Genomic DNA, 114,174 nt, shown 5'->3' with positions numbered 1-114,174 from the left:
CCGGTGCGCTGCGGGGGGCCGTCGGGCGAGCGGGCCAGGAAGACGGCGGGAACGGCGATCGTGAGGTACGGGGTGCCGTTCTTGACCACCCGCTGGAAACTGCCGTGCGGGACGGCCTCGTCGTCGGCGGCGCGGGCCCTCAGCTCCGGGGTGATGACGGAGGAGGTGGGCCGGTCGGTGGAGGAGAGGCGGAGGGTGCCGTACTCGGCGTACACGCGCCAGGCGCGGGGCTTGCCCTGGCGGGCGACGAGCATGAGCGAGTCCCGCAGGCTCTCCGCGTTGACGGGCAGTTCGGTGCCGAGGGCGTCGATCTGCTCGCGGAAGGCGGAGACGGCGGTGTCCTGGGTCTGCTCCAGGATGGCGTTGCGGGCGGCCCGGTAGGTGAGCGCGGCGGTGGTGCCGCAGCCGACGGCGGCGACGAGCAGGAAGGCGAGGACGAGCCGGGTGCGGAGCCCGAAGGGGTGCGGCCGCAGCCGCGGGCTCCGGCCCCCGCGCCGGGACGCGCGCCCGCGCCCCGTCGTTCCGTGACCGTCATGACCGGCGTGGCCGCCGGGCCCCTCGTCCCCGGTGTCCTCGTCCGGGGTGACGCAGGCCTTCACTGCGGTCCCAGCGGACCGAAGCGGTAGCCGAAGCCGCGCAGGGTCTGGATGTAGCGGGGGTCGCCCGGGGTGTCCTCGATCTTGTTCCGCAGCCGGCGGACGCAGGCGTCGACCAGCCGGGCGTCCCCGTGGTAGCTGTGCTCCCAGACGTGTTCGAGGAGCTGCTGCCGGCTGAAGACCTGCTCGGGCGCGGCCGTGAGATGGAGCAGCAGCTTCAGCTCGGAGGGGGCGAGGGCGATCCGCTCGCCCGCCTTGGCGACGGTGAGACCGGCCCGGTCGATGGCCAGCTCCCCGTGGAACTCGACGGCGGCCCGGCCGCCGGCCGGCTCCTCGATGCGGCGCAGCACGGCCCGTATCCGCGCCTCGATGACCTCGGTACGGGCGGGCTTGACGATGTAGTCGTCGGCGCCGGCCTCCAGACCGATGACGACGTCGAAGTCGTCGCCGCGGGCGGTCAGCATGATGATCGGCAGCTGGCTGCTCTCGCGGACCCGGCGGCAGACCTGCACGCCGTTGATGCCGGGCAGCATGAGGTCGAGCAGCAGCAGATCCGGCCGGAACTCCACGAGCGCGTCGAGCCCGGCCTCCCCGGTGGCGGCGGTGCGCACCTCGTGCCCGCGGCGCCGGAGCCCGAGCTCGACGCCTTCGCGGACGGAGGGGTCGTCTTCTATCAGGAGCACGCGGGGCATCTGTGAAGTATCCAAGGTCGAAGGGACCCTCCTGCCGGAGGGGTGGCTCAGGTGCGGTGGGCGAGGCCGCGCAGTCGGCCGGTCCCGGCACCGATGAGGGCCTGGACCTCGGTCAGCCGGAGGGGCTTGGCGAGGACGGCGAAGACGGTGAGGACGGTCAGCGCGCCGGCGGTCCCGGAGGGTAGGGCCCCGGCGGGACCGGTGAGGTCGGTGATGAGGAGCCCGTAACCGGCGGCGGGTACGGCGGCGGACAGCAGCCGCGCGAGCGCGGAGACCGAGCCGCCGGAGGCCGGACCGCCCGCGGAGGCCGGACCGCCCGTGCCCACGGAGGCCGGACCGCCCGCGCCTCCGGACGCCGGGCCGCTCCGCTTGAGCCGCCTCCTCAGTACGTACGCCGTGAGGCCCCAGCCCGCCCAGAGCGCGAGCGTGTACCCGGCGGCCATGCCGGCGACGGCCCACCGGGTGGGCAGGTAGTGGTAGGCGGCGAACGACAGCGCCGCGTTGAGCCCGGCGATCACCAGGTTGAGCAGGAACGGGGTACGGGTGTCCCGCAGCGCGTAGAAGGCGCGGTTGCACACGTACTGCCCGGAGAGGGCGACGAGTCCGGGCGCGAAGGCCATCAGGATCCAGGACATCGCGCGGATGTCGTCGCCGGTGGTCGCCCCGTACCGGAAGACGACCGTCATCAGCGGGACGGCGAGCGCGAGGAGCGCGCAGGCCGCCGGGACGACGGCTGCCTGGCTGGTCCGCAGGGCGTACGAGACGTCCCGGCGGACCCCCGCGAGGTCGCCGTCGGCGGCGGCGGCACTCATCCGGGGCAGCAGCGCGGTGACGAGGGAGACCGTGATGATGCCGTGCGGGACGGACCACAGCAGATAGGCGTTGTTGTACGCGGCGAGGCCGCCGCCGCTGACGGTGCCGCCCGCCGAGGTGGCGAGCAGGGTGGTCACCCAGTACGCGCCCTGGTTGGTGAGGACGAGCAGGACCAGCCAGCCGGCCGAGCGCAGCGGTGTGGCGAGCCCGCTGCCGCGCCAGTCGAAGCGGGGCCGCCAGCGGAAGCGGGCGGCGCGCAGCGAGGGCACGAGGGCGAGCGCCTGGAGCACGATGCCGGCGGTGGTGCCCCAGCCGAGCAGGGCCGTCTCCCCGGGGGTGAGGGCGCCGCCGTCGCTGACCACGAGGAACAGGGCGAAGACGGAGACGACGACCACGTTGTTGAGGACGGGGGTCCACATCATGGCGCCGAAGCGGCCCCGCGCGTTGAGGACCTGGCCGAGCAGGGTGAACAGGCCGAGGAAGAAGATCTGCGGCAGGCACGCGCGCGCGAAGGCGAGGGTCATCTCCCGCTGCTCGCCTACGTAGTCGGTGTACGTGTCGACGATCAGGGGCGCGGCGAAGACCGCGCCGGCCGTGAGGGCGACGAGGGCGAGCACGCAGAGGGTGAGCAGCCGGTCGGTGTAGGCGGCTCCGCCGTCCTCGTGCTCCTTGGCGGCCTTGACCAGCTCGGGGACGAAGACGGCGTTGAGGGCGCCGCCGAGGAGGAGCGTGTAGATGATGGTGGGGACGGTGTTGCCGACCGCGTAGCCGTCGGCGACGGCGGCCGCGCCGAGCGCCGCGGCGACGACGGAGGCGCGGACGAAGCCGGTGGCACGGGAGACGAGCGAGCCGGCGGCCATGAGCGCGCCGCTGCGCAGCGCGGACGGCTTGGCCTTCGCCCGGCCCCTGCCGGGCCTTTCGGCGGTGAGCGTGGCCGTCATCGGCGGGCCAGATACGCCTGGAAGGCGCGGAACAGCGCGTGGTTGGTCGTGCCCTGCATCGGTGTCTCCCACTCCCCCAGCGTCTCGACGACCTGTCCGCCCGTACCGAGCTTCCAGCGGAGCAGCCCGTGGGACCGGTCGCCCGGGTCGAGGGTGGAGGGTACCCCGCGCAGGTCGTAGACGGCGGCGCCGAGGGCGTGGGCGTCGAGCATCATGCGCCACTGGAGGGCGTTGGAGGGCCGGACCTCGCGGCGGTGGTCGGCGGAGGCGCCGGTCTGGTACCAGACGCGTCCGCCGACGGTGACCATGGTGTGGGCGGCCAGGATCTCGCCCTCGTGGCGGGCGAGGTAGAGCTTCATCCGGCCGGGGTGTTCGGCGTTGAGGACGGCGTACTGGCGCTCGTAGTAGGCGAGGGCGCGGCCGAGCCGGAAGCCGTCGCGCTCCTCGGTGATGCGGAGCAGCCGGTAGAACTCGGGGAGGTCGGCGGCGGATCCGACGGTGATCTCGACTCCGGACTTGCGGGCCTTGCGGACGTTGCGCCGCCATTCCTGGTTGAGGCCGGTCCACAGGTCGTCGGGGGTGCGCCCGGTGAGCGGCACCTGGAAGACGTGCCGGGGCTGGGCGTCGGCGCCGTCCTCCGACTCCCCGCCGCAGCGGCGCCAGCCGCGGGCGCGGAGCCGTTCGGCGACGGCGGTCCCCAGTGGGTCGACCTCGTCGGCGAGGACGTCGGAGAGCCGGCGGCCGGGCCCGGTGGCGGCCTTGACGGTGGCGGCGTTCCACCGCCGGTAGGCGGGCCCGGGGCCTATGCGTACGGCGAAGGCGCCGCAGGAGCGGAGATGACCGAGGAGCGGGGCGAGCCAGCCGTCGATGTCGGCGTCGGCCCAGTCGGCGACGGGGCCTTCGGGGAGGTAGGCGAAGTACTTGCGGGTGCCGGGGAAGGGCCGCAGGAGGACGAGGGCGACGCCGGTCAGTCCGCCGGACTCCGGGCCCCAGCCGATCAGTTGGTGCTGCCAGCCGTCCTTCACCTGGGCCCAGGCCGGGACCTGGAGGAAGCTGGGCCCGTCCGCACCGGAGCGGGACGCGAGGAAGGCGCGGTAGACCTCGGGGGTCACGGGGCCGAGCCGCAGGGCGCTGCGCTCGGTGGGTGCGGCCGTCACGAGCAGGGCTGACACAACGGGAGCCTCCTTGTTCCGCCCCTCGGTGGTGGGGCGCACAGCAGGCTCACAGCCGAATTCGACGGAGTCGCGCGTCGTATGTGACCGGACGATGACCGTTTTGCCGCAGCCCTTGTCATACGGGCGCCGGGCCCCCGTGCGGCGCGGGGAGCGACCTACAGTCCGAAACATCCCACTCACTCCTCATCACTGCGGAGGTCTCCCGTGCTGCGAATACGCACACCCCGTCCCGTTCTCGCGGCAGTCGCGCTGACCGTCTCCCTGACGGCCTGTACGGCTCAGGCGGCGAGCGGTCCCGGGGGGACCGGGACCCCCGCGGCGGACGCGTCGAAGGCCCCGCCCGCGAAGGTGACGGTCGTGGACCCGGCGGCCGGCGTCCCGGTGACGGTGACCGCGACGGGCGGCACGATCTCCGAGGTGAAGGTCGTGGACGCGGACGGCGGTTCGCTCGCGGGGCGCGCGGCCGCGGGCGGCACCCGCTGGGTCTCGGACCGCAAGGCGGCGCCGGGCACCACGTACACGGTGGAGGTCACCTCGCGCACGGCCGACGGCAAGGAGTCGACCACCCGGTCCTCCTTCGAGACGGCCGAGGCGGACAAGGTCAACAAGCTGACCCTCGCCCCCGGCAAGAACACCACCGTCGGCATCGGCCACCCCGTCTCGATCGTCTTCGACCTGCCGGTGACGAAGAAGGCGGACGTGGAGAAGCAGTTGAAGGTGACCACCTCGAACGCGACCGAGGGTTCCTGGGGCTGGGTCAAGGACTACTCGGGCCGGGACAGGGCGGACTGGCGCCCCCGTACGTACTGGAAGCCCGGTACGAAGGTCACCCTGGAAGCGAATCTGAACGGCACGGACTCGGGCGGCGGTTGGTTCGTACGGGACTACCGCACCGGCTTCACGATCGGGGCGGCGCAGATCGTGAAGGTCGACCTGGACCGCCACAAGCTGACCCTGAGCAAGGAGGGGCGCACGGTCCGGACGATCCCGGTCTCCGGCGGCACCCCGGGCGGCGACAAGCGGTCCTGGCGGGGCACGGCCGTGCTGATGGCGAAGGAGGGCACCATCAACATGAACTCGGAGACGGTCGGCCTCGGGGACGCGTACGACAAGGACGTGGACTACTCGATGCGCCTGACCTGGTCGGGCATGTACGCGCACGCGGCCCCGTGGAACGCGGCGTACTTCGGCAACGCCAACAAGAGCTCGGGCTGCATCGGCATGAGCGACGCGAACGCCGCGTCCTTCTACGGCGCGGTGAACGTCGGCGACCCCTTCGAGATCACCGGCAAGGACACCAAGGGCACGGTCGCCGAGGGCAACGGCTACGGCGCGTGGAACCTGAGCTGGGAGCAGTGGAAGAAGAAGAGCGCCCTGGCCTGAAGGAGCGGCCCCCGGTGGTTCAGCCGAGGGCCTTGCGCCAGTCCCGCATCTCCCAGATCAGGACCTCCGCATCGGTCGTGGCGACGAGAGTGTGTCCCCGGGCGTCGGTGATGCGGGCGGCGTCGCCGGGCGACAGCGGCTCGCCGCCGGGCTTCTCGCCGGACTCCCCGCCGGGCTTCTCCCCGTCGAGCCCGACCGTGCCCCGTACGACATGGACGTACACGAAGTCGGCGGCCGGTACGGCGACCCGCTCGCCCGCCGCGGGGCGGCGGACGTGCAGCCGCGCGTCCGCCTCCGGGAGGTCGTACGGCTCCCCGAGCCCGCGCATCACCTCGTACGCGGGCTCCCCGCCCGGCGACAGCGGTGCGAGCCACATCTGCACGAAGACGAGCGGCACGTCGGCGTCGTTCCGTTCGACGTGCCGGACTCCCCCGGCGGAGCTCAGCCGCTGGAGGTCGCCGGGGCGGACGACGGTGGTGTGGCCGGCCGTGTCGTGGTGGGTGAGCTCCCCCTCGACGACCCAGGTGACGATCTCGGTGTGGCTGTGCGGATGCTCGTCGAAGCCGGCGCCGGGTGCCAGCCGCTCCTCGTTGCAGGCGAGCAGGGCGCCGAAGCGGAGGTTGTCGGGGTCGTAGTGCGGCCCGAAGGACAGGGCGTGCCGGGTCTCGATCCCGGCGGCCGGGTCGCCGCCGGGGTACCGCTGCCCCGCGCGCTGGATGCGTATCACGGGTCCTACGGTAGTGCGGCCGCCCGGGGCCGTACCCGGGTCGCGTCGCGAGGCGCTCCCGGGGGTTCCGGCGGGGCCTGGCCGCCGACGCCGCCGGAGACGAACCCGCCCCGACCCCGCACACTGCCGTCCCGATAAGGCAGTCTTGTCCCCGTGCCAGAACCCACGAACGCCCCTCACCCGCACGCCGCGACCCTGAAGCGCCTCGAACAGTCCTCCGGGCGGCTCGCCGCCAACGCCATTGCCCGCATGGACGAGACGCTGCCGTGGTACCGGGCGATGCCGCCCGAGAACCGGTCGTGGATCGGTCTGGTCGCCCAGGCCGGTATCGCCGCGTTCACCGAGTGGTTCCGGCACCCGGAGACCCCGCAGGCCATCTCGACGGACGTCTTCGGCACCGCGCCCCGCGAGCTGACCCGCGCGATCACCCTGCGCCAGACCGTCGAGATGGTGCGGACCACCATCGAGGTCATGGAGACGGCGATCGAGGAGGTCGCCGCCCCCGGCGACGAGTCCATCCTCCGCGAGGCGCTCCTCGTCTACGCCCGGGAGATCGCCTTCGCGACCGCCCAGGTGTACGCGCAGGCCGCCGAGGCCCGGGGCGCCTGGGACGCGCGTCTGGAATCGCTCGTGGTGAACGCGGTCCTCTCCGGCGAGGCCGACGAGGGCGCGGTCTCGCGTGCCGCGGCGCTCGGCTGGAACTCCCCGGACCATGTGTGCGTGATCCTCGGCACGGCCCCCGACGGCGACAGCGAGCTGACCGTGGAGGCGATCCGCCGCGCGGCCCGGCACGCCAAGCTCCAGGTCCTCACCGGCGTCCTCGGCAACCGTCTGGTCGTCATCGCCGGCGGCAACGACAATCCGCTGGCCGTGGCGAAGGCCCTGATCGGTCCGTACGCGGCGGGCCCGGTCGTCGCGGGCCCCGTCGTCCCCGACCTGCTGGCCGCCACGCGCTCCGCGCAGGCCGCCGCGGCGGGCCTGAAAGCCTGCTCGGCCTGGCAGGACGCTCCCCGCCCGGTCCTCGCGGACGATCTCCTGCCGGAGCGCGCCATCGCCTCCGACCCTTCGGCGCGCGAGCAGCTGGTGGAGGAGATCTACAGACCGCTGGAAGAAGCGGGATCGGCGCTGCTTGAAACTCTCAGTGTCTATCTGGAGCAGGCCAGCAGCCTGGAGGGCGCGGCCCGCATGCTGTTCGTGCACCCCAACACCGTGCGCTACCGGCTTCGACGTGTGACCGACGTCACCGGCTGGTCACCCTCTGATGTCCGTTCCGCGTTCACTCTGCGGATCGCGCTCATTCTCGGACGCTTGGCCGACGGAGATCCGCAGTCCTAGACTTTTGTCGAACACCAACAATTCCCCCGACGGTTCTTCGTCCCTGTCCCCACGGGCGCTCGGAGCCGTCCGCAAGAGAGAGTGTGAGGGTGCTCGTACTCGTCGCTCCCGGCCAAGGCGCCCAGACGCCCGGCTTCCTGACCCCCTGGCTCGAACTCCCCGGCGCCGCCGACCGCATCGCGGCCTGGTCGGACGCCATCGGGCTCGACCTCGCCCACTACGGCACGAAGGCGGACGCGGACGAGATCCGTGACACCGCCGTGGCCCAGCCGCTCCTCGTCGCCGCCGGCCTGCTGTCCGCCGCCGCCCTCGGTGACGTGCCCCCCGGTGTCGTCGCCGGTCACAGCGTCGGCGAGTTCACCGCCGCCGCGTTCGCGGGCGTCCTCGACGACACCGCCGCGCTGCGTCTCGTACGGACCCGTGGGCTCGCGATGGCCGAGGCCGCCGCGATCACCGAGACCGGCATGTCCGCGCTGCTCGGCGGCGACCCCGACGTGACCGTCCCGCACCTGGAGAAGCTCGGCCTGACCGCGGCCAACGTGAACGGCGCGGGCCAGATCGTGGCCGCCGGCACCATGGAGCAGCTGGCCGCCCTGGAGGCGGACAAGCCCGAGGGTGTCCGCCGGGTCGTCGCGCTCAAGGTCGCCGGTGCCTTCCACACGCACCACATGGCCCCGGCCGTGGCGAAGCTGGAGGCGGCGGCGAAGGAGCTGTCCCCGGCCGCCCCGACCACCCGCTACGTCTCGAACAAGGACGGGCAGGTCGTCACCGACGGCGCCGAGGTGGTGGCCCGCCTGGTCGGCCAGGTCGCGAACCCGGTCCGCTGGGACCTGTGCATGGAGACCTTCCAGGCGCTCGGCGCGACCGCGCTGATCGAGGTGTGCCCCGGCGGCACCCTGACCGGCATCGCCAAGCGCGCCCTGCCGGGCGTGTCCACGGTCGCCCTCAAGACTCCCGACGACCTCGACGCGGCCCGTACGCTCATCGCTGAGCACGCGGCCGTCTGACAAGGAGTGTCGAGAAGCATGTCGAAGATCAAGCCCAGCAAGGGCGCCCCGTACGCACGGATCCTCGGTGTCGGCGGCTACCGCCCCACCCGGGTCGTGCCGAACGAGGTGATCCTCGAGACGATCGACTCGTCCGACGAGTGGATCCGCTCGCGCTCCGGGATCGCCACCCGCCACTGGGCCTCTCCCGAGGAGACCGTCGCCGCCATGTCGGTGGAGGCCTCGGGCAAGGCCATCGCCGACGCCGGGATCAACCCCGAGCAGATCGGCGCCGTGGTCGTCTCCACGGTCTCGCACTTCAAGCAGACCCCGGCCGTCGCCACCGAGATCGCCGACAAGATCGGCGCCGGCAAGCCGGCCGCGTTCGACATCTCCGCAGGCTGCGCGGGCTTCGGCTACGGCCTGACGCTCGCCAAGGGCATGATCGTCGAGGGTTCCGCGGAGTACGTGCTCGTCATCGGTGTCGAGCGGCTCAGCGACCTGACGGATCTGGAGGACCGCGCGACGGCCTTCCTGTTCGGCGACGGCGCCGGCGCCGTGGTCGTCGGTCCCTCGGACGAGCCGCACATCGGCCCCACCGTCTGGGGTTCCGAGGGCGACAAGTCCGAGACGATCAAGCAGACCGTGCCGTGGAACGAGTTCCACGTCGGCGACGTCTCGAAGCTGCCGCTCAACGAGCAGGGCGAGATCAAGTTCCCCGCCATCACGCAGGAGGGTCAGGCGGTCTTCCGCTGGGCCGTCTTCGAGATGGCGAAGGTCGCCCAGCAGGCCCTGGACGCCGCCGGCATCTCGGCGGACGATCTGGACGTCTTCATCCCGCACCAGGCGAACATGCGGATCATCGACTCGATGGTGAAGACGCTGAAGCTGCCTGAGCACGTCACGGTCGCCCGTGACGTCGAGACCACCGGCAACACGTCCGCGGCCTCGATTCCGCTCGCCATGGAACGACTCCTGGCGACCGGCAAGGCGAAGAGCGGCGACACGGCGCTCATCATCGGCTTCGGGGCGGGTCTCGTCTTCGCCGCGTCGGTCGTTACCCTCCCCTAGGCACTCCGGTTCTTCCGGAAGCCTTTTCACAAGTAATCACAAGAAGGAGCGCCACCATGGCCGCCACCCAGGACCAGATCGTCGAAGGCCTCGCCGAGATCGTCAACGAGATCGCCGGCATCCCGGTCGAGGACGTCCAGCTGGACAAGTCCTTCACCGACGACCTGGACGTCGACTCGCTCTCCATGGTCGAGGTCGTCGTCGCCGCCGAAGAGCGCTTCGACGTCAAGATCCCGGACGAGGACGTCAAGAACCTCAAGACGGTTGGCGACGCTGCCGACTACATCCTGAAGAACCAGGCCTGATTCGGCCCTCGCTGACTCGGTCCGCCACCCGGCGGTGGCGCCGTATTCCGACCATCACACACATGGAGAACGAATTCCTGTGAGCTCGACCAATCGCACCGTGGTCGTCACCGGTATCGGCGCAACCACACCGCTGGGTGGCGACTCCGCGTCGACCTGGGAAGGTCTTCTCGCGGGGCGCTCCGGCGTCAGGCCCCTGGAGGGCGAGCGCTTCGCCGAACTGCCCGTGCAGATCGCCGCGACCGCCGCCGTCGACCCCGGTGACGTCCTGCCCCGCCCGCTCGCCCGCAAGCTGGACCGCTCGGCGCAGTTCGCGCTGATCGCGGCCCGTGAGGCCTGGGCCGACGCGGGCTACACCGCCCCCGCCGGCGAGGACGCGTCCATCGCGCCCGAGCGGCTCGGGTCGGTCATCGCCTCCGGCATCGGCGGCGTAACGACTCTGCTCGACCAGTACGACGTGCTGAAGGAGAAGGGCGTTCGCCGCGTCTCCCCGCACACCGTGCCCATGCTCATGCCGAACAGCCCCTCCGCGAACGTGGGCCTGGAGGTGAACGCCCGGGCCGGCGTCCACACCCCGGTCTCCGCGTGTGCGTCGGGTGCCGAGGCGATCGGCTACGCCGTCGAGATGATCCGTACCGGCCGTGCCGACGTGGTCGTCGCCGGCGGTACCGAGGCCGCGATCCACCCGCTGCCGATCGCCGCCTTCGCCAACATGATGGCGATGTCCAAGAACAACGACGAGCCGACGAAGGCCTCGCGTCCCTACGACACCGGCCGTGACGGCTTCGTGCTCGGCGAGGGCGCGGGCGTCGTGATCCTGGAGTCCGAGGAGCACGCGAAGGCCCGTGGCGCCCGCGTCTACTGCGAGGTCCTCGGCCAGGGCCTGTCGGCCGACAGCCACCACATCGCGCAGCCCGAGCCGACCGGCCGGGGCATCGCCGCCGCGATGCAGAACCTGCTCGACGCGACGGACCTCAAGCCGTCCGAGGTCGTCCACCTCAACGCGCACGCCACGTCGACGCCGCAGGGTGACGTCGCCGAGATCAAGGCGCTGCGGAAGGTCCTGGGCGACGACCTGGACCACGTCGCGATCTCCGCGACGAAGTCGATGACCGGCCACCTCCTCGGCGGCGCCGGCGGCATCGAGACCGTCGCGACGGTCCTGGCCCTCCACCACCGCCTGGCCCCGCCGACGATCAACATCGACGAGCTGGACCCGGCGGTCGACGCGGACATCGTCCGCGACGAGCCCCGCGAACTCCCGCAGGGCACGATCGCCGCGATCAACAACTCGTTCGGCTTCGGCGGCCACAACGTGGTCCTGGCGTTCCGCACGGTCTGACCTCGCGTCCGACGCACGAAGGAGGCCCACCCCCTGACCCGGGGGTGGGCCTCCTTCGTGTGCCGCGGCCTCAGCGCAGGGCGAAGGCCGACGGTTCCGCCTCCATCAGGAGGTGGTTGACGACGATGTGCCGGCCGTCGGGGGCGACGATGAGTTCCGGTTCGATGGAGAGTCGCGCCTCGCGGTCCTCCGGGGCGATCACCGTGCCCGCCTTGCCCGTGGCGGGGTCGAGGAGCACGATCCTCGCTCCGACGTACTCCTCCAGGACCGCGACCCGGCCGTCCCGCTCGGTCGCCACCGCCTCGGCCTGGTGCTGGGAGGCGTACTCCCAGACCTTCCGGCCGTCCGTGAGGGAGAACGCGACGACCCGGTCGGGCACGATGCTGTCCCGCTCGGCCGTGGTGATCAGGCGGCCGTCGCGGACGACGATCCGGGCGGTGCGCCCGTCGCCCACCTCCCCGGGGGCGGCCAGCAGTCCTTCGGGGCCGGAGAGCGGGATCGACACCGTCGGCGCGCCCTTGTCGTCGAAGCCCAGGAAGGCACGGGTGCCGCGCTTGTCATCCTCGTGGACGGCCAGGACGACCGGGGAGACGGAGACCACCGCCGCCACGGCACGGGACTCCACGGGGAGCTCCCTCAGCCACTGCCGTGCGCCGGTACGGGTGTCCAGGGCGACGAGCCGTGCCCCCTTGCCGCACTGTTCGACGACGAGGGTCCGGCCGGCGTCCGCGTCCACCGCGAGCACCCCGCACCCCTTCCCGAGCGGCCGCTGCCAGCGCTGTTCGCCGGTCTCGGAGGACCGGCCCCGTACGGCGCCGTCCTCGGCGGTCACGGCGGTGCCGCCGCCGACGGCGGCGCCCCTGGGGAGGAGGCCCTCGCCGGTGAGGGTCCTGCGCCACATGACCTTGCCGTCGGAGACGCGGACGGCGAGGAGTTCGGCGCAGGCCTTCTCGTGCCGGCCGTGGGCGATCAGGCCGATGCCCTGTTCTGCGTCGGAGGACATTCCGCAGAGGGCCTCCCGGGTCGGCGCGGAAACGTTCCAGCGGACCGCTCCGGTCGCGGAGTCGTACGCGAAGAGCCCGTCGAGCCGTCCCTGCGCGACGGCGTCGCCGAGGGCCCAGGCACCGACCCCCTCGTCGTACTTCGCGCCGACGGGCGGGACGGACCACGCGATCCCCGCCTTCCGCGGGGCCGCCGACGCGGAGGCGGTCGCGGCGGGTTTCCCGGAGGCCCGGCCCTCCTCGTCGTCATCGTCGTCGTCGCCCGCCACCACCAGACCCCAGGTCCCGGCCGCCGCGAGCGCCAGCAGCCAGACGACTCCGGCCACCAGCGCCGGGGACCGGCCGGACGCCGTACCCCCGTCGGCCTTGGCGAGGTTCGGACCCGGCACCCCGTCCTGCGGTTCCGCGGCCGTACGGCTCCGCCGGCTCGCCACCAGCCCCGTCACCCCCGCCGCCACCAGGGCCAGCGCGCACCCCAGCGCCGTCCAGCCCCTCGGCCAGGTACCGGCGACGACCCCGGCCCCCAGAAACGCCGCGGCGGCGCCGAACGCGGCGCCCGACAGCAGAACGGCGGCCGTGGCCGGCGCCGTACCTTCTCGCGTCACTTCTCTCCCACCCGGCGCGCCCCCTGCGCACCCGGGCGGGAATCTACCGCTCGCCGGTGACGGTCGGTCAGACGACCTGGTGCAGCCAGCGGACGGGGGCTCCCTCGCCCGCGTACCGGAAGGGCTCCAGTTCGTCGTCCCAGGGCTTGCCGAGGAGCCGGGCGATCTCGGCCTCCAGCTGGGTCTCGCCCTGCGCGGAGCGCGCGAGCGCCGCCCGCAGCCGGTCCTCGGGGATCAGGATGTCCCCGTGCATGCCGGTGACGGCGTGGAAGATGCCCAGGTCGGGGGTGGCGCTGTAGCGCTCGCCCTCGGCGGTGGGACAGGGCTCCGCGGTGACCTCGAAGCGGAGCATCTGCCAGCCGCGCAGCGCGGAGGCGAGTTCGGAGGCGGTGCCGGTACGGCCCTGCCAGGAGAACTCGGCTCTCCAGGTGCCGGGGGAAGCCGGCTGACGGATCCAGTCGAGCTGGACCCTCGCACCGAGGACACCCGCGACCGCCCATTCGACGTGCGGGCACAGCGCGCGCGGTGCGGAGTGAACGTACAGGACTCCACGTGTCGTCACCGGGACCTCCAGTGTGGGACGAGGTTCGCCTTTCCCAGCGGCCTCAGTAAACAGCATCAGGAGCAAAACGTCACAAACCCTCAAAAAGGGGACAGTATGTGACGTGATGTAATTTACCGGAGCCGGTCGGCAAAGGTGCCTCTGGTTCGACGGGGGAAAAGCTACCGTGCCGCACCGTCATCGGTGTGACGTACGGTCGGTCCGGGGGCGGGTGAACACGAAGCTTTCACCCGCCAGGACGCCGAAGGAGGGGCCGGGGATGCGCGGCCGACGCAGAATTCGTACCGCTGTCGCCACCGCGACGGCGGCGCTGCTGTGCGCGGGAGCGCTGTCCGGCTGCACCGCCGGGGAGCCCGCGGCGAAGCCCCCGGAGGCGAGAGCCACACCGAAGGCGGCACCGAAGGCGGCACCGAGACCCACCCCGAAGCCGACCTCGCTGTGGAACGCCTCCCCCGCCTCCGTCGCCGCCGTCGGCGACTCCGTCACCCGCGCCTTCGACGCCTGCGCGGTCCTCGCGGACTGCCCCGAGTCGTCCTGGGCGACGGGCACGGACACCGCCGTGAACAGCCTCGCGCTGCGCCTGCTCGGCCCGGAGAAGGCCGCCACCCGCAGCTGGAACCTGGCGCGGACCGGGGCGCGGATGGCGGAGCTTCCGGAGCAGATGGCCGTGGCCGCCGCCGAACGGCCCGAGCTGGTCACGGTGATGATGGGCGCGAACGACGCCTGCCGGGCCACCCCGGACCTGATGACCCCGGTCGCCGACTTCCGGACGCACTTCGAGACGGCGCTCGCCCGGCTGCGGAAGGACGCGCCGAAGGCGCAGGTGTACGTGGCGAGCGTGCCGTCCCTGATGCATCTGTGGTCCACGGGGCGGGTCAGCCCGATGGGTCTTGAGGTGTGGAAGCTGGGGATCTGCGGCGCGATGCTGGCGGACGCGGAGGACCTGAGCGCCGCGGCGGAGCGGCGGCGCGCCGAGGTGCAGGACCGGGTGGTGGCGTACAACCGGGTGCTCTCGGAGGTGTGCGCGAAGGACGAGCGCTGCCGGTACGACGGCGGGGCGGTCTTCGGGTTCCGCTTCGACAGCGGGCAGTTGAGCCCCTGGGACTTCTTCCATCCGAGCCGGGACGGGCAGGCGCGGCTCGCGGAGCTCGCGTACCGGCGGATCACGAAGGAGTGAGGACCCCGGGGCGGTTGTCAGGTGCCGCCCCGGGGCCGGTCGTGAGGACCCCCGCCGTCAGATCTCGACCGTGGTGGTCAGGCGGGCGTCCGTGAGGGAGTGCGCCGCCAGGACCTCGTAGGTTCCGGCGACGAGGGTCCAGTCGTTCTTCTCCTCGTCCCAGATCTCGAAGGCGCGGCGGGGCAGCTCGATCGCGGTCTCGACGGTCTCGCCGGGGCCCGCCTCGACGTTCGCGAAGCCGGCCAGCCAGCGGGCGGGGCGCTCCACGGAGTCGTCCACGGGTGCCAGGTAGACCTGGACGACCTCGCGGCCGGCGCGGTCGCCGGTGTTGGTGAGCCGGACGGTCACGGTGTCGGGGCCGGCCGTCAGGGAGTCGTACGACCAGGTCGTGTAGCCGAGGCCGTGACCGAAGGCGTACGCGGGCACGGCGCCGGCCTTGTCCCAGGCGCGGTAGCCGATGAACACGCCCTCGGCGTAGTCGAGTTCACCCTCGGTGGGGGTGGTCTCGGTGACGGGGACGCCGGCGAGGGCGACGGGCCAGGTGGTGGGGAGGCGGCCGCCGGGCTCCTCGGCGCCGGTGAGGACGTCGGCGAGGGCGGCGCCGCCCTCCTGGCCGGGGAACCAGCTGAGCAGGACCGCGGCCACCTCCTCGCGCCAGGGCAGTTCGACCGGGGAGCCGGCGTTGACCACGACGACGGTGTTCGGGTTGACGGCGGCGACGGCCCGTACGAGGTCGTCCTGGCGGCCGGGGAGGGCGAGGTCCTTGCGGTCGAAGCCCTCGGACTCGACGCGCTCGGTGGTGGCGACGACCACGACGGCGGTGTCGGCGGCGCGGGCCGCCTCGACGGCCTCGGCGATCAGTTCGTCGGGGTCACGACGCGGACCGAGGTGGACGAAGGAGAACATGACGGCCGGCAGCGGGGCCGCGAACTCCTTGTCGAGGGTGTGGAGCAAGGACACCTCGACGGTCTCGCCCGCGGTGAGCGCGACCTTGGCGCGCTCGACCGGGGAGCCGAAGAAGGCCTCGAAGGGGTCGGTCTCGGGGCCCATGACCTGCACGCCCTCGTAGACGGTCTCGCCGCCGACGGTGAGGGTGTAGGCGCCGAGGCCGCGGGTGCCGAAGGAGTGCTCGCCGGACTCGCGCGGGGTGAAGGTGCCGACGACCTCGATGGAGGCGAGGGCCTCGTGGGTGACGCCGGCCGGGAGGTCGTCGCCGATCCACTGGACCTGGCCGTTGGGCAGGGAGCCCTCGCCGAGCACGGCGCCGGAGGCGTCGCGGCAGCGGGCGCGGAGGGTGAACCCCTGATCGGCGGGGGTGAGTTCGTCGCTGGGGTCGGCGCCGACGGTGAAGGTGAGCGCGCCCCCTTCGGGACCGGCCGCGAGGGCGGCCGTGAGGCCGGCCAGCGGGGAGACGACGTGCTCGGGGAAGACCTGGGCGGAGCCGCCGCCGAGGACGCGGGCGTCGCGGGCGGCGGCGCCGGAGAGGGCGACGGTCGTCCCGGCCGCGAGGGGCAGCGCGCCGCTCTCGTTGCGGACGAGGACGAAGCCGCGGCGGGCGATCTCGCGGGCGAGCGCGTCGCCGTCGAGGGCGGCCGGAGGTTCGGTGACGACCGGCGGGGCGCCTTCGAGGGCGCCGACCCGGGCGGCGAGCCGCAGGACGTTGCGTACGGCCGCGTCGACCGTGGGCTCCTCGACCTCGCCGGCGCGGACGGCGGCGGCGAGCGCCTCGCCGTAGACGGTCTGCGGGCCGGGCATGGCGACGTCGAGGCCGCCCTCGATGTCGCCGGTGGTGGAACGGGCGGCCATCCAGTCGGAGACGTTGTAGCCGTCGAAGCCCCACTCGCCGCGCAGGACCTCGTTCACGAGGTGGCGGTGCTCGGTCATGGTCACGCCGTTGACCCGGTTGTAGGCGGTCATGATGCCCCAGGGGTGGGCGTTCCTGACGATGGCCTCGAAGGGGGCGAGGTAGAGCTCGCGGAGGGGGCGCGGGGCGATCCGGTTGTCGACGGTGAAGCGGTCGGTCTCGGCGTCGTTGGCGACGAAGTGCTTGACGGTGGTGCCGACACCGCCGTCCTGGACGCCCTGGACGTAGCCGGTGCCGACGGCGCCGGTGAGGAAGGGGTCCTCGCTGTAGGCCTCGAAGTGGCGGCCGCCGAGCGGGGTGCGGTGCAGGTTCACCGTGGGCGCGAGCAGGACGTGGACGCCCTTGCGGCGGGCCTCCTGGGCGAGGAGGCGGCCGGCGCGGCGGGCGAGGGCGGGGTCCCAGGCGGCGGCGAGCGCGGTCGGGGACGGCAGGGCGACGGACGGGTCGTCGGCGGTCCAGCGGACGCCGCGGACACCGATGGGGCCGTCGGACATGACCAGGGACTTCAGTCCGATCTCCGGCAGGGCGGGCAGCGACCACATGTCCTGGCCGCCGAGCAGCCGGGTCTTGGTGTCCAGGTCGAGCGTGGCGAGCGCCGCCTCGACGGCCTCTTCCCGTGCGGCGTTCGCCGCCGCCCGTGCCGTGTCCGCGCTGGTCTCCGTCATGGCCGTACCTCCTCATTGACGTACCGATGACCCCGATGGCGCCATCGTGCACCCACTTACCTGTAGATCGGTAGGTGATGTTACCTCTTCGTTATTCTATGGACGAGGTACCGTCCTGTCGGAACGACGAGCTGAGAGGGGCCACGGCGATGGTGCGGGCCAGGAGCGAGGAGCGGCGGGCGGACATCCTGCGCGCGGCCCTCGAAGTGATCGCCGAGCGCGGCTACCGGGGCGCCACCCTCGGCTCCGTCGCCGAGCGCGTCGGGCTCACCCAGCAGGGGCTCCTGCACTACTTCCCGACGAAGGAGGCGCTGCTCGTCGCCGTCCTGGAGGAGCGCGACCGCTGGGACACCAGCGGCGGCCGGGACCGTGAGGGCTGGCGGCTCGACCTGCTCGAATCGCTCGTCGAGTACAACGCGATGCGGCCCGGCATCGTGCAGACCTTCTCCGCGCTGCTCGGCGAGAGCGTGACGGACGAGCACCCGGCGCGGCAGTTCTTCACCGAGCGGTACGCACTGGTGCGGGCGAACATGGCGCAGGTGCTGCGCCTGGAGTTCGGCGACCGGCTGCCGAGCGGGCTGAGCCCGGAGCGCGCGGCGCCGCTCCTGACGGCGGTGATGGACGGACTCCAGTACCAGTGGCTCCTGGACCCGACGGCGGTGGACATGCCCGCCGCCTTCCGCGACTTCCTGCACCTTCTCCACGGCGGCGAGGCCCGGCCGTAGCCACGCACCGCCGGCCCTGCACGGACGAGTTCGGGTGCGGGGCCGACGGGATTCGAACCCGCGGGGTCCGGCCGCCAGGTCCGGCGACCGGCCGCTCGCCCCGGGCGTCGGGGACCTCCGCCGCCCGGCTTCGCAATCGGCCGTGCTCTGCCACGGCCCCACACCCTGCGGCGCCGCGCGCGGCACCGCTGTGCCGGAGTCTAGGCCGTGTCCGCCGGGACACCCCCTAGCGGATGACGGCCGACAGGTCCTCGCCGAGCAGGGCCGGGTCCCCCGTGAGGGCGGTGTGGACGGCCTGCAGGATGGGGAGTTCCGTCACCGCGGTCGCCAGGGCGACGTCCTTGGCGGCGAGGGCGACCGGGAAGTGCGAGCCGGTGGCGGTGGCGCGGGCCACGGCACCGGAGAGGGGTCCCTGGGCGAGAGTCCGCAGGGCGAGTTCGCGGGGCAGGCCGAGCGCTCCGGCGAGCGCGAGAACCTCGGCGATCAGCGCGACACCGCCGATGGCGGCGTCGATGAGGACGAGTTTGAGGGCGGCCCCGTCGCCTGATCCCCCGCACGGCGTGACCGTGCCCAGACGGTCGAGGACGGCGGCGACCGGAGTGCTGTCGCCTCCCGCGAGGATCAGCAGCTCGCCCGCGGCGGCCCGGTCCACGCTGCCCATGACGGGCGCGTCGATCAGGGTGACCCCGTCGGGGAGCCGGGCGGCCAGGACGCGGACGGCGTCGGGGCCGATGGTCGAGGTGTCGATCCAGTGCGTGCCGGGGCGCAGCGCCGGAACGATGGCGTCGGCGACGGCGAGGGCGGCGACCGGGTCCGCCAGCATGGTGATGACGACGTCGGCCTCGCGGACGGCCTCGGCGGCGCTCGCGGCGCGCACGGCGCCGTCCGCGACCAGCGCGTCGGCCTTGGCGGCCGTGCGGTTCCAGACGGTCAACGGGTGCCCTGCGTCGAGGAGTCGGCGGGCCATCGGGAGGCCCATGGAACCGAGACCGATGAAGGCGATCTTCTGTCGCGTGCTGTCCGTGGCGTCCGTGCCGTCCGTGGAGTTCATGCTGTCCGTGGAGTTCATGAGGACGACGCTAGGCATGGCCCTCCCATGCGACAAGCGAATGTCTAGCATGGCAGCCATGCCGAATGGTCATGTCCTGTACGAGGTCTTCCTCGCCGTCGCCCGCGAGGGGTCCTTCACCGCCGCCGCCCGCGCCCTCGGATACACCCAGTCCGCCGTCTCGCGCCAGGTCCAGGCCCTGGAGGACGAGACGGGCTCGGTGCTGTTCGAGCGGCTGCCGCGCGGGGTGCGCCCGACCGAGGCGGGCCGGGTGCTGCTGCCGCACGCCGAGGCCGTACGGGACCGGCTGCTCGCGGCCCGGGCCGATCTCGAGGCGCTGCGCACCCTGGAGGGCGGGCTGCTCCGGCTCGGTTCGTTCTCCAGCGCCAACGCGGCGCTCGTCCCCCGTACGCAAGCCGTGTTCCGCACCCGGCATTCGGGGGTGGCGGTCACCCGCACCGAAGGCCCGTCCGTGAAGCATCTGGGGCAGCTCGCCGCCGGGGAGCAGGACCTCGCGGTGGTCGCCCCGGCCCTGGCCACTCCCCCGCCGGAGGGTGTGACGTTCCACCACCTCCTGGACGAGCCGATGCTGGTGGCCCTGGAGCGGGGCCATCCGCACGCGGGCCGACGGGCGGTGCGACTGGCCGAGCTGGCCGACGAGGAGTGGATCGTCGGCGCCGAGCGATGGGAGGACACCCTCTTCCGCCCGGCCGTCGCCGCCGGGTTCCGGCCGCGTACCGGACTCCTCGCACACGACTGGATCGCCAAGCTCGGCGCGGTCGCCGCCGGTCTCGGCACCACTCTCGTCCCGGCGCTCGCGGCGGCCTCCGTCCCCCGGGAGGTCGCGCTCGTCACGATCCACCCGGACGACGTCCCGTACCGCCGGGTCTGTGCGGCGACCCCGCCGATGCCGACCGCCGCGGCGACCGCCTTCCTGGGGCTGCTGCGGGAGACGGCGGAGGCGATGCGCCGGTCCAGGGGGTTCCCGGACGGCGGGCGGGCGGGATGATGGGGGCATGATCGTCGCAGCCACCCAGTTCGCCCCGGTCGCCGGGGACATCGCCGCCAATGTGCGGACCGTCGCCGACATGGTCCGCGCCGCCGGGGCCGAGGGCGCCCGTGTGGTCGTCTTCGCCGAGCTCTGCCTCAGCGGGTACGAGCCGACCCTGATCCGGGACACCCCCGACCTGGTCCTCACCGAGGACGACCCCCGTCTGGAACCCGTACGGGAGGCCTGCCGCGCGGTGTCGGCGGCGGCCGTCGTCAACGGGCCCGTGCGCACGGCGGATGGCCGGACCGCGGTCACGACGCTGGTCATCGGCCCGGAGGGCGGGCTCCTCGCCCGGTACGACAAGCAGCACCTGTACGGGATCGAGCAGGAGGTCTTCGCGCCGGGCACGACCGACGGGCGGTTCGCGCTCGACGGGGTCCGGTTCGCGACGGCCACCTGCTACGACAACCGCTTCCCCGAGCTGGCCGAGCGCGCCGCCGCCGACAGGTGCGCGGTGTATCTGGCGAGTTCGGTGCTCTCCGCGGACAACGACTCGTTCGAGACGGTGTATCCGGTACGGGCCCGGGACTTCGGCCTGTACGTGGTGCTGGGCAATGTCATCGGGGCCAACGAGGACGGCGTGGGCGGCGGCGCGGCCGGGGCCTGGGGCCCGGACGGCGAGCGGATCGCCGACGCGGGCCCGGAGAAGCCGGGGTTCGTGCTCGCCGAGGTCGGCTGAGGGAACGGCGGCGCCGTCACGGAACCCCCGGTCCGTGACGGCGCCGCCTCCCCGCCCCGTGACGGGGCGCTCGTGGCCCGGTCGCTACGGGGCGCTCAGGCCCAGCGTGTACGCGCCGGAGCCGCTGTACGCGTGGACGATGTAGCGGTAGTAGCCCGCGGTGCCGTAGTAGCTGGTGTCCTCGTCGGCCGTCGCGGTGCCGCCGACGGCGACGTCCACCCAGCCCCCGCCGTTCCACTTCTGCAGGTAGAGGTCGTAGTCCTTGCCGGCCGGGCCGCGCAGGCAGCCCACGTGGGTGCCGGAGGTCGCCGAGTAGTAGTACGAGCCGTCGGGCTGGACCGCGGTCTGGCCGGAGGTCAGGCTGCCCTGGTAGCTGTACTCGGAGTCGGCGCAGCCGGTGGGCGGGGTCGTGGTGCCGACCGACAGCTGGTAGGTGACGGTGTGGGTGGCGGAGCCCGTACCGGTGACGGTGATCGGGTAGGTGCCGTTGGCCGTGCCCGCCGCGACCTGGACGGTCATCGTCGACGAGTTGCCCGAGGTCACCGACGCCGGGCTGAAGGAGACCGTGACACCGCTCGGGGCGCCGCTCGCGGAGAGCTGGACGGTCTGCGCGCTGCCGCCGGTGGTGCTGGTGTTCACCGTGGAGGTGACGGAGGCACCGGCCTGGACCGAGCCCGAGGACGGGTTCAGGGCGAGCGAGAAGTCCGGGGTGGTGGTGCCGCCGCAGTCGGTCTCACCGGACTGGGCGGGGACGCCGATCGCGTTCCAGGCCGCCTTCACCGCGTTGCACTCGACGCTGCCGTAGGTGTTCTTGGCGCTGGTCAGGGTCGCCTTGCGGGCGGCGAGGTGGTTCCAGGAGGAGGTCTTCATGAGCAGGGCGCCCATGAAGACCTTGCCGGCCTTCTGGATGCCGATGCCGGTCACGGAGGACGGACCGCCGGAACATATGGGGCTGTTGGGCTTGCCGCCGCCCGGGTTGGAGCCCTCGGCGAGCAGGTAGAACCAGTGGTTCTGCGGTCCGGCCGCCGCGTGCACCTCGGTGCCCGAGTTCAACTGGGGGTAGCAGTTGGGGTCGTTGCCGACGAGCGAGGGGTTGTACATGTTCCGGATCGGCTTGCCGTCGCCGAAGAAGTTGACCTTCTCGCCGACCGTGTAGTCCGGGGTGTCGTTGGGGTTGTTGGCGTAGTGCTCGGTGAGCGCGCCGAAGATGTCGCCGGTGGACTCGTTGAGCCCGCCGTTCTCGTTGGAGGAGCCGGCGCTGCCCGGGGTCCGGTCGAAGATCTCGTGGCCGTACTCGTGCGCCACGACGTCGATGCCGGTGAGCTGGTTGGAGCCGGTCTGGGCCCGCCCGTAGGTCGTCTTCGTGCCGTCGTAGTACGCGTTGACCTCGGAGAGTCCGGCGCGGGCCGGGACCATGCCGCCCTGGCCGTTCTGGCCGTTGTAGCCGAACCACTCCTTGAGCATGGAGTGTTCCTTCTGCGCCGCGTACATGATGTCGACGCAGGCGGTCACCAGGTCGTTGGCGCCGTTGTTGCCCCAGGGCGAGGAGCCCGTGTACGCGCTGCCGTTCTGCCCGCCGCACTTGAAGCCGCCGCGGCTGGTGTCGGTCATGGAGCTCGCGGCGGTGTCGATGGTGACGTTGCCGTTGTGGTAGCCGCGGCCGTCGGCGTGCAGGATCTTGTCGGTGGCCCGGGCGACGGATCCGGTACGGGCGTCGACGTAGGTGTCGAGGGAGCTGGGGGCGTCCTGCGCGGTCCGGCCGATGACCAGGGTGTGCCAGGTCAGCACGGCCTTGCCGCCCTTGAGGAGCACGGTCAGCTCGGGGGCGCTCGCGCTCTCCACCGAGGCCAGCTGCCTGCGGGCGGTGGCGAGGGCCGCGCCGGCGGTCACCTTCGCCTTGGTGGAGACCTTGATGGCGGGCGCCGGGGCGCCGGTGACCTCGCGGACCTTGCCGGAGCTGTCGGAGACGACGACCGCGTCGCCGCCGACGACCGGGAGGCCGCGGTAGGTGCGCTCGTACGAGGCGTAGTACAGGCCGTTCGTCCAGGGGGTGACGGACGTCCGGACGAGGTCCTCCTCGGCGCCGTGCCGGAGTTCGTCGAGGCCGCTGGCCGCGGCGCCGTCGGCGGCGGCGAGCGCGAGGGACTTGCCGTGGCCCGGGGGTACGGGCTGCGCCTGCGGGGCCGCGGTGGCGGTGCCGGCGAGGGCGGTCGCGAGGCTCGCCGAGAGCGCCAGGGCGGCCACGGCCGCCGTGATTCTGCTGGGGTGCAACGTCTGCTCCGATCGGGGTGGGATCGTGGTGGGGGAGACGGATCGTCGCGCCGAGTATGGGCGTGGACATGACTGGTTCGGGACATCTCATCCGGCATAAGACGCGGGTTATGGTGCGGCCGCGCGGCGCTGCGTACGCTGCTGAAATGCAGCTGGAGTTGAGACATCTGGAGGCCGTCTGCCGGATAGCGGAAGCGGGCAGTCTGGGACGCGCGGCCGGGCGGCTCGGGGTCTCCCAGCCGGCGCTCTCCGCGCAGCTCAGGCGCATCGAGCGGGTCGCGGGCGGGGAGCTCTTCCTGCGCGGCCGGAACGGCGTGGAGCCCACCCCGCTGGGCGAGTTCGTCCTCTCCAAGGCGCGGCTCGTGCTCGGCGAGATGGACGCGCTCGCCGCCGGGGCGCGGGCCGTCGCCCCCGGCACCCCGCTGCGGCTCGGCTGCATCCTGCTCGTCCTGGTCGACGGGCTGCTCGGGCAACTGGAGCGGGTGATGGCCGGTCAGGACATCTCGGTGACCGTGGAGCACTCGGCGACCACCCTGACCCGGCAGCTCGGCGCGGGACGGTACGACGCCGTGCTGTACGGGGAGGTCAACGAGCACGAGGTCGCCCTGCCCGAGGGCACCACGGCCAGGACCCTGGTCCCCAAGGAACCCTTCTGCGTGCGCCTCTCGGCCGCGCACCCGCTGGCCGGGAAGAAGCGGATCGCGCTGGCCGAGCTGGCCGGCGAGTCCTGGATGACGCTGGTGGAGGACGACGACGGCGGGCCGGAGGCGCTGGTCGCCGCCTGTGCGAAGGCCGGGTTCACGCCCTCGCTGCGGCACCGGGTCGCCGACCGGAAGATGCACTACGACCTGATCGCCTCGGGCCGGGCGATCTCCATGAGCCAGCCGACGGCCCCGTACGCGGAGGGCACGGTCCTGCGCCCCCTGGAGGGCGACCCGGTCCTGGGCCGGATCCGGCTGGCCTGGAACAGGGCGGCGGTCCCCGCCCGGCAGGCGGAGCTGCTGTACCGGGCGGCGGTCCACGCCTATCTGGCGAACGTCGGCAACAACGCCTTCTACCGGGAGTGGTGGGACGCCCGGCCGGAACTGCACCCGGTCCTCGACGTCTGAGACGACGCCGGGGACCGGGTGCGTACGCCTAGTCGTACGAGAGGTCGCCGGCGGAGTAGCGGCACGTGGTGCCGTCCGGGCCGGTGCCGATCTCCTTGGGCTCCTTGCCGGTGTTGTTGCCGGTGAAGCGGGTGCACGGCTTGATCTTCTTCTTGGTGTCGCCGTGGATCCGGACGTTCCGCAGGGACGCGGTGTCGCCGTAGTTGGCGTTGACCCCGACGATCGACTTGCCGGGCGTGGTGATGTCGACGTCGTTGACCAGGATCGTCCGCTTGTACTGCTTCTTGCAGTTGCCGCAGGACCGGACGAGCTTGCCGAAGTCGGAGACCTGGAACCTGGTCACGACCAGCTTGCCCGCGCCGTTGAACTGGAAGACCTTGTCGGACGCGCTCTTCGCGCCGCCGCCGTACACCGTGTACACCGAGGACGCCGAGGTGCCCTTGAAGGTGGCGGCGTCCTCGCCGACGTTCTCCCACCAGACGTTCTGCAGGGTGCAGCTGCCGAGGCAGTGGACCCCGTCGGCGGCCGGGGAGCCGATGACCACGTTCTTGAGGACCGCGCCGTCCTCGAGGACGAAGAGCGGCTGCTGGCTCTCGTCCTGGCCGTCCGAGCCGAGCTCACCGGTGCCGTGGAAGCGCTGGAGCCCGCCGTCGTAGGTGCCGGAGACCTCGATGGACGCGGGGACCGGCTTGCCGCCCTTGGCCTGCGGCCAGGCGGGCAGGGCGCTCGCGGCGCCCGCCGGGGCGAGCAGGGTCGTGGTGACGATCGCCGCCCCGGTGACTCCGAGGGCGCTCAGGCCGCCGATGATCGCCCGCCGCCGGCCTGTCTTCCGCTTGTGTGACGCTGACGTCATGATGCTTCTTCCTTCAGTGGGGGAGGTGGTGCACCCCCTGGTCGCCGCCGGAGGAAGGAAGGTTGCCGCCCGGGTGGTCGTCTTCCCGGGAGATCTCGTCCCGGTCGTCGCCACCGGTCTCGCCGCCCAGCTCGCGGGCCATCAGGGTGGCCCCGGCGACCGCTCCCGGCATCAGGAAGACGGCGACGAAGGGCACGAGGAAGGCGAGGGTCAGCGGAACGCCGAAGCCGAGGACGGCCATCCGGCGGCCACGAAGCATCCGGAGCCGTTCCTTGAGCTCGACGCCGCGGCGCTGGAACGCGACGGACGTCAGCTCCTCGGCGAGGAAGAAGCCGGAGACGCAGAAGCCGATGACGGGGACGACGGTCTGGCCGATCACCGGGATGAAGCCGCAGGCGAAGAGCAGGACGCCGTAGAACACGACCCGCAGCAGGATCCGCAGGCTGTCACGGGCCGAGATCCACAGCTCGCGCCAGAGCGGAAGCCCGGACTCGGGGACCTCGCCGCCCTCGCTGCGGTCGACCGCCTCGGAGAGCGACTCGTAGAACGGCTGGCCGACGAGCAGGGTCACGGCGGTGAAGGTGATGACCGCGAGGAAGAGGCCGAAGGCGACGACGAGGGCGGTCAGGGTGCCGCGGAATATCCCGAGCCACGGCGAGCTCCAGTCGTCGGCGAAGGGGGTCACCCAGGTGGCCAGGTCGTCGGCGCCGTAGCCGAGACCGACGAGCGCGCCCGCGTAGAGGACGAGGGTCACGAGTCCGGGCAGCAGCCCGAAACCGAACCACCGTCCGTGCCGGCCCACCCACTTCTGGCCCTTTACCAGGTAACCGAAACCCACCCCGAGATCGCGCATGAGGGTCACCTTATCGGTGGGGTACGGGTCAGCCGCCGGGCGCCCGGCCCGACGTACGGAAGGAGTCGAGCGCCGCGGTGAGATGGGCACGGCCCTCCGCGGCGCGGCCGACCGGGGCCGACGCCCATACGTCGTACAGGGTCCCGGCCTGCTCCCAGCAGAGGTCGACGGTGTGCCGGGGCCCCTCGGCGGCGGTGAAGCCGTCCCAGGTGAACTCCCAGCGGGCGGCGGGCAGTCCCTTGTGCCGGGTCTCCCCCACCGCGCCGTCCCGGTACCCGGGGTTGGTGCGCGGGCCGCTCGCGTCGGCGGTACGCATCGCTCCGATGGCCCCGCCGGCGGGGATGGGCCGGATCCTGATCCCGACCCAGACGGCCCCGTCGCCCGTCGTGTAGAACACCCGCTCGCCGTCGGTCGAGCGGGTGGCCCCGGCCGGCACGGCCAGGGTGAAGCCGCGCTCGTCGGCTACGGCCGTGTACCCGGCGGGCAGCGGCCCGAGGGCGGGGGCCACGGAGGTCGGGCCCGGCGTACGGGCCGGCCCCGCGTCCGGTCCGCGGTCGTCGCGGACGGCGAGCAGCACGGCGACCGTCGCGGCGGCGACGCAGGCGGCGACTACGGCCGCCACGAGCGGCAGCGCGAGGGCAACCCGCCGACGCGGGGCCTCGCCGGGGACGCCGGCCCGGTCCCGTAGGGCCGGAGGGTCGAGCGCGGGGGTGTCGAGCGCAGGTGTGTCGAGCGCGGGGGTGTCCAGCGCGGGGGTGTCCAGCGCCGGATGGGCGAGTGCCCGGGAGGCCGACGCGGAGGTGTCCAGTGCCGGGGTGTCCAGCGCAGGGGTGTCCAGCGCAGGGGTGTCGCCGGTCAGGCAGGCCGTGAGCTGTCGGCGGGCCTCCTCGGCGGTCAGACGCCGCTCCGGGTCGCGCTCCAGCAGGCCGTGGACGACCGGCAGGAGGGGGCCGAGGCGCTCGGGTGGCCGGATCTCCCCGTACACGACCGCATGGAGCACGGCCCCGATCGAGTCCCGGCGGAACGGCGACGTGCCCGTCGCCGCCGCGCAGAGCAGCGCGCCGAGCGACCAGAGATCGGCGGCGGGTCCCGCGTCGCCGCCCTGCATGCGCTCCGGCGCGGTGTACTCGGGGGTGCCGACGAAGACTCCGGTGCCGCTGAGCGTGGTGGCGCCGGGGAGGCTCGCGATGCCGAAGTCGGTGAGGACCGCCCGGCCGGTGCCCTTCTCCAGGAGGACGTTGGCGGGCTTCACGTCCCGGTGCAGCACGTCGTGGGCGTGGGCGGCGGACAGGGCGTCGAGCAGGGCGAGACCGAGGCGGGCGGTCTCCCGTACGGTCAGCGCCCCGTCGGGCGCGGCGAGGCGGTCGGCGAGCGAGCCGCCGTCGACCAGCTCCATGACGAGGGCGGGCCGGCCGTCGTGGTCGACGACGTCGTGGACGACGATCACATGGGGGTGGCGGATCCGGGCGACGACACGGGCCTCGCGGAGGGCGCCCGCCGGGTCGGCGCCTGCGTCGAGGGTGAGGGTCTTGACCGCGACCGGGCGTCCGAGGAGCTCGTCGGTGGCCCGCCGGACGACGCCGGTGCCGCCCTGACCGAGCCGCTCGCCCAGGCGGTAGCGCCCGCCGATCAGTCCGTGGTCGGCGCGCTCCGACCCGTCGTACGACGCCATCCGACTCCCCCTGTCCCCCGGACAGGGCCCATGATGCCGCAGCGGCCGGGTACGCAGCGAGGACCGCACCCGATGGCGGTCGGGAGGCGGTCCTCGGACAGCGGTCGACCAGTCGTCGATCAGTCGTCGATCAATGGTCGTCAGTGGTCGATCAGTGGTCGATCGAGTGGTCGGTCAAGTCGTCGACCGGTGGGCTCAGACGGCGAGCTCGACCGTGATGTTGCCGCGGGTCGCCTTGGAGTACGGGCAGACCTGGTGCGCCTTCTCGATCAGGCTCTTCGCCGTCTCGGCGTCCACGTTCGGGATGGCCGCCGAGATCTTGACGATGATGCCGAAGCCGTCGTCGTTCTTGCCGATGCCGACCTCGGCGGTGACCGTCGAGCCGGAGATGTCGGCCTTCTCGTTACGGGCGACGACACCGAGCGCGCCCTGGAAGCAGGCGCTGTAGCCCGCCGCGAAGAGCTGCTCGGGGTTGGTGCCCGCGCCGGAGCCGCCCATCGTCTTGGGCGGGTTCACGACGAAGTCGAGCTTGCCGTCGTCGGTGGCGACACGGCCGTCACGCCCGCCCTCGGCGGTGGCGACGGCGGTGTAGAGGACGTCGGAGTGCTGGATCGGCATGCGAGGTACTTCCTTCATGGGTTCGCCGCGACTCGCGCCCACGATCGCGGCGGCTGAGGGAAGACTAACCGGTCACCGAGACGATCATCTTTCCGGTGTTGTCACCGCGGAGCAGTCCGAGGAAGGCGTCCACGCCGTTCTCGATGCCCTCGACGAAGGTCTCGCGGTGCTTCAGCTCGCCCGCCGCGAGCCAGCCGCCGACCTCCTGGACGAACTGCTGCTGGAGGCCGTAGTGGTCGCCGACGAGGACGCCCTGGAGACGGAGCCGCTTGCCGATGATCATCGCCATGTTGCGCGGTCCGGCGACCGGCTCGGTGTCGTTGTACTGGGCGATCATGCCGCAGATGGTGGCGCGGCCGTGCACGTTGAGCGAGGAGATCGCGGCTTCGAGGTGGTCGCCGCCGACGTTGTCGAAGTAGACGTCGATGCCGTCCGGTGCGGCCTCGCGGAGCTGGTCCTTGACCGGGCCGTTCTTGTAGTTGAACGCGGCGTCGAAGCCGAGCTCCTCGACGAGGAACTTGACCTTCTCGTCGGAGCCGGCCGAGCCGATCACGCGGGAGGCGCCCTTGAGGCGCGCCATCTGGCCGACCTGGCTGCCGACGGCACCGGCGGCGCCGGAGACGAAGACCGCGTCGCCCTCCTTGAAGGAGGCGACGTCGAAGAGGCCGGCGTAGGCGGTGAGGCCGGTCATGCCGAGGACGCCGAGGTAGGCGGAGAGGGGGGCGAGCGCGGGGTCGACCTTGGTGGCGTGCTGGGCCGGGACGTCGGCGTACTCGCGCCAGCCGAGGCCGTGCAGGACGTGGTCGCCGACGGCGAAGCCCTCGGCGTTCGAGGCGATGACCTCGCCGACCGCGCCGCCGTCCATGGGGTGGTCGAGCTTGAACGGCGGGATGTACGACTTCACGTCGTTCATCCGGCCGCGCATGTACGGGTCGACCGAGAAGTGCAGGTTCTTGACCAGGATCCGGCCCTCGGCGGGCTCGGTGACGGGGGTCTCACGGAGCGCGAAGTCCGCGGGGGTCGGCCAGCCGTGCGGACGGGCGACGAGATGCCACTCACGGCTGGACGCGGGAAGAACGGACATGAGCACGGCCTCCAGAGAACGTACGAAAAGCTTCAGATCACAAAAGATTCACTACCTGAAACAACCATGCACCTAGATATTTTATGTTGTCAAGTATCTGGGTAGGATGGAGGGCATGGCCACCCCACGCACGGACCCCGTGACCCTCGAAGTCGTCGAACTGATCGGCACGGTCGTCGCGCGCTACTACGAGGAGTACGAGCAGGCCGCCGCGCAGCACATGCTGACCGGCGCGCAGGCCCGTGTCCTCGGCCTGCTCTCGCTTGATCCGCTGCCGATGCGCCGCATCGCCCAGAAGCTGAAGTGCGAGCCGTCCAACATCACCGGGATCGTGGACCGACTGGAGGCCCGTGGCCTGGTGGAACGCCGGCCCGACCCGGCGGACCGCCGCGTCAAACTGGCCGTCCCCACGGAGGAGGGCCGCGCGACGGCCCACCGGCTGCGCGAGTCCCTGGACTTCGCGCGCGAGCCGCTCGGCGAGCTGACCGAGGCCGAGCGGACCCTGCTGCGGGACCTGCTGAAGCGGATGCTCGGCGTCCAGCCGGACGTCTAGAGCCGCGCGGAAAGCCTCGCGACTGGGGCCTGGCGCGCCCGTGGGCCGGCGCTCGGGCCTCGCCTCTCAGACGGGGACGGACTCCCGGTCGGAGCCGTCGAAGGGCGGATAGTTCTCGGCACCCATGCGCTCGGCCGCGTCGATGTAGCCGGCGAGCGCGTCGCGGGACCGGGCCAGCCGCTCCATCTGGTCGTCGATCCGCCCCATCCGCGACCGCATGGCGGCCACCAGCTCGGGGCAGCCGGCCAGCTCCGGGACCTCGCCGACCGCGCACGGCAGCAGGTACGCGATGTCCTCCGAGGACAGCCCCGCGCCGAGCAGATGCCGGATCTGCCGCACCCGCAGCACGGCGCTCTCGTCGTACTCCCGGTATCCGTTGGAGCCGCGGTCGGCCTCCAGGAGGCCCTGGGCCTCGTAGTAGCGCAACTGATGGGTGTGGACACCCGTCCGACGGCTTAACTCCCCGATCCGCACAGCGACCTCACCCTCGCCCGCTCACGCGCGCGCTTGACCTTCACACCGGTATCAACGTTCACGATGCTGCCATGACCGACAGAACAGCCGCACCTGTGAACGCATCCGCCACCGCCCCCGTGACCGTCATCGGACTCGGCCTGATGGGCCAGGCGCTCGCCGGCGCCTTCCTCGGGGCCGGACACCCCACCACCGTGTGGAACCGTACGAGTTCCAAGGCCGCCGCCCTGGTGGCCGAGGGCGCGCACCTGGCGCCCTCGATCGGCGCCGCGCTCGACGCGAGCCCCCTGACGATCGTCTGCCTCACCGACTACGACGCCGTGCACGAGCTGCTCGACGCGGACGACGTGAAGCTCGACGGCACGACCCTGGTCAACCTGACCTCGGGCGACTCGACGCAGGCCCGCGAAGCCGCCCGCTGGGCCGAACGGCGCGGCGCCCGCTACCTGGACGGCGCCGTCATGGCCGTCCCGCCGGTGATCGGCACCGCCGAGGCGGTCATCCTGCACAGCGGCCCCAAGGCGGACTTCGACGCCCACGGCCCCACCCTCGAAGCGCTCGGCACCGTCACCCATCTCGGCGAGGACCACGGGCTCGCGTCCCTGTACGACGTGGCCGGCCTGGCCATGATGTGGAGCGTCCTGAACGCCTGGCTCCAGGGCACGGCCATGCTGAGGAAGGCGGGCGTCGACGCGGCCACGTACGCGCCGTTCGCCCGGCAGATCGCCGCCGGGGTCGCCGACTGGCTCCCGGGGTACGCCGAGCAGATCGACGCCGGCTCCTTCCCGGCCGAGGTGTCGGCCCTGGAGACCGACGCGCGGGCGATGGAGCACCTGATCGGGGAGAGCGAGGCACTGGGCGTCAACGCCGAACTCCCGAAGCTGTTCAAGGCGATGGCCGACCGCGCGATCGCCGCAGGCCACGGCGGCGAGCAGTACCCGGTCCTGATCGAGGAGTTCGGCAGGCCCGAGGCGGACTGACGCCGGCTCACACCGGCCGACGGGCCTCCGACGGGCAGCCGCGGGTCAGACGCACCACCAGAGGAACGGGGTGCACTCCTCGGTCGGGCTCGGGGTCGGGGTCGGCGTGGGGGTGGGAGTGGCGGTCGTGGCCGTGCTCGACGGGGTCGGACCGGTGGCGGTGGGCGTGCCGGACGGAGGCGTCTGGGGCTTCGTGGCCGACGAGGTCGCGGTGGGGGTCGCGGGCCGGGTCACCGGATCGGTGGGCGTCGACGACTGCTCCGGGGCGCCCCCGTCCCCGCTCCCCGTGCCGGGGCCCGTCCCCGCTCCCGTACCCGAGCCCGAGCCCGTACCCGTACCGGAGCCCGTACCCGATCCTGAACCCGCGCCCGGGCCGGTGCTCGTGTCCGCGCTCACCTGGCGGGGGCGGGTCGGTGCGGACGTGACCGGCGACGGGTTGCCGCCGTCCGGGACGGCGGTGGTCTCGACGGGCTCCGGGGCCAGCGGGGACTCGGTGACGTCGAGTTCCTCCACCGCCGTGGCTGCGCCCGCCCGATCCGGTTCCTCCATGGCGAGCCGGGCCATGCTCAGCGACGCGGCCGCGAGCACCAGGCCGAGGGTTCCCACCAGGACCGTACGGCCCCGGCGGCTCCGCCCGCGGCGGCCGCCCTTGCGCGCGGCGGCGCGGCCCCGGTCGGCGGACCGGCCCCGTGCGGCACCGCGGGCGGCGCGGCGGCCACCGGGGGCCGGGCGGGGCGGTTCGAGGACGTCGAGTTCGTAGACGTGATCGGTCGCCGGCGCGTACGCGTGCCCGGCACCGGTCTCGTGCCCGGGGCCGGTCTCGTGCCCCGCGCCGTACGCGTGCCCGGCGCCGTACTCGGACCCGGCTCCGTACTCGGGCCCGGCCCCGGCGGGCCGCACCGGCTGGGCCGACGGGAACGCCTGGACGGGCTCGGCCGGCCGGCCGGGTATGTGGGGGGTCTCGTACCGCAGTTCCTCGACGGGAGTCCCGCACCCGGCACAGGCGAGGGCCCCGTTGAGATGCCGCCGGCACGCTTGGCAGTAGTCCATGGGGCCCGCAGGCTATGCGGCCGGGTACGGCCACAGGTAGGCGCGGAAGTGAGGATTCTGTGAGGAAACCGCAGGTCGTCGGCGGTGCGTCGTGATTCTCCCGCTTCGGTACGTCCTGCCGGGCCCGCCGGAGCGGGCCCCGGGCGGCTCAGCCCAGCGCGCGCCGCGCCCCGAACGGCCGGACGATTCCAGGAGGAACGCGTAACGCGAACCCACCTCGCCCGTGCCAGCACCGCACTCCGGAGGATCCGCCGTGACCGTCAGCCTTGAGCAGCTGCGTCGTTGCCATGTCGCCGTCGACCTGGGTGCCGCCCGCACCCGGGTCTTCGTCAAGGGCGCCGGACTCGTCGTCGACGAGCCGAGCGTCGCCGCCGTCAACACCCGCACCGGAGCGCTGATCGCCGTCGGCGCGCTGGCCGAGAAGATGACCGGCCGCACCCCCGACTACATCCGGGTCGTCCGCCCCGTCTCGGGCGGCACGGTCGTCGACATCGAGATGGCGCAGCGCATGCTCCGTCACCTCCTCGGCGAGAAGCTGCGCCGTCAGCTCCGCCGCAAGCCCCGGCTGCGCGCCGCCGCCTGCACCCCGCACGACAGCGACCCGCTCGCCCAGCGCGCCGCCGTGGAGACCCTCGTCGGTCTCGGGGCCCGCCGCGTCGAGCTGGTCGACACGCTGATCGCGGCGGCCGTCGGCTGCGGCCTGCCGGTCGAGCAGCCGACCGCCACCATGATCCTGGTGTGCGGGGCGGCGACCACGCAGGTCGCGGTGCTCTCGCTCGGTTCGATCGTCACGGCGGAGCGCATGCCGGTGGGCGGCAACGCCATCGACCACGCCGTCATCCAGCACCTGCGCCACCACCACGAGCTGATGCTGCCGAGCCAGTCGGTCCGCCCGCTGCAACTCGCCCTCAGCGGCAACGGCCTGACGCCCCACGGTCCGGCCTGGACCGAGATCCACGGCCGCGACGTCGCCACGGGCCTGGCCCGCTCGGTGACCGTCGACACCGCCGCCGTGCGGGAGGCCATCCACACCCCGCTGACGGCGGTCCTCGACGGCATCGGAAAGGTGCTGCGGGACTGCCCGCCGGACCTGGTGGCCGACCTCGCGGACCGCGGAATCATGATGGTCGGCGGCAGCGCCCTGCTGCCGGGGCTCGACCAGATGCTGCGCGAGGCGACCGGCATGCCGGTCCACATCGCCGAACGGCCCGACGTCTGCGCGGTCCTGGGACTCGGCGCGATGCTGGAGGGCAAGGTCCAGCCGATGGTCCTCGATCCCCTGTCGGAGCGGAACCCGCTGACCGACGAGGACTGAGTACCGAGAGGGCTGAGCACCGAGAGGCTGAGCACCAAGAGGACTGAGTGCCGATCGGACACATCCCGCGAAACCGAATGATTCGTACGACAATGAGACCATGACGATCATGGACGAGGAGAGGGACGGGGACACGGACGAGGATGCGCCCCGCCTGCCCATGCTGCTCGAAGCCGTCCTCAGTGTCGGCACGGACCTCGAACTCCGCACCACCCTCCAGCACGTCGTGGACTCCGCCGCCGAGCTCACCGGGGCCCGCTACGGCGCGCTCGGGGTCGTCGACCCCGAGCGCCGCCGCGTCACCGAGCTCTTCACCGCCGGCATGACGGACGAGGAGCGGCGGCGCGTCGGGGGCCTCCCCGACGGCCACACCGGGCTGCTCGGTGTCCTGGTCCAGGACCGGCGGCCGCTGCGGATCGACGACCTGACGGCCGATCCGCGCTCCTCCGGCGTACCCGAGGGGCACCCGGAGATGCACTCCTTCCTCGGCGTCCCCATCCGGGTCCACACCGAGGTCTTCGGCAATCTGTACCTCACCGAGAAGCGCGAGGGCGGCTTCACCGAGGAGGACCTCTCCCTGCTCCGGGTCCTCGCCTCGCAGGCCGGCATCGCCATCGGCAACGCCCGGCTGTACGAGACCGCCCGGCAGCGCGAGCGCTGGATCGAGGGCGCGGCGGCGGTGACCACGGCCCTGCTGACCGGCGCGTCCGCCGAGAACGCGCTGACGACCGTCGCCGAGCAGGCCCGTATCCTCGCCGGCGCCTCGGCCGGAGTCGTCCTCCAGCCCACCCCTGAGGGCGGGATGGAGATCGTCGCCGCCTCGACGACGGACGACCCGGGCGATCTGGTGGGGACGGCGATCGCGCCCGGCTCCCCCGTGCTCGTCCAGCTCCTCGGCGGGGAACCCGTGTTCATCGAGGACTCGGCGACGGACCCCCGGATGACCACCCCTGTCCGGTCCCGCTTCGGGCCGTCGATGATGCTGCCGCTGCAGAGCGGCGGGAAGCTCATCGGCACGCTCGCCCTCCCCCGGCGGCGCGGCGACCGGCCGTACACGGCCGTCGACCGGCTCCTCGCCTCGCAGTTCGCCTCGCAGGCGGCGCTCGCGCTGGTCCTCGCCGACGCGCGCCACGACAGGGAGCGGCTCGCGGTGTACGAGGACCGGGACCGGATCGCCCGCGATCTGCACGACCTGGTCGTCCAGCGTCTGTTCGCCACGGAGATGATGCTGGAGTCCACCCGGCGGCGGGCGGTCGACTCCGCCGAGGACAACGCACTGCTCGGGCGGGCGGTGGACGAGCTGGACTCCACGATCCAGGAGGTCCGTACGACCATCTTCGCGCTCCAGCAGCCCCCGGCGGACGCCCCGACGTCCTTCCGCGGGAAGGTGCTGCGGGAGACCGGCGGGGCGGCGGTCCTGCTCGGCTTCCAGCCGTCCGTGCACTTCGCCGGAGCCGTCGACACCCTCATCGACGAGGAGACGGCCGGCAGACTCCTGGCCACCCTGCGCGGGGCGCTCGCGGCGGCGCACCGGCGGTCGGGGATCGGCGCGCTGACCGTGGAGGTGTCGGTCGGGGACGAGGGGGCCGGGCTGCGGGTCACGGACGACGGCACTCCGCCGACGACGGTGACCTGGCCGTAGGTCCCGGTACGGGGATGCCCGTCCAGGGATGCCCGACCGAGGACACCCGTACGGAGACACCCGCATGGAGACACTCGTCCGGAGCAGTCCCGCGCGCCGCCCACCCCGCCCCGATCTTGACTGGAGGCGTGGACACCGAGACCAAGCCCCCGAACGCGGCGGCCTACCGCAACCTGGTGACGGCCACCATCGGCTTCACGCTCACCTTCTGGGCGTGGGACCTGATCGCGCCCCTCGCCAGCTGGTACGGCGACCGGCTCGAACTCAGCTCCTTCGAGCAGTCGCTGCTCGTCGCGGTCCCCGTCCTCGTCGGCTCGCTCGGCCGCATCCCGGCCGGCGCGCTGACCGACCGGTACGGCGCGAAGCTGATGTTCCCCCTGGTCTCGGCGCTGACGATCATCCCCGTCCTGCTGCTCGTCGTGGTCAAGGACAACTACGGCCTGCTGCTGGTCGTCGCCTTCCTCCTCGGCCTCGGCGGCACGACGTTCGCGATCGGCATCCCGCTGGTCAACTCCTGGTTCCCGCCCGAGAAGCGCGGTCTGGCGCTCGGCGTGTTCGGCATGGGCATGGGCGGTGTGGCGCTCTCCGGCTACTTCACCCCGCGCATCGCGAAGCACGGCGAGAACCTGCCGTTCATCGTGGTGGCGATCGCGCTCGCGGCGTACGCGGTGGTCGCGGCGTTCCTCATCACCGACCGGCCCGACCGGCCCGTGCCCACCGCCTCCCTGGCGACCCGGCTCGGCGCGGCGGGGCGGCTGCGGGTGACGTGGGAGCTGTCGGCGCTGTACGCGATCGGCTTCGGCGGCATCGTGGCGTTCGGCGTCTATCTGCCGACGTATCTGAAGACCTGGTACGAGCTCGATCCGACGGACGCGGGTACCAAGGCGGCCGGTTTCGCGCTGGTGACCGTCGTCTTCCGGCCGATCGGCGGCTGGCTCTCGGACCGGATCCATCCGGCGCTCGTCACGGCCGTCGCGCTCGCCGTGGTGGCGCTCCTCGCGATCGTCCAGGCCTTCGACCCGCCGCTGAACCCTGGTGGCACGATCGCCCTGCTGATCATGGCGGCGGGTCTGGGCACGGCGAGCGGTTCGGTGTTCGCGCTGGTCTCGCAGGTGACCCCGCAGGCGAAGGTCGGCAGTGTGACGGGGATCGTCGGTGCGATGGGCGGGTTGGGCGGATTCCTGCCGCCGCTGGTGATGGGCGCGATCTACAGCGCGAAGGGGTCGTACTCGATCGGCTTCATGCTGCTGTCGGATCTGGCGTTGGCGGGGTGCGTGTACGCGTGGGGCCGCATGCGCGGAATCCGCCCGGAGGGCGAGAACCCGACGCCGACCCCGTCCCAGATCCCAGCGACCCACCCCTGAGACCACCTCCGCGCGGGCCCCGCGCGGGCCGAGCCGCCGCCCTCCCCCGCGCGGGCTGCGCCGCCGCGCCCCCTGCCGATGCGGGCCGGGCCGCCGCCCACCCCCGCGTGGGCTGCGCCCGCCACCGCACCCCACCCGCCGTGTGGGCAATCGTCCCGCAGGGCGGCGCCCGCCCGCACGAGCCACGCCTTCGCCACTCACCCCCCCGTGTGGGCAATCGTCCCGCAGGGCGGGACGGGTGGGCACACGGGACGGCGCCCTCCGGCGGCGCCTCCGCCCCTCGTGCCTGGACCCGCACCACCAAGCACGGTGCACAAGGGTGCGGGTCAAGGCGCAGGCAGCCTGGGCCCGGCACGGGGCGCCGTTCCGTTGTGCCCACCCGTTCCGCCCCAGCGGAACAGTTGCCCACAACGGGGGGCGGCGGAGGCGCCGCAGCCCACAGCGCGGGCGGCGGGCGGGGGCGCGCGCCCGGCGGGTGGGCACCGCCCCTGGGGTCCCCCCGGACGGAGTCTGGGGGAGGAACAGATGCCCACAACGTGGGCGGCGGCGGAGGCGCCGCAGGCGGGGCGCGGACCGGAGGCGCCGCGGCGGGGTGGGGGAGGGATTCGGTCTCGTCGGGGTATCGCTCACCGCGGGGGCGGCGCGGCGGCAGAATGCGGGGTGGTAGACCCCCGACCCCGAGGAGTACCACCGGTGCCCGCGCTCTTTCCCGCATTGATCGGTCCGTCCGACCGGCCCGCCCTCCGCTGCGGCCCCCACACCCTCACCTACGAGGACCTGGCGCGGGCCGCCGGTGCCCTGGCGGCCCGGATCGGGGGTGCCGGGCGGGTCGCCGTCTGGGCCACGCCGACCGCGCACACGGCCGTCGCGGTCGTCGGGGCCCTGCTCGCCGGCGTGCCCGCCGTGCCGCTCAATCCGCGGACGGGCGAGCGCGAGCTGGCGCACATCCTCGACGACAGCAAGCCCACGGCCGTGCTCACCGGCGCCGAGGACGTGCTGCCCGCCGGCCTCGCCGGGCTCCCCCGGATCGTCGTGGACCTGACGGCGAGCGGCCCGCCGGTCGCGGAGGCGGCCGACGCCGAGTCCCCCGCCCTGATCGTCTACACCTCGGGCACCACCGGCCCGCCGAAGGGTGTCCTGCTGTCCCGGCGGGCGATCGCCGCCTCGCTCGACGCGCTCGCCGAGGCCTGGTCGTGGACGGCAGACGACGTCCTCGTGCACGCCCTGCCGCTGTTCCATGTGCACGGGCTGATCCTCGGGATCCTGGGGCCGCTGCGCCGGGGCGGCGAGGTCCGGCACCTGGGTGCGTTCTCGGTGGAGGGCGTGACGCGGGAGCTGGGCGGCGCAGGCGGCGGCACGATGCTGTTCGGCGTACCGACCATGTACCACCGGCTCGCGGACGCGCTCGCCGAGGACACCGGGCTGGTCCGGGCGCTGGCCGGGGCGCGGCTCCTCGTCTCCGGGTCCGCGGCGCTCCCGGTCCACGACCACGAGCGGATCGCGGCGGCGACGGGCCGGACGGTCGTGGAGCGGTACGGGATGACGGAGACGCTCATGAACACCGGCGTCCGGCCGGGCAGCGAACCGCGCCCCGGGACCGTCGGCCCCCCGCTCGCGGGCGTGGACCTGCGGCTCGTCGACGAGGACGGCTCCGTACTGAAGGAGCTCGACGGGGAGACGGTCGGCGAGGTGCAGGTGCGCGGCCCGAACCTGTTCTCCGGCTACCTCAACCGGCCCGACGCGACGGCCGCGGCCTTCGACGGCGACTGGTTCCGCACCGGCGACATGGCGGTCCTTGAGGCGGACGGCGCGGTGCGGATCGTCGGCCGCAAGGCGACCGACCTGATCAAGAGCGGCGGCTACAAGATCGGGGCGGGCGAGATCGAGAACGCGCTCCTCGACCACCCCGGGGTGCGCGAGGCGGCCGTCACCGGCGAGCCCGACCCGGACCTGGGCGAGCGGATCGTGGCCTGGGTGGTGCCGGAGGACAAGGAGAAGCCCCCGACGGCGGAGGAGCTGGCCGACCACGTCGCGAGTCTGCTCGCCCCGCACAAGCGGCCCCGGGTGGTGCGCCATCTCGACGCCCTCCCCCGCAACGACATGGGCAAGGTCCTCAAGAAGGCTTTGAAGGCCGGTAGTTGAGCGGACGGAGCCGGGCCCCCTCCCGCAGTGAGCAGGAGGGGGCCCGGACATCCGCGGCTGACAGGTGGCTACGTGGCTACTTCACGCCCACCGCGCGGATCAGTTCCTGCGTGACCGAGCCGCCCCGGTCGTCGCTCGCCCCGGCCCGCAGCGAGACGGAGGCCGCGCCGGACGGGACGCGCAGCTCGCCGTCCCAGGCGGCGCCGTGCCGCGACTTCTTGAGGGCGACCTTCGTCCAGGTCTTGCCCTCGTCGTAGGAGACCTCCAGGGTGCCGCCGGTGATGGTGCCGGTGCCGGCCGCGCCCTCCACGTACTCGGCGAAGATCCCGACGGGAAGCTTGCGTCCGGCGCGGACGTCACCGTTGATGTCGGTGTCCACGTCGAAGCCGAGGTTGAGCATCGGCAGGTACGTGACCTTGTCACCGGGGGTCTCGGCGGAGCGGAAGGTCCACTCGCTGTGGCCCTTGCCGGCGAGCCGCCAGCGCGTCGGGTCGAGCGCGGTGTCGGTGACGACCTTGTAGGTCGACTCCTCCGCCGGCGCGTCCCAGGCGTAGGCGCCGGAGCTCATCTTGCGGTCGACGCGGGTGCCGTTGACGTACACCTCGGTGTATTGGGTCATCGAGTCGTCGTTCCACACGTTGCCGAAGCCGGTGTGGTCGGTGCCGGAGTCGCCCCAGCCGGGGGTGTTGAAGCGCAGGTCGTTGCCGGTGCGCTGCTGGCCCCACCCGAGGCCGGTGCCCAGCCACGGGTGCCAGACGGGGCCGAACCAGTCGAGGTCCACCCGGCTGCCGCCCCGGTAGGACGGCGTGCCGCCGCGCTGTTCGAGGGAGTCGCCGAGGTCGACGGACTCGTGCCAGCGCTGGCCGGTGCCGGTGGAGACGTACTCGGTGCGCTCGGCCGGGAAGGAGATCCACTCCTTGAAGCCGAAGCCGATCGGGAAGGTGTCGGTGATCGAGTAGCGGAACTCGCCGCCCAGTTCCTTGCGCTTGGTGGGCGCGTAGAAGGTGGAGCGGATGGTGGCGAGTTCGTCCTCGTCGGGCCGGAAGACGAGGTCCTTGCCGATGGCACCGGGGTGGCCCTCGGAGAGGTCGTACGTGAAGGGGGTGAAGCGGGTGCCGGTCAGGTCGACGCGCTTGCCGCGGGCCGCGGCGGTGGCGAGCCGCTGGGCGTCGGCGGTGTTGACGGTGGCGACGGCGAGCGGGCGGTCCTCGTAGTCGGCGGTGCCGAAGAACTTCATCAGGCGGCCGGGCTGGTCGTCGGTGACGAACAGGGCCTTGGCGCCCGCGTCCTGGGCGTTCTGGGCGAGCTGCTTCGGGTCGGCGCCCGCGGTCAGCCGGACGAGGACGGCCTTGCCGGTGACGTTCTTGCCGGTGTACTCGGCGGGGGTTCCGGTGCCCGCGTCGACGACGCCGAGACGGTGGCCGCCCTCCAGGAGGGTGCTGCCGCCCTGCGGGGTGGCCTCGGAGAGACGGGTGCCGTCGACGCTCGCCTCCAGCATGGGCTTGCCGAGGCGCCAGACGGTCCGGTACTCGAAGGTGCCGGTGGCGGGCTTGGCGGTGGGCGCCGCGAAGATCGAGTCGTACATCGGCGGGACCTGGACGGCTCCGCCGTAGGAGGCGCCGTTGGCGTCGCGGTCGAACTCCATCAGGAGCTGCCGGGTCTCGGTGCGCTTCTCGACCTCGGCGCGGATCTCGCGGAGCTGCCGCCCGTCGAGGGTGATCTCGCGGTCACGGTCGAGGGTGATCTCCGGCGCGGTGAGGAAGCCGAGGCCGAGGGAGTCCTTGCCGTGGGAGCCGCGGACGTCGAGGAAGGTGTCGACGGTGTACGTGCCGGGCTTGAGGCGCAGTTCGAGGGTGCCGGACTCGCCGACCGTGGCCGGGAAGGGGTCGACGCCCTGGGTGAGCCGCTGCACGCCCAGGTAGGCGGGGGTGGGGGCGCCGTCGCGGTCCTTGACGTGGACGGTGAGGGTGTAGCGCTCCTCCTCCTTCACCAGGCCGAGCGCGGTGTGCGCGACGACGGTGCCGGCGGCGGTGGCGGTGACCCGGCCGGAGGACTGGCCGACGGGGGCCTTGGCACCGTCACCGGTGACGGTGGTGCTCGCGGTCCCGTGGGCGGGGACGGTGAGGGCGGTGTCGGCGAGGGCGGCGACACCGGCCGGCATGCCCTCGACGGCCAGGTTCAGCTCGACCGGGGCGTCGGAGGAGTTGGTGTAGGTGACGGTCTTCGTGACCGGCTTGTTCGACTCGTACGGCCAGGCGACGAAGCCGAGGTCGGCGGAGCCGGTCGCGGTGACGTTCGCGGCGATCGCGGCGGCCACGTCGACCCGGCCGGAGCCGAGTGCGTACGAGGAGGCGTCGAGCGTCTTCGACGAGGACATCAACGCGCTCTTGAGCTGGGCGCCGGTCCAGTCGGGGTGCCGCTCGGCGAGCAGGGCGGCGACACCGGCGACGTGCGGGGTCGCCATCGACGTACCGCTCATGGAGGTGTAGAGGCCGCTGCCGGAGACGAGCTGGGAGCGGGCGGCGAGGATGCCCACGCCGGGCGCCGACAGGTCGGGCTTGAGGGCCTGGTCGCCGTAGCGGGGGCCCTGGCTCGTGAAGTAGGCGGCCTCGTCGGCGGAGTCGACGGCGCCGATGGTGAGGGCGGAGTCGGCGGCGCCGGGCGAGCCGATGGAGCCGGGGGCGCCGGAGTTGCCGGCGGCGATGACAAAAAGGGCGCCGGTCTCGGCGGTGAGGGTGTTGACGGCCTGGGCCATCGGGTCGGTGCCGTCGCTGGCTTCGCGGGAGCCGAGGCTCATCGAGACGATCTTCGCGTCGATGTCCTTGGCGGCCCACTCCATGCCGGCGATGATCTCCGACTCGGAGCCGGAGCCCTCGTCGCTGAGGACCTTGCCGACGGCGAGGGTGGCGCCGGGGGCGACGCCCTTCTCCTTGCCGTCGGAGCCGGCGCCGCTGCCGCCGACGGTGGAGGCGACGTGGGTGCCGTGGCCGTTGCGGTCGGCGACCTCCTGGCCGGCGATGAACGACTTGGACTCGGTGACCCGGCCCGCGAGGTCGGGGTGGGCGAGGTCGGCGCCGGTGTCGAGGACGGCGACCTTCACGCCCTTGCCGGTGAGCCCGGCCTCCCAGGCCTTCGGGGTGCCGATCTGCGCGTTGGACTCGGCCATGGCGGCCTTGACCCGGCCGTCGAGCCAGACCTTGGCGGGGGCGGCGGTCCGCGCGGCCGGGGCGGCGGTGAAGCCCTGCCAGAAGGCGGCGGGGTCGGTGGCGGTGACGGCGGCGCCCCCGATGCTGGGCAGCGGGCGGACGGTCTCGGCACCGCGCGGGGTCGCCGCGGCGGTACGGGCGCCCTTGCCGCCGTAGGTGACGATCAGCGGCAGGTCGCCGGTGATGCCCTGCTCGACGAGGCCGGTGACGTCGAAGAGGCGCGGGTCGAGCGCGCCGGAGGCCAGGTAGGGGCGGGCCTCGTCGGGGACGACGGTGACCCGGCCATTGGCGATCTGGCTGCGTATCGCGCCGGTGGCGCCCTTGGCCCGGTCGACGGTGACGGTCTGCTGCCCGCCGCCGAGGTCGGTGAGGGTGACGCGGTCGCCGGTGACGAGGGTGACGGTGGTGCTCGCCGCCGCGCCCTTGAAGGTGTCCGGTACGGCTGAGGCGGTGGTCCCGGCGGCGGCGGTCTGCCCGGCCGAGAGCATCACGAGGGAGATGCCCGCGGCGATCAGCGCGGCCCTCCCTCTGTCGAAGGGCGTGGTCCTCGACGTCATCGTTCGAACTCCTCGTGGACCCGGGGTAGGGGGTGTTTCCGGGTGCCGCGAGGAGTCTTGGCCAGGTGGACGGGAGTTGACTCCGTTCGGTCCTGGCGGTTATGTGCCGTGGCGGCCAACCGCCAGAACAGGACGTGCCGTTCGGGGAGAATTGCTCACGGAGTCGGGTCGAGCGCGTCGTACCGGCGGAAACCGCGCCCGTACAGGGCGAGGACACCGACCGCGACGACACAGGCGATTCCGCCGCCCGTGACGGCGACCGCGGGCGAGGTCAGATCGGCCACGGAGCCCGCGAGGAAGTCCCCGAGCCGGGGCCCGCCGGCGACCACCACGATGAACACGCCCTGGAGCCGGCCGCGCATCTCGTCCGGCGCCGCGACCTGCATCATCGTGTTGCGGAAGATCATCGAGACGGTGTCGGAGTAGCCGGCGAGGGCGAGCAGGAGCAGCGCCGGCCAGAGGTTCCGGGTGAGCCCGAAGACGGCGATGGCGGTCCCCCAGCAGGCGACGGCGATCAGGATCGCCTGCCCGTGGTGCCGGATGCGTCCCTGCCAGCCGGAGAACACCCCGCCGAGCAGCGCCCCGAACGCGGGCGCGGCGACGAGGAGTCCGGCGGTCTTCGCGTCGCCGCCGAACCAGAGCACGGCGACGGCGGGGAACAGGGCGCGGGGGTGGGCGAGGATCATCGCGCAGAAGTCCGAGAAGAACGTCATACGGAGGTTGGGACGGGTCGCGAGGAACCGCAGCCCGTCGAGTACGGAGGCCCGCTTACCGCCCCCCTTCCGGTCCGGGAGCATCGACGGCAGCCGCCACATCGCGTACAGGCTCGCGGCGAAGGCGACGGCGTCGACGAGGTACGCGGTCTGGTACCCGGCGAACCCGACGATCAGCCCGCCGAGGCTCGGCCCGACGAGCATGCCGAAGGTCGTGACCATCGAGTTCAGCGCGTTGGCGGCGCGCAGCTGCTCGGGCGGCAGGAGCCGGGGGATCATCGAGGAACGGGCGGGCGAGTTGAGCGCGGCACAGACGGCCTGCAGGGCGACGATCCCGTAGAGGAACCAGACCCGGTGGAACCCGGCGAACGCGGCGGTGGCGAGCGCGACCGAGAGCGCGGCGGAACCGCAGGCGCTGTAGAGCCCGAGCTTGCGGCGGTCGACGGTGTCGGCGATGGCGCCGCCGTAGAGCCCGAAGACGACGAGCGGGACGAGCGAGAACAGCCCGACGAGCCCGACGGAGAAGGGCGACCGGGTGATGTCGTACACCTGGAGGGAGACGGCGAGCGATGTCATCCCCTGCCCGACCCAGGAGACGGTGCTGCCGAACCAGAGGCGGCGGTAGTGGACGGAGGTCCGCAGCGGGGTGAGATCGGCGAAGAGCCGACGGCGCTCGGGGGCGGGGGCCTGGGACTCGGAGGACTGGGAGGGCTGGGAGGGCTGGGAGGGCTGGGAGGGCTGGGAATCGGAGGGCTGCGACCGCGGCCGGGTGGCGGTCACGCGATGTCGTAACGGAGCTCGGGACGCTCCCAGTGGACGTGACCGGTGGGCGGGACGGTCCCGGTCCGGACGGCGCCGGTGCGCAGATAGAACTCCTCGGCGGGCGGATGCGCGACGACCCGCACGGACGTGAGCCCGGCGGCCCTGGCCTGCCCGGCCATGTGCTCCATGAGCAGCCGCCCGATGCCGAGCCCCTGCGCGCTGTCGGCGACGAAGGCGAGGTCGAGCTCGGCGTCGTCGACGAGCAGCGCGTAGAACCCGAGCACCCGGTCGCTCGCGTCGACGGCGACGAACACGGGATGGTGCTCGATGTACGCACCCCCGACCTGGTACCCCTCGACCATCGTGGCGTAGTCCCCCCGATAGGCCCGGGAGCTCCTGACCAGCCGGGTGAGCCGCTTGGAATCGTCGGCGACGGCACGCCGGACAGTGAACTCGGACATGGGGCGAGTATAGGGGTGGGAGGGGCAGTTGATCCTTACGTTTTGGTCAAGCGTTCAAGCGTCGGATCCGGGGCCTGCGCGGGCAGCCCCGCCTCCGTCACCGCCTGTTCGTGGGGCAGGGTCGTGCCGTGGGTGAAGGTCCTCGTGTAGGACTGCGGGCCCAGGGTCGCGCGGGCCGTCGTCTCCGTGGCGTCGACGTCCGATCGTTCCGCCGGGGGCAGGGGCGCGCCCGTCGAGGCCCGGAGGGCCGATGCCGTGCCGAGCAGGAGGGCGGCCCCCTTCGCCCGGCCCGCGCCCGCGTGGGCCGAGGCCAGGCCCTCCAGGGCGAGCGCGACCGCGCGCGGGTCACCGGAGGTCAGGGCGGTGCCGTAGCCCTCCTCCTGGAGTCTCAGCGCGCCCGCCGCGTCGCCGCGCGCCAGTGCCGAGAAGCCCAGCTCGGCCAGGATCAGCGCGTTGGCCGAGTCGAGGCCGACCGCCCGGTGCCAGTCGAGGACCTCCCTCATGTGCGCCTCGGCCTCGTCGACCAGGCCCTCGCGTCGGGCACCCAGGCCGAGGCCGAGCACCGCGTTGATCTCGCCCGCCCGGAACCCGACCTCGACCGCCCGCTCCCGCGCCGCCGCGTGGTACGCCCGCGCCTCGGCCAGATCGCCTCTCAGCAGGGCCGTACGCCCGATCCCGGCCAGCAGGTCCGGCACCTCGGTCGTCAGGCCGAGGCCCTCCGCCGCCGCCAGGCCCGCCCGCTTGAGCCGGTCCGCGCGCTCGTACTCCCCGTGGATCTCGGCGACCGTCGCCAGCGGGTACACCGACCACAGCCGGCAGCACGCGTCGCCGACCTCCGCGAACAGCGCGTCCGACCCGGCCGCGTCCTCCTCCGCGCCCGCCACGTCGCCGCCGAGCAGCCGCTGCACCGAGCGATCCGCGAGCGCCGCCGCCTCGACCCAGCGGTCCCCGTGGGCCCGGGCCCCGTCGAGCGCCTCCCCCGTCAGTCGGCCGCCCTCGCTCTGGCTGCCCGTCCCGCAGAGCGCGTGCGCGAGGAACCAGCGCGCCCACGCGTGGTCCGAGGGGCGGAGCGGCTCGGCCTCGTCGTGGGCCGTGAGGGCCTTCGCGATCCGCTGCCGCCGGTCCGTGCCGTCGCCGCCCATGATCGCCAGACCCGTGCGCCAGACCTCCACGCGGGCGCGGAGCGAGGCCTGTTCGGGCCGCGCCGCGCCCTCCTGGTCCGGGAGCACCGCCCGCAGCGCCGCCGTCGCCGAGCGGAGCGCCTCGCCGAGGCGGCCCCGCATGACCCAGTACCAGGCGAGCGCGTCGACGAGCCGGAGCGCCGCCTCGGCGTTCCGCCCGGTGCCGGGCGCGGCGAGCGCCCGGTCCAGGGCGGCCCGCAGGTTCGACGTCTCGGCGTCGAGGTGGGCGAGCCGGCGGCGCTGGCCGGGGCCGCGCAGGGCGGGCTCGGCGTCCTCGGCCAGCAGCAGGTAGTGGGTCAGGTGCCGGTCCCGTACGGCCTCCGTCTCGCCCGCGCCCTCAAGCCGTTCGAGGCAGTACGCGGCGACGGACTCCAGGAGCCGGTAGCGCGGTCCGTCCGGACCGTCGACCGCCACGACGAGCGAGCGGTCGACGAGGCGGGCGAGCAGTCCGAGGACGTCCCCGGCGGACACCTCTTCGGAACCTCCCGATTCCGCACCTCCCGATTCCGTGCCTCCGGATGCCGCGTCTCCCGATTCCGCGCCTCCGGATGCCGCGTCTCCCGATGCCACGTCTCCGGATGCCGCGTCTCCCGACGTCGCCCCGTCCGCGCACACCTCCTCCGCCGCCCCCAGCGTGCAGCCCTCCGCGTGAACGGCCAGGCGCCGCAGCACCGTTCGCTCCTGCTCGCCGAGCAGCTCCCAGCTCCAGTCGATGACCGCCCGCAGGGTCTGCTGCCGGGCCGGCGCGCCGCGCAGCCCCGCGTCGAGGAGGCGGAAGCGGTCGTCGAGCCGCGCCAGGAGCCCGTGCACCCCGAGGGCCCGGACGCGGGTGGCGGCCAGTTCCAGGGCGAGGGGGATGCCGTCGAGGCGACGGCAGATGGCCCGTACCGCCTCCTGGGTGGCGGGGTCGAGGGCCGCGCCGGACCCGAACCCGGGTGCCGAGGCCGCCGCCCGCGCCGTGAACAGTTCCACCGCGCCGTCCCCGTCGAGCGGCTCCACCGCCCACAGCGTCTCGCCCGCGAGGGCGAGCGGCTCCTGGCTGGTCGTCAGGACGACCAGACCGGGCGCGGTGCGCAGCAGCAGCTCGGCGAGCGAGGCCGCCTCGTCGACGACGTGTTCGCAGTTGTCGAGGACGAGCAGCGTGCGCCTGCCGCGCAGGACCTCGGCCAGCCGTTCGGCCGTGGTGAGCGCCCTCTCCCCCTCGGGCCGCAGCCCCCACACCCCGTCGTCGCGGAGTTCGAGCGCGGCGGCGACGACCTCGGCGAGCTCCCCGCGTGCGCCGGCGAACTCGACGAGCCACACCCCGTCCGCGAACTCCTCGCGCGCCCGCCCGGCCGCCTCCACGGCGAGCCGGGTCTTCCCGACCCCGCCGGGCCCGGTGAGCGTGACGAGCCGCCGCTCGGTGAGCAGCTCCCGCACCTCGGCCACGGCCGCGTCGCGTCCGACGATCCCGGTGAGCGGCTTGAACAGATTGCCCCGCACGGGACTCCCGCTCGCGGTCGGCCGTGGCGTCGCACGGACCGCGGCGGACGGCGCGGCCGCCGGCGCCGAGAGCGAGGCGTCCTGTCGCAGCATCGCCGCGTGGAGCGCGGCCAGTTCGGGGCTCGGGTCGAGGCCGAGCTCGTCGGCGAGGAGGGTGCGCAGCTCCTCGTACCCGGCGAGCGCCTCGCTCTGCCGCCCCGCCCGGTAGAGGGCCCGCAGCTGCACCGCCCGTAGCCGCTCGCGCAGCGGATGCAGGGCGAGGAGCTCCGCCAACTCCCCGGCCAGTACGTCCTGTTCGCCGGAGTCCAGGCGCGCCTCTGCCAGTGTCTCTCGGACGACGAGCCGTTCCTCCTCCAGCCGGTCGGCCGCGGCCCGCGCGAACGGCTCCTCCGCGAACTCGGCGAACGCCGGGCCCCGCCACAGGCCGAGCGCCTCGCCGAGCAGCACGGCCCTGTCGCGCGGGTCCGCCGTCTCCCGCGCCCGGGCGGCGAGCCGCGCGAACTCATGGGCGTCCAGGGCTCCTTCGGGTACAGCGAGGAGATAGCCGGGCGCCTGCGTGACGACGAGCTCGCGCCCGCCGGGCTCGGCCTCCTCGAAGGCACGGCGCAGCTGGGAGACCTTGGCCTGGAGGGCCCGCAGCGGGTTGCCGGGCGGCTCGTCGCCCCACAGGTCGTCGACGAGCCGGAACGCGGAGACCGGTCGGCCCGCGTCGACAAGGAGCGCGGCGAGCAGGGCCCGCACCTTGAGCTCGGGGACCCGGACGGGTGTGCCGTCCTCGGTCCGTACGGCCGTCTCCCCCAGCACCGCGAATCGCATACGGCCACCGTAACCCGGCGTCGATCACCCGCCCGAGCCGGTCCGAGCAGGCCCCCGCGGCCCCCCTTCGTCCAGGACGGGCCCGGCCCGAACAGGCCCGCTCCGCACCCGAACCCGGCCCGCTCCCCACCCGAACCCGGCCCGAACAGAACCCGAGCCGTTCCCGAACAGCCGGCCGCCAGAGTCATCCCTGTCAGCAGGAAGCGACACACGGAACACCAAGGAGCAGGACATGAGCAGCAACAAGCCCCTCGCCGGCAAGACCGCCCTCGTCACCGGCGGCAGCCGCGGCATCGGCCGGGCGATCGCCCTCCGCCTCGGCGCGGACGGCGCCCGGGTCGGCGTCCACTACGCCAGCAACGAGACGGCCGCGAAGGAGACGGTCGCCGCGATCGAGGCGGCCGGCGGCTCCGCCTTCGCCGTCCGCACCGAACTGGGCGTCCCCGGCGACGCCGACGCCCTCTGGGCGGCCTTCGACGCGGAGACCGAGGGCGACCACGGTCTCGACATCCTGGTCAACAACGCCGGGATCGCCGGGCCCGGCCTGATCCACGAGGTCGAGGAGGCCGACTACGACCGGGTGTTCGCGGTCAACGCCAAGGCGCCGTTCTTCATCATCCAGAAGGGCCTCGACCGGCTCCGCGACGGCGGCAGGATCATCAACATCTCCTCCGGAGTCACCAAGGTCGCCTTCCCCGGCATGACCTCGTACGCCGCCGCCAAGGGCGCCGTCGAGGTGCTGACCCTGACCCTGGCCCAGACCCTCGGCTCCCGGGACATCACGGTCAACGCGGTCTCGCCGGGCACGATCGAGACCGACATCCACCCGTGGATGGCCGACCCCGCCGCCAAGGCGCACGCCGCCGGGTTCTCGGTCTTCAACCGGGTCGGGCAGCCGGGCGACGTGGCCGATGTCGTCGGCTTCCTCGCCTCCGACGACGCCCGCTGGGTCACCGGCCAGAACATCGACGCGAGCGGCGGCTCCGGCCTCGGCCTCTGACGGCCCCGGTGCCGGCCACCCAAGGGCGGGCCCGCGACCACTCCAGGCCCGCCCCGCCCCCCGAACGCGCCCACGCCCCTCCCCACCCATGTGAAGGAACCCCAGGTCATGGCAGCTCACACGCTCCTCGTCCTCGCCCACCCCCGTACCGACTCGCTCACCGCCCAGGTCGCCGCCAGGCTGCACGCCCGCCTCAAGGACGAGGGCGGCACCGTCGACGTACTCGACCTGTACGCCGAGGGGTTCGACCCGGTGCTCCGCCCGGAGGACGAGCCGGACTGGGAGAACCGCGAGAAGGCCTATTCCCCCGAGGTCCACGCCCACATGGACCGCATCCTGGCCGCCGACGACATCGTGGTCGTCTTCCCGGTCTGGTGGTTCACCCCGCCGGCCATCCTCAAGGGCTGGATCGACCGGGTCTGGAACTACGGCTTCGCGTACGGCCGGAGCCGCCCCCGGCTGGCCGGGAAGAGGCTGCTCTGGCTGGCCCTGATGGGCGGGACGCCCGAGGAGATCGAGCGGCTCGGCATGACCGACGCGCTCGGTCTGATGCTGGTGACCGGCATCTCCGAGTTCTGCGGACTCCCGGACGCCGCCCTCCGGGTCCTGCACGGCACCGAACTCTCGGGGATCCCTGCGGAGTTGCGGGCGGCCCGGGTCACCGAACTGCTGGACGAGGCCGATCGGACCCTGGCGGAGGAACTTCTCGGCGCGACCGCCACCACCGCCGCGACCGCGATCGCGACCGCCACCACCGAGCACACCGCCACCGCCACCGCCACCGAGCACACCGTGAACGAGGAGCCGGCACGATGACCACGACCCTCGCGGAGAACACCGCGACACCGCCCCGGGCCGGAGCCCGCCAGTGGTTCGGCCTCGCCGTCCTCCTCCTCCCCGTCACCCTGATGACCGCCGACCTCGGTGTGCTGTGGCTCGCCACCCCGTACCTCTCGGCCGATCTCCGGCCCAGCGGCGCCCAGTTGCTCTGGATCACCGACATCTACGGCTTCCTCACCGCCGCCACCCTCGTGATCATGGGAACGCTCGGTGACCGGCTCGGCCGCCGCAAGCTCCTGATGGCCGGATCGGCCGGCTTCCTGCTCGCCTCCGTCCTCGCCGCGTACGCCCCGAACGCCGGGACGCTGATCGCGGCCCGCGCCCTCCTCGGCATCGCCGGGGCGGCGGTCCTCCCCTCCACGCTCGCCCTGATCAGCCACATGTTCGCGGACGCCCGGCAGCGGGCCACCGCCATCGCGATGTGGGTGACCGCCCTCTCGGTCGGGCTCGCGATCGGACCGGTGATCGGCGGCGTACTGCTCGACTCCTGGTGGTGGGGCTCGGTCTTCCTGATGGGCCTGCCGGTCATGCTGATCGCGCTGGTCACGGCGCCGCTGCTGCTCCCCGAGTACCGCGACCCGAACCCCGGGCGTCTCGACCCGGCGAGCGTGCTGCTCTTCCTCCTCGCGGTCCTGCCGCTGGTGTACGGCGTCAAGTCCCTCGCCGCGCACGGCCCGACGGCCGAGGCGGGCATCGCCTTCGCCCTGGGACTGACCTTCACGACCCTCTTCGTCCGCCGCCAGCACCGTCTGGAGTCCCCGCTCCTCGACCTGCGGCTGTTCAAGAACCGGGCCTTCACCGGCGCCCTGCTCACGCTGCTCCTGGGCATGACCGCGCTCAACGGCGTCGAGTACCTGGTCCCGCAGTACCTCCAGGCGGTCGCCGGACTGCCGCCGCTCGACGCCGGACTGTGGCTGCTGCCCGGAGCGGCGGGGCTGATCGCCGGCTCGCAGCTGACCCCCTTCGTGGCGCGGAGGATCCGCCCGGCGTACGTCCTCGCCGGCGGGCTCCTGATCTCGCTGGCCGGGTACGCGGTGATCGCCCTGGCCGAAGGGGTGACCGTGGCCGCCCTCGGCCTCGCGGTCATCATGTTCGGCGCGGCCCCGATCAGCGTCCTGGGAACGGCCCTCGCGGTCGGCACCGCCCCGGCCGAGAAGGCGGGCGCGGCGGCCGCGACCGGCCAGACGGCCTACGACCTGGGGCTCGCCCTGGGCATCGCGGTCACCGGCAGTGTGGCGGTCGCCGTCTACCGGGGCGGCATCCCGGCGGACGCGCCCGCCGCGGCCCACGAGAGCGTGGGCGCGGCCCTTGCCCTGCCGGACGAGGGGCTGCGGGAGCAGGCCCGGGAGGCCTTCACGACGGCCCTCCACTCGGCCTCGGCCCTGAGCGCGGTGTTCGCCCTGGTGACGGCGGCCGTGGTCCTGACCCTGCTCCGCAAGGTCCCCCGCTCCTGACCGATCCCCCGGCGCCTGCCACGAGCCGCTCGCCGCGCCTACCGCGCGGCGAGCGGCTCGCGTGGTGCCTCCGACGCCGCCTCGTACCCCTCAAGTGCCGCCAGCCAGGCCCCCGGCAGCCGCTCGGCGCCCGCGAGCGCGGTGTCGGTGAGGAAGGTGACGTGGAGGCGGCGCCGGTGGACGGTCCAGGCGACGAAAAGGGGCTGGCCCGGGACCATGACCGGCAGTGCGTACACCCCGGTGGCGGGGGCGCCGTCGAAGCCCAGGGGGCGCCGTACCCTCAGGTCGGCGACGCTCAGCGGCGTGCTGCGGGCGTCGACGCTCCGCGCGAGCGCCAGCCTTCCGACCCGGTACGGAAGTTTCCGCAGGATCACCCGGTGCGCGTCCGCGAGGCGGCCGAGCCGTGCGGGGTCGAGGGCCCGGCCGATGAGGTCGAGCCGCCGGGCCGGGTCGGGCTCGCCGCAGGGGAGGTCGATCCCGGCGACGGCCACCCTGTTGCCGAGGAGGGGGCGGGGGTCGCCGGGGTCGCGGACGCCGATGCCGAGGTTGGTGCGGAGCCCCCGGCCGTGCCCCGGGCCGCCGGGGTGCCAGTCGTGCGGGTGCCAGGCGCGCAGTGCCTCGGCCGTCAGGGCCAGGCACAACTGCGGGACGGTGGCCCCGACCCGTCGCCCGAGGGCGTGGAGCCTGGCCGTGTCGATGTCGGCGAACCCGGCGGCGTACGCCTGGGAGGGCGGGGTGCCGAGGGCGGACCACCAGGTGTTCCGGCGCGGCGGCCGGAACTCGGGCAGTACGGCCGCCCAGGCCACGGGCCGGGGCGGCCGGAAGGCGAGAGCCCGGGGGCGCGGCAACTCCTCGGGGCCGAGGAGGAGTTCCAGGGTGGCGACGGCGGCGGCCCCGTCCTGGAAGGCGTGATGGGCCCGGTAGCAGAGCCCGTATCCGCCGCCCGCCCGGTGGACGAGCCAGAGCCCCCACAAGGGGCGGTCCCGCGGCAGGGGTTGCCGCAGCAACTCGGCGGCGACCGCCGACAGGTCCGTGGAGCCGGTTAGCTCGTACAGGTGACGGTCGGGTTCGAACCGGTGGTCCGGCTCCCAGCGCGGGCGCCCGGCGCTCCCCGCCAGCCGGTGGCGGAGCTCCGGGAGCCGGTCGAGGCGGCGTCTCAGATGGTCCGACAGACGGGCCCGGGAGGGTGGTTCGCCGTCGAGGACGACCAGGCCGCCGAGGTGCAGCGCGGAGTCCGCCGTGTGCAGCGCCGCCACGTCGAGGGAGAGCCGGTCGAGCACCGAGAGGGGCAGGGAGCCGGAAGATCGAACTGGATCTGAAGATCGCACAGGGCGCTACGATACGTCATCATGCAATCGCAATGCGTGACGGATGGCATGCTCCCCGACTTCCTCGACGACGGCACCGTGACGGCCTGGACCGCCTCCGGAGCCCCGCTGATCGACCTGCTGCGCCGGGCGCACACACCGGGCCGGCTCACCGGCTTCCGCCGGGGCGGCCGCGCGGCGGTCCTCATCACCGAGCCGAGGCATGTGCACCAGGTCCTCGGGGTCGGCGGCGACCGTTTCGTCAAACGCTCGCACCGGGCGAAACCCCTGCTCGGGGACGGGATGCTGTCCGCCACGGGCGAGGCCTGGCGGTCCCAACGGCGGCTGCTCCAGGCGATGTTCACCGGTCGTGGCATCCAGCGCTGGGAGCACCACATCACCGGTGCGACGGCCTCCGTCGTCGACCGCTGGGCCGACCGGGCCCGTCGGGGCGAGCCGACGGACATCGCCGAGGACGTGCAGTTCTTCACCGTCGACACGATCTGGCGCTCGCTGACCGACCATCCCCTCGACCACGAGACGTACGTCGACCTGGCGGCCGTGCAGGACATCGTGGCCGCGCTCCCCGCCGACGTGGGCGGTGCCGCCGCCCTCCCGCCGGAGGTGGGGGCCGCGCTCGCCGCCCTGGACGACCGGGTGCTGCGGGCCCTGGCCGAGGCGCGGACCCGGCACCGCGGGGGCGCCGGAGGACCGAGCGTGCTGCACCGGCTGCTCGACGCCGCCGAGACGGACCCGGCGTACACGGACCGGCTGATCCGGGACGAGCTCGTGACGCTGCTCGTCGCCGGGTACGAGAGCAGCGCGCGCACGCTGACCTGGGCTTTCGTACTGCTCGACCGGCATCCCGCGCTCATGGAGCGGGCGGCGGGCGACGCGGCCGCCGGTGGTTCGGCGGCCGTCGAGGCGGTGCTCTCCGAGACTCTGCGGCTCTACCCGACGGGCTGGCTGCTGCCCCGCCACAGCCCGGCCGACGAGTTCGTCGACGGCTGGCGCATCCCCGCCGGTACGGACCTCCTCGTCTGCCCGTACCTCACCCATCGCGACCCGGACGTCTGGCCGGAGCCCGAGACGTTCGCCCCGGACCGCTTCCCCGCCCGGGCGCCGCTGCCGCCGGGCGCGTACCTCCCGTTCGGCATCGGCCCGCGCGCCTGCCTGGGCACCCGGTTCGCGATGCGGGAGATGGAGTCGCTGCTCGGCGCGCTGCTCGCGCGGTTCACCGTCGAGACGACCGCACCGGCCGGGGAGGCCGTCTTCGGCATCAACCTGCGCCCGGCGGGCCCGCTGCACGCGCGCGTCCGCGAGCGTTCGTGAACGCGCAGCCGTCCGAGCGGGTCGACTACGTCGATCCCGGCGACCGGGTCGTCGCCCAGGGCGGCCGGGCGGAGGGCCAGCCGGCCGGACTCCTCCGCCGGTACGCGGCCACCGTCTGCACCGACCGCGCCGGCCGGGTCCTCCTCTACCGGCGGACCACCACGGCCCCGGCCTACCCGGACCACTACGACGTCCTGGTGGGCGGTGCGGTGCGGACCGGCGAGGAGTACCACGAGGCTGCCCTCCGGGAGCTCCGGGAGGAGCTGGGCTGGTCGACGGTGGCCGGCCTCACCGAGGCGTACCGGATCCGCGTCGACGATCCGCACGGCGACTGCTTCCTCGCCGTCCACCGCTGGGTGGCGGACCGCGCGCCCCGCCCCGATCCCCGGGAGATCGCCTGGTGCGGCTTCGTCGCACCGCTCGCGGTCATGACGGGCGGCTACACCCCGCTGGTCCCGGCGGGCGCGGAGGCCGTACGGCGGCTCTTCCCCCTCTGACCGCGGCCCCCGTCGCGCGCTGCCCCCTCCCACGCCGCCCGGTCCGACCGCCGCCCCGCCCGGAGCCGCCCCGCCCGACGGCCGCCCCTCCCTCTCACCGACACCGACGAAGGACACCCCCACCATGACGTACTGCGCGCCGCCCCTGACCGGTGCCTCGCTCGCCGTCCCGGGCCCCGCGCCCGGCCCCCCGCCGGGCGTTCCGTCCGTGACCGGCCGGCTCGACCGGGCCCGGGCCCGGCTCGCCACCCGCCTGGTGGCGGCCGCCGGGGCGGACGGGCTGCTCCGCGCGCCCTGCGACAGCCGGATCCTGGAGTCCGCCCTCGCGCTGCGGCTGCTCACGGTGACCGGAGTCGATCCGGACGCCCAGGAACGGCTCATGCGGCGGCTGAAGACCGCCGTGGACGAGGGCGCCCCCGACCCCGTGCAGGAGGCCGCGGCCCGCGCGGCGCTCGGCGAGTACGTGGACGGGCCGGCCGCGCTGACCAGGCTGCTCGGCGGCTTCGACCACTTCACCGCAGGGCGCAAGAGACTGATGTTCCAGACGGTGCTCGCGGAGCTCGGCGCCCATCCGTTCCCCGCCCTCCCCTCCCCCGGACGCGTCTTCGAGGCGCGTGGCCAACAGCGCTGGCTGGTCACGGAGATGGCCGCCCTGAAGGTCCTGTACGCCTTCGGCACCGGCGTGCCCCGGCTCGTCACCGAGGACGACTGGCGCGCGCTCGCGCCCTGCTCGCTGCCCGGCCCGCCCCCGTACGGCAACCATCTCGCCCGGATCCTCGCCCTGCTCGCACTCCGGCACCGGCCCCGGTACGCGGCGGCCGTGGGTGCGCGGGCGGCGGAGCTGCGCGGGCTGCTCCGCGAGGACGGCGGGCTGCCGTTCATCACCGGCATGGACGTGTTCGCGACGGCGACCGGCGGCCTCGCCCTGGCCGGGGCGGGGGCCCCCAGGTACACCCTGCGGGCCCTCGCGGCGGCTCTGACGGAACGCCAGAATCCCGACGGTGGCTGGGGTTTCGACCGCGGGGTCGCCCAGAGCGACGTCGACGACACCTCGTACTGCGTGGATTTCCTGCGTGCGACGGCCCCGGAGCGCGGCGACGAGGTGGCGGCCGGCGAGCGGTATCTGCTGGCCCGGCGGGGCGAGGACGACGGTTTCCCGACCTTCGAGTCCGGCACGGCCTCCGAGGTGGCGATAACGGCGGCGGCGGTGAACGCGCTCGCCCCGAATCCGGCCCACCGGCCCGTCGTGGAGGCCGCCGTCCGGTTCATGGCGGCCCGGCAGGAGACCGCGGGGCCCTTCGAGCGCAGCTGGAGTCTCAACGAGAGCAACGCCCTGTTCCGTACGGTCCTCGCGTACGACGCGTTCCACGCCGTGGCTCCCGGCCACCCGGCGGGGACCGAGGTCGCGCGGGCCCGGTCGCGGGCGGTGGCCCGGCTGGTCGACACCCAGAACCAGGACGGCGGCTGGGGTCATGTGCCGTCCGATCCGAGCGATCCGATCAGCACCGCGTACGCGCTGATCGCCGTGGCCCGGACGCCGGCCGTGCCGTCCGCCGTGGGCGCGACGGAGCGCGCGGTGCGCCATCTGCTCGAACGGCAGCGCCCCGACGGGAGCTTCGTCTCCCGTCCGGACCAGGCCGGGCCGAGGCCGCTCGCCTATCACGTACCGCTCCTGACGGACGTGTGCGTACTGCTCGGCCTGAACCACGCGCGCGCGGCCGCCTCGCGCATCCCCCGCCTCGCCCCCACTCCGACCTGCAAGGAAGCCCGATGACCTTCGACGAACTGAAGAACCTGCTGGTCTCGCTGGGTCTCGACCCGGAGGACGTCACTCCGGAGGCGAGCCGCGAGGAGGCCGGTCTCGACTCGCTCCTGCTGACCGAGCTGGCGTTGGTCCTGCGCAAGGAGCGGGGTGTCCCGGTGCCGGAGGAGGAGCTGTACGCGGCGCCCACCGTCGCCGCGATCGAGCGCCTGGTCGCCGTCCACGCGGGGACGGTCTGATGCGCGGCGGCGGACCGGGCCCCGGCCGCGGGGCGGCCGTCACGGGGGTCGGGCTGTTCACGCCGGCGGGCGCGGACCGGGCGACGACCTGGGAGACCGTACGTGTGGGGAAGCCCACCTCCGTACGGGAGGAGCGGGACGGTCTCACCTACCTGGCCTGCCGGGCGCCCGAGCCTCCCGGGGGTCTCGGGCGGGCGGCGGTGGCGCGGCGGCCCGACCGCAGTGCGGCGCTCGCGCTGTGCGCGGCGCGGGAGGCGCTCGCCGACGCCGGTCTCGACCCGGGCGGCTGGGACGGGGCGCGGGTCGGGGTGGTCGCCGGGATCGGGGCCGGCGGGGTCCTCACGTACGAGGCGCAGCGGGAGGCGCTCCGGACGGAGGGTCCCGGGGACATGTCGGCGTTCGCGGTGCCGGGCGCGCTGCCGAACGCGGTGGCGGCTCAGCTGGCGGTGGAGTTCGGCGTCCGGGGCCCGTCGCTGGCGGTGACCACCGCGTGTGCGGCGGGGGCGTCGGCGATCGGTGTGGCGCTCGACCTGCTGGCCCTGGGGCGCTGCGACCTCGTCCTGGTGGGCGGGGCGGAGGCCTCCTTGAGCCCGTTCTACATCGCGGGCTTCGACCGGCTCCGGGCGCTGTCCCGCCGCTTCGACGACCCGGCGGGCGGGCTCCGGCCGTTCGACGTGGACCGGTCGGGCTTCGTGATGGCGGAGGGCGCGGGGTTCCTGGTCCTGGAGCGGCCGGCGGACGCGGCGGCGCGGGGGGCCCGGTCCAGGGCGCTGATCAGCGGTTACGGGGCGACGTCCGACGCGCACCATGTGGTGGCGCCCCGGCCGGACGGTTCGGGTCTGACGGCCGCGGTGCGGGGCGCGCTCGCCGAGGCGGGGGCTTCGCCCGGGGACGTCGACCTGGTCAACGCGCACGGGACGGGGACGCCGCGCGGGGACGCGGTGGAGGCGGCGGTCCTGGCGGAGCTGCTGCCGCACCGGCCGCCGGTGACGTCGACGAAGGGCGTGACCGGGCATCTGCTGGGTGCGGCGGGCGCCGTGGAGGCGGTGCTCACGGTGCTGTCGATCGAGGAGGGCACGGTGCCTCCGACGGCCAATTTCGCGGAGCCGGGCGAGGGCATCGACCTCGACGTCCCGACGACGGCGCGCACGGCCCGGCTGCGGCTCGCCGTGTCCACGTCGGTGGGGTTCGGCGGCCACAACGCGGCGCTTGTGATCACCGCGCCGTGAGAGCCGTCCAGGGCCTGTCCGACCCCGATCCGCCGGACAGGCCCTAGCGGCAGACGTTCAGGTCGTCCGGGTCGACGCTGTCGAGCCGGACGGCCAGGGCATCGAGGCGTTCCCGCAGGTCGCGGATGTCGGCGAGGTCGAGGCCCGTCGCGGTGGCGATCCGGCGCGGCACGTCGCGGGCCTTCTCCTTCAGCGCGGTCCCCTCGGCGGTGGGCCGCACGGTGACGGACCGCTCGTCCTCGGGGCTGCGGCGCCGCTCGACGTATCCGGCCGTCTCCAGGCGCTTGAGCAGCGGGGACAGGGTTCCGGAGTCGAGCCGAAGGCGCTCCCCGATCCCCTTCACGGGCAGCTCGCCGTGCTCCCAGAGCACCAGCATGGCGAGGTACTGGGGGTAGGTGAGCCCCAGCTCCTTGAGCGCCTCGCGGTAGACGCCGTTGAACGCGCGGGTCGCCGCGTGCAGCGAGAAGCAGATCTGGTGGTCGAGCCGGAGGAAGTCCTCGTCCGGGACGGTGTCGAGCGTCTCCATGGCTCCAGGATACGCGAGGACACCTCACACGCGATTGAGTTGTGCACAACTGAATCGTGCGCTATTAATAGAGAGCCACCGCAGCACACCCCGAGGACAGGAACGGACACCATGGACGCGATCTACACCGCTGTCGCCACCGCCAACGGCCGCGAGGGCCGCGCCGTCAGCTCCGACGGCCACATCGACCTTCCCCTCGCCCACCCCCAGGCCCTCGGCGGCAACGGTCAGGGCACCAACCCCGAGCAGCTCTTCGCCGCCGGGTACGCGGCCTGCTTCGCCAGCGCCATGAACCTGGTCGCCCGCCAGGAGAAGATCGACATCTCCGACGCCTCGATCACCGCCGAGGTCTCCATAGGCAAGGACGCCGCGGACGGCGGCTTCGGCCTCGCGGTCGTGATGCGCGCCGAGTTCCCGGACCACCTCCAGGGCGAGGCGGGCAAGTCCCTCCTGGAGAAGACCCACGCGTTCTGCCCGTACTCCAAGGCGACCCGCGGCAACATCAAGGTCGACCTCGTCGTCGAGTAGTTTTCTGTCGGTTCACGTACGCCCCCGTTGGTCATCGACCACCGGGGGCGTTCGCTTGTGAGCTCTTCCGTTCGGGCACGGGGGATTCGTCTGCCGTACGACGGGCAGTCATGGAACGGCCCCCGGCCGGTGGTTCGCGGGCGCTCTCCTTGGGGCGCCCATCGGCCGGTCCACCCGGCCACCGCACGCGCACCCCCACCCGTGCCCGTCTCGACCCGGAGGAGAACTCCCCCATGGCCGACCTCGACCGTCGCCGGTTCCTTCAACTCGCCGGCGGCACCGCCGCGCTGACCATGCTCTCGGAGAGCATCGCGCGCGCCGCCGCCATTCCGGCGCAAGGCTCCACCGGCACGATCCAGGACATCGAGCACATCGTCGTCCTGATGCAGGAGAACCGTTCCTTCGACCACTATTTCGGGTCGATGAAGGGCGTACGCGGCTTCGGCGACCCCCGCCCGGTCACCCTGCCCAGCGGAAAGTCGGTCTGGAACCAGTCGGACGGCAGCAAGGTCACGCTGCCCTTCCGTCCGGAGAGCGCGAAGCTCGGCATGGAGTTCCTCCAGGGCCTCAACCACGACTGGGCGGGCGGCCACAGCGCCTTCAACAAGGGCAAGTACGACAACTGGGTACCGGCCAAGACCAAGGCCACGATGGCGTACCTCACCCGCGAGGACATCCCGTTCCACTACGCGCTCGCCGACGCCTTCACCATCTGCGACGCGTACCACTGTTCGTTCATCGGCTCGACCGACCCGAACCGCTACTACCTGTGGACCGGCCACACCGGCAACGACGGCACCGGCGGCGGCCCGGTCCTCAACAACGCCGAGGCGGGCTACGGCTGGAAGACCTACCCGGAGCGCCTGGAGGCGGCCGGGGTGTCCTGGAAGATCTACCAGGACACCGGCGACGGGCTGAACGCGGCCGGTTCCTGGGGCTGGATCAACGACGCCTACCGCGGCAACTACGGCGACAACTCGCTCCTGTACTTCAACACGTACCGCAACGCCCAGCCCGGCGACCCGCTGTTCGAGAAGGCCCGTACGGGCACGAACGCCAAGGCCGGCGAGGGCTTCTTCGACCGGCTTCGCGCCGACGTGCAGGGCGGCCGGCTGCCCGAGATCTCCTGGATAGCCGCCCCGGAGGCCTTCTCCGAGCACTCCAACTGGCCGGCGAACTACGGCGCCTGGTACATCTCGCAGGTCCTCGACGCACTGACCTCGAACCCGGACGTGTGGGCCCGCACGGCCCTGTTCATCACGTACGACGAGAACGACGGCTTCTTCGACCACGTCGTCCCGCCGTACGTCCCGGGCTCCGCCGCGCAGGGTCTCTCCACCGTCGCGACCGGGCTCGACCACTTCGCGGGCAAGACCGGCTACGTGGCCGGCCCCTACGGTCTCGGCCCGCGCGTCCCGATGCTCGTGGTCTCGCCCTGGTCCAAGGGCGGCTACACCTGCTCCGAGACCTTCGACCACACCTCGGTCATCCGCTTCATGGAGCAGCGCTTCGGGGTGCAGGAGCCCCAGATCTCGCCCTGGCGGCGGGCCGTCTGCGGCGACCTGACCTCCGCCTTCGACTTCTCGCGGACGGACACCTCGGCGGCCGCGCTGCCGCCGACGTCCGGCTACTTCCCGCCGGACAAGAACCGTCACCCCGACTTCCTCGCCACCGCCCCGGCGACCGGGACCATGCCCCGCCAGGAGCGCGGCGCCAAGCCCACCCGCCCGCTGAAGTACGCCCCGTTCGTGGACGGCGCCGCCGACACCGCGGCGGGCAAGTTCCGTCTCAGCTTCGGCGGCGGGCCCTCGGCGGGCGCCCAGTTCTACGTGACCTCGGCCAACCGCACCGACGCGCCCTGGACCTACACGACCGAGGCCGGCAAGTCGATCGCGGACACCTGGAACACGACGTACTCGAAGGGCGTCACCGACCTCACGGTCCACGGCCCCAACGGCTTCGTCCGCCGCTTCCGCTCCCCCGGCAAGACGGCCGTCCCCGAGGTCACGGCGCGCCACAACGCCACCACGGGCTCGCTGGACCTGACGTTCACCAACGCGGGCACGACCGCGACGGTGACCCTCGTCAACGCCTACGGCGGCGCCCAGAAGACGCTCTCCGTCGCGAAGGGCGCCACGGTCACCCACAGCGTCGCCGTCTCCGCGGCCCACCACTGGTACGACGTCACCGTCACGTCCTCCGCGAGCACGGACTACGTCCGCCGCCTCGCGGGCCACGTGGAGACGGGCACTGCGAGCGTCTCGGACCCGGCCGTCCTCACGTACTGACCACCCCGGCGGAACGCCCCGAGGGCCCGTACGCGTCCATGCGGCGCGTACGGGCCCTCGGGCTTCGGTGGCCGGGATCGGCGGTGACGGTGGTCGGCGGCGCAGGCGGACGTCAGCGGCTCAGGCGGACGTCACGGCTCAGGCGGACGTCAGCCGAAGCGCCCCTCCACGTAGTCCGCGGTCCGCCGGTCGCGGGGGCTGGAGAACATGGCGTCCGTCGGGCCGTGTTCGACGATCACGCCCGGGGTCGCCTGTTCGGCGAGGAAGAAGGCGCACTGGTCGGAGACCCGGGCCGCCTGCTGCATGTTGTGCGTGACGATCACGATCGTCACCTCGTCCGCAAGGTCGCGGATGGTCTCCTCGATGCGCCGCGTCGACGTCGGGTCGAGCGCCGAGCACGGCTCGTCCATCAGCAGGATGCGCGGCCGGACCGCCAGCGAGCGGGCGATGCACAGACGCTGCTGCTGTCCGCCGGAGAGCGCGCCGCCCGGCTGGCGCAGCCGGTCGCGGACCTCCTTCCACAGACCCGCCCGGGTCAGGCACTCCTCCACGAGGTCGTCCCGGTCGGCCGCCGCCACCCGGGTCCCGGTCAGCTTCAGACCGGCCGTGACGTTGTCGTACACCGACATCGCGGGGAACGGGTTCGGCTTCTGGAAGACCATGCCGATGTTGCGTCGGGCCTCGGTGAGACGGCGCCCCCGGGCGTAGATGTCGTCGCCGTCCAGGAGCACCTCGCCGGCGAGCTCGGCGCCCGGGATCAGCTCGTGCATCCGGTTCAGGATGCGCAGGAAGGTCGACTTGCCGCAGCCGGAGGGCCCGATGAGCGCGGTGACCCGGCCGGCCGGCATGGTCAGCGAGACCCGGTTGAGGACCTTGCGGGTGCCGAACCAGGCGGAGAGGGAACGTGCGTCCAGATGGGAAGCCACGACTGTCCTTACAGGAGGTTGGGAAGGAGGAGCGCCACCTGGTCGCCGACCGTGAGGCCGAGCGCGACCAGGACCGGGAAGCCGACCAGCCAGACGTGGACGCGGGGCACCCGCGACCGTGCCCAGACGAGACCGGCCGCGGCGAGCAGCACGGCCTGCGACCACAGGACCAGCGGGAGCCACGACGAGGGCTGTCCCGCGAGCGGGAGTTCGTCGGCGGGGACGCGGCCGAAGCGGAAGGCGGGGACGGCGCCCGGCTGCGGCGGGGTGATCAGGTCGGCGTCGACCTGGAGGACCCCGTCGGGCCGGTACGGGGAACCGGTCGCGGTCATCAGGGTGAGCCGGCCCGTCCCTGCCCGGAGGGCCGGCGGCCGCGGATCGCCCGCGCGCCGGACGCCGCTGACCCGGTAGCTGTGCTCGCCCTGACCGGTGGTGACCTTGATGGTCTCGCCGGGCTGGAGGGTCGCCAGATGCCGGAACGGTCCCCCGTATCCCGCCCGGCGGCCCATGACGATGCTGAGGCCCGCCTGTCCGGGCAGCACCGTGTCACGGCGGTGCCCGGGGCCGGCGGACAGCACCTCCGCGGAGCTGCCCTCCCGGATCACCTCCTTCACGCCGAGCTGCGGAATCGTCAGCAGGGCGATGGGCATGCCCGGTTCGGTGGTCGCGCCGATCGGCGTGGTGGCGTTGGCCAGCGACGAGCGGACGTCGGCGTAGCCGACGCGGAGGTCCCGTTCGTGGCGGAGGTGGCCGAGCGGGCCGACCTCGGCGACGAAGCCGAGGAGCAGCGCGCCGAGGATGGCCAGGGTGCCGCCGAAGGCCCACAGCGGGCTGGTGCGGGGCGCGCGCCCGGCCGGGGCCGGGGAGGCGCCCGGCTTCCCCGGCCCGGTGGGCGCGGGACGCACGTCCACCGGGCCGGGGGTGGCGGGACGCACGTCCACCGGGGTGGGGGTGGCTGTCATCGCGTGTGCTCCGTACGTCAGTGGGGGCCGAAGGTGATCAGTCCGCGGCGGCGCGCCCACCGGACGGCGAGGGCGCCGGCGACCAGCAGGGCGGCGCTGAGCAGGCCGAGCAGGAGGGGGTCGGAGCCGGTGTCGGCGAGACCGCCGCCGCCGTTGCCGCCGCCCGTGCCGCCGGAGCCGGAGGCACCGCCGGAGCCCGTCGAACCGCCGGAGCCGGAGCCGCCGCCCGCGGCGGAGGTGCCGGGATCGGTGCTCGACGCGGACGCGCTCGGCGGGATGCTCGTGGAGATGCCGACGCTGTCACCACCGGTGGCGGTGGCGGTCGCCGAGGGGGAGCCCGTGGGCGAGTCGGAGGGCGAGGCCGTGTCCGTCGGAGTGGCGGTCGGGGTGGGGCTCTGGGTGTCCGTCGCCGTGGGCGTCGGGGTGGCGGTCCCGGTCGGGGTGGCCGTGCCGGTGGGGGTGGCCGTACCGGTCGGGGTGCCCGTGGGGTTCGGGCCGCCCGGGTCGGTGTCCTGGTAGACGGTGTCGGAGGTGAACCAGAGGGAGCCGGTGAAGTCCCCGTACGTCTCGGAGCCGAACGCCTTGCGGCAGACGACCGTCAGGTCGTACCGGCCTTCGAGGGTGGTGAACCCGGCCTCGTTGGCGTAGTCCCGCATGGTCATGGTCAGCGGCACGATGAAGCCGGTGCCGCCGGGGTCCTGCGGGTAGGTGGTGAGCGGCGCGTTGCCGACGACGTTCTTGCCCTCGGCGGGGAAGCCCTTGCCGGTGACCTTCACGAGGACGTTGGTGGCGGGCGCCGGGCAGGCGCCCGAGGTGGTCAGGGAGATGCTGCTGTCGTCGGTGCCCTGGCCCGGGGTCACGGCGGCGGTGCCCACCGGGGCGGCCGTGGCCGTGGGCACGGTGAGGACGCCGACACCGGCGAGGGCCGTCGCCGCGGCGAGGGCCACACCGGCCGCCGTCCGCCTGGGGAGGCGTGTGAACTGCACGATGAGCTCCTTGTACGGGTTCTCGGGGGTGTTCTTCGGACTCGGGTCCGTCCCGGCGTCCGCCGCGCCCCGGCCGCCCCGGCCGTGCCGGTCCGCGCGCTGTCGGCGCCACCGCCACAGGACGACCGCGACGAGGAGGAGCAGCAGGGCGAGCGCCGTCCACGGCATCGTCCACAGCGGGACCGAGCGGGTCAGCGAGGGCAGTCGGGGGTCGACGCCGTCCCGGGTGGCGACCGGCTGTACGGAGACGACGGCCGAGGCGCGCAGCAGCGGGGTCACCCCTTCGGCCTCGGCGGTGACGGTCAGGGCGTTGCCCGGGAGGAGTTCGCCGAGGTCGCGGACGCCCTTGGCGATGACCGAGGAGCCGAACACGCCGTTGACGCGGACGGCCTGGCGGGCGCCGAGGCGCACGTTGCCGGTGTTGCGCACGGTGTAGGTGACGGTGGCCGAGCCGGCCGCGAACGGGTTGAGGGTGCCGTGGTATTCGGCGCGGAGGTTCTCCACGGTGAGCTCGGGCTTGATCGCGCCCGCCACCCGGACGTAGACGCGGGCGCCGACGCGCTGGTCGAGCCGGACCTGGTTGCCCTTGGTGTCCTTGCCGGTGCCGGAGAGCGAGGCGACGATGCCTCCGGTGTGGTCGCCGGGGGTGACGTCGCGGGGCACGGTGAAGGTGAAGGGGACGATGACGTTGCCCTTGGGCGGCACGGTCACCTTGTTCTTCGCGAGCTTGATCCAACTGCCGGTGTCGGTGGGCTTCTCGGCCGCCGGGAGCAGGTCGAAGCCGCCGTCGACGGTGTTGACGGCGTCGCTCGCGTAGACGGCGAGCGTCAGCGGCTCCGAGCCGTAGTTCCAGAGGGCGATCCGGTCGCGGATCGCGGCTCCGCCGGTGACCCCGTACGAGAAGTGGGGCCGCTGGTCGGGCTTCTCGGGTCCGGCGGGCTGGACGCCGAAGACGGCCTTCTTGTCCGTGCCGCCGTCGGCGGCGCGGGCCGGGCCGGCCGCGAAGGACACGGCCGTGAGGAGGAGGCAGATCAACAGGCCGACGGAGCCTGTCCGTCGGACGGAGCGGGACACGGTCATGGCGGTTCTCCAGAAGTCAGGGGCGGGGCGGAACCCCGGCGCGCGGTCGGTGGTGCGCGGCGCGCGGCGCGGCTCCGCCCCGGAGCTCACGCCTGGATCAGATGGCGGTGAGGGTGAGGGTGGTGGTGTACGTGCCGGCCTGGGTGGAGGTCGGGACGTTGAGGGCGAGGTCGGCGCCGATGTGGGCGGTGCCGAGGCCGGTGCCGTTGGCCAGCGTGCGGGCGGACCGCAGACCGGCGGTGCCCGAGTCGGCGGGGGCCGCGCCGGAGGCCGCGGGGACGGTGGAGCCGGCGGTGACGGTCTGCGCGGGCGCCTTGTCGACGACCTTCGGGGACCAGCCGAGGTTCTGGCCGTTGATGGTGTGGGTGGCGCCGTCGGTGAAGTCGCCGACCTGGCCGCTGACGGTCCAGCCGGGGTTGCCGGCACGGGTGTCGGTCAGGGTGACCGGGCTGAGGGCGCCGGCCGTGGTGAGCAGGTCGCCGTCGTTGTTCAGGACCGGCGAGGGGAGCGTGACCTGCGGGTTGTCGACGCTGATGACGAGCGCGCCGGCGTTGACCGTGGTGGTGATGGTCTCCGAGGCCGTGACTCCGGTGAAGGCGCCGACGGTGTACGGGATGGCGTGGGAGTCGCTGCCGGTGTACCGGGCCGGGTCGGCCGGGACGAAGACGGCGGTGAAGGAGTGCGGGCCGGCCGGCAGGCTGGAGGTGGTCAGGACGGCGGTGCCGTTGCCGACCGGGACCGTGCCGAGCGGGGTGGCGGCGCCACCGACGGTGTCGATGAACTTCAGCGAGCCCGCCGCGCCGGCCGGGGAGACCGTGCCGGTCAGGGTGACGGGGCTGTACTGCGGGGTGCTCGCCGCCGGGGAGACCGCGAGGGCGGTGCTGGTCTGCGTCGCCGCGGCCGGCTTGACCTCGTAGGAGACGGCCGTCGAGGTGGAGCCGTTGTACGAGGCGTTGGACGGGGTGAACACGGCGGTGAGCGCGTGCGTGCCGGCCGGCAGGTTGCTCGTGGTCAGCGTCGCGGTGCCGCCGTTGACGGTGACCGGGGTGCCGAGGACGGCGGAGCCGTTCTTGAACTGCACGGTGCCGGCGGCGCCGGAGGGGCTGACGGTGGCGGTCAGGGTGACCGCGGTGCCCGCCTGGACCGGTCCGCCCGGGGTGACCGCGAGCGAGGTGGTGGTGTCCGTCTTCACGGCCGGGTCGTTCGTCTGGTACGTGGTGTTGGACGTGAACCACATGGCGCCGGTGAAGTCGCCGAGGCTCGTGCCGTTGAACGCGGTCCGGCAGATGACGGTGAAGTCGTACTTCCCCTGGAGGGTGGTGAAGCCCGCCTGGGAGGCGTAGTCGCGCATGGTCATGGTCAGCGGGATGACCATGCCGCCGTTGCCGGCCTGGGGGTAGGTGGTGATCGGCGAGTTGCCGACCACGTTGAGGCCGCCGGCCGGGAAGCCGGAACCCTCCACCTTGACCAGGATGTTGGTGGCGTTCGCCGGGCAGGCGCCCGAGGTGGTGAAGGAGACGCCGCTGGTGTCGGCACCGGTGGCGGGGGTGATGTCGAGGGTGCCGATGGGCGCGGCGTACGCGGAACCCGCGGTGGCGAGGCCCGCCGCGAAGGCGGTGGTGACGGCCGCGACACCGAGGGCGAGGGCCCGGGAGAATCTGTTCTTCAGCACGAGAAGCTCCTGATCAGGGGGTCTGCTTGGTGGTGTCGCCACAGTTCGGGTTGGTCGCGAAGCCGTAGGTGTTGATCACGGAGGTCTGCTTGCAGACGCCGGAGTTCGGGCCCACGAAGACGTCGCTCCACGGCGAGACGCCGACCTTGCTGGTCGGGATGACGTTGTAGACGTCGCGCTTCACGCCGAAGCCGCTGTTCAGGACCGTCGGCGAGAGGCCGTCGACGGTGCCGAGGATGGCGCGGCCGCGCAGGTCGGCGATGGTCTGCGAGGACTGCGACTGGTACTGCGCGATCGAGAACGGCACGATCGACTTGTCGTCGAGGACGCGGCCGTCGTGCTCCTGGACCGGGGCGGTGCCCTTCTTGTCCTTGATGCAGGGGTAGATGCCGGCGACGACGTCCGCCTCGGTGATGCCCATCTGCGACTGCCAGAAGGAACGCGTGCCGGAACCGGCCTGCGGCAGGTAGACGGTCATGTCGTAGTTCGGCCCGGCGCCCACGTAGGCGGGGTCGCAGTGGTAGATGGCCTTGAGGTCGGCCAGCGTCAGCTTGCGCGGGATCGCGGAGCCCGGGGTGATGGCGTAGCTGACCGCGTCGACCGCGAACGGCACGTAGGTGAGGCCGGGGTTGGCGGCGCCCAGGCTCAGCGAGGAGGACCGGGCGAAGTCGAGGCACCCGTTGCCCGCCTGGAGCGAGTTCAGCAGCGCGGAGCGGCCGGCGCCCGAGCCGTTGGGACGGGCGATGGTGCAGTTGGGGTTGGTCGCCGCGGACTTGGTGGTGATGTTCGCGGACCCCGTGGCGTCGTAGGAGCCGATGACCTTCTGCCCGTTTACCGTGACGACGTCGGCGAGGCCGTTCATGACGTCCTGGGTGGTGTCGGAGCCGACGCCGGAGAGCTGGCGGAACTGCGGGGGGCCGGCCGGGTCGGCGGTGGCGAGGCCACCACCGATGGTGACGACCGCGAGCGCCGCCACGGCGAACGCGAGGCCGGTCTTCTTCTTGTTCACTGGGGGTTCTCCTCAGCTAGGCTGCGCTCCGGTGGTGCCCGGTGCGCGTGTGCAGGACTTCCGTTGGCGCGGACGAATCAGACGTACTCGGGCATCACCTCCCCACGCGGTGGCGTGCGGCCGCGACCAGACGCGGCAGGTACCTCGGCAGCATCGGACCGGCGAAGGCCGCGAGTGCGCCGACGATCAGGCAGACGAGCAGCACGTTCCGCACGGCGCCGACCGTCCAGGCGGGCGTCGGTGCGCCGACGGCCGTGACGGTCTGCGGCGCCGGGGTGGGCTTCGCGCTCGCGGGTGGTGTGGTGGGCGCGCCGGGGCTCGCGGAGGATCCCGTACCGCCGCCCGTCGCGGCGCCGCCGGGGCCCGCGGCTCCGGCCGACCCGCCGGTGGACCCGGTCCCGCCCGTCCCTCCGGACCCGCTGGATCCGCCGGACCCGTTGGATCCGCCGGTGGATCCGCCCGTGTCGCCGCCGGACGTGGTGCCGGAGGAGCCGGACGTGGCACCTGTGCTGGGCGGGGTGGACGGCTTCGGGGTGGTCGGCGCGGGCGTCGGTGTCGCCGTCTGCGGCGTCCTGCCCGCCTCCGTCGTCACCTGGTGCGCGGCCTTCCGGGTCTGCTCGCGGAGGGCCTGCGGGAGCGGCGCGTAGCCGTGCGGCAGGTTGCCCGAGGCGACGCCCGGGGTCTGCCCGGCGCCGGCCGCGTACGTCAGGAGGGTGCCGTAGTCACGGCCCTCGGCGACGGTGAGGTCGGCCGGCACGGTCGCGGCGTAGGTGAGGACCGTGAGCGGGTAGGCGGCCGGGTCCTTCGTGCTCGGGTCCGGCAGGCTGACCCCCTCGCGGCCCGGCTTGCGGGCGTTCGCGGCGGCCGTCAGGGACGCGGTGTCCGGGGCCGTGAACTGCCCCGCCGCGTTGAGGAGTTCCGCGCGCATCAGGCCGTACCGCTCGGCGGTCGCGGTGTCCGTCACCGCGAGCACGGCCCGCTGGCCGGCCGGCTGCGGCGGGTCCTTCTTGTACGCGGGCGGGGTGGCGGTCGCGTCCCAGGACGTCCGGGCCAGGGTGTCGCCGCGGCCGGCGGCGCGCGCCGCGGCGTGCATGTCGGTGGCGTACGGGTGCTTGTCCTGGATGCAGAGCGGGAAGTCCGGCCGCTCCTCGAAGGCCTGGCAGTACGGGTCGCTCTTGGGGAAGGAGTCGAGCGGCAGGGTCACGTTCCGGTAGTGCGGGTTGACCTTCATGCCGGCGTTCCCGGGGTCGCCGTGGGTGCCCTCGTCGTCGGGGGTGCCCTTCAGGAACTCGGCGGCGGCCGGGTCCTGCGCGACCCACTCCCACAGCTGCCGGGTGGTGTCGGCGAGGGGCTGCGGGACGAGGGCGTCGCCCAGCTTGCCGCCGAAGTCGAGGTCGGCGTACTCCGGGTTGTGGCGGAGGAACTCCGGGTCGCGGCCGAGGTTCTCGGGGTTCCCCGCGACGCTGTCGGCGAAGCGCGAGACGCCGTCGCGGTACGACTCCGTGAGGAGTTTGGCGACCAGGCGCGGGGTGAGCCGCAGGGTCGTCATCCGGGTGCCGTTGCGCCGCTTGACCTCGTCGGGGGCCCGGAAGGACGCCTGGCTCTCGACGGAGTAGCCGATGGTGATGCCGGAGAGGGCGACCGGGGCGTAGACGGGCTTGCGGCCGGCCGGTGACGGGGCGGCGGCACGGCCGACGAAGACCATGCCGGGCGTGCCCGACATCAGCTTGACGCGGGCGGTCTCGTCGGGGACCTGGGCGTAGCCGTAGATGGCCTGGGCGCCGGTCCGGCAGAGGGCGGGCTGCCAGCGGGTGACGGCCTCGGCGGCCATCTCGCTGCCCAGGGTGCCGCGTTCCTCGGCCCCGATCGGGCAGTAGCTGCCGATGGGCTCGAAGCCGAGCGGAACGGTGACGCGGTGCTTCCAGTTGGCCGGGCTGAGCGGGGAGGACTGCAGCTGGCCGCTGGACTGGGCGGTGTACGGGGTGCCGTCGACCTCGGAGGTGCCGCGGGGCACGACGACCAGCCAGCAGCCGCGGCCGGTGACCGTGCCCTGCTCCTCGATCGCGGCGCCGCAGCCGAGGCCGGGGGCCTCGACACCGGTCTGGGCCTCGAAGTAGACCTCGCCGACGCCACGGGCGTCGGTGCGGGCGTACGGGATCTCGTTGGTGCTGTTGAGGTCGAAGAACTCGTTCCAGTTGCCGGGGCTGACGTCGTCGCCGGTGACCGAGCGGAACGGCGCGTACGAGATGCCGCTCGGGGTCGGCGGGGGCAGCGGCTGGTTCTCGGAGTCCTTGAGGTGGGCGCCGTAGTTGAGCTGCCGGCCGTTGGTGTAGGCGCCGGCGGCCTGGTTGCCGGCGCCCGCGCCGAGCGCGGAGGAGCCGCCGAACTGGCACTGGTCGGTCGCGGGTCCGCGCTCGTCGCCCCAGCACTGCATGATCTGCAGGTAGTCGGCGGCGTAGGCGGTGTCGGAGACGGTGGGCGCGCCGCCGGTCCACGACACCTTGACGACCTGGTTGACGAGGTTGCGGGTCTGACTGACGGTGATCTTGAGGTCGGCGAACTCGCCGGTGCCGGAGACCGTGACGGGCGACCCGTCCCCGGTGGCGGCGTACGCGGGCGGGGCGGCCGGGTCGAGGCCGGTGCCGACGGTCGCGACGACGGGGACCAGTACCAGGCAGAGGGTGCCGAGGAAGGTCCGCAGCCGGCCGGGGCGCGCGGGGCGGCCGCCGGTCGTCCGGCGGCCCCCGCGCGGTGGACGTGTGCCGGTCATCGGGGGTCCTCCCCCGCGCGGCGGGCGGCGAGGCGACGGTGCAGCAGCGGCGGGCCCACCGTGATGCCGCACAGCATCAGGGCGCCGATCACCATGAGGGTGGTCTGGACTCCGCCGCCCACGCTCGCGGCCGTGGTCACGGGGACGCCGTACAGCTCGCCGCCGCCACCCGCCGCGCCGCCGGCGCCGCCCCCGGTGCCGCCCGTGTCACCCGCGCCGACGGGCTGGCCGGTGTCGGGGTCGAGGGCGCCTCCCGTGGCCGCGCCGGAGCCGCCGGTCGCACCGGCTCCGCCCGCGCCCGCCGTGCCGCCGGCACCACCCGTGGCGCCGCCGGTCGCGCCGCCCGTCGCCGTACCGCCGGAGCCCGCGCCGGTGGCTCCGCCGGAGCCGCCCGTCGCCCCGGTCCCGCCGGTGCCGCCCGTACCTCCGGACCCGCCGGTGCCGCCGCCGCTCCCGCCGGTCGCTCCCCCGGTGCCGCCGGTCGCACCACCGGTCGACCCGCCGGTCCCGCCGGAGGAACTGCCCGTGGGGGTGGGGGTCTTGTTGCCGCCGGTGCCGGTGTCGCACTGGCTTGCGCCCTTGAGGTCACAGGCCGGCGGCATCGGGGCGGTCTTGGCGAGGGTGTTGGTGCCGTCGCTGGAGAACGTCGGGTTCTTGCACTTCCTGATGTCGATGCTCTCGGCGACCACGCCGGGGATCCGGCGGACCTGGGTCAGACCGGCCTGGACCAGGTTGACGGGCAGCGGCGAGTAGCCGAGCCGGTCCACCGACTGCTGTCCCTGGCACAGGAAGTAGTAGGCGAAGGCGCCGAGGGACTTGCCCTTCTGCGGGTTGAAGTTCGACTCCACCGCCGTCGGGACGATCATGTAGCTGTAGCTGGAGAGCGGGTAGGTCCGCGGGTCCCTGCTGTCGTAGACCTCGTCGAGGCGCTGGGTGAGGTCGGGGTTGATGCGCGCCTCGGTCAGCGAGACCGCCACGTTCTGGGCGGTGGGCTCGGTGTAGTAGCCCTTGGCGTTGAGGATCTTGGCCACCGGGAAGCCGGTGGTGGACACCGCGTACGAGTACTCGACGTAGGTGATCGTGCCCTGGTTGCCCTCCTGGGCGACGTAGCCGGAGACGCCGTTGGACCCGGACTGGCCGACGAAGCCCTTGCCGCCGACGACGGGGAAGTTGGAGGTCGGCCCGCAGGGGGTGCGACGGCCGGCCTGGCCGCAGTACGCGTCCCACAGGGCGGGGTGCTTCCTGCTCAGCCAGGTGGTCAGCTGGGCCGTCGTGCCCGAGCCGTCGGAGCGGACCACGGGCACGATCCGACGGGCGGGGAGGCTCGCCGCGAGACCGGGGTTGTCGGCCTTCAGGGCCGGGTCGTTCCACATGGTGAGAGAGCCGGTGAAGATCTTGGCGACGTTCTCGCCGGAGAGCCGGAGGTTGGTCACCCGGCGGTTGCCGATCCGCAGGTTGTACATGAAGGCCGTGCCGCCCGCGACGATCGGCATGTAGCTGAACTTCCGCGAGGGCGGCGGGTCGGCGACGCCCGAGTCGTTGATGCCGTACGGGATCTCCGAGACGGCGAAGTCGACGGTGCCGTTGCGGAACTGGTTGCGTCCGTCGGAGGAGCCGGTGCCGTTGTAGTTGACCGTCATCCCGTACTGCTTGACGTTGGCCCGCCACTGGTCGAGGGCGTTCTGGCTCCAGGTGGAGCCCGCGCCGGAGACCGGTACGTAACTCTCGGCGGCGGCGGGCAGAGCGGCGGGCACCACGAGCGCGAGGGCGGTGACGAGCACGGCCAGGGTGCGCCGCAGCACGCTCGCGGGGAATGCCGGTGGGCGTCCGGACATCGAGGGTCTCCTGATCGGTGGCGGGTCGTACGGTCGAGCGGGCGGTTCGGGACGTGCGTCGCTACGGGCGGGCGTCGTTCGGGGCGGGCGTCGTTACGGGCGGGCGTCGTTCGGGGTGCTCGGGCGCGGTCGTGCCGCGCCGGGTCGGGTCGGCGGCGGTGGTGGTGGTCAGCCGATCGCGGGCGGGGCGCCGGGGGTCTCGGGCTCCGGGCCTTCCGGGCTCCGTGGGCCCGGTACCGCGGCCGACGGGCCGGTGCGGCCCCCCATCCGCTCCAGGTCCCGCAGCGAGGCCGCCGTCCTGCGCCGCTGCTGACGCCGGCTCAGCTGGCCGGGGCCGCGACCGCCGATGACGCGGGCGACCAGGAAGAGCAGCAGGACCAGGGCCATCAGGAGGGCGGCGCAGCCGAAGCCGCGGGCGATCATGTTCTTCTCCGGCGAGGCCACCAGCGTGAAGGTGGCCAGCGGCAGCGAGGTCTGCGGCCCCTCGAAGGGGTTGAGGTTGAGGCCGGTCGCGGCGCCCGAGGTCAGCAGCACCGGGGAGGTCTCGCCGATGCCTCGGGCGGTGCCGAGGATCACGGCGGTGGTCAGCCCCGAGCGTGCGGTGGGCAGCGTCACCGTCCACACCGTGCGCCACTGCCCGGCCCCCAGCGCGTACGAGGCCTCCTTGAGCGAGCCGGGCACGAGCCGGATGACCACGTCCGCGGCCCGGATGATGATCGGCAGCATCATCACCGAGAGGGCGAGGGCGGCGGCGAAACCGGACTTGTCCAGGCCCAGGGCGAGGATCGCGGTGGCGTAGACGAACAGGCCGGCCACGATGGACGGCAGGGCGGTCATCGCCTCCACGATGGTGCGCACGAACGTGGCGTACCGGCCGGGCACCTCGTTGAGGAAGACCGAGCAGGCGAGCCCGAGCGGCACCGTGATCAGCAGCGAGATGCCGATCTGCTGGAGCGTGCCGACGATGGCGTGCAGCATGCCGCCGTCGGTGATCGGCTGGAGGGGTCCGGTGCCGGACATGTCCTCGGTGAAGAAGTTCAGGTGGGGCAGGGCCTCCCGGCCGCGCCACAGGGCGTACCCCACGATGAAGAGCAGCGCCGCGAGCAGCAGGGCGGCGAGGGCGTGGACGATCGTCTGGGCGAGCCGGGCGCGGATCGTGGCGCCGTTCTCGTCGAGGGAGATCAGCACCGCGTACAGCGCCATGAAGGCGAGGTAGGCGAAGACGGTGAAGCCGAGCGGGGCGTCGAAGGGCAGCACCCGGCCGAAGAGCACCGATGTCAGGGCCACGGCGGCGGCGCCCGCGCCGATCAGCGCGAAGACGTCGCGGGCGTGCAGGGCGGACGTGGTGCGGCGGCTCTCGGCGGGCGCGCCGGGGCCGTCGGGGACGACGTCGGGCGTGACCGTGGCGGTCGGCCGGAGCTCTTCGGTGGTCAGGGTCATGCCTCGGCTCCTGCTCCGGACCGGCTGCGGGCGACCACGGAGGATGCGATGAAGTTGACGACGAGGGTCATCAGGAAGAGGGAGAGGCCGGCGGCCATCAGCGCGGACATGCCGAACGGGCTGGCGGCTCCGTAGCGCAGGGCGATCAGCGCGGAGACGGAGTTGGCGCCGTTCTCCAGGATGTGCGGCTGGAAGAGGAAGACCGGCGAGATGATCATGACGACGGCGATGGTCTCGCCGAGTGCCCGGCCGAGCCCCAGCATCGTGCCGCCGATGATGCCGCCCTTGCCGAAGGGCAGGACGACGGTGCGGATGACTCCCCACTGGCTGGCGCCGAGCGCGAAGGCACCCTCGCGTTCGCCGGGCGGGGCCTGCGCGAAGGCCTCGCGCATCACCGAGCAGGCGATCGGGGTGACCATCAGCGCCACGACGATCCCGGCGATGAAGGTGGAGGAGGTGTAGACGGTGGCGGAGGCGAGCGGGTCGTTCGGGTCGACGCCGTCCACCGCGAAGACCGGGATCCAGCCGAAGTAGGTGGAGATCCAGCGGGCCAGGCCGGTGATGTGGGGCTGGAGGAAGAAGAAGCCCCAGAGGCCGTAGACCACGCTGGGCACGGCGGCCATCAGGTCGACGAGGCTGACCAGGGTCCTGCGCAGCCGGCGGGGCGCGTACTCGGTGATGTAGAGCGAGGTGCCGAGGGCGAGCGGCAGGGCGAAGGTGATCGCGGTCAGGCCGATGAGGATGGTGCCGGGCAGGACGGCGGCGATGCCGAAGTGCCGGGAGTCGGGCTCCCAGGCCGGGGTGGTCACGAACGAACCGCCGGCCCCGCCGAGGGCCTCGCTCGCGCGGACGCCGAGGAAGACGCCGACCAGGGTCATGGTGACCAGGACGAGCGCTCCGGCGCCGCGGGCGCCGACGCGGAAGAACCGGTCGGCGGGGTCCTTGGACGCGGACGTGGCGCGCGGCACCTCGGTGTCCGCGGCGGCGGTCGTGGTGGTGGTGACGGTACTCAAGAGGCGTTCCCCTGGACGGCGTCGGGCAGCCGCAGGCCGCGCAGCCTGCGCGTGTACGTCACGCCCGCGGCCACCTGCCCCTCGATGACGGCGGCGAGGAAGAGCTGGAGGCTGTCACGGCATTCGCGCTGGCGCCGGAACTCGCGGGCGGCGACCGCCACGCAGCGTTCGTCCATGGCGAGTTGCCAGGTCCAGGTGCCGTTGGAGGTGGCGGCCATGGTGATGAGGGGGACCGCGCGGTCCAGCCCGTCGCGCAGCCGTACGACGGCGGCGTGGCAGGCGGTGTGGCCCCGGTGGAGCTCCGGGCCGCGCCCGAGGTCGTGGTTGTTGGCGCCGACGAGCCGCCAGCTCACCGCTTCCGCGGTACCCGCGCCCGGCGACCAGGCGTGCGGCGCCTGGCGTCTTTCGACGTCCACCCATGAGACAAACAGAAACCGTGGCCGAGACACGGAACCGCCCCCTTCGCCCGGAACTCGGCGTGGCCGACAATCGACCACGCAACCGTGGCTGCGGGCATGACAATCACGGCGCTGGGCGCTGACCACTCCACAGACCGGTGAAGCAGCGACGCATAAAACATGAACGAGAGGTAGAAGCCCTTGGGAGGAATCGGCGAGACACCGGCCGATCGGTCCCGGATGTACGGCTTCACGGAGAACGGCGGCACGAGGGGGAAGCACTGCCTCCGGCCCGTCCGGAGCAGCGGCGTCCGGCCGCACGGGATGACATCCGGCCAGGCGGGAGACGTTCCGGGGGGATGAGATCCGGCCGGGCGGGGACGTTCGGGGTGGGGGTGTGAGACGGCTCACGGTCCGACGGGAGGTGGCCCGTTCCGCGCCATCCGGGTGATTCACCGGGCGTGTCGCGGAGTCGATGTCCCGGGTCCGCCCTCGGGAGGTCGCAGACTGGGGGAGCGGCACCGGCCGTGCGCGGCGGGCTCGCACCGCCGAACCGTCCGCCCGGTGGGATCACGGGTCGGAACGATTCTGCGGGCACCACGAAGTGGTGGGGCGGGTGGGACTCGAACCCACGGCCGACGGATTATGAGTCCTTTGGGGATCTTGGCGGCCCTTGCCTTTTGTTGCTCAGGATTGACGTTTTGACTGGTCAGGCGGGGTGGACTGGGACCGTTCATCCTGACCCTTGTCAGTCCTTTCCTGTCCTTGTGTCCAGTCGCTGTCCAATCTCCGTCCCATCCCTGGCCACGCACAGGGCTGCCGAAGCGTCGCGCCAGCTCACTGGACTGATACGGACTCGTGCGCGGCGGATTCCGATTCCAACGCGCAGAGGCTCCGCCCCCCGTACTGGGGGCGGAGCCTCTTGGCCGTTTCGTCGGACCAACGTCTGACGCTCAGGGTATCGGGCTTGCCCTCCTGCACCAACCGGACATGCCACGCTCGGCGGTCAACCCCTCATCAGCTCCGCCACTGGCACGTCGGCCGCGGCGGCGAACCCAATCCCGTTCCCGGCCGCGCCATCCACCAAGGGGAAGATGGGTTTCAGGTCGCCGGGCGGTCGCCTAAGGGCTGTCCCGTAAATGATCTACGAGTCGTCTCGGGCATGGTTGGCCGCAGTGTGACCCGCTGATCTATCCGGCGAGGGCGAGGTTGTGCAACCTTGCGATGCCGAGCATGGCGTGGTGGACGCCGTCCCCCTTCAAGCGGCAGTCGCGGAGGATCTTCCAGGTCTTCATGCGGGCGAAGACGTGCTCGACCCGGGCCCGGACCTGCTTGTGGGACTTGTTGTGCTCCTCTTTCCAGTCCGGGAGTTCACTCTGGCCGCGCTTGCGGCGGTGCGGGATGACGAGTCCGGTGCCCGGGTAGCCGCCGTCGGCAATCGTGGTTGTTCCGCTGACGGCGGCCTTGGCTCCGGACTCCTCCCATGCCTTGCAGTCGTTGCGGTTTCCGGCGAGCGGCCGGCCGACCACGACGACCAGGCGAGTGTCTGCATCGATGACGACCTGGTGGTTGGTGAAGTACCGGTAGTTCTTCGACCGCTCGGCGACGGTGTGGTCCCGGGTGGGGACCAGGGTGCCGTCCACGATGAGCACGGTGTCCTTCGCGAACCGCTTGCGGGGCTGGAGCGCGAGCATCGGTCCCAGGTGGTCGATGATCCGGTCCGCTGCCGACTTCGAGATCCCGAACAGTGGGGCAAGCTGCCGCATGGTCAGGTTGGTTCGCCAGTACGCGGTTACCAGCAGGGTCCGGTCTTCCAGCGGAAGGCTCCACGGCCGGCCCTTGCGGGCCGTGTCCGCACCTGCGCGACGCAGCACCGTCACCAGCTTCCCGAAGGCACGCGGGCTCAGCCCGGAGAACGGGGCTATCCAAGACGGCACCGACGCCGTGATCACACCAGCCACATCGAGATCATCTCGCCCATGCGACCATTTTTGTTCAGGCCCGTGGTCGAGAATCCTGCCATGAGCGAAGGTGACCGCCACGAGGCATCCACACGTACGTTCCTTGCATACGCAGCCGAAGTGGCTCGCTTGCTGGACCTTGAGGCTGCGGCCGACGTGCCTGAAGACCGACGTGCGCGGCACTTGGCCGGAGCTGCACGAAGGCCACTGCTGGAACGCGCCACCCTGTCTGAGGAGTTCTTCGATCCGCTGATGGCTGCTGCTGTCTACGACCCGGACCCAAGCTTCTGCCGCTGGTTCGTCGAGCCCGCGCTCTACGCATTTGGGCGCCGCAGGGTCATGACGGCATTGCTCGGCTATCTCCGCACGGGCACGACCGCAGAGATAGCCGGTGCCCGGCGGGCCTGGTACTGCGCGCATCTGCCACTACGCGCTGACCGATCACCGGCCTACGCGCCCAGCGGAAGTCGCGATCCGGCCCTGGATGAAGTGGACGACGTGGTGGGCCGGTGGCTGAAGTCGTCCAGCACCCAGCAGCGTGATCTCAATGCCTCAGGGAGCCACGACCAAGCCTGAGACCCTCGTGGCCAGAGGGCCGTGGCGCAATTCCTCGGGGTTACGGGACAGCCCTTAAAGGGTGTTGCAGAAGGCTCGGTTCCGGGCATTTTCCCCGTATGGGTGGGGTGTTGCGGGCTGAGTCGGTGTGGGTCGAGACGTTCACGGGCTTGCGGATCGAGCGGTTCGCGAGGCTGGTGAAAGTGGTGAAGGAGCGGGGCGGGAATGGTCCCGGTGGGGGCCGTCCGTGGTGCCTGCCGCTGGCCGACCGGGTCCTGCTGGTGGCCGTCTACTACCGCACCAACCTCACCATGCGGCAGCTCGCCCCGCTCTTCGGGATCTCCCCGGCCACCGTCTGCCGGGTCATCCACCGCCTGCGTCCGTTGCTGGCCCTGGAGCCGGCCCCGCGGCCGGTCGCTGACGTGGACCGGCTGTGGATCGTGGACGGAACCTTGATCCCGGTCCGTGACCGGACGGTGGGAGCCTCCTCCCGCAACTACCGGTTCTCGGCGAACGTGCAGGTCATCATCGACGCAGACAGCCGCCTGGTCGTCGCCTCGGCCCGGCCGGCGCCGGGCAACAAGGCCGACGCCCACGTGTGGCGGGAGTCAGGCCTGCCGGCTACGGCGGCCGGGACGACGGTGATCGCGGACGGCGCCTACCTCGGCACCGGCCTGATCGTGCCGCACCGGAAGAGAGCCGGACGTCCCCTCCTGCGAGGCCAGGAAGAAGACAACGCCGAACACCGGCGCGTCCGTGCCCGCGTCGAGCACACCTTCGCCCGGATGAAGAACTGGAAGATCCTTCGCGACTGCCGCCAGAAAGGAGACGGCCTCCACCACGCGGTCCAGGCCGTCGCCACCATGCACAACCTCGCCATGACTCGGTGAAACACCAGGTCAGACGCCACTTCGACCTGCCGAAGCCGGACCTTCTGCAACACCCTTTAGGCGCGGAGTTGACGGCACCTCGATGCTCAGACGTTCGCGGGCGGCTCTGGGGAAGTGTGCGAATGCGCGGCCGAGCTGTGGTTGACGCGGAGCGACGACTTCGTCGTCCTGCGGGAGTCGGACAAGGTCACGCAGCACAACCTGGGCGCGAACGCAGCCTGGAGGTCGCGATAGGGGAGGCCTCGGATGAGCCGCAGTGCGCCGGCTCGGCAGCCGACGCAGTCTTTGCCACCCTCGTGTCCAAGTCGGTCATGGTGCCGTGTAAGCCCTCCGCAGAAGATGCCGGAGGCGCCGCCCCGGCTGGGCTTGCCGCGGGGGTGACCCCTTCGAAGCGATGGCGCCGGCAACTTCGCCAGCCGGATCAAGACCAGCGGCTGGCAGGCATACGACAAGATCACTGCTGGCGGCGATTTCACTGGTGATGAGGCGCCGATGTCTCGCCACCGATGGGGCCGGTGCCCTGTGGGTCTATTCCCACCCGCTCCCACCGCGGGGCGTACAGCACAACCCGTGCCACCGCTCCCGTACGCCGCGCGGTGCACAGGCGGCAGCCGAACATCGGCGGCTCGGCGACCGCGGCGCGGATCCGCCACGCCGCCGTTGGCACCCGGCTCCCCTCGGCCGGCAGTGTGGCGTCCTCTTTCGCGGCCAGACGCCCCAGGGCAGTACGCGCGCTACCCACGCCGCTGTCGGCAGGGAACTACATTCCGCGACGCTGGGCCCATCGGCGTCCGGCACAGTTCGACGTGGGCGCGTCCGTCGATGCGTGATCGTGACTACAGACCGATACGAGCACTCGTACGATCGTGTTTACGATTCCGGCATGATCACGTTGTCCGTCGACCCCACCTCGCAGAGCTTCGCCGATGGCCAGGCGCTGGGGGCGCTACTCGTCACCGCCGCGGCCATGGTCGTCATCTGGTTCGCTACCCGGACCTGGCGACGGGGTCCAGTGCCGGCAGGCGCGGTCGAAGCCGAGCGAGCCTTCTCGGCTGCCCTGCGCCGACGCAACATCGTCGTCGGCGTACTGCTTGTCGTTGCCGCCGCGGGTCTGGTGCGGGCATGTAGCTACGAGGGACAGCCGCCCACCGCCAACGCAGCCCCCGTCGCCCAGGAGCGCGTCATCGCCGCCGCCCCGCGCATCGGCGCGTACCGGCTGCTCACCGGCGAGGAAGCAGCCCAGTACGAGCAGCCAGCTTCCGGAAAGGAGCCCCGGGGCAAGCACTGGTTCTACGACGGGCCCGGCCAAAAGCCGATCGGCGCCATCCTTCAGATCAACGCCGTCGAATGGGACGCGGGACTGGCCGAGGAGAAGCGCTCGGACACAATGACGCAAGAGCTGCGCAACTTCTTCGCCGGGGCGAAGGCGACCGAGGTCACCACCTTCGAAGCAGGCCCCTGGGGCGGCCAGCTGAGCTGTGGCTTTATCGAGTCGAACGAAGGGGTGCGTCCGATCGTGTGTGCATGGACCGACGGCGGCACATCCGGCAGCGTGGTGCTGGCGGACGAAAAGAGTCTTCCCGATGCTGCCACGGTCGCCCTGCAGTTCCGCACCGCCTCCGAGAAGCGAACCTGACGCACCCCGCGGTCCTGGGGCCCCGGCGCCCGCTTCGGACGCCGAGGGCCCGGGCAGTCCGACACGCCACGGTGATGGCGTCATCCGACCACCGCTGTTGGACCGCCTGCGCCACCGGTCGAGGAATACCGCCTCAACCCGCTGCCGTGGTCCACGGCCGCTCGCCATGCCCGCCTCCGGGGCCGGGCCGATCTCGCGTTCGATCGCCTCCGACAGACCGAGCTCGGCCCCCGGGAGCCACGCGCCGAAGGTCCCGTTCGGGTCGTCGGACATCGTCGCCAGCTCCAGCTCCTGGCCATCCGCGTCCTTCTGCGGCCGGGGCGAGGCGAGGATGAGTGGTGTGGCGGTGAGGTAGAGCCGGAAGTCCGCCGGGATGCGGGCGTTGCCGTGGATCGCCGCCCATGGGGGCGAACGTCGCTATCTGTCCCGCGGACACGTCCGTGAGCGGTGTCGCGTCGGCCTGCCACGCCTCGACGGGAGTCATCCCGTTCAGCGCGGACGGGCGGTGGCGGGTGTTCCACCAGGTCACCCAGTCCAGCAGCAGACCCACGAACGCCTCATACGTCAGGGGCGGGGCGCCGGGGTCGGGGACCCTGCCGCCGGTGAGCTTCTGGCGCCCGGTGTAGCGGGGGAGAGACGAGGAACATCTCCTCCACCGCGTCGTCGTGGTCGGCCGGCCGTTGCCCGGCAACCGCAACGACTGGAAGGCGTGGGCACTGTCCGTAGCCAAGGATGCTGTCGGCCGCACCACCGTGATCGCCGACGGCGGCTACCGGGGCACCGGCCTGGTCATCCCGCACCGCCGTGAGCGCGGGCAGAGCGAACTGCCGGCCTGGAAGGAAGAGCACAACGCTTCCCACCGCCAGGTCCGCGCTCGTGTCGAGCACGCTTTCGCCCGCATGAAGGCCTGGAAGATCCTCCGTGATTGCAGGTTGAAGGGCGACGGCGTCCATTCCGCGATGAGCGGAATCGCCCACCTGCACAACCTCGCACTCGGACGGTAGACGAGCCAAGCGGGCAGCAGTCGATCACGGACCCACCGCCTCGAAGATCTTTACGGGACAGCCTTTAGTACCAGACAGTGAGGATTTCAGCCTGCCGCGCCTCGGCAGAGTTGTTGGGGAGGTAGAGCACAGTCCACGGAGCAGTCTTGGATTGGGCAACGTCGCCCGCTGCGTCGCCCACCACGGTGTCGTCGTCCTTCATACAGCGCCAGTTGACTCTCTTCCCGGCGATCAAGGAGGTTCCCCCACCGGCCCAGGAGCAGCGGAGGGTCGAACCGTCGGCTGGAGCTTTGATCTCCAACGCCCAAGGGAGGGTACTGGGCTTGGTTGACGTCTGGGATCTGTTCGCGAATGTCGCTTCCTTGATCATCAGCGTGTCGGGGTCCCATGGCGATCGCAGGCACGCAACCTTGCGGGCGTGAGACCAACAGGGATCCACAAGGCCAGCACCCTCCGCGTTGCATTGCCAAGCTGCAGGGTCGGTAGACGACAGCGACGCCTCCATACAGTGGCCCTTCTCCAATTCGAGAGATGTCTCGAAGGGCGGGCGCAGTTCTCCTTGATCTGTAAAGGGAAGTACATTCCTCTCAGCGGTGAGGCGCGGTTTAGGCGGGTCTCCACCGTCCCCGTCGGTCCCCGTGATCATTGTCGCCAGAACTGCGCTGATCACGCCCCCGATTACGGTCGCAACCCAGATCCAGGCGTGTTGCCACCACGGGCGCCTAGCCTCGCCGCGATCTCCGCGCAGTGAACCGGCCTCAGCTCGCTCGCCACGGTCATCATGGTCGTCGTGTGGATCCATCTGCGTCATGGGGCCTCCGGGTGCAGGCTCTCATCACGAGGAACGGCAGCTCAGTCGACACATCGTTCGCCCCCGCAATGGACGCAAGGTCACCCACGGTTGGACCAGCGGATACGGCCCCTTCCGCACCCCTTGAGGTCGGGCTTACCTTCGGCCGGATCTCTCCGTCGGGGGGTGACTCTTCACAGCCTCTCTTCGCAATCCATGAGGCAAGTCTTCCTGATGTCTGCGCCCTCCAGTGCGAATCCGGCTGATTCCCAGGCTGGCTCCCCACTTCGCGTTTTGCCCTCGCGCCCTGGAACTCGCGCTGCTCTCAGATGGGTATCCGCAGGGGCGCGACGCGAGATGCGGCCGCGCCCCTTGGTCGGCGCCTGGTCAGGGTGTGATCTTCGGCCGAGGCTTCTTGGCGGAGGCACGGTTGCTCGGGCGGCGCTTCGCGGCCGGGCGGAGGGCGGCGCTGTCGGTGGTGGCCTGTTCGGTCTGGGGTTCCTGGTCGTCGGAGGTGGGGGCCGTGTCGGCGGGCTGCTGCGGGTCGGGCGCCGTGGGGGTGCGGTCGTCGTCGCCCGGTTCTGTCGGGGTTTCGGAGGTGTCGGCCACGTCTACGTTGACCGCCGGGGCGGGGTCGGGCGTCGGCTCGTCGTCGGGTTCGGCGGGCGGCTGGGTGTGGGCCTCGGGGCCGCAGTCTCGGAGGGACGTTCCGACGGGGGTAGCGGCCTCTTCCTTTGTCTCGTTGAGGGCTTCGGCGAAGAGGTCGTCCCAGGGGCGGTGGCCGACGTAGTGGGGCTTGAGGGTGAAGGCGGGGAGGAGGTGGTTCTCGACGGTGTCCAGGATGAGGTCGGCGGGGTCGACGTCGTCGTCTTCGGTGAGGAGGGTGATGGCCCTGTTGTAGCGGTGGCCGGCGGCCAGGCGGAGGGCGAGCTGCGCCTGGTGCGCGTCCTGTTCGGCGGGGGTGGCGTCGGTCGGGATGGAGGGCGCGGGGGCGCCGGTGATCCAGATCTGCGCGGTGGTGCCGCCGAAGACGGGGCGGAAGCTGAGGCCGCGGCCGTCGTCGTGGATGAGGTGTGCCGCGCCGTCGGCGGGGGCCTCGGGGTCGACCGCCCAGGTGCCGGTGGTGGGGTCGGCGAGGGTGAGCCGCTGGGCGAGGGTGAGGGCCGCTTCCTGGACTGCGGTGTTGGTGATGAGCATGGGTTCTCCAAGAGGTCTGGTGGTACGGCCGCGGCCCCGCCCTTGAGGGGCGGGGCCGGCGGGGCGGGGGTCAGGCGGGGCGGACTTCGTCGCCGTCGTCGAGGAGCATGGAGAGCGTGGAGCCGCTGTCCCAGGCGATGCTGAGCTGGGCGAGGTTGGGGTCGTATCGGGTGACGGTGCCCGTCTCGCCGGGCCGGAGGTCGGTGTGCGGGTCGTCGGTGTGGACGAGGGCGATGCGGTCGCCCTTGGCGTACGTCATGGGCTCTCCTCTTGGGGTGTGGTGGCGTGGCGGTCGGCCCTGCTGGTGGCGGGGCCGACCGCGGGTGTTACGCGTCGTGGTCGCACATCTCGTGGGCGCAGTTGCCGCACTCGTGGCAGTGGCCGCAGGCGCATGCCTCGCATTCGGGAACTGGGCAGATGATGTTGTGGTCGGTGCAGTACGGGTAGGTGATGCCGAACGGCATGTCGTCCATGGGCAGGGGCCCCTCCTGATGCTTTTATTCTATATGCATTCAGGGAGGGGTCAAGATCTATTCTTTCGATTTCCGCAGGTCATGCCACCTCTCCGAGCAAGGTTTCGACCTTGCGGATCGCGGCGAGCATGACCGCCTGGGCGTGCGCGCGGTCCCGGCGGTCGATCGACTCGCGCGCCTCCTGCACCGCCTTGGCCACCAGGTTGCCATCAAGAAGGGTGTCACCGCAGGCGATGAGGACGTGCGGACCGAGGTCCCACAGCAGCGCGTTGACGGCAGCTCCAGCGGCAGCGAGAGGGTCGATGTCTGTGAGGCACCACCCGAAGTCGTGCGGGTTGATGCCCCTCTCGCGCATGACCTGGGCGGCGGCGCGGTAGAGGCCGCCGGTGCCTCCGGCCGGCTCGTCGAACTTCATGCCCGGCTCCAGCGGGGCATCGAGGAGGAGCACGCGCGCCATCATCTCGGCCACGCCGGGAGGCGTGTGGACCTCGGCGAGCGCATCGGAGCTGCCCTTGGAGCGGAGGACCGCCAGGAGCGCGCCCATGATGTCGGCCTCCGAGCGGACCTCGGCGTCGGCGCTGCTGGTGCGGTGGAGCAGGCCGCGGGTGAGCGCGGCTTCGGTGACGGCGCGCACGGCCTTGATTCGCCTGGCGGGGGGCTCCTCGTCGTCGAGCCAGCGGTGCAGCGGGGCGGCACGGTCGATGAGGTCGGGGCGACTGATCCACCAGCGGGCCCAGCACTCGCGGAAGGCGGTCATCAGGTCCTGGTCGCTGAGGCTGAGCCACCAGTCGGCGCCGAGGTAGGCGTCGGGGCCGCGCAGCGGCCACAGGGCGAGGGTGGCGACAGTTCCGATCGGGATGGCGATGTCCTCGCCGCCCTGGTTGTGGTGCCAGGCGTAGCTGACGGCCTCCGCCACCTCGAAGGCGTGCGCGTGAGGGTCACGCGTCGAGGGGCGGTGGTGGCGCGACTTGGGCTTGGACGGGGCGACGCTGCGCAGGGTACGGATCGTCGCCGGCGTGGCGGTGGGTGCGGGCGGGAGATCGGTGAGGTAGCGACGAGCGGGGGCCGCGGGGACGGGCGGAGCGGGCGGCTCCTCCGGCTCGGCGGCAAAGAGGTCGAGCTGATTCATGGCGTTCTCCGGGATCAGATGGTGCGCGGGCGGGTCTCGCCGCGCCAACCCCTGGAAGCGGGGTTGGCGCGGCAAGACGTGTTCAGTCGGCGTGCCTCAGTACGGCTCGCGTGAGTGCGTCGGCCTCCTCCCGGCGTCCGTCCTCGAGGAGGAGGGCGTGAAGCAGGTAGGTCTGCAGCTCCTCGGCGTCGACCTGGGAGAGGAGGTCGGTGAGGCTGAGGTGTTCCATGTCGCGGGGGCGGTGCTTGTATCCGGCGGCGATCGTGAGGACGATGCCGGCGACCAGGCGCTCGGTCCGCCGGGGGCCGAGGCTGAGCGTTGTCCCCACGTTGTGGATGGCCTCAAGGTTGCCGAGCAGGGCGGTGGGCGGGACGGCGAGGTGGGCTCGCTGCACCGCTTCGCGCTCCTCCTTCACGTGCGCGTCCCACAACGCTTCGGCCTCCGCCTCGCGTCCGGCGAATGCGAGCGCGGTGGAGTGGACGGCGGCCGGGAAGCGGGGGCCGGGCAGGGCTGCGGCGAGGTACTCGTCGGGGGTGCGCCCGGCGCGGGCGACGGCGGGGTCGCGGGCTTCGGCCTGGAACTGGCGCAGGATGCGCCGGACGGCGCTCTCGGCAACGCGCTGGTCGACGCCGAAGCGCGTGATCGTCGGCTGGGCGAGGAGGCGTATCGAGGTTGCGTGCATCGGGTGCTCCGGTTCTATTCGGCGGTCCGCTTGGGGGCGGGGTAGTGGGACAGGGCCTCGTCGAGCTCGGCGGCGATGTGGTCCATGAGGGTGCGGATCTGCGTGCGGTCGCCGCCGAGGTAGAGGGCGAGGTCGAAGACGTTGGGGGCGGCGAAGTAGTCGAGGAGCTGGCGGTACTGCTCCTGGGTCAGGGGGACGAGGGCGTCGGGGCGGAGGGCCCAGGCGGCGACGGCGGCGTTGTCGATGAGGGCGGAGGCCGCGCGGAGGGCGGCGGCGGCGGGTGCGCGGGTGAGCAGGATCAGGACCATCTCCCCGAGGTGGTGCTCGGGGGTGATGAAGGCCGGGGTGGTCGGGGGCTTGGGCACGTGGGTCTCCTGTTGGTGGTGAGGAACGCCGACCCCATGCTGTTTTTCTATGTGCATTGAGGGCATGGGGCGGCGTTCACGAATGAGTGCGGGGGTCAGTGGTGCAGGTCGACGACGAGGGCGGTGCCGTTGCCGGGGTCCGCACCGGCGGCCGCGACCGCCTCGCGCACGCATTGGGCGGCAGCACCCTTCGCGCCTTCCGCGCTGTCGAGGATCGGGCCCAGCCGGTGCGACCGCTCCAGCGGGCCGTACACGCCGTCGGTGCACAGGAGGAGACGGGGTGCGCGGCGGCTCTCGAGGAACCGCTGGCTGATCGTCCCGGCGACAATGCTGGAGGCGGGCCAGCCCCGCAGTCCGCGCCCCCCGACGGGCAGGCCGTGGCGGTGCAGCTGAACGGCACGCACGTGGTCCGCGGTCAGAGGGATGGCGGCGCCGAAGCGCGACACCTGGTAGGCGCGGGCGTCGCCGCACCAGGCGATGTGGACGTAGGAGTGCCGGGGGTCCAGGACGGCGACGACGGCGGTTGCGGTCGCCCCGCGCGTCTGGGGATCGGCGTTGGCGGCGATCCGCGCAGCGAGGAGCGCCTGATAGGGGTTGCCGGTCTCGGCGGCCCCCTGGGCAATGCGCGGGGCGTATCGCCAGACGAAGTGGTGGACGTCCGGCGTGGCGCCGATGCCGTCCAGGACGACGAAGGCCGATCTTCCGGCCTCCCTGTCGTGCCGGATCGCGTGGGCGTCGCACTGATAGGTCCGCTCGCCGCGCGTCTGGGCCGCACTGGCGGTGAACGGCGCCGTGTATACGAGTCCGTGCATCAGGTCGGCAACGCGCTGGACGACGCTTGCGCTCTCGGCGGGAAGCGGGGCGAGATTGCCGTCGCGGTCGGCGGGCCCGGTGAAGGCGACCGGGCCGCGCAGGACGGGGGGAAGGCTTCCGCCGGTGAGGCTCATCCAGATCTGGCGGGCGGGGTTGTTGACGGATCCCGCGGCCAGGCCGGCATGGGCGGTCGCCTGTCGGCCGAGGGGGTAGGGGCGGGCGTGCTCGACGTAGAGGTCGATGCCCCAGCGTCGGGAGTCTCGGCGCGGGTGGGTGTGGAGCGGCTGGGTTCGGCCGCCGGGCCACAGGACTATGGCGGAGGTGGTCATGCCGGGGATCCGATCCGTCGGGGGGCGGGCCCGTGGGGGTGGGCGGGCAGGATGATGGTGAAGTCGCGGGCGTCTTCGAGCGGGAAGACGAAGTAGTAGCCGTGCGGGTGGGTGCGCAGGTCGGCGAGCCGGATGAGCTGCGCCATGTCGGCGGCGACCTTGCCCCAGGCGGGGTCCGGGCGCTTCGTCAGGTCGAACCGCTTGATCTCCTCGCCGTCGTCGCCGCAGAGCTTCCACAGGTCGTACACCCACGGCCCGCCACCCCTGGTTGCCACGATGCCCCTGGTGCGGGGCTCGATCGCGGTCGCGTTGACCGCGAGACGGCGCAGAATGGCGCGGGCGAGGGTGCGGGTGGCGGCGCAGACCTGCCGGTCCTCGTCGCCGCAGGGGTCTTTCACAGGCACGTACACGGTCGTCCTTTTGGGTGTGAGTCCGCCCGGCGGCCGGGTGTGGTTGCACCGGCCGCCGGGCGGGGTTCGGGTGGGGCTTCCCCCCCTTTCTGCTTCTATTCTATATGCATTAGGGGGGTTGGCAACATTTTCGGCGGATTTCCTCTTCTGACCTGCGGCTAATTTCCCTGCCCAGAGGGCAGGTTGGGCTGCTCCAGGGCCCGGATGTGCAGGACGAGCCTCGCCCCCGCGACGACGTGGCCGAGCCTCATGTCCGGCCCGATGACTCGCGTGTGGTCGTCGTCATCCAGCACGCCCTGGTCGACGAGGCCGTCCGTGGCAGCCTTGAAGCTTGGGTACCAGTTGGCCGGGTCCCGGCGCCCGCGGGTGTGAGGGTGCAGAACGCCGACGATGTGGGCCCGGTCCAGGTGCGGAACGTGGCGCGAGGCGAAGGCGGCGGCCCGCCTCAGGACCCGGGTGATCTCCGCCCGCTGGTGGTGGTGGGGCCGCTGGTTGGAGTTGAGCAGGACCAGCCGGGGCGGCAGCGCGACCCTGAACCTGCGCCCGGGAAGGCCCTCGAACCAGTCGACCTCGCCGGTGGCTGGCTGCGGAGTCGCGTCCCCCGCGGGCGCGGTGTCCCCCGGCTGCGCATCATCCGGGACGTAGCCGCTGCGTCGTCGGCTGCCCGCCCTGGTGAGCGGTGAGGCGTGCAGACTGGAAGCCACGATGGAGCGTTGGCGGGCGCCGGTCTCGGCGTCGGCCACCACGGCGCGCATGCCTCCGGGCTGGTACTGGACGATTCGCAGGCGGGCGGAGTCCTCCGGGTGGCAGGCCACAAAGACGCGCCCCTTAACGATGTGGCTGGCGTTCATGCTCGGCTCCCGTAGTCCGGCCGGATGCGGACGATCCTGAGCACCCCGGCTCGCGCCAAGCGCAATGCGAGGGAGGTCAGGCGACCCACCGGGTGGACTTCGAAGCCCGCGCAGATCGCGGGCGTGTCGCTGCCGAGGGTCGCGTGGCAGACGATGTGCCCTCCGTCGGCGACGGCCTGGTCGACCATGTCCTTCACGCGGCCCTCGTTCAGGTTCATGAGGTTGCCCGGCCGGAAGATGCAGGTCGTGCACCGCTCCAGGCAGATCCGCACGCTCCACGTCGCCGGGTCGGCGACGTCGTGACGGAGGCCGTCTTCGGTGTAGGCGGCCCCACTCATGCCTGCCCCGTCCCCTGCTCGCTCTCGTGCTGGAGCACGTTGCGTCCCTCCCTTTGGTCTTGTCGGTCTCGTGCTCGGGTGCCGCCCCGGGTTTCTCCGGGGCGGCGTAGTCGGCTGATCAGGCGGCGGACCCGCCGAGCGCCAACGCCAGGTGGCTGACGGCGACGGGCTGCGCCGGCGGGACGTAGGCGATGACCTCGACGGGGATGTCCGCGTACGCGCCGAAGGTGCGGCGGATGACGTTGCCCCGGGTCGTGGGCGTGAAGTCGGTGTGGGAGTCGGGGCAGTCGCTTCCGATCAGGTGGGCCCACCTCTCGTAGGCACCGTGAACGGGGTGGTGGAGGTGAAGGCGTACGCCCATGCCGAGCTCGCGGCCACCGTCGAAGATGACCTCGAACGAGATGCTGGGCACGGGCAGGTCGCCGTTGAGTTGGGCGATGAGCGCGACGGCGGCCACGGGGCCAAGGAGGTCGCGCATCTGACGGTCACGAAGCATGGGCTCTTCTCTCAGTCCGAGGTGGGAAGTTCGAGCTGCTCGGCGTCCGATTCGGACGCCGAGCAGCGCGGGCACTGCTGCTCGACGGCTCGCCGGTGGGCACGCACTCCGGCCGCCGTGCCGCACGCCTTGCGATGGACGGGCGGGGGCAGTTCGGTGGGGTCGGCGTCGGGAAGGCTGTAGATGATCTCCCCGTTGCTCCAGATCCGCCCGCCGCAGATGCCGGAGAACTCGGTCTTGGCCGGTCGGACCTGTCGGATGCATGCGGCACGGAAGGGGCAGCCGCCGCAGACGTAGAGCACGGGCGTGCACAGCTTGATGAGGTCGCTGGCGGTCTTGAAGCGGTCGTCGGCCACGGCGAAGTCTTCGTCGCCCCAGCAGGGCGCGTGCTCGGTGACGTGGATGCCGGGCAGTGTGCGGGTTCCGGTCACAGCACAGCCTCCAGCTGGCGCCCGATCCACGCGGCCACGTTGACGGAGACCGCGTTTCCGGCCTGCATGGTCCTCTCGGCCTGGGTGCCGTAGACGATGTAGTCGGCGGGGAAACGCTGCCCTTCGAGCTGCTCGCGGGGCTTGAGCATCCGGAAGTAGCAGTCCTCGACGGCAGGGGCGCTGCGCACGAGGGCGGCCGAGTCGCGGGTGGACAGGGTGTGGACCGGCTCGGCGGCCGTCTTCACTGCACTCTTCCGGTAGGGGATGACGAGCGTGTTCCGGGCCTGCTCGGGCACGCGGCCGGCGTGGGTGACCAGGCCGTGGTGGTTGCCCTGAGCGGTGACACTGGCAAGCGGGTCACGTACGGCGCTGGCGGTGGAGTTCCGGCGGAATTCCACGATGAACGGGTCCACGACGAGGGCTTCGCTCTCGCGGGTCGTGCGGGTACGAAGCGGGGCGTCGAGCGGCGCTGCGTCGGTGTTCCACGAGCCGCCGGTGGGGACGAGGAGGGCGTCCCCCTGCTTGGCCGTACGGGTAGGGAGGGGGCGCTCGTCCACGGCGTACGCCCGGTCACCTCCGTCCTTGCCGTGGGTGAGGGTGATGGAGCTGGGGCGGTGGGGGAACTTGAGCAGTCCCGTCGTGATCCGATCCATGGTGGTGGCGGCGAGAGGCCGCTTGCGGTCGCCGATCCGGGTGCCGAGGTCGCCCCAGTTGATGATGTCGCTGGCGGGTCGCACATACGGTTCGACCACAGCGTGGCGGCAGCGGGTGTTCGGGCACCGGTAGATGTAGTCCCGCCGGAACTTGCCGATCTGGGCGCCTTCGACGTGCCAGGCCTGCACTGCGGCCACGTCCTCGCCGCACTCAAGGCAGAACGCGAGCGGACGGGGCGCGAGGTCCGGCTTCCGCATCGTCTTAAGGGTGAAGGTGACGTACATACGGTCGCGCCACTGCGGCGCACGGAGGTTGGTCTCGTCGCCGACATGGGCGCTGCTGACGCACGTGATCTGGTAGTCGTAGCCGAGCGTCACCATGGCCTGGATCCACGTGGGGAAGAGGACCCAGTCCAGGCCGAACTCGACCACGTTCTCCACGACGACGACCTTGAACTTCTTCGCCTCGGCAGCGCGTACGACGCACCAGCCGGTGACCCGGGTCCGCTCGAAGGCGTCCTTCGTCAGCGACTCCCAGTCGTCCTTGTCCTCGACCATGGTGAGGAGGTCCATCTGGGCGGTCTGGCGCGGGCGCCCGCCCGCGGGGCTGATCTCGGTGCAGATGACAGAGGCCCACAGGATGTCGGCGGTGGGCAGGTGGCGCATGGGGAAGCCGCTGATGTCCATGCACGCGTGGTCGGCCTTGACGTGGTTGGCGGCGTGGGTCTCGATCGCGAGGGACCAGTGGTTGATGCCGAGGAGGAGTTCGTGTCCGGCTTCGACGAGGCCGGTACTGCTGCCGCCCGCGCCGCACAGCAGGTCAATGACGGTTGCCATGGTGGGAGTTCTCCAAGAGGTGGTGCCAGTACCCGGCCCCGCTGGTGGCGGGGCCGGGTAGGGCGAGGGTCAGTGAGTGCGCAGGCCGCCGTAGGTCTTGGCGCGGCGCAGGAAGGCGATCCAGTTCCGCCACGTGGGGACGCCCATGGGCGCCTCGGCCATCTCCACGCCGGGGTGGGCGTCGTAGCAGGCCAGCGCGGCGGTGATCTCGGCGACCGTGATGAGGAACGCCCCGCTGTACTCGAGCTTGTACTCGGGGATTCCCGCCGGCTCCGGATCGGCGGCGTTCTCGACGGCGCGGTACGCGGCGATGTAGGCGGCCGCGCGCTCTCGCGTCTCCGGGTCGCTCTCGGCCCCGTTGGCGAGGTTGCCCGTGAGCTGGAAGTCGGCGAGGGCGGGGAAGGCGGGGGCGAGCGCCTCGTAGGTCATCCCGAATTGCTCCACCGCGTCCAGGACCCTCGACATGTCGAGACTGGTGAGGCGGTGGTAGTTCTCCGGGCCGGAGAGGGACTTTCCGTCCGGGCCCTGGATGTAGATGTCGTATCCCATGTCTGTCTCCGTGAGGGACGCTGTCCGGCCCGGCGAGGGGCCGGACAGCGGGGTGATCAACGGTGTGCGGCGTGGCGGTGGTGTAACCCGCCGCAGGTCATGCAGCGCGGAATGCGGCTGCGGGCGTCGCGGCGGATCTCGTCTATGGCGAGCGCGGCCAGACCGGCGGCGAGCGCGGCGCCGAGCGTGAGCAGCCCGTAGAGGACGGCGTCTTCCATCAGGCCAGCGCCTGCCCCTCGTCCGCGACGAAGACCGTGATCACTTCGCCGTCGGCGTCCCAGACGGACACGGGCCAGGTGGTGTCGTCCGACTTGTAGACGAGGCGCCAACCCCCCTCGCGCTCGGCGCCGTGGGTGATGCGGCTGTACTCCTTGACGGCCTCTTCGCGGCTGGAGAACTGATCACGGCCCTGCATGGAGAGTGCGCGGTGCTTGCTGCTCACGCCCACGGTCCGGACGGAGAACAGGTCGATGACAGGCAGCGCGAGGTGGTGCTCGGAGACGAACGCCGAGATCGCGGTGAGCATGGGGACGACGTTGTTGCCGTGCTCGGCCTGAGCGCCGTCAGGGGTCGAGTTGTAGATCAGCTCGTCGACCGTGGGGGTGGCCGCGTGAGCCCGGCGGACGTGGAAGCCCTGGAGCTCGGCCGGGTCCAGGGGAAGGTCTCCGACGGAGGAGATCCACAGGTGGGACTCGTCGGTGAGCTCGGCGGTGATTCCGAACTCTCCCCCGGTGATCTCGACGTCGGTGGGCAGCGGGAGGCGCCGCAGGCCGGTGATCAACGGCTCGTAGGCGTCCCACAGCCGCCGCCACAGCTGGTCCGTGATGTTGCGGTGGCGGGGCGGGGGCGCGATCAAGGGGTACTCGTTCACGTCTCTCCAAGAGGTCGTTGGCCTACAGTACAGAGTTGGGATCTATTTCGAAATGGATTGATGCTGAGGGTTTACGACGAGGTGGACTGCCTGGCCTCCTCGCGCACCTGGCGCTCCACGGCGGTGAGCGTGGCGAGTTCGTCGGCGCGGGCGCGCGCGACCTCCGCGATCGCCTGAGCCGCGCCGGCGAGTCGGCGGGCCTGCATCAGCGCGTGGTGATTGACGCGCGGGTCGAGGGGGGTTCGCGCTCCCCCCATGTCGGCCAGGAGGTCATCGACGAGGACATCGCGGGCGCGCGCCGTGCAGTTGCAGCCGCCGGAGCACTGGGCCTCCTCCGCCGCGTCGCCGAGGTCGGCGATGAGGATGAGGATGTCGCCGACGAACTCGGGGTCCTCTCGGTAGAAGTCCGCCAGAGTGCGCAGGTGGGCGCGGGCGGAGACGCTGTCATCGAGGACCAGGATCCCGCGGGCTTCCGCGAGGAGCGTGGGCAGCTGGAGCATGTCGTCCTTTCGGTCTCGGAGGGGCACTCCCCCTCCTTCTGCTTCTATTTTATATGCAATAGCCGGGATGTCTACATTTTGGGTGGAATTTTCCCCGGCTGCCTTCGCTCGCGCTTGAGGTCCTTGAAGCTGCGCACGGCGGCGCGTGCCTCCTCGCGGGCCTTCTCCGCCTTCTCGGCCTGCGCGTCGGCCTGTTCGCGTCGACTGGCGGCCCCTTCATTCCAGTCATCCCAGAACTGGCCAGCCGCGCGGCGCTCTTCCTCCTTGGCCCTCTCGCGCTCCCGAGCCCGCCCTGCGCGCGGGTTGGTGCCGCAGCCGCGACAGGAGGCAGCGGGGCGCCCCCTGTGCCTCTCGCAGCCCTCTTGGGGTGCACCGCGCTCATGCGCCGGGCTGTCAGCAGCAGGCAAAGCAGGCTCCCCTACGGCGTCAGCCGTGGGGGTAGGGGGGAAAGGAAGGACAGAGGAAGAACCAGGAAAGGAAGGGGTTCCCTCCGTGGAACCCACTGGGTTTCCCCCGGGGAACTCATCGGGTTCCACGAGGGGAACCCTGACCTCTTGGGCATCAGGGTTCCCCTCGTGGAACCCTGGATCCACCTGGGCAGATTCGTTTCCCTGACGGCGCGCGGCCTCTCTCTTCTCCACGTCTTGGTAGGTCATGGCCGGCTTGTCGGGCGCCGGGCGCGACACCCCGGAGCGCGCCAAACGCGGATTCTTCGGCGCTGCCTTCCGCGAGGCGGCAGCCTCCTTGAGCTCTGGCGTGCTCGGCGTCGACGGCACGCCGAGAGGGAAGACCCGGTAGACGGCGGCACGGCCCACCTTCCCGGTCTCCACGCGCTCGACGAGCCCCTTGGCGATGAGCTCGGTCACGATGGTGATGGCGCGCTTGTCGGTCACGCCGACCCACGCAGCCAGGCGCGTCAGACCGGGGCGCGACAGGCGCGTCTCGTCGTCGGCGGAGTCCGCGATCTTCATGAGGGCGAGCTTCTGCCCTTGGGTGACCACCTCGGGTGGCAGGTAGGACGCAGCGATCATCAGCTGGATGGACACGGCACGGCTTTCCTCGGACGGTGCAGGCAGGACGGGGTGCCCCGCCCGGTCAGTGCCGGGCGGGGCTCAAGTGGCTGTGCTCGTACGTCAGGCGGGTCCGACGTTGATGACCCTGGACGTCTTCCGTCCCGTCTTCCGGCGGGGCACAGGCAGTCCGGCCGCGGTGAGGTTCTTGATCATGCCGTTGGCGTCCGGAACCATCGGCACCGGCAGGCCCGCGATCTCGTGCAGGTCGACCATGGCCTCCATGTCGTCTTCCTCGGCATCGTTGCCGCCGCGCCAGGACAGCCGATTGGGCCCGTAGATCCCCTCCGGGGAGCGGTCGAGTTTCTTGCGGGCGAGCTTCTTGACCCGGTCGCCCTCTGTGGTGAGTTCGTGGCCCTTCACGTAGTCGATCAGGGCCTGTTCGCGGTCGGCGTCGTTGTGGATGAGCGCCGTCTGAACAGGGGCGCCCGGCTCGACGTCCGGCCAGCACAGGGACCGGAAGGGGCAGTAGTCGCAGATGGCGTCCAGCCCCGGCCCGTTGAAGTCGCGCGGCATCTGCTCCGGGTCGGACGTCTCGCGCACGCGCTCCACCCACCATCCGGCCTCAGCCGCCCGCTGGGGGTCGAAGTCGACCTCCTGAACATGCTCGGCGCCGTTGTCCCGGTTGATGAAACGGAAGCGGATGCGACCGATGTTCAGCGGTCCCAGACGAGCGAGGTACCGCTGCCCGGGAACGTCCTCAAAGCCCACCTCGGCGAGCGCACCGGCGTACAGGAACACCTGCCGCAGCTCAGCGGCCGTGGCGCCGTAGCGGCGGACGTGGTCCCACAGATAGGTCGACTTGGTCTTGACGTCCTCCACAGTGAGCACGTCGGCTGCGACCGCTGGCCGATGGCGGGCGGGCAACTGCGCAGCCGTCGCCGCATCAAGCTGCACGACGTCGATGTGCCCCCGGATGCGGCTGTCCTGGATACTGCGCTCGACGAGCCACCCATACTCGGTGCGCGCCGACTCCAGGAGGCCCTGGTGGATGTAGGTACCGAGGATCGCGGCCCGCTTGTCGGACTCGTCGGTCCGGGCTATGCCGTGAAGGATGTACGCGGCCCTACGACCGCACACGGTGTCGGATGCTCCGAGCTGCGTCTGAAGTGAGCGGGGCCGGCGAGCGTCGACATCGTGCGCCGCGCCCCACAGGGAGGGCGCGCCCGTACCGGGCAGGGTTGCAACGGACATGAAGGGGTCTCCAGGGGACAGATCGAGGCGGGTCACTGCTCGGCGTCCGCGTCCTGCTCGGCCGCTTTGTGGCGGGCAGCGGCGCGGAGCTTGTCGGCGTCGGAGGGGGGTTTGTCACCCATGTCGGCGCGCGGACTGTCCAGCTCGGCCGCCCGCCGCTCGGCAGCGGCGCGGATCGTGAGGATCTCCTCGCGGGAAAGGCGGTTCGCCGGGTCCGGGACCGACCGCCACAGGGCCTGGAGTGCGTCCCTGTCCTCCAGCTCCTCGATACGGCTCAGCCAGGGCTGGACGAGATCACCGGCGAGGGCCGGCATGACCCGGGGCTGAGACTCGACGGAGCATCCGAGCTTGCCGAAGACCAGGTCCTCGATGCTGAACTCCTGCAAGGTGACAGGCTTTCCACGCTGCACCTGGACTCGGAGAGATCGGACCTTGATGACCTGCGGGTCGGCGTCACGCTTCATGCGGATCCAGCAGGTGGCGTCGAAGCCGAGATCCTTCTGCGCGGCGACCTTCCACTCCGTCTGGTTCCGGATCGGCTGCCCGTTGTCGTCCGTCGCGCTGACCTGCTTGCCGCGCGCCAGGACGATGGCGATGCCGGGCAGGGTGCGCAGCAGGTAGACGACGCGCTGCCACCTTTCGAGGGCGTCGTTCCACAGGTTGCGACCAATGTCGAATGCGGCGTCCGGGTCGTCCTGGAGCAGCTTGCGGTTCTTGGTGGTCCTCCGGCCGCGCTCGTACGTCCAGTTCGTCAGCATCCGCCACAGGGCGGAGGCCGAGTCGATGACGAGGACGACCGGCTTCTCCTGGGCGGCCGCCGCGCGGCGGGCCTCGGCATGGACGGCTTCGATCTGTTCGAGGATGTCGCGGTAGGTACCGTCATGCTCGATGACCAGGTAGTCGGCGCCCTCGATGGCCGCGTACTCGTCCGCGCTGCCTTCGTCGAGGTCGATCCAGTACATCTGGCCGATACGGTCACTGCTGGAGAACTGGGCGGCCGAGTAGGTCTTGCCGGCGCCCTCCTCCCCCTCGATGAGGAGAAGCGGCCACGGGACGATCCCAGTCGGCTTGCGGGTCTTGATGCCGGGCGCCTTGGGGGCGCCCGTTGGTGCGGTCACGATCTGGCTCCAAGAGGTCGTGTGGGTCAGTCCGCGCGCAGGGTGCGGACCTCGAAAAGCGGTGACCACTCCGGGTGGTCGTCCAGAAGAAGCCGGACGTACCGGGAGCGGTAGCTGTTGTTCAGCGCGAACTCGTCGCCGTGGGTGGCCGCGCCGTACTGGTAGCGCAGGAGCTCGAAGAGCATCCCGATGCCGATACGGCTGAACCCCTTGGCCACGCAGTCGGCGGTGAGCCGTTCCAGCGCCCGGGCCACCCAGGGGTTGAAGGCATGGAACGCCTCGAACCGCTCCTGAATCGTCAGGCCGGAGGTACCGGAGGGCCGGCGAACGGGCTGGATGCCGAACAACGGCGGCTGCTCGATCGGCATTGACTCCCCCTCAGAGATAGGCCAACCACTCTGGAGTGTTGGAATCTATCTTTGGACGGGTGAATTGTCGATCGCCAACAACGTCGACCACCCGGTGGCGGCCCCCTGATTCCGTGCACGATCCTCCCTCAACGCGCGAAAGCGCACCCCCCTGGATGCGCTTCCATTCTATATGCGATTAGGGGTGAATTCAAATCAAATCACCCTGGATAGACCCTAGTTGCCGGGCTTCGCCGCCGCCCTACCTCGCGGAACGATCATGGATCCGGGCCCGTCGTACGACCCCGCACGCAGGGCCTCCAGGACACCCTCGCCCATCGACCAATCCGCCGTGCGGGCGGCAGCCTTGAGCGTGGGCGCCTCGGCCGCCACGGGCTCCAGGAGCCAGATCGGAGAGCCCGAGAGGGTGTAGTCGGCGGGACGGAGCCGGCCTGAGTCCAGGGCGTCGCGCAGGAGCGGGCGCGACACCCCGAACAGCGCGCTCAGCTCCGCCTGGCCCACGAGTGGGGGAAGCTCACCCACCTCGCTCACCCAGCGGCCAGGGTCCTGCTGCGCAACCAGCCGCGCGAGCACTGCCTCGTTCAGACGTCGCGGGCGCGGCGTCGTCTCGCCGAATCCCTTGGCGAACCGCAGCAGCCAGTACGGGGAGCCACTGATGATCTTGGCGTGCCGATAGTCGAGCGTGTGGTCCCGGCTGATCCACTGGCTGACCTGGAGCCGCTTCACGTCGTACAGCTCGGCGAACTCCGCCCCGCCGACCAGGTACGGCTTCCTCGCCGCCAGCCCCTGTCCCTCTACCACTTCGCCGCCTCCCGCTCCACCAACGTATGCACATAGATTGTAACCAGTGAGCGCGGAAACTCGGCGCTGCCCAGGACGGCGGTAGAGTGGGTGTCTCCAAGAGGTCGAAGGCCCCCGTCGTATGACGGGGGCCTTCTTCCTTGCGCAAGCACCGAGGGTTCGGAGCCCGCAGATCAGGCTCGCGGCAGAGGCGCCGGGGCCGTCTCGTACTGCGGGGGACGGGCGTACCCCAGCAGCCATCCGAAGCGCGGCGACAGGTGGGTCTCGGCCAGGCGGAAGACCCCGTAGTAGAGGAAGGCCGCGAGCGGCGTGAGGACCTCGGTGAGCGCGGAGGCGTTGAGGTCGAGGCCGTAGCGCAGGGCGAAGGCGACGATCGCGCCGACGATGGCCGGAACGCCCGTGCGCAGGAGGGATACGTACAGGTTCACAGGGAGCTGTCTCCTTGGTCGGATCGGTGGGGTCAGACGAAGAGCCGACGCCAGGTCTCGGGGCCGGGCAGCCCGTCGGCGTCCGCGCCGCTCCAGCCCTGGGCTCGTTGGAAGGCCGCGACGTTCAGGCGGTCCGCCTCGCCCCAGTCGCGGCTGGGGCCGACCCGGTAGTGCTCGCCGTAGCCCCGGCGGACGAGCTGCTGACCGAGCAGGAGGATCGACCCGTTCGACTTGCCGGGGCCGAAGGCTGCCCGCCCGGGGAAGCGGGGCGGGCCCGGCTTGGGAGTCTCCGTGCCGGCCTCGGGCCACTTCGGCATCGGGCCGGGGTCCGTGTGCGTGTTCTCCGGCGTCTGGCTGTGCCCGTAGTGTCCGCCGCGGGTCGCCCAGACGTCCTCGTTGCGGTTCGCGGACCACGAGGGGGAGCCCATCGGCCACCCGTCGGGAACACCCCAACTCCGGGCCCAGGACAGGATCTTGGCCAGCCCCTTCGCCGGGGTGTCCCGGACGGTCGCGTACGACTTCCCGTTGACGCGGCAGTGCGGGAAGAAGAGCGTCTCGATCTGGAGGCACACCTTCCCCGTGCGGTTCGTCCGTGTGCCGTCGGCGAGGTCCACGACCGACTTCGACCGGCTGTTGGCCGGGTAGAACTGGGCGATCCGGCCCGTGAAGGGGTCCCAGAGCAAGTGGGGGGCCGAGCTGCGCCCGGCGCCGGTGAAGTACGCCACGAGCCGGTCGAAGGGGACAAGGTCGGCTGGCTTGGTGGCGCTGGCGTTCTTGTCCCAGGTGATGTGCCAGATCACGCGGGGGGCGTACTGAGTGTCGGTCGGTGCCGTGTCGCCGAGCGGGTGCCGCTCGGCACCGGGCAGCCAGAGGTCGGGCATGTGGCGCGTCCTGCTTCTCCCCCGCGCCAGAATGAGTTGTAGGTGGTGCCGTTTGTCCTACGGGCTACCGCGGGCGGCAAGCATCAGCTGCAGCACGGTCAGCAGCACCGGGGCGATGAACGCCGAGACGACGAGGCGCCGGTTTGTGGTCGCCTGCTCCCGGTCCTGGCTACGCTCCCTCTTCACTTCCTCAAGCTCTCGTTCGAGGGAGTCGATCCGCTGAACGAGGTTGCGTTGGTCGGCTCGGTAGACGTCCACGGTGACCACCTCGTTGAGCCGGTTCGCCAGCGCGGCGATGTCGCCGCGCAGATCATCGCGGAGCTGTGCGAGGTCGTCGCGCTGGTCCTCCCGCAGCTGGACGACGGCGCGATGCAGCTCCCACAGCGTGGGCTCCGCACCCGGCGGGATGCTCACCGCGAACTCCTTGCGATCGGTGGCCCCGCGCCACATCCCGATCATAAAGGGGAACCCGAGAAGCTCCGGCTCGCTCCGGTCGGCGTCAGTCCAGCGGGAAGCGAATGCTGCTCAGGTTCACGTGCGCCGCCCCGGTCGCCAGCGCCGTGGCCGCAGCAGCGGTGACGTTGGTCAGGGTGACGATCCCCGTGGCCGGGGCGAGGTTCAGGAACAACGCGGCCCCGGTCGAGACGAGGACCTGGAACTGCTGCGTGTAGCTGACCTTAGGCCGCGCTGCGGCAGGAAGGACCATCACGATCTCACCCGCTCCGACAGCGTCCTTGGACGTTCGCTTGAGTACTCCGCGCAGCCCTACGGTCCTGTCAGGGAAGACCTTCCAGGCAACGCGGTCCCAGGTCCCTCCGTACTGGGCCCACCCAGATCCGAGCGTCGGCTCTCTCCAGACCTCGTTGTACCGGCTGATCCATCCGTCGGGGTCGACCGCGAGCATGCCACCGATGAAGACCGGAGCGGCACCGCCCAGGTTCTCCGCCTTGATCTCGTTCCCCGCGATGACGAGGTGGGATCGGACTGCGTCACCGATGGCGACGGACTTCGCTTCGATGATCGCCTTGGTGGCCACCAACTCGAGATAGGAGGTGTCAGGCTCCGACCACATGGTGATCGCTGAACTCGGCCAAGTCGGCTCAGATGCCATGGCCTTCACGGCGCTGCCCGTCGTGCTCGTCGCGCGCAGCACAGCCGACTGCAGTCTCAGCGTGGACCTGTTGCTGTCGGCGTCGTACAAGGAGTACACGGCCGCCGGTTCAACCTCGGCCGCCGAGCCCGACGGCAGCTGGACCCGCCCGGACGCGGGCGTGGTGTCGGTGGCCGGCACGGACGTGATCTCCACACGGCTGCCTGAGTCGGCGGTGCGCAGAGTGGCGCCGTTGATCTCCGCGCCGACGACCTTGATCCCCGTGATCGTCTTGCCGTTGAGCGCATCGGCCTTGATCATGTCGGCCGTGATGACGCCCGCCGTGAGGAGAGCGACCCGGATGCTGTTGACATCCATCTGGTCGGCGGTAAGGGATCGGAGCTTCACCTCCCGCGCCGTGATGCTCTGTGCCACAACCTTCTCCGCGGTGACGGAGTCTGCGGCCAGCTCGGAGGTTCCGATGGAGCCCGCCAGGACCATGCCGGCCGTGACGACTGTGCGGACTTCGCCGTTGTCGAACGACAGGCGTCCCTGGCTGGCCTGGACGGCTTCGGCCCACACCTCGGCACGCACCGTGTTGGCCGGTGCCTGAGCCTGGCCGCCCATCCGCGTCCAGGTGGTGCCGGGTGCAGCAGTCCGCTCAACGGCATCGACACCGAGCGTGGCGCCGCCCGCATCACACCAGCGCAAGAAGAGCCGGGCACCGGCGCCGGACCAGTCCGTGCTGGTCTGGTAGTCCACCGCGAGGAAGAACCTGTCACCCGGCGAGGCAGGCAGAACCGTGAGTCGCTGACTACGGGTCGTCGGCGACTCGGCAGTCACGGTCGCTGTCAGGCATCGGGCCGAGTTGTTTCCGGGTCCCGTCAGGTGCCAGTCCGGGCTGTCGGCGATCAGCTTCTCGGAGTACGCACCCTCGAATCCGCCGTCTGGCAGGAGATTGCCGGTTCCGATGGCGAGGCGGTCGGCGTCGACGGCGCCGACCGCGATCTTGGCGCGGCTGACTGCAGCGTCCGCGAGCGCCAGCTCACCCACGATGCCGTCAAGCACAGCTTCGGCGACGACCGGCAAACGCCCCAGTGGCCCCGCCATCGGGGAGGGCAGCGACACGGTGCCGGAGGTGTTGCGCGCCACGAGACAGACGTACTGGGGCGTCTCGGCCTGGACGGTGAAAGTGCCGCCCTGCGGGGACTCGATGGTCGCGCGCAGAGTCGACGCGTCCGGCGTGAACTGCACTTCAGCGGAGTGGATCTCCAGCCGGGCCCAGTCCAGGGGCGTGGCACTTCCGTCGAGAAGCCGGCCGTCCCAGCCCACGGTGACGCCCCCGATCGAGGGCGCCATCGTGGGCGCGACCGGCTGCGGGGGCGGCGGTCCGTTGGTGACGGTCAGGCCGGTCGTGCCGTCCGGCTGCTGGCCGATGATCGCGCGCAGGGAGCCGTCTCCGTCGTAGACGCTGATCGCGCCGTCCTCGATGGAGGAGTAGGCGAGCTGGGCGGTCCGGCTCGTGCTGTCGAGCCGCCGCTCGACGCCGGCAAGGCGAGCGGCGAGGACGGCTATGGGGTTGGTCATGTTCACGCTCCGTAGGTGAATCTGTCGGCCCGCGCCAGCTGGACTGTGATCTGCTCCGGCCCGGCGTCGGACGGCGGCTTGAGGAGCCAGCCGGTGATCCGAGCCCAGCCGTCGTACTGCGTCCACTCGTCGTTCAGTCGAACCCGGACGTCGTCGCCGATCTGGAAGGAGCCGATGCGCGCCGCAGGGTGGTCCCGGAGCACAACCTCGGTGACCTCGCCGATGACCGACCGGTTCACGCGCTCGGTGCGGGCACGCGCGGCCAGGCGGTCGGTCGCCTTCTCGTCAGGGAGCTCGAGCACGTGCTCCAAGCGCAGCCGCCCGTTCCGGGCCGCGTCCACGGCGCGACGCCGGGAACGTCCCTCGCCCGCGCCAAGGCCGATGATCACCTGGGCATAGCTGTCGGCGTCGTACTGCACCGGCACCGAGGAGGCGATGTTGATGCCGGACGTGAAGCTGATGTCCTGCCGCCTGGTGCCCAGTCGCGGCCAGCCGATGCGGATGCGCTGGGTCGGAGAGTTGCCCGACCACGCGACCGCCTCGGTCCACTCTGGGCCGCCGGCGACGGCGACCATGTCGTCGACGACGTTCGCGAGGGGTGGCGCCTCCCACCACGGGGTGGAGTACGGGTCGGCGGGGGTCCCGACCGTAGCCCGGGACGTCGTCCCATCCACTACGACGCGGACGTTCCCGTCGGGCTGGGCCTGGCAGTACGCCCACGTGTCCCGGATTACGCGGCAGGGGTCAGCGTGCACCCACGGGCCACGGCCTCCCAGGTTGCCGTGCGTGTCAGTCCGCTTGGTGAGGTACGAACCGAAGCCGCTGGCCTCCAGACGGAGCTTCTGGCCTTCGGGTTCCGCTCTCCAGATCAGCCCGCCCCACAGCAGCGTCCGGTCGCGCTCCACGTAGATCGCTGTCGTCCCGGGGTCCACCTGGGAAGGCATGAGGCCGGCCAGCTTGGGTGCGAGGACGCCGGTGAAGGAGCCCGGCCCGCACAGCTCGGGGCCGAACTCCACCTCCGACAGCGGTAGATCCACGCTCAGGGTCTGACCGGTGAGAGCGTGCGTGGTGAGGAAGCGGTACGCCATCAGATGACGCCCTCGTTGAACTCGACGTCGCAGATGAGCGACGTGGCACCGTCGACGGTCAGGTTGCCAGTCTCCGCCTTCGACATATAGGTCTGCACATACAGGACCTGGTTCGTGCCGCGCATGGCGGCCGAGACCCCCAGGCTGTCCGCAAGGATGACCGTTGTCCGCCGGACGTTCTTGCCCTGGTCGTCGTCGATGACCGTGTCCTGGCCCTTGATGGGTCCGATGACCTGCTGCATCGACGCGTAGACGTCGGCGCTGTCCATGCGGAGACCGGCGAAGGTCGTGACCGCCTTGAGGGTCACGGCCCAGTCAGGAACCGGGATGGTCCACCGAGCCGCCGGCGGCCACGTGTGGTAGCGGTTGTCCGAGTAGGTCAGCTTCTGCGGGCTGCCCGGGAAGGCAGTGTAGAGGCGCCGATCGCGCCGGGGGTTGGCGATGCGCCGCAGGTCCTTGATCATGGCGTCCGTGATGGTCGCCGTGTTCGGAGGGATGTCGATTCGGGCCAGGGGTATCGCGGTCATCCCGGCCGGAACCGCGGTCGCCGTCGATCCCACGTTGGGAACGACGTGGAAGTATCCGATGTCCTGTTCGGCCGGGTCGCGGTTGCCCTCGTACTCCGGGTCCTCCACACGGTGCACCAACAGGTCCGAGCGCGGCGATGCGCCCGTCGCCGCGATGGGGACGATGGTGTCACCCACGTTGTACTGGGTGTAGGCGCCCTGGCCCCAGGAAGCGCCCCGGATGATGGACGAGCCATCCCCGACGCGAACAGCGGAGCCCGGCGTCGACAGCTGCCTGGCCTTGAGGTCGTTGGCCTCAGTGACGCCCTGGGAACCCCGGGCGAGGTCCCTGATCATCATCCGCATCGCGCGGGCAGGGTGCGTTCCGCCGTGGGTGAGCATGGGCGGCTGAATGAGTGGCACAGCAGGTTCTCCTTACAGGGCCGTCCAGGCCGACCGCCACGAGACGGCCAGCCGGGTGGAGTTGGTGTAGTCGGTCGCCGTCCAGCGGATCTCGCTGCGGCCGGGAGGGATCTGGAAGAGGTCCAGGCGAGAGGCGTTGGAGAGTGCCGACGCGACGTTGCCCGTCCCGTTCCGCAGAACCCAGCGGGTTCCAGGGCGGGTCTCGATGTCGATGCGCTCACCGACGCCGAGGGTGAGGCCGAGCTCGAGAACGCGGCCGCTCTCCACGTGCACGAGTCGGGGATTGGCGACGGGGCCGGTGATCCTGATGGACGGCCACGCGCCCACGTTGCCCTCGTTGATGACCCACCCGGGCCTGGTCTCCGGGGTGGCGATGCCGGTCGTGATGGGTGCCACGAGAGGTGCCTTGAAGCCCCCGCTGCTGTGGCTGATGTCCAAGGAGAGGGTGATGCTGGATATGGAGTCGCCGTGCAGCCGCGGGTCGAGCGCGGTGAATTCCAAGTCCAGCGGGATCCACCCGTGGATGGCCTGCGCTGTGGAGACGGCTTTCGCCCGCCTGATGCGGCCGAAGAGGACCTTGGTGTCGCGCCCGGGCCAGCGCAGGCGCAGCTGCGCGAGGGCCCCGGCCGTACGCCGGACCTTCGCGTTGGCGGCGACGGCTTCGATCTCCGCCAGCTTGTCCAAGGCGGCGGCCGGATCGCCCGGAGTTCGGATGCCGGCCTCGATCCGGACCGTGCGCGGCGCGTACAGGTCTACGCCAGGGAACGCGCCGTCATCAGACGGGTTCAGGACGTCCTGGGTGCGCAGCTCGGCGGCGCCGAGACCCTCGATATCGGACACGGTCACGGAGGTGCCATGGCCGATGAGGACGCCGGCGAAGTCGATCTGCCAGTCGGTGAGGGCAGCCATCAGATCCGCCCTCCGCGCTGCGCGTTCCGTAGCCTCCGCATGATCTCCCCGGACAGCTCCTGCGGAGAGGTGTCGCGGCCGTGGACGGTGATCGGCATGGACTCCACCAGGGCTTTCGGATGCTGCTGGATGATGGTGACCTTGATCGCGGCTGACGGCCGAGCGTCGACGAGCCTCGTCGGCGCTGGTACCGCGTCGGCACTGGACAAGCGCATCCCAAACCGTGTGGCGACGTCCTGGAGGACAGCGAGCGCGCTGCCGCGCTTCGCCGCTCCGAGAGGGATGAATGCCTCGCCACCCGTCTCGGGCTCGGCGAACTTGATCAGCCCCCCGGAGGTGGCATAGAGGCCGGGGGTGAGGATGCCCCCGCTGGCGTACGACAGCCCACGGTTGGCCCGGCGCAGGTCGTCGAAGAACTTCGTGCCCTTTGCCCCCAGCGCGCTCTTGAGACGGGCGAGGCCAAGGTTGGCGATCTCGATAATTCGTTCTTCGCTCAGCCCGGTAGCGTCGGCCACCACGTGCAGGCCGGTCGTCTTGCTCTTGATGGCGCCGATGATCGCGACCAGGTCGGGGAGGTCCTCTTCCGGGAGCGCCTTGCTGGCTGTGCGGGCAGCGTCGTTCGCTGCCTTGGCCTTCTTGGGGTCCTTCACCGCCTGTGCGGCAAGGGCGGCCGCCTCCTCGTCACCTTGTTCGGCCAGATTCTTGGCCAAGTCGGTGTAGCCCGATGCCGCAAGCTTCGCGACGTTCTGCTCGAAGGTGTTCTGGTCCTTCACCGTCTTCCGGAGTTGGTCCGTCCACTGCCCGAGACTGGTGATGAGGGCCGAGGCCATCCGAGTCGCTTCATCGTTTGCCGCCTTCGCCTTCTTTGAGTCCTTCACGGCCTGCGCGGCGAGGTCGGCGGCGTCCTGGTCGCCCTGCTCCCGAAGCCGCTTCGCGAGCGCCCCGTACCCGCGGGCTTCCAACTTCGAGAGGTTCCGCTCGAAGGCGATGCGGTCCTTCGCCGCCTGACCAAGCTGATTCGTCCACTGCTGGAGGTTCGCGACGAGGGCAGCGTTCATGCGGGCGGCAGCATCGTTTGCCGCCTTGGCCTTCTTCGGATCCCTCACAGCCTGATCTGCGAGGTCGGCGGCGTCCTGGTCGCCCTGCTCCCGAAGCCGCTTCGCGAGCGCCCCGTACCCGCGGGCCTCCAGCTCCGAGAGGTTCCGCTCGAAGGCGGACTGGTCTTTCGCCGCCTGACGGAGCTGGCCGCTCCACTCCCCGAGGCTCGCTCGTGATGCTGCGGCCAGGGCCTCCAAGTCGCCAGCCATCGCCCGTACATAGCGCGAGCTTCCTGTTGCCATCTTTCGCGTGAGCGCGATCCCCTCGACGCCCATCTCTGCCAGGGAGTTGGCCACATCCTGGCCGGCACGGCGGGCCACCGTCTCCAGGTCCTTTCGCCACCGCTTGGCGGTGGCGACGGAGGCGTCCAGCTTGTCGGCGAACAGGCTGAGGCTGAACTTGCCCTTCCTGTTCATGGAGTCGCCCGCGATGCCGCTCAGGGTGTAGAGCGCCGGCGCCTGGTAGTTGAAGCCGGTGACTCCGCCGTCGGCGTGGTAGGTCACTTCGCCGCCGAAGCGGCGGGCGACGTCCTCCAGGATGCGCTTGGAGCGACCCCGCTTCGCTCCCGCCAGGGGGATGTATGCCTCGCCCTGTGTCTCCGGCTCCGCCCACACCCGCCAGGCGCCCGCTGGCGCGATCTGCGCTGTGTGATCCTCACGCAAGGTGCGCACGCCGCCGTCCGCGTAGAAGTCGAGCAGTCCACCGTTTGCCTGCTTCACAGGCACCTTCTGGATGCCGTCGGGGACACCGTTGCCGTCCTTGTCCCACGTACTGGCCTGGATCTTCGCGAAGAACGGGATGGTTACAGCGGCTGGCTTGTTCACGCTGACGGTGATCGTCTTCTGGCCGGGGATCCGGCCGACCGATGCCCCGATCTCATCGAGCTGCGCCTGTACGGCTGCCATGTCGCCTGAGAGCAGGGCCGTGGTGAGGGCGCTCGCCGCCTCGGATCCCTTCGTCTGCGAGACGGACACGATGAGGCTGAGCATGCCGAGCCACTCGGAGTTCGACTGCCTTCCGGCCGTGCGGAAGGCCGCCACGACGGCCGAGAGGTCTGGCGCGTCGATGGGCATGTCCGCGCCGTACAGGAAGCCCAGCTGGGAGCGGATGTTCTCGATGTCGCCCGTGAGGAACGACTGTGCCAGCGAGGTGGACGCTTCCTTGCCGAACTTCTCGGACACGTCCGCCAGGACGCTCATGCCCTGTTCCATCTGCGCGGCAGCGGCCTTGGGCAGCTTCTTGGCGGCCTTCCCCATGTCGGCGACGACCATGTCCTGCATGACCTTCGCGAACTTGCCCGGGTCGTTGGTGGCCGACGCGTCGGCCCACGCTTCGGCGACCTTCCTGCCGTACTTCGCCGAGATCGCAGGCAGCTGCTCCAAACCGGCGCGGAACGCCGGCGTCGCCCGTGCGGAGGACTCCTGGATGATCTTCTCCAGCTCGTCGGCGACCTCGCCCTTGCCCTTCCTGAGCTGTCCGACGAGCTCGTCCAACAGGGGCGCCGACTCGGGCCCGAGGGCGGCAAAGTGATCGGCCAGGTCGAGACGACCGTTCGCGGCCAGCTCACCCAGGTTCTTCTGGAACTCTCGCTGCGCCTTGAGCTGCTTGTTCAGCTCCTCCACGTAGTCCGAGAGGGAAGCCTTGGACGCGTCAGCTGACAGGCCCGCCTTCTTGTTCGCCTCGGCCACCTTGTCCTGCGCGTTCTTCCACGCCTTCGCCGGGTCGACGATCGAGCCGAGAGCCTTGCCCATCGCCTCCATCTGCTCGGTGAACTTGGGGCTGCCGTTCTTGTCGGTCGGGAGCGACTGGGTGAGTTCCCAGGCGCCGAGCAGCTCCTGCCGGTTGGCCTTGATCTTGTTGTTGACGATCGCCATGGACGCGGCGAGCTCGTTCTCCTTCTTGACCGCGTTCGACCAGACCTCGTGCTGCCGGTCCAGAACCTTCTTGGCGGCATCCCATTCGGGGTCGGCCGCGTATGAACCCCTGTCCCAGGTCAAACCCTTCTGAATGTCGAGCTCGTCCTTGAGCTTTGTGAGCTTCGCGCCTCCAGACGTGATCGCGTCGATGGCGGTCGCTACGTCGATCTGGGCGTCCTTGAGCTTCTTGACGTCGTCGCTGTTGGTGAGTTGTTCGGTGAGGGTGCGCAGGCCCGCCCCCTGCTCGCCTTCCTCGCGCTCTCGACGCAGTGCATCCACGAGCTCCTCGGTCGCGGCCTTGGCCTTCTGCTTGCTAGCGGAGTAGGCGGCGTACACGCCGACTCCGATCGCCATCAGAGCGGTGAGACCGGCGACCGCGATCCCGGCGCCGCTGAGGACGGCTGGCAGAGCCGAGCCACCGGCTCTCGCCGTGGCAAGCTCGGTGCGGAAGATGGTGAGCTGGTTCCCGAAGCGGAGGAACGCCGCCTTCGCCAGCAGCGCCGCCGCCGAGAGGGCGAGGACGACGCCCATCAGTGACTTGGCGGGGCCGGGTAGATCATTGATGGCGCCGGCCACGATGTTCAGGACCTCGCCCACGCTCTCCAGCGCGGGCAGGAGGACGCGCGCCATGTCGATACCGAGGGCCTGGGCCTGGTTCTGGAACTGCGCCCACTGGCCGGCGGTGGTGTCGAGCTGGATCGCGTACGCCCTCTGGGTCGCTCCGGCCCGTTCGACCTCGATGCTGATGCCCGCATAGGTGTCCTGGTAGTTCTTGCCCTCGGCCGCCGACAGGGCGAGCACGGCGCGGACCGCACGGATGTCCTTCAGCAGCGGAACGAGTTGATCCGCAGAACCGCCGGTGGCGTTGCGGACCTTCTCCATGACGACGTACAGGCCGTCCTGTTCAAGAGCGGCCGCAGCCGACTCGTAGCCGAAACCCTTGATCATGTCGACCAGTTCGCGGCCCGGCTTCATCATGCGCGTCATCAGCATGTTGAGCGCGGTGACCGCTTCGGCCGCGGGGATACCTGTGAGGGTGACAGCGGCGAGCGCCGAGCTGATGTCGTCGAACTCAACGCCAGCGGCGGCCGCCATCGGCACTACGTCGCCGAGCTGCTGCGCCAGCTCATCGAAGGAGACGACCCCGTAGTTCACGGTCTGGAACATGACGTCCATGACGTCGGCGGCCTGCGAGGCATCCATCCCGTACGCCTTCAAGACGCCGAGCAGAGCGCGCGCGGAAGTCTCCGTCGTCGTCAGGCCGGCGGCCGCGCCTCGCGCAGCGACCCGGAGGATCGTCATCGCGTCCGCACCATCGAAGCCCGTGGAGACGACCTGGTACAGGCCCTCGGCGAGCTGGGAGGCAGACTGTGGGAGCTGCGTGCTCAGCTCCACGATCTGGTCCGTGAAGTTGCTGATGTTGGTGTTGTTGATCTCCTTGGAGATCGTCATCACGTTCGCCATCTGCTTTTCCAGCTCGATGGCGCCCCGGACTCCCAGGACGAAGGCGCCGCCGAGCGCGACGCCCATCACGGCGAAGCCCGCGGCCATAGCCCGACGGGTCTGCTCCGACCTTCCGGCGAGCTGGTTCAGGTCACCGTCGAGGCGGCGGACCTGGCTGCCGAAGGCAGTGACCTGACCTGCCGCCGTGCGCAGGCCGCCAACCAGGCCAGTGACACCGGCCTGGACGTGGACGTAGAGGGTGTAGGCCCCGGCCACTGGCTACTTCTTCCTGGGCCGAAGCCCGACCTTCACCCCACGACCCTCCGGGCCCTCCGGAACCTGCTCCTGCTCCATGGCGATCAGCTCGCAGCCGATGCACCGGTGTGTGTCAGTGACGTATGCGAAGCGGTCGCCACCCGCGTTCTCGTCCCACTCGTCCGGTCTCGTCCCGCACGATTCGCACACCGTCCGCGAGTAGGCGAGGTAGGCGATGGCCTTCGCGCGGTCGAGCGCCGACCACCGCCCGTCGCCTGCGCCGGTGAACTGACTGTGCGGGATGCCGTACGAGGCACAGACCTCCATCTCCGCTCGGAACGCAGAGTCGGAGATCAGCCTTTTCCCAGGTCGGCCCTCAGCGTCTGGTTGACCAGGAGGGCCGTGGTGAAGAGCGCCTTCGCCTCCGAGTCTGGCCACGCGTCGAGGAGGTCCTGCGCGTCCTGCTCGCTCATCCCCGGTACCTCAGCGCCCGTCTCGTCGCGCTCGATGTGGCACGCAGAGACGAGGGCGGCAGGATAGGTCTCGACGTTGTACTCCATGCCCTGATCGGCCTGGGTCTCGGTCGGCGGATGGTCGCGCAGAAGCTGCTCCCAAGCGGGCCTCGGGAGTGCCCGGAACGTCAGGACGTCCGTAGCCTCCTGCAGTACCCGCTCAGCGTCGTCGAGCTGGAACTGTGCGGCGACCACCTCCGGGTGGGCCGCCACCCACTCCTCGCGGGCAGCCTCGCTGACGCCCTGCTCGATGGATGCGGCTCGGGCGGCAGTACGGGCCTTTGCCAGGCCGAGGGCGGCGTCGGTGGCGCTCTGCTTGGCATCGTCGTCATCGCAGAGGCGCAGGCTTCGCTCCGGGAGCTTCCGGGCCTTGAGCCGGGCCATCTTGGCGGACCAGTGCGGATCCCGGGCAACGGCGTCCGCCGGCGGTACGGGATGCGTCGTGGTGGACATGCGGCGCCCCCTCTCAGACGGTCTTCGCCGGGACCGCGGCGTCGAGCGTCGGCTCCTCGGTGATGCCGAAGGTGACCTTGAACTTCGCGGGTTCGCTGGCGGTCGAGTAGGAGGGGCTGCGGCTGCCGACGCGGATAGGGAAGACGTCCAGCGACTTCGACAGAGGCACGTCGCCCTTGCGCATGATGGCGATGTACCCCGTGACGCCCTTGGAAAGCAGCGTCTCGATCGTGTCGCTGACCTTGTCCTCGTAGAAGGTGATCGAGGAGTTGTCGGCCTTGTCCTCGCCGGGAATCGTGGTGGCGAAGGTGCTGCCCATGTCCGGGGTATCGATGGGCGTGTTCTCGAGCGACCAGCCCTCGACGTCAGAGATGGTGTCCGACAGGTTGGTGGCGTTGGTCGGGCCGAGCTCGGCACGGCTTGGGACGTTGTCGTCGGAGGCGATCTCCTTCAGGTAGAAGAAGAGGGTGGTGCCTCGGCGCATGAAACGCTGCTGCGTGGTGGCCACGCGACTCTCACTCTCCGGAGACGACGGCCCCGGAAATGCGGCAGGCCCGTCCCCAACAGTTCAAGCTGGGAGTCGGCCCGTACCGGTGGTCGGGCGTCCGCGATGGGCCTCCGCGGTGAGGTGTGCGGTCAGGCGAGGGTGGTGACCTCAAGCGCGAACCGCTGGATGTAACTGTATACGCCGCTCACGACTGTGACCCCTTCCTCCTTGTCCACCTCGCGAGACATGACCACGTACCCGGCTGCGGCGACGGGGTAGGTGGGGCCCTTTTCTGTTCGGGCCATAAACGCGCCTCGTACCTTGTCGGCCATCCACTCCGCCTGCTCGGCTGTCGTCGCAACCGAGGTGACCTGGTAGAGAACCCTGGCGTCCGCGCTCGCATCCCCAAAGGGGGGCCCGTCACTGGTCGAGCCGATCGGGTAGAGCACGCTGAACGGTGTGGCCGCGCCGGTCGGGAGACTGTTGACGGTGGGAGCTGACCCGTACCCGCAGGACCTCCCCGTGGCGCTGGCCAACATCGCTTGGACGGCGAGGCTGAGGATGCGTCCGGAAACGGGCATCAGTCCCCCACCGCCACTCCGACTGCGGCAAGGAACGCCGGGCGGATCTCTTCGACAGCTGGCCCCACGTGAGGGTACGGAGGCTGGTTGAAGATGCGTCCGAGACTGTCCGGGCCGACGTACCCGTACTCAAGTCGGCGTGCTTGTGGCTTGTTGGTGCCGATGACGGCTTCGGCAGTCAGCCCCGTGGCGCTGAACTCGTGCGTCCAGGAGCGTCTGTAGTGGCCCGTCGGCGCGTTCGGCCCTGGCCGGCCACTGGCGTTGGCTTTGACCCTGGTCTCGAGCAGCATCCCGTAGTGCTGCACGACGGCGCTCACCGCGGGGAGGGCGGCTGCCGCACGAGCATTCAGCTGGGCTGCTACCTGTGGGGCGTTCGAGTCCGCTCGGGCGCGCGAACTACGAGAGGAGGCCATCGGTCTCCTTCGCCTGGTCGAACTCGCCGTTCGCCCACTGCTGAAGCTGCGCGAGGACGGCGGCGGTGAAGCCGTGAGGGCCCCCGAGATCCGGCCGCGCGAGCGCCGCTTTCTCCAGCAGTCCGGCGTCGATGGCCGACAGAAAGTGGGCGGCGGCCGGTCCCGGCTCGTACGGAACGCCGACGAAGACCCGGGCGTCGCCTTCGAAACCCGGAGCGACCTTGCCCGGCACGAGCTGGACGACTAGCTCCGCCGGTTCTCCGGAGCGGTGGTGAATCGTGTACCCAGAGACGAAGTTCGTGCAGTCGAGTCCGTCTACCTGCACCGAGGCTCTGCCGCCGACTGCCGTGACCTTGACCTGCCGTACGTCTACCTGTGGGGTGTCCGTGATCTCCATGCTTCGAGCGTAGGCCGGATCGCGGACACCCCGACTCGCTCAAGACGGAGGCGTGATCTCGTCGAGCCGTGTGACTCGAACCAGTTCCACGGTGGACGCTTCCGATGGATCCAGAACTTGCCATACTCGTCCGCCAGTTGCCGCGTCACCGGAATGCGCGATGGCCACCTCGACGCGGTCGTAGCGAGCAGGCACGGGCGCGCTGAGGGGCGTCAGCAGGCGGTACCAGGAGACGGTGTCGTCGAGCCACTGCCGACCGACGATGCCCTCGGCAGTCACCTGCCCATGTCCGGAGAGCAGCGCGCCAGGCCCTTCGTATACGACGTCGGCTGGCACGCCCCCGAGCAGCCCCGAATCTGGGTCAAGGGCCGGGGTGCCGGTGGGGCGGACAATGCGCACCTGGTCGAGGAGGAGCTTCCCCTCCAGCTCTCTCCGGACTTCCCCCGGGTCGATCTCCGTCGTCACCTCACACCTCCGTCGCCTGGGTGATCTGATCAACCCATGTAGTGCGGACGACGCTCAGTGTGGAAGTGTCCCCCAGGTCGAGGACCCGCCACGTGCGACCGATCGCAGCCGCGTCGGCGGCCTCGACCACGGTCACGGTGTCCTCACGCGAAGCCACTGGCGCTGACAAGGGGGTCAGCAGTCGGTACCTGGAGGGAGTGTCGTCCACGTAAGCCTGGCCGGCCAGGTGCAGGACGACGGACGGTCCGCCTGCGGGGAAGACAGCGCCTGGGCCTTCATAGACAGTGACGGGCGGACCCGGCTCGTACTGGCCGGTGTCCGGATTGAAGACCGGCTCGCCAGGCCGGTAGATCCTGATCTTGCTGGTGAGAATCTTCTTCTCGACGATCGCGCTGACGGCCCCCAGAGTCAGCCCTGCATCAGAGTCGCGCATGTGTTCGAGCCTAGCCGCATGACCAGACCCTCCCCGCACCGCTGCCTTCACCCGCCGCCAAGCCACCCCACCGACTAGAATCGGCCACATGTTCGATAGCTTGCCGCCCGACATCGAGCGCCTCTAGCTGATCATGGCCTACCTTCGGCGGCAGCAAACCGAAGCCGAGACGATCAGGACGTACCTTGACGTTCAGCCCGACCTGGTCGAGCGGCGCATGGCGGCCGCAGCCCAGGAGGCCGGTCCACGCCCGTCGCGTGCCGACCCAGGCGGCCCTCAGCAGGATCCGGTGGCCCCGCCTCTCGACGGTTGGGCCGTCGAATGGCGGCGTACCCCCGAGGGCGGCGTCCCGTACCACGTTCATGCTGCTGCTTGCATCTTCGCCCCGAAGCCCGGGCCGAAGCGGGCGAAGCTGATCGACGACCACAACGCCCGAGAACTCCTCGTCAACGGGGTCGAGCCGTGCAACCAGTGCAGCCCAGATGTCAGCCTCGGCATCGACCTGTAGCAGAGGCCTCCCAGGAGTGCCGCCCTGCTCACGCCCCTTCCTGTAGCTGAAGCATCTCGCAGAACGTGGACCCGGCACCGCGCTGGAGCAGCTCCTCGTAGGTGCCAGTCTCGATCACGCGTCCGCCCTCGAGAACGATGATGCGATCGGCGAGGCGGGCGTTGGCGAGGCGGTGCGTGATGAAGAGGGTGGCGCGGCCGGCGGCGAGGTTCTTGAGGCGGGTGAAGATCCGGTGCTCGGCGCGGGCGTCGAGGGCGGCGGTGGGTTCGTCCATGACGAGGACGGGAGCGTCGCGATGGAAGGCGCGGGCGATGGCGAGGCGCTGCCACTGCCCGCCGGAGAGGTCGTGTCCACCCCACCAGGAGCGGGCGAGGGAGGTCTCGAGGCCCTTGGGGAGCTGGGCGATGACGGCGTCGGCGCCGGACGATTCGGCCGCGGCGTGGATGGCGGGGTCGCCTTCTGGCCGGGGCTGACCGAGGTGGATATTGGCGCGGGCGTCGAGGGGCCAGCGGGTGTAGTCCTGCGGGACCAGACCGAGGTGCCGGTACACGGTCGCAGGGTCAGCCTGGGCAAGGTCGATGCCGTCCCAGTGGACGCTTCCGCTGGTCGGGAGGTACAGACCGGTCAGGAGTTTGGCCAGAGTGGTCTTCCCGGAGCCGTTCTCGCCGACGAGGGCGACGACCTCACCGCGCTTGAGGTCGAGGTTGATGCCGGAGAGCGCGGGCCGGTCGGTTCCGAGGTAGGTGAAAGCGGCGTCGTTGACGCTGATCACCTCAGGTCCGGTCTCCGGGATACGTGCCGTGCCGCGGCGGGCCGTCCAAGGCCCGGCGACGGCAAGGAATCGGTGCCAGTCTCCAACGGCGAGCGAGGTACGGAAGAGTCCGGCGCCTGCCCGGACGGTGGTGCTGAGCGCGGCGGAGGCGGTGCGCAGCGCAAGGGCGGCGGCGCCAGCGGCGGCAAGTTCGATGCGGCCGGTGGAGACGAGCAGGACGAGCG

At 71.8% G+C, this 114,174-nt stretch carries 104 protein-coding genes and 2 pseudogenes (2 of these 106 cut by a window edge); 32 read left to right on the top strand and 74 right to left on the bottom strand.

Annotation, left to right across the window (positions count from 1 at the left end):
• The 4 genes in view from E0F75_RS31360 to E0F75_RS31345 are tightly spaced (at most 47 nt apart) and all read right to left on the bottom strand, a layout consistent with a single transcriptional unit that may run on beyond the window.
• Positions 1–599, bottom strand: the 5' end (the start) of a protein-coding gene (locus E0F75_RS31360) for a sensor histidine kinase (RefSeq protein ID WP_374115457.1). The gene continues 961 nt to the left of window position 1, outside the view; only the first 599 of its 1,560 coding nucleotides appear in the window; it begins with the start codon at positions 597–599; the stop codon falls past the left edge of the window.
• Positions 596–1,288, bottom strand: coding sequence for a response regulator transcription factor (locus tag E0F75_RS31355; RefSeq protein ID WP_229314333.1), 693 nt, complete (start codon positions 1,286–1,288; stop codon positions 596–598). The genes E0F75_RS31360 and E0F75_RS31355 overlap by 4 nt, the downstream gene beginning before the upstream one ends.
• 47 nt (positions 1,289–1,335) lie before the next feature.
• On the bottom strand, positions 1,336–3,042 hold the full coding sequence (gene murJ / locus E0F75_RS31350; RefSeq protein WP_229314332.1) for a murein biosynthesis integral membrane protein MurJ: 1,707 nt from the start codon (positions 3,040–3,042) through the stop codon (positions 1,336–1,338).
• Positions 3,039–4,214 carry a peptidoglycan bridge formation glycyltransferase FemA/FemB family protein gene (locus E0F75_RS31345; protein ID WP_229314331.1) on the bottom strand — a complete coding sequence of 392 codons (1,176 nt, stop codon included), beginning with the start codon at positions 4,212–4,214 and terminating at the stop codon, positions 3,039–3,041. Before E0F75_RS31345 ends, murJ begins: the two co-directional genes overlap by 4 nt.
• Positions 4,215–4,421: 207 nt before the next feature.
• On the opposite strand from E0F75_RS31345, the gene E0F75_RS31340 reads away from it, so the two are divergent.
• On the top strand, positions 4,422–5,600 hold the full coding sequence (locus E0F75_RS31340; protein ID WP_229314330.1) for an Ig-like domain-containing protein: 1,179 nt from the start codon (positions 4,422–4,424) through the stop codon (positions 5,598–5,600).
• 19 nt (positions 5,601–5,619) lie between these two features.
• On the opposite strand, the gene E0F75_RS31335 is transcribed toward E0F75_RS31340, so the two are convergent.
• Complete coding sequence (locus E0F75_RS31335) at positions 5,620–6,327, bottom strand: pirin family protein (RefSeq protein WP_229314329.1); 708 nt, start codon at positions 6,325–6,327, stop codon at positions 5,620–5,622.
• A 153-nt stretch (positions 6,328–6,480) separates the two neighbouring features.
• Here E0F75_RS31335 and E0F75_RS31330 point away from each other — a divergent pair, with 153 nt between their 5' ends.
• The 5 genes from E0F75_RS31330 (at position 6,481) to fabF (ending at position 11,366) form a co-directional block, all read left to right on the top strand.
• Positions 6,481–7,662, top strand: a complete 1,182-nt coding sequence (locus tag E0F75_RS31330; protein WP_073917732.1) for a CdaR family transcriptional regulator — start codon at positions 6,481–6,483, stop codon at positions 7,660–7,662.
• An 89-nt stretch (positions 7,663–7,751) separates the two neighbouring features.
• Complete coding sequence (locus E0F75_RS31325) at positions 7,752–8,669, top strand: ACP S-malonyltransferase (protein WP_229314328.1); 918 nt, start codon at positions 7,752–7,754, stop codon at positions 8,667–8,669.
• An 18-nt stretch (positions 8,670–8,687) separates the two neighbouring features.
• Entirely contained in the window at positions 8,688–9,719 is a 1,032-nt protein-coding gene (locus E0F75_RS31320) for a ketoacyl-ACP synthase III (protein WP_229314327.1), read from the top strand.
• A 56-nt stretch (positions 9,720–9,775) separates the two neighbouring features.
• Positions 9,776–10,024, top strand: a complete 249-nt coding sequence (locus E0F75_RS31315) for an acyl carrier protein (protein WP_030321861.1) — start codon at positions 9,776–9,778, stop codon at positions 10,022–10,024.
• A gap of 79 nt (positions 10,025–10,103) precedes the next feature.
• A complete protein-coding gene (gene fabF / locus E0F75_RS31310) occupies positions 10,104–11,366 on the top strand; it encodes a beta-ketoacyl-ACP synthase II (protein ID WP_229314326.1) in 1,263 nt (420 codons plus the stop codon).
• A 70-nt stretch (positions 11,367–11,436) separates the two neighbouring features.
• Here fabF and E0F75_RS31305 read toward each other — a convergent pair whose 3' ends face one another.
• On the bottom strand, positions 11,437–12,972 hold the full coding sequence (locus tag E0F75_RS31305) for a PQQ-binding-like beta-propeller repeat protein (protein ID WP_229314325.1): 1,536 nt from the start codon (positions 12,970–12,972) through the stop codon (positions 11,437–11,439).
• A gap of 67 nt (positions 12,973–13,039) precedes the next feature.
• On the bottom strand, positions 13,040–13,534 hold the full coding sequence (locus E0F75_RS31300) for a DUF3145 domain-containing protein (protein WP_073807023.1): 495 nt from the start codon (positions 13,532–13,534) through the stop codon (positions 13,040–13,042).
• Positions 13,535–13,793: 259 nt separating this feature from the next.
• On the opposite strand from E0F75_RS31300, the gene E0F75_RS31295 reads away from it, so the two are divergent.
• Complete coding sequence (locus E0F75_RS31295; protein WP_229314324.1) at positions 13,794–14,711, top strand: SGNH/GDSL hydrolase family protein; 918 nt, start codon at positions 13,794–13,796, stop codon at positions 14,709–14,711.
• Between the two features lie 57 nt (positions 14,712–14,768).
• On the opposite strand, the gene E0F75_RS31290 is transcribed toward E0F75_RS31295, so the two are convergent.
• Positions 14,769–17,240 carry a glycoside hydrolase family 3 protein gene (locus tag E0F75_RS31290; RefSeq protein WP_229314323.1) on the bottom strand — a complete coding sequence of 824 codons (2,472 nt, stop codon included), beginning with the start codon at positions 17,238–17,240 and terminating at the stop codon, positions 14,769–14,771.
• A gap of 149 nt (positions 17,241–17,389) precedes the next feature.
• Between E0F75_RS31290 and E0F75_RS31285 the strand changes: the two genes are divergently transcribed.
• On the top strand, positions 17,390–17,965 hold the full coding sequence (locus E0F75_RS31285; RefSeq protein ID WP_229314355.1) for a TetR/AcrR family transcriptional regulator: 576 nt from the start codon (positions 17,390–17,392) through the stop codon (positions 17,963–17,965).
• A gap of 226 nt (positions 17,966–18,191) precedes the next feature.
• Here the strand turns inward: E0F75_RS31285 and E0F75_RS31280 are convergent, their stop codons facing one another.
• Complete coding sequence (locus tag E0F75_RS31280) at positions 18,192–19,034, bottom strand: NAD(P)-dependent oxidoreductase (protein WP_229314322.1); 843 nt, start codon at positions 19,032–19,034, stop codon at positions 18,192–18,194.
• A 58-nt stretch (positions 19,035–19,092) separates the two neighbouring features.
• Between E0F75_RS31280 and E0F75_RS31275 the strand changes: the two genes are divergently transcribed.
• Together E0F75_RS31275 and E0F75_RS31270 are read left to right on the top strand one after the other, a co-directional pair.
• On the top strand, positions 19,093–20,022 hold the full coding sequence (locus tag E0F75_RS31275; RefSeq protein WP_229314321.1) for a LysR family transcriptional regulator: 930 nt from the start codon (positions 19,093–19,095) through the stop codon (positions 20,020–20,022).
• A 7-nt stretch (positions 20,023–20,029) separates the two neighbouring features.
• Positions 20,030–20,743 carry a carbon-nitrogen hydrolase family protein gene (locus E0F75_RS31270; protein WP_229314320.1) on the top strand — a complete coding sequence of 238 codons (714 nt, stop codon included), beginning with the start codon at positions 20,030–20,032 and terminating at the stop codon, positions 20,741–20,743.
• Between the two features lie 84 nt (positions 20,744–20,827).
• Here E0F75_RS31270 and E0F75_RS31265 read toward each other — a convergent pair whose 3' ends face one another.
• Complete coding sequence (locus tag E0F75_RS31265) at positions 20,828–23,014, bottom strand: M4 family metallopeptidase (protein WP_229314319.1); 2,187 nt, start codon at positions 23,012–23,014, stop codon at positions 20,828–20,830.
• A gap of 146 nt (positions 23,015–23,160) precedes the next feature.
• On the opposite strand from E0F75_RS31265, the gene E0F75_RS31260 reads away from it, so the two are divergent.
• Entirely contained in the window at positions 23,161–24,123 is a 963-nt protein-coding gene (locus tag E0F75_RS31260) for a LysR family transcriptional regulator (RefSeq protein ID WP_229314318.1), read from the top strand.
• 28 nt (positions 24,124–24,151) lie between these two features.
• Here the strand turns inward: E0F75_RS31260 and E0F75_RS31255 are convergent, their stop codons facing one another.
• From E0F75_RS31255 to E0F75_RS31235, 5 genes are all read right to left on the bottom strand, one after another.
• Positions 24,152–24,976: a pectate lyase gene (locus tag E0F75_RS31255; protein WP_229314317.1), complete on the bottom strand. Its 825-nt coding sequence runs from the start codon at positions 24,974–24,976 to the stop codon at positions 24,152–24,154.
• Between the two features lie 13 nt (positions 24,977–24,989).
• Positions 24,990–25,829, bottom strand: coding sequence for an EI24 domain-containing protein (locus E0F75_RS31250; RefSeq protein ID WP_229314316.1), 840 nt, complete (start codon positions 25,827–25,829; stop codon positions 24,990–24,992).
• Between the two features lie 28 nt (positions 25,830–25,857).
• Positions 25,858–27,501: a serine/threonine-protein kinase gene (locus tag E0F75_RS31245; RefSeq protein WP_229314315.1), complete on the bottom strand. Its 1,644-nt coding sequence runs from the start codon at positions 27,499–27,501 to the stop codon at positions 25,858–25,860.
• A 195-nt stretch (positions 27,502–27,696) separates the two neighbouring features.
• A complete protein-coding gene (locus tag E0F75_RS31240; RefSeq protein ID WP_229314314.1) occupies positions 27,697–28,119 on the bottom strand; it encodes an organic hydroperoxide resistance protein in 423 nt (140 codons plus the stop codon).
• A 64-nt stretch (positions 28,120–28,183) separates the two neighbouring features.
• Entirely contained in the window at positions 28,184–29,203 is a 1,020-nt protein-coding gene (locus E0F75_RS31235; RefSeq protein WP_229314313.1) for an NADP-dependent oxidoreductase, read from the bottom strand.
• A 115-nt stretch (positions 29,204–29,318) separates the two neighbouring features.
• Between E0F75_RS31235 and E0F75_RS31230 the strand changes: the two genes are divergently transcribed.
• Positions 29,319–29,756, top strand: coding sequence for a MarR family winged helix-turn-helix transcriptional regulator (locus E0F75_RS31230; protein ID WP_229314312.1), 438 nt, complete (start codon positions 29,319–29,321; stop codon positions 29,754–29,756).
• 66 nt (positions 29,757–29,822) lie between these two features.
• Here the strand turns inward: E0F75_RS31230 and E0F75_RS31225 are convergent, their stop codons facing one another.
• Positions 29,823–30,230: a MerR family transcriptional regulator gene (locus tag E0F75_RS31225; protein ID WP_229314311.1), complete on the bottom strand. Its 408-nt coding sequence runs from the start codon at positions 30,228–30,230 to the stop codon at positions 29,823–29,825.
• Between the two features lie 71 nt (positions 30,231–30,301).
• On the opposite strand from E0F75_RS31225, the gene E0F75_RS31220 reads away from it, so the two are divergent.
• Positions 30,302–31,210, top strand: coding sequence for an NAD(P)-dependent oxidoreductase (locus tag E0F75_RS31220; RefSeq protein ID WP_229314310.1), 909 nt, complete (start codon positions 30,302–30,304; stop codon positions 31,208–31,210).
• 45 nt (positions 31,211–31,255) lie between these two features.
• Here the strand turns inward: E0F75_RS31220 and E0F75_RS31215 are convergent, their stop codons facing one another.
• Positions 31,256–32,260, bottom strand: coding sequence for a hypothetical protein (locus E0F75_RS31215; RefSeq protein ID WP_229314309.1), 1,005 nt, complete (start codon positions 32,258–32,260; stop codon positions 31,256–31,258).
• Positions 32,261–32,513: 253 nt separating this feature from the next.
• On the opposite strand from E0F75_RS31215, the gene E0F75_RS31210 reads away from it, so the two are divergent.
• From E0F75_RS31210 to E0F75_RS31195, 4 genes are all read left to right on the top strand, one after another.
• Positions 32,514–33,575 (top strand): rod shape-determining protein, encoded by a 1,062-nt coding sequence (locus E0F75_RS31210; RefSeq protein WP_229314308.1) that lies wholly within the window; start codon positions 32,514–32,516, stop codon positions 33,573–33,575.
• A gap of 100 nt (positions 33,576–33,675) precedes the next feature.
• Positions 33,676–35,217 carry a GAF domain-containing protein gene (locus tag E0F75_RS31205; RefSeq protein WP_229314307.1) on the top strand — a complete coding sequence of 514 codons (1,542 nt, stop codon included), beginning with the start codon at positions 33,676–33,678 and terminating at the stop codon, positions 35,215–35,217.
• Positions 35,218–35,345: 128 nt separating this feature from the next.
• Positions 35,346–36,581, top strand: coding sequence for a nitrate/nitrite transporter (locus tag E0F75_RS31200; RefSeq protein WP_229314306.1), 1,236 nt, complete (start codon positions 35,346–35,348; stop codon positions 36,579–36,581).
• Positions 36,582–37,274: 693 nt separating this feature from the next.
• Positions 37,275–38,723: an acyl-CoA synthetase gene (locus E0F75_RS31195; protein ID WP_229314305.1), complete on the top strand. Its 1,449-nt coding sequence runs from the start codon at positions 37,275–37,277 to the stop codon at positions 38,721–38,723.
• Positions 38,724–38,799: 76 nt separating this feature from the next.
• Here E0F75_RS31195 and E0F75_RS31190 read toward each other — a convergent pair whose 3' ends face one another.
• The 4 genes from E0F75_RS31190 to E0F75_RS31175 all read right to left on the bottom strand — a co-directional run bounded on the left by E0F75_RS31190 (position 38,800) and on the right by E0F75_RS31175 (position 47,901).
• Positions 38,800–42,486 (bottom strand): S8 family serine peptidase, encoded by a 3,687-nt coding sequence (locus E0F75_RS31190; RefSeq protein ID WP_229314304.1) that lies wholly within the window; start codon positions 42,484–42,486, stop codon positions 38,800–38,802.
• A 155-nt stretch (positions 42,487–42,641) separates the two neighbouring features.
• Positions 42,642–43,841, bottom strand: a complete 1,200-nt coding sequence (locus E0F75_RS31185) for an MFS transporter (RefSeq protein WP_229314354.1) — start codon at positions 43,839–43,841, stop codon at positions 42,642–42,644.
• 134 nt (positions 43,842–43,975) lie between these two features.
• Positions 43,976–44,422 (bottom strand): GNAT family N-acetyltransferase, encoded by a 447-nt coding sequence (locus E0F75_RS31180; RefSeq protein ID WP_229314303.1) that lies wholly within the window; start codon positions 44,420–44,422, stop codon positions 43,976–43,978.
• Positions 44,423–44,457: 35 nt separating this feature from the next.
• Positions 44,458–47,901: a BTAD domain-containing putative transcriptional regulator gene (locus E0F75_RS31175; RefSeq protein ID WP_229314302.1), complete on the bottom strand. Its 3,444-nt coding sequence runs from the start codon at positions 47,899–47,901 to the stop codon at positions 44,458–44,460.
• 232 nt (positions 47,902–48,133) lie between these two features.
• Between E0F75_RS31175 and E0F75_RS31170 the strand changes: the two genes are divergently transcribed.
• The 3 genes from E0F75_RS31170 (at position 48,134) to E0F75_RS31160 (ending at position 51,195) form a co-directional block, all read left to right on the top strand.
• Complete coding sequence (locus tag E0F75_RS31170; RefSeq protein WP_229314301.1) at positions 48,134–48,901, top strand: SDR family oxidoreductase; 768 nt, start codon at positions 48,134–48,136, stop codon at positions 48,899–48,901.
• Positions 48,902–49,009: 108 nt separating this feature from the next.
• Positions 49,010–49,717 carry an NAD(P)H oxidoreductase gene (locus E0F75_RS31165; protein ID WP_229314300.1) on the top strand — a complete coding sequence of 236 codons (708 nt, stop codon included), beginning with the start codon at positions 49,010–49,012 and terminating at the stop codon, positions 49,715–49,717.
• The gene (locus E0F75_RS31160; protein WP_229314299.1) at positions 49,714–51,195 is read left to right on the top strand and encodes an MFS transporter; all 1,482 of its coding nucleotides are present in this window, start codon (positions 49,714–49,716) and stop codon (positions 51,193–51,195) included. Before E0F75_RS31165 ends, E0F75_RS31160 begins: the two co-directional genes overlap by 4 nt.
• A 38-nt stretch (positions 51,196–51,233) precedes the next feature.
• Here the strand turns inward: E0F75_RS31160 and E0F75_RS31155 are convergent, their stop codons facing one another.
• Positions 51,234–52,523 carry a wax ester/triacylglycerol synthase domain-containing protein gene (locus E0F75_RS31155; RefSeq protein WP_229314298.1) on the bottom strand — a complete coding sequence of 430 codons (1,290 nt, stop codon included), beginning with the start codon at positions 52,521–52,523 and terminating at the stop codon, positions 51,234–51,236.
• Positions 52,524–52,544: 21 nt separating this feature from the next.
• Between E0F75_RS31155 and E0F75_RS31150 the strand changes: the two genes are divergently transcribed.
• The 5 genes from E0F75_RS31150 to E0F75_RS31130 all read left to right on the top strand — a co-directional run bounded on the left by E0F75_RS31150 (position 52,545) and on the right by E0F75_RS31130 (position 57,561).
• Positions 52,545–53,834 (top strand): cytochrome P450, encoded by a 1,290-nt coding sequence (locus E0F75_RS31150; RefSeq protein WP_229314297.1) that lies wholly within the window; start codon positions 52,545–52,547, stop codon positions 53,832–53,834.
• The gene (locus tag E0F75_RS31145; RefSeq protein WP_229314296.1) at positions 53,831–54,331 is read left to right on the top strand and encodes an NUDIX domain-containing protein; all 501 of its coding nucleotides are present in this window, start codon (positions 53,831–53,833) and stop codon (positions 54,329–54,331) included. Before E0F75_RS31150 ends, E0F75_RS31145 begins: the two co-directional genes overlap by 4 nt.
• 124 nt (positions 54,332–54,455) lie before the next feature.
• Positions 54,456–56,105 (top strand): prenyltransferase/squalene oxidase repeat-containing protein, encoded by a 1,650-nt coding sequence (locus tag E0F75_RS31140; protein ID WP_229314295.1) that lies wholly within the window; start codon positions 54,456–54,458, stop codon positions 56,103–56,105.
• The gene (locus tag E0F75_RS31135; RefSeq protein ID WP_229314294.1) at positions 56,102–56,332 is read left to right on the top strand and encodes an acyl carrier protein; all 231 of its coding nucleotides are present in this window, start codon (positions 56,102–56,104) and stop codon (positions 56,330–56,332) included. Before E0F75_RS31140 ends, E0F75_RS31135 begins: the two co-directional genes overlap by 4 nt.
• Positions 56,332–57,561 (top strand): beta-ketoacyl-[acyl-carrier-protein] synthase family protein, encoded by a 1,230-nt coding sequence (locus E0F75_RS31130; RefSeq protein WP_229314293.1) that lies wholly within the window; start codon positions 56,332–56,334, stop codon positions 57,559–57,561. The genes E0F75_RS31135 and E0F75_RS31130 overlap by 1 nt, the downstream gene beginning before the upstream one ends.
• 43 nt (positions 57,562–57,604) lie before the next feature.
• Here the strand turns inward: E0F75_RS31130 and E0F75_RS31125 are convergent, their stop codons facing one another.
• Positions 57,605–58,087, bottom strand: a complete 483-nt coding sequence (locus E0F75_RS31125) for a MarR family winged helix-turn-helix transcriptional regulator (protein ID WP_229314292.1) — start codon at positions 58,085–58,087, stop codon at positions 57,605–57,607.
• Between the two features lie 111 nt (positions 58,088–58,198).
• On the opposite strand from E0F75_RS31125, the gene E0F75_RS31120 reads away from it, so the two are divergent.
• The gene (locus E0F75_RS31120; RefSeq protein ID WP_229314291.1) at positions 58,199–58,615 is read left to right on the top strand and encodes an organic hydroperoxide resistance protein; all 417 of its coding nucleotides are present in this window, start codon (positions 58,199–58,201) and stop codon (positions 58,613–58,615) included.
• 233 nt (positions 58,616–58,848) lie between these two features.
• Complete coding sequence (locus E0F75_RS31115) at positions 58,849–60,903, top strand: phosphocholine-specific phospholipase C (RefSeq protein WP_229314290.1); 2,055 nt, start codon at positions 58,849–58,851, stop codon at positions 60,901–60,903.
• A 149-nt stretch (positions 60,904–61,052) separates the two neighbouring features.
• On the opposite strand, the gene E0F75_RS31110 is transcribed toward E0F75_RS31115, so the two are convergent.
• From E0F75_RS31110 to E0F75_RS31055, 11 genes are all read right to left on the bottom strand, one after another.
• Complete coding sequence (locus E0F75_RS31110; protein WP_229314289.1) at positions 61,053–61,829, bottom strand: phosphate ABC transporter ATP-binding protein; 777 nt, start codon at positions 61,827–61,829, stop codon at positions 61,053–61,055.
• Positions 61,830–61,837: 8 nt separating this feature from the next.
• Positions 61,838–62,791 (bottom strand): class E sortase, encoded by a 954-nt coding sequence (locus tag E0F75_RS31105; protein WP_229314288.1) that lies wholly within the window; start codon positions 62,789–62,791, stop codon positions 61,838–61,840.
• A gap of 17 nt (positions 62,792–62,808) precedes the next feature.
• Positions 62,809–64,857, bottom strand: coding sequence for a WxL protein peptidoglycan domain-containing protein (locus E0F75_RS31100; RefSeq protein WP_229314287.1), 2,049 nt, complete (start codon positions 64,855–64,857; stop codon positions 62,809–62,811).
• 97 nt (positions 64,858–64,954) lie between these two features.
• A complete protein-coding gene (locus tag E0F75_RS31095) occupies positions 64,955–66,529 on the bottom strand; it encodes an Ig-like domain repeat protein (protein ID WP_229314286.1) in 1,575 nt (524 codons plus the stop codon).
• Between the two features lie 13 nt (positions 66,530–66,542).
• Positions 66,543–67,538: a substrate-binding domain-containing protein gene (locus tag E0F75_RS31090; protein WP_229314285.1), complete on the bottom strand. Its 996-nt coding sequence runs from the start codon at positions 67,536–67,538 to the stop codon at positions 66,543–66,545.
• A gap of 94 nt (positions 67,539–67,632) precedes the next feature.
• Positions 67,633–70,308, bottom strand: a complete 2,676-nt coding sequence (locus tag E0F75_RS31085) for a hypothetical protein (protein ID WP_229314284.1) — start codon at positions 70,306–70,308, stop codon at positions 67,633–67,635.
• Positions 70,305–72,143 carry a phosphate ABC transporter substrate-binding protein PstS gene (locus tag E0F75_RS40165; RefSeq protein WP_267499778.1) on the bottom strand — a complete coding sequence of 613 codons (1,839 nt, stop codon included), beginning with the start codon at positions 72,141–72,143 and terminating at the stop codon, positions 70,305–70,307. The genes E0F75_RS31085 and E0F75_RS40165 overlap by 4 nt, the downstream gene beginning before the upstream one ends.
• 168 nt (positions 72,144–72,311) lie before the next feature.
• The gene (gene pstA, locus E0F75_RS31070) at positions 72,312–73,583 is read right to left on the bottom strand and encodes a phosphate ABC transporter permease PstA (protein WP_229314283.1); all 1,272 of its coding nucleotides are present in this window, start codon (positions 73,581–73,583) and stop codon (positions 72,312–72,314) included.
• Positions 73,580–74,596, bottom strand: a complete 1,017-nt coding sequence (gene pstC / locus E0F75_RS31065; protein ID WP_229314282.1) for a phosphate ABC transporter permease subunit PstC — start codon at positions 74,594–74,596, stop codon at positions 73,580–73,582. The genes pstA and pstC overlap by 4 nt, the downstream gene beginning before the upstream one ends.
• Complete coding sequence (locus E0F75_RS31060) at positions 74,593–75,012, bottom strand: hypothetical protein (RefSeq protein ID WP_229314281.1); 420 nt, start codon at positions 75,010–75,012, stop codon at positions 74,593–74,595. Before E0F75_RS31060 ends, pstC begins: the two co-directional genes overlap by 4 nt.
• Positions 75,013–76,184: 1,172 nt before the next feature.
• A complete protein-coding gene (locus E0F75_RS31055; protein WP_229314280.1) occupies positions 76,185–76,955 on the bottom strand; it encodes a transposase in 771 nt (256 codons plus the stop codon).
• Between the two features lie 60 nt (positions 76,956–77,015).
• On the opposite strand from E0F75_RS31055, the gene E0F75_RS31050 reads away from it, so the two are divergent.
• The 3 genes from E0F75_RS31050 (at position 77,016) to E0F75_RS31040 (ending at position 80,036) form a co-directional block, all read left to right on the top strand.
• On the top strand, positions 77,016–77,531 hold the full coding sequence (locus E0F75_RS31050) for a hypothetical protein (protein WP_229314279.1): 516 nt from the start codon (positions 77,016–77,018) through the stop codon (positions 77,529–77,531).
• Between the two features lie 98 nt (positions 77,532–77,629).
• Complete coding sequence (locus tag E0F75_RS31045) at positions 77,630–78,400, top strand: transposase (protein ID WP_229314278.1); 771 nt, start codon at positions 77,630–77,632, stop codon at positions 78,398–78,400.
• Positions 78,401–79,283: 883 nt separating this feature from the next.
• Complete coding sequence (locus E0F75_RS31040; RefSeq protein ID WP_229314277.1) at positions 79,284–80,036, top strand: hypothetical protein; 753 nt, start codon at positions 79,284–79,286, stop codon at positions 80,034–80,036.
• A gap of 147 nt (positions 80,037–80,183) precedes the next feature.
• Here the strand turns inward: E0F75_RS31040 and E0F75_RS31035 are convergent.
• A pseudogene (locus E0F75_RS31035) lies at positions 80,184–80,441 on the bottom strand (helicase); the annotation flags it as partial.
• A 254-nt stretch (positions 80,442–80,695) separates the two neighbouring features.
• Between E0F75_RS31035 and E0F75_RS31030 the strand changes: the two are divergent.
• Positions 80,696–81,040 (top strand): annotated as a pseudogene (locus tag E0F75_RS31030) (transposase); the annotation flags it as partial.
• 1,177 nt (positions 81,041–82,217) lie between these two features.
• Here the strand turns inward: E0F75_RS31030 and E0F75_RS31025 are convergent.
• The 38 genes from E0F75_RS31025 to E0F75_RS30840 all read right to left on the bottom strand — a co-directional run bounded on the left by E0F75_RS31025 (position 82,218) and on the right by E0F75_RS30840 (position 112,670).
• Positions 82,218–83,027 (bottom strand): hypothetical protein, encoded by an 810-nt coding sequence (locus tag E0F75_RS31025; RefSeq protein WP_229314276.1) that lies wholly within the window; start codon positions 83,025–83,027, stop codon positions 82,218–82,220.
• Positions 83,028–83,097: 70 nt separating this feature from the next.
• Entirely contained in the window at positions 83,098–83,286 is a 189-nt protein-coding gene (locus E0F75_RS31020) for a DUF4314 domain-containing protein (protein ID WP_229314275.1), read from the bottom strand.
• Positions 83,287–83,353: 67 nt separating this feature from the next.
• The gene (locus E0F75_RS31015) at positions 83,354–83,500 is read right to left on the bottom strand and encodes a hypothetical protein (protein WP_229314274.1); all 147 of its coding nucleotides are present in this window, start codon (positions 83,498–83,500) and stop codon (positions 83,354–83,356) included.
• 79 nt (positions 83,501–83,579) lie between these two features.
• Positions 83,580–84,629 carry a hypothetical protein gene (locus E0F75_RS31010; RefSeq protein WP_229314273.1) on the bottom strand — a complete coding sequence of 350 codons (1,050 nt, stop codon included), beginning with the start codon at positions 84,627–84,629 and terminating at the stop codon, positions 83,580–83,582.
• Between the two features lie 82 nt (positions 84,630–84,711).
• A complete protein-coding gene (locus E0F75_RS31005) occupies positions 84,712–85,311 on the bottom strand; it encodes a hypothetical protein (RefSeq protein WP_229314272.1) in 600 nt (199 codons plus the stop codon).
• Between the two features lie 14 nt (positions 85,312–85,325).
• Positions 85,326–85,676, bottom strand: coding sequence for a hypothetical protein (locus E0F75_RS31000; protein ID WP_229314271.1), 351 nt, complete (start codon positions 85,674–85,676; stop codon positions 85,326–85,328).
• 95 nt (positions 85,677–85,771) lie between these two features.
• Positions 85,772–86,818, bottom strand: a complete 1,047-nt coding sequence (locus tag E0F75_RS30995; protein ID WP_229314270.1) for a hypothetical protein — start codon at positions 86,816–86,818, stop codon at positions 85,772–85,774.
• Positions 86,815–87,222: a hypothetical protein gene (locus E0F75_RS30990; RefSeq protein ID WP_229314269.1), complete on the bottom strand. Its 408-nt coding sequence runs from the start codon at positions 87,220–87,222 to the stop codon at positions 86,815–86,817. Before E0F75_RS30990 ends, E0F75_RS30995 begins: the two co-directional genes overlap by 4 nt.
• A 164-nt stretch (positions 87,223–87,386) precedes the next feature.
• Positions 87,387–88,079: a hypothetical protein gene (locus E0F75_RS30985; RefSeq protein ID WP_229314268.1), complete on the bottom strand. Its 693-nt coding sequence runs from the start codon at positions 88,077–88,079 to the stop codon at positions 87,387–87,389.
• Positions 88,076–88,417 (bottom strand): hypothetical protein, encoded by a 342-nt coding sequence (locus E0F75_RS30980; RefSeq protein ID WP_229314267.1) that lies wholly within the window; start codon positions 88,415–88,417, stop codon positions 88,076–88,078. Before E0F75_RS30980 ends, E0F75_RS30985 begins: the two co-directional genes overlap by 4 nt.
• A 118-nt stretch (positions 88,418–88,535) precedes the next feature.
• Entirely contained in the window at positions 88,536–88,913 is a 378-nt protein-coding gene (locus E0F75_RS30975; RefSeq protein WP_229314266.1) for a hypothetical protein, read from the bottom strand.
• Positions 88,914–88,924: 11 nt separating this feature from the next.
• Positions 88,925–89,344, bottom strand: a complete 420-nt coding sequence (locus E0F75_RS30970) for a hypothetical protein (protein WP_229314265.1) — start codon at positions 89,342–89,344, stop codon at positions 88,925–88,927.
• Entirely contained in the window at positions 89,341–90,834 is a 1,494-nt protein-coding gene (locus E0F75_RS30965) for a DNA cytosine methyltransferase (protein ID WP_229314264.1), read from the bottom strand. Before E0F75_RS30965 ends, E0F75_RS30970 begins: the two co-directional genes overlap by 4 nt.
• A 69-nt stretch (positions 90,835–90,903) precedes the next feature.
• Positions 90,904–91,383, bottom strand: a complete 480-nt coding sequence (locus E0F75_RS30960) for a hypothetical protein (RefSeq protein ID WP_229314263.1) — start codon at positions 91,381–91,383, stop codon at positions 90,904–90,906.
• Positions 91,384–91,439: 56 nt separating this feature from the next.
• The gene (locus E0F75_RS30955; RefSeq protein WP_229314262.1) at positions 91,440–91,601 is read right to left on the bottom strand and encodes a hypothetical protein; all 162 of its coding nucleotides are present in this window, start codon (positions 91,599–91,601) and stop codon (positions 91,440–91,442) included.
• A complete protein-coding gene (locus E0F75_RS30950; protein WP_229314261.1) occupies positions 91,601–92,254 on the bottom strand; it encodes a hypothetical protein in 654 nt (217 codons plus the stop codon). The genes E0F75_RS30955 and E0F75_RS30950 overlap by 1 nt, the downstream gene beginning before the upstream one ends.
• 71 nt (positions 92,255–92,325) lie before the next feature.
• Positions 92,326–92,781: a hypothetical protein gene (locus E0F75_RS30945; RefSeq protein ID WP_229314260.1), complete on the bottom strand. Its 456-nt coding sequence runs from the start codon at positions 92,779–92,781 to the stop codon at positions 92,326–92,328.
• A 44-nt stretch (positions 92,782–92,825) separates the two neighbouring features.
• Entirely contained in the window at positions 92,826–93,800 is a 975-nt protein-coding gene (locus tag E0F75_RS30940) for a helix-turn-helix domain-containing protein (RefSeq protein ID WP_229314259.1), read from the bottom strand.
• Between the two features lie 87 nt (positions 93,801–93,887).
• On the bottom strand, positions 93,888–95,018 hold the full coding sequence (locus E0F75_RS30935; RefSeq protein ID WP_229314258.1) for a PD-(D/E)XK nuclease family protein: 1,131 nt from the start codon (positions 95,016–95,018) through the stop codon (positions 93,888–93,890).
• Between the two features lie 32 nt (positions 95,019–95,050).
• A complete protein-coding gene (locus tag E0F75_RS30930) occupies positions 95,051–96,136 on the bottom strand; it encodes an AAA family ATPase (RefSeq protein WP_229314257.1) in 1,086 nt (361 codons plus the stop codon).
• 26 nt (positions 96,137–96,162) lie between these two features.
• Complete coding sequence (locus E0F75_RS30925) at positions 96,163–96,504, bottom strand: hypothetical protein (RefSeq protein WP_229314256.1); 342 nt, start codon at positions 96,502–96,504, stop codon at positions 96,163–96,165.
• Between the two features lie 216 nt (positions 96,505–96,720).
• Positions 96,721–97,305, bottom strand: a complete 585-nt coding sequence (locus tag E0F75_RS30920; RefSeq protein WP_229314255.1) for a hypothetical protein — start codon at positions 97,303–97,305, stop codon at positions 96,721–96,723.
• A 173-nt stretch (positions 97,306–97,478) separates the two neighbouring features.
• Positions 97,479–97,733, bottom strand: a complete 255-nt coding sequence (locus tag E0F75_RS30915) for a hypothetical protein (RefSeq protein WP_229314254.1) — start codon at positions 97,731–97,733, stop codon at positions 97,479–97,481.
• Between the two features lie 32 nt (positions 97,734–97,765).
• Complete coding sequence (locus E0F75_RS30910; RefSeq protein ID WP_229314253.1) at positions 97,766–98,614, bottom strand: peptidoglycan-binding protein; 849 nt, start codon at positions 98,612–98,614, stop codon at positions 97,766–97,768.
• Positions 98,615–98,671: 57 nt separating this feature from the next.
• Entirely contained in the window at positions 98,672–99,028 is a 357-nt protein-coding gene (locus E0F75_RS30905; protein WP_229314252.1) for a hypothetical protein, read from the bottom strand.
• An 85-nt stretch (positions 99,029–99,113) separates the two neighbouring features.
• Positions 99,114–101,297 (bottom strand): hypothetical protein, encoded by a 2,184-nt coding sequence (locus E0F75_RS30900; RefSeq protein ID WP_229314251.1) that lies wholly within the window; start codon positions 101,295–101,297, stop codon positions 99,114–99,116.
• Positions 101,294–102,379, bottom strand: a complete 1,086-nt coding sequence (locus E0F75_RS30895) for a hypothetical protein (RefSeq protein WP_229314250.1) — start codon at positions 102,377–102,379, stop codon at positions 101,294–101,296. Before E0F75_RS30895 ends, E0F75_RS30900 begins: the two co-directional genes overlap by 4 nt.
• Positions 102,379–103,308: a hypothetical protein gene (locus tag E0F75_RS30890; protein WP_229314249.1), complete on the bottom strand. Its 930-nt coding sequence runs from the start codon at positions 103,306–103,308 to the stop codon at positions 102,379–102,381. The genes E0F75_RS30895 and E0F75_RS30890 overlap by 1 nt, the downstream gene beginning before the upstream one ends.
• A gap of 12 nt (positions 103,309–103,320) precedes the next feature.
• Entirely contained in the window at positions 103,321–104,217 is an 897-nt protein-coding gene (locus E0F75_RS30885; RefSeq protein ID WP_229314248.1) for a phage tail domain-containing protein, read from the bottom strand.
• Positions 104,217–108,950: a phage tail tape measure protein gene (locus E0F75_RS30880; protein WP_229314247.1), complete on the bottom strand. Its 4,734-nt coding sequence runs from the start codon at positions 108,948–108,950 to the stop codon at positions 104,217–104,219. Before E0F75_RS30880 ends, E0F75_RS30885 begins: the two co-directional genes overlap by 1 nt.
• A gap of 3 nt (positions 108,951–108,953) precedes the next feature.
• Complete coding sequence (locus E0F75_RS30875) at positions 108,954–109,256, bottom strand: hypothetical protein (protein WP_229314246.1); 303 nt, start codon at positions 109,254–109,256, stop codon at positions 108,954–108,956.
• Positions 109,257–109,282: 26 nt separating this feature from the next.
• Positions 109,283–109,894 carry a hypothetical protein gene (locus tag E0F75_RS30870; protein ID WP_229314245.1) on the bottom strand — a complete coding sequence of 204 codons (612 nt, stop codon included), beginning with the start codon at positions 109,892–109,894 and terminating at the stop codon, positions 109,283–109,285.
• 13 nt (positions 109,895–109,907) lie between these two features.
• On the bottom strand, positions 109,908–110,402 hold the full coding sequence (locus E0F75_RS30865; protein WP_229314244.1) for a hypothetical protein: 495 nt from the start codon (positions 110,400–110,402) through the stop codon (positions 109,908–109,910).
• Between the two features lie 128 nt (positions 110,403–110,530).
• The gene (locus E0F75_RS30860) at positions 110,531–110,830 is read right to left on the bottom strand and encodes a hypothetical protein (RefSeq protein WP_229314243.1); all 300 of its coding nucleotides are present in this window, start codon (positions 110,828–110,830) and stop codon (positions 110,531–110,533) included.
• A 131-nt stretch (positions 110,831–110,961) separates the two neighbouring features.
• Positions 110,962–111,279 (bottom strand): HK97 gp10 family phage protein, encoded by a 318-nt coding sequence (locus E0F75_RS30855; RefSeq protein ID WP_229314242.1) that lies wholly within the window; start codon positions 111,277–111,279, stop codon positions 110,962–110,964.
• Positions 111,280–111,358: 79 nt separating this feature from the next.
• Positions 111,359–111,772 (bottom strand): hypothetical protein, encoded by a 414-nt coding sequence (locus tag E0F75_RS30850; RefSeq protein ID WP_229314241.1) that lies wholly within the window; start codon positions 111,770–111,772, stop codon positions 111,359–111,361.
• Between the two features lie 39 nt (positions 111,773–111,811).
• A complete protein-coding gene (locus E0F75_RS30845; protein ID WP_229314240.1) occupies positions 111,812–112,237 on the bottom strand; it encodes a DUF6093 family protein in 426 nt (141 codons plus the stop codon).
• A gap of 1 nt (position 112,238) precedes the next feature.
• Positions 112,239–112,670, bottom strand: a complete 432-nt coding sequence (locus E0F75_RS30840; protein WP_229314239.1) for a DUF6093 family protein — start codon at positions 112,668–112,670, stop codon at positions 112,239–112,241.
• A 289-nt stretch (positions 112,671–112,959) separates the two neighbouring features.
• Here E0F75_RS30840 and E0F75_RS30835 point away from each other — a divergent pair, with 289 nt between their 5' ends.
• A complete protein-coding gene (locus tag E0F75_RS30835; protein ID WP_229314238.1) occupies positions 112,960–113,178 on the top strand; it encodes a DUF6233 domain-containing protein in 219 nt (72 codons plus the stop codon).
• A 28-nt stretch (positions 113,179–113,206) separates the two neighbouring features.
• Here E0F75_RS30835 and E0F75_RS30830 read toward each other — a convergent pair whose 3' ends face one another.
• On the bottom strand, positions 113,207–114,174 hold the 3' portion of the coding sequence (locus tag E0F75_RS30830; RefSeq protein ID WP_229314237.1) for an ATP-binding cassette domain-containing protein. It continues 865 nt past the right edge of the window; 968 of the gene's 1,833 nt are visible here — the last part of the coding sequence; its start codon lies off the right edge, out of view — the gene reads right to left on this strand; it ends in the stop codon at positions 113,207–113,209.

The organism is Streptomyces sp. CB02980 (assembly GCF_014451325.2).
Lineage (GTDB): Bacteria > Actinomycetota > Actinomycetes > Streptomycetales > Streptomycetaceae > Streptomyces.
Note: the sequence above shows the minus strand (reverse complement) of the source record. Positions and strands in the feature narration are given on the sequence as shown.

What these genes read in the sequence shown, in the direction of transcription:
- E0F75_RS31355 (WP_229314333.1), bottom strand. Translation starts at nt 1,288, where the DNA reads ATGCCCCGCGTGCTCCTGATAGAAGACGACCCCTCCGTCCGCGAAGGC.
- murJ (WP_229314332.1), bottom strand. Translation starts at nt 3,042, where the DNA reads ATGACGGCCACGCTCACCGCCGAAAGGCCCGGCAGGGGCCGGGCGAAG.
- E0F75_RS31320 (WP_229314327.1), top strand. Translation starts at nt 8,688, where the DNA reads ATGTCGAAGATCAAGCCCAGCAAGGGCGCCCCGTACGCACGGATCCTC.
- E0F75_RS31315 (WP_030321861.1), top strand. Translation starts at nt 9,776, where the DNA reads ATGGCCGCCACCCAGGACCAGATCGTCGAAGGCCTCGCCGAGATCGTC.
- E0F75_RS31295 (WP_229314324.1), top strand. Translation starts at nt 13,794, where the DNA reads ATGCGCGGCCGACGCAGAATTCGTACCGCTGTCGCCACCGCGACGGCG.
- E0F75_RS31290 (WP_229314323.1), bottom strand. Translation starts at nt 17,240, where the DNA reads ATGACGGAGACCAGCGCGGACACGGCACGGGCGGCGGCGAACGCCGCA.
- E0F75_RS31285 (WP_229314355.1), top strand. Translation starts at nt 17,390, where the DNA reads ATGGTGCGGGCCAGGAGCGAGGAGCGGCGGGCGGACATCCTGCGCGCG.
- E0F75_RS31280 (WP_229314322.1), bottom strand. Translation starts at nt 19,034, where the DNA reads ATGAACTCCACGGACAGCATGAACTCCACGGACGGCACGGACGCCACG.
- E0F75_RS31275 (WP_229314321.1), top strand. Translation starts at nt 19,093, where the DNA reads ATGCCGAATGGTCATGTCCTGTACGAGGTCTTCCTCGCCGTCGCCCGC.
- E0F75_RS31270 (WP_229314320.1), top strand. Translation starts at nt 20,030, where the DNA reads ATGATCGTCGCAGCCACCCAGTTCGCCCCGGTCGCCGGGGACATCGCC.
- E0F75_RS31260 (WP_229314318.1), top strand. Translation starts at nt 23,161, where the DNA reads ATGCAGCTGGAGTTGAGACATCTGGAGGCCGTCTGCCGGATAGCGGAA.
- E0F75_RS31255 (WP_229314317.1), bottom strand. Translation starts at nt 24,976, where the DNA reads ATGACGTCAGCGTCACACAAGCGGAAGACAGGCCGGCGGCGGGCGATC.
- E0F75_RS31250 (WP_229314316.1), bottom strand. Translation starts at nt 25,829, where the DNA reads ATGCGCGATCTCGGGGTGGGTTTCGGTTACCTGGTAAAGGGCCAGAAG.
- E0F75_RS31245 (WP_229314315.1), bottom strand. Translation starts at nt 27,501, where the DNA reads ATGGCGTCGTACGACGGGTCGGAGCGCGCCGACCACGGACTGATCGGC.
- E0F75_RS31240 (WP_229314314.1), bottom strand. Translation starts at nt 28,119, where the DNA reads ATGCCGATCCAGCACTCCGACGTCCTCTACACCGCCGTCGCCACCGCC.
- E0F75_RS31235 (WP_229314313.1), bottom strand. Translation starts at nt 29,203, where the DNA reads ATGTCCGTTCTTCCCGCGTCCAGCCGTGAGTGGCATCTCGTCGCCCGT.
- E0F75_RS31230 (WP_229314312.1), top strand. Translation starts at nt 29,319, where the DNA reads ATGGCCACCCCACGCACGGACCCCGTGACCCTCGAAGTCGTCGAACTG.
- E0F75_RS31220 (WP_229314310.1), top strand. Translation starts at nt 30,302, where the DNA reads ATGACCGACAGAACAGCCGCACCTGTGAACGCATCCGCCACCGCCCCC.
- E0F75_RS31215 (WP_229314309.1), bottom strand. Translation starts at nt 32,260, where the DNA reads ATGGACTACTGCCAAGCGTGCCGGCGGCATCTCAACGGGGCCCTCGCC.
- E0F75_RS31205 (WP_229314307.1), top strand. Translation starts at nt 33,676, where the DNA reads ATGACGATCATGGACGAGGAGAGGGACGGGGACACGGACGAGGATGCG.
- E0F75_RS31190 (WP_229314304.1), bottom strand. Translation starts at nt 42,486, where the DNA reads ATGACGTCGAGGACCACGCCCTTCGACAGAGGGAGGGCCGCGCTGATC.
- E0F75_RS31180 (WP_229314303.1), bottom strand. Translation starts at nt 44,422, where the DNA reads ATGTCCGAGTTCACTGTCCGGCGTGCCGTCGCCGACGATTCCAAGCGG.
- E0F75_RS31175 (WP_229314302.1), bottom strand. Translation starts at nt 47,901, where the DNA reads ATGCGATTCGCGGTGCTGGGGGAGACGGCCGTACGGACCGAGGACGGC.
- E0F75_RS31170 (WP_229314301.1), top strand. Translation starts at nt 48,134, where the DNA reads ATGAGCAGCAACAAGCCCCTCGCCGGCAAGACCGCCCTCGTCACCGGC.
- E0F75_RS31165 (WP_229314300.1), top strand. Translation starts at nt 49,010, where the DNA reads ATGGCAGCTCACACGCTCCTCGTCCTCGCCCACCCCCGTACCGACTCG.
- E0F75_RS31160 (WP_229314299.1), top strand. Translation starts at nt 49,714, where the DNA reads ATGACCACGACCCTCGCGGAGAACACCGCGACACCGCCCCGGGCCGGA.
- E0F75_RS31150 (WP_229314297.1), top strand. Translation starts at nt 52,545, where the DNA reads ATGCAATCGCAATGCGTGACGGATGGCATGCTCCCCGACTTCCTCGAC.
- E0F75_RS31140 (WP_229314295.1), top strand. Translation starts at nt 54,456, where the DNA reads ATGACGTACTGCGCGCCGCCCCTGACCGGTGCCTCGCTCGCCGTCCCG.
- E0F75_RS31135 (WP_229314294.1), top strand. Translation starts at nt 56,102, where the DNA reads ATGACCTTCGACGAACTGAAGAACCTGCTGGTCTCGCTGGGTCTCGAC.
- E0F75_RS31130 (WP_229314293.1), top strand. Translation starts at nt 56,332, where the DNA reads ATGCGCGGCGGCGGACCGGGCCCCGGCCGCGGGGCGGCCGTCACGGGG.
- E0F75_RS31125 (WP_229314292.1), bottom strand. Translation starts at nt 58,087, where the DNA reads ATGGAGACGCTCGACACCGTCCCGGACGAGGACTTCCTCCGGCTCGAC.
- E0F75_RS31120 (WP_229314291.1), top strand. Translation starts at nt 58,199, where the DNA reads ATGGACGCGATCTACACCGCTGTCGCCACCGCCAACGGCCGCGAGGGC.
- E0F75_RS31115 (WP_229314290.1), top strand. Translation starts at nt 58,849, where the DNA reads ATGGCCGACCTCGACCGTCGCCGGTTCCTTCAACTCGCCGGCGGCACC.
- E0F75_RS31105 (WP_229314288.1), bottom strand. Translation starts at nt 62,791, where the DNA reads ATGACAGCCACCCCCACCCCGGTGGACGTGCGTCCCGCCACCCCCGGC.
- E0F75_RS31100 (WP_229314287.1), bottom strand. Translation starts at nt 64,857, where the DNA reads ATGACCGTGTCCCGCTCCGTCCGACGGACAGGCTCCGTCGGCCTGTTG.
- E0F75_RS31085 (WP_229314284.1), bottom strand. Translation starts at nt 70,308, where the DNA reads ATGACCGGCACACGTCCACCGCGCGGGGGCCGCCGGACGACCGGCGGC.
- E0F75_RS40165 (WP_267499778.1), bottom strand. Translation starts at nt 72,143, where the DNA reads ATGTCCGGACGCCCACCGGCATTCCCCGCGAGCGTGCTGCGGCGCACC.
- pstA (WP_229314283.1), bottom strand. Translation starts at nt 73,583, where the DNA reads ATGACCCTGACCACCGAAGAGCTCCGGCCGACCGCCACGGTCACGCCC.
- E0F75_RS31050 (WP_229314279.1), top strand. Translation starts at nt 77,016, where the DNA reads ATGAGCGAAGGTGACCGCCACGAGGCATCCACACGTACGTTCCTTGCA.
- E0F75_RS31045 (WP_229314278.1), top strand. Translation starts at nt 77,630, where the DNA reads ATGGGTGGGGTGTTGCGGGCTGAGTCGGTGTGGGTCGAGACGTTCACG.
- E0F75_RS31040 (WP_229314277.1), top strand. Translation starts at nt 79,284, where the DNA reads ATGATCACGTTGTCCGTCGACCCCACCTCGCAGAGCTTCGCCGATGGC.
- E0F75_RS31025 (WP_229314276.1), bottom strand. Translation starts at nt 83,027, where the DNA reads ATGCTCATCACCAACACCGCAGTCCAGGAAGCGGCCCTCACCCTCGCC.
- E0F75_RS31020 (WP_229314275.1), bottom strand. Translation starts at nt 83,286, where the DNA reads ATGACGTACGCCAAGGGCGACCGCATCGCCCTCGTCCACACCGACGAC.
- E0F75_RS31015 (WP_229314274.1), bottom strand. Translation starts at nt 83,500, where the DNA reads ATGGACGACATGCCGTTCGGCATCACCTACCCGTACTGCACCGACCAC.
- E0F75_RS31010 (WP_229314273.1), bottom strand. Translation starts at nt 84,629, where the DNA reads ATGAATCAGCTCGACCTCTTTGCCGCCGAGCCGGAGGAGCCGCCCGCT.
- E0F75_RS31005 (WP_229314272.1), bottom strand. Translation starts at nt 85,311, where the DNA reads ATGCACGCAACCTCGATACGCCTCCTCGCCCAGCCGACGATCACGCGC.
- E0F75_RS30995 (WP_229314270.1), bottom strand. Translation starts at nt 86,818, where the DNA reads ATGACCACCTCCGCCATAGTCCTGTGGCCCGGCGGCCGAACCCAGCCG.
- E0F75_RS30985 (WP_229314268.1), bottom strand. Translation starts at nt 88,079, where the DNA reads ATGAACGCCAGCCACATCGTTAAGGGGCGCGTCTTTGTGGCCTGCCAC.
- E0F75_RS30980 (WP_229314267.1), bottom strand. Translation starts at nt 88,417, where the DNA reads ATGAGTGGGGCCGCCTACACCGAAGACGGCCTCCGTCACGACGTCGCC.
- E0F75_RS30975 (WP_229314266.1), bottom strand. Translation starts at nt 88,913, where the DNA reads ATGCTTCGTGACCGTCAGATGCGCGACCTCCTTGGCCCCGTGGCCGCC.
- E0F75_RS30965 (WP_229314264.1), bottom strand. Translation starts at nt 90,834, where the DNA reads ATGGCAACCGTCATTGACCTGCTGTGCGGCGCGGGCGGCAGCAGTACC.
- E0F75_RS30960 (WP_229314263.1), bottom strand. Translation starts at nt 91,383, where the DNA reads ATGGGATACGACATCTACATCCAGGGCCCGGACGGAAAGTCCCTCTCC.
- E0F75_RS30955 (WP_229314262.1), bottom strand. Translation starts at nt 91,601, where the DNA reads ATGGAAGACGCCGTCCTCTACGGGCTGCTCACGCTCGGCGCCGCGCTC.
- E0F75_RS30935 (WP_229314258.1), bottom strand. Translation starts at nt 95,018, where the DNA reads ATGTCCGTTGCAACCCTGCCCGGTACGGGCGCGCCCTCCCTGTGGGGC.
- E0F75_RS30925 (WP_229314256.1), bottom strand. Translation starts at nt 96,504, where the DNA reads ATGCCGATCGAGCAGCCGCCGTTGTTCGGCATCCAGCCCGTTCGCCGG.
- E0F75_RS30910 (WP_229314253.1), bottom strand. Translation starts at nt 98,614, where the DNA reads ATGCCCGACCTCTGGCTGCCCGGTGCCGAGCGGCACCCGCTCGGCGAC.
- E0F75_RS30895 (WP_229314250.1), bottom strand. Translation starts at nt 102,379, where the DNA reads ATGGCGTACCGCTTCCTCACCACGCACGCTCTCACCGGTCAGACCCTG.
- E0F75_RS30885 (WP_229314248.1), bottom strand. Translation starts at nt 104,217, where the DNA reads ATGGCTGCCCTCACCGACTGGCAGATCGACTTCGCCGGCGTCCTCATC.
- E0F75_RS30875 (WP_229314246.1), bottom strand. Translation starts at nt 109,256, where the DNA reads ATGGAGGTCTGTGCCTCGTACGGCATCCCGCACAGTCAGTTCACCGGC.
- E0F75_RS30870 (WP_229314245.1), bottom strand. Translation starts at nt 109,894, where the DNA reads ATGTCCACCACGACGCATCCCGTACCGCCGGCGGACGCCGTTGCCCGG.
- E0F75_RS30850 (WP_229314241.1), bottom strand. Translation starts at nt 111,772, where the DNA reads ATGGAGATCACGGACACCCCACAGGTAGACGTACGGCAGGTCAAGGTC.
- E0F75_RS30840 (WP_229314239.1), bottom strand. Translation starts at nt 112,670, where the DNA reads ATGCGCGACTCTGATGCAGGGCTGACTCTGGGGGCCGTCAGCGCGATC.